Consider the following 115,343-nt stretch of genomic DNA (forward strand, 5'->3'; position numbering starts at 1 on the left):
CAGTCAGAGCCGCTGCGCGCCGTTGAGAAGTCCGTCTTCGAATGCAAGCGTCGCCACGCGGAAGCGGACTACGCCAAGATGTGGGTCGCGCTCTACGAGCGGCTCGCGCTGACCGGTGTCATGGGCGCAGGGGCGGGTCACCCGGTGCTCGTGCATCACCGGCACCTGATGTCGCCGAGCCCGATCCCGCGCTGGGATATTCCGCGTCTGCACCAGAGCGATCATCTGACGCTCCTCAGTCACGGCCGTGACAAGAAGATCTACGCTGTGCCGCCGTACACCGACGTCGAGCCGCTGAGCTTCGACGACGTCCCCTTCGAAGTGGAGCACACCGAAGGAGTGCGTTGCGCGAAATGCGGCACGGCGGAATCGTTCATGGTCGAGACGAAGACCAACGAGTTCATCTGCTCCGACGTGCAGTTCTGCCTCAAGGTGCGTGCAGGGGTCGCCGATCTCGACGCCCACGAGCGGATCATCCCCCGTCAGTACTACCCCGATCCCGCGCTGCGCGTGCGTGCCAGGGCGAGCGTCGAGGTCGGCATGCCGATCGCGCCCGCGAAGGGTCAGACTGCCCCGGGAGAGGATTGGTCGCTGAAGGTGGAGCGGCTCGGGAAGGTCTTCGTCGGCAGCCGCGCGTCCAGCGAGGTCATCGCTGCGGCTGACGTCTCCTTCGACGTCGCCCCCGGCGAGGCGCTCGGCGTGATCGGCGAATCCGGTTCAGGCAAGTCGACGGTGATGAAGTGCATCATCGGCGACGAAGCGGATGCCACCGGGTCGGTGCGTATCGGAGCGGTGGGCGAGGGAAAGATCAACCTGCTCGACCTCGACAGCTCTGCGCGCCGCCGTCTTCGCACCAACACGCTCAGCGTCGTCTACCAGGACCCCGCCATGGGGCTCGACCTGAACATCTCGGCGGGCGGCAACATCGCCGACGCCCTGATCGCGGCCGGATGGCGCTCGTACCACGCGATCCGTGCCAGGGCCGCCGAGCTGCTGACCCGTGTCGACGTTCCGCTGAAGCGCATGGATGACGTGGTCGGCCAGTTCTCCGGCGGCATGCGCCAGCGCGTTCAGATCGCCAAGGCGCTGGCCACCGATCCGCAGGTGCTGCTGCTCGACGAGCCGACCACAGGACTGGACGCCTCGGTCGCCGCCGGAGTCCTCGATCTGCTGCGCGAACTGCTGAACGAGCGCGAGCTCGCCGTCGTCGTCGTCAGCCACGACTTCTCGGTGATCAAAGCGCTCACCGACCGTGCCGTCGTGATGCGTCAGGGGCACGTGATCGAGCAGGGTCTCACCGACCAGCTCCTCGCCGACCCGCACCACCCCTACACCCAGCAGCTCGTCGCTGCCGCGCAGAGCTGAGAGGAATCATGAACACGAGCATCCAGAGGCCGATCCTTTCGGTTCGAGAGCTGACCAAGTCATTCACCCTGCACGCGATCGACCGCACGGTCGCTTCGCTGCGATCGGTGTCGTTCGACCTCATGCCCGGCGAGCACCTCGCGCTCGCCGGTGCCAGTGGCGCGGGCAAGTCCAGCCTGCTGCGCTGCATCTACCGCAACTACCTTCCCGACTCTGGCACCGTCGTGCTGCACGACGGTGAGCGAGACATCGAGCTCACCTCGCTCGATGACCGTGCAATGGCGCGGATCCGCGGACGTGACTTCGGTTACGTGTCGCAGTTCCTGAATGCCCCGCCACGGCAAGGGCCGCTCAAGCTCGTCGCGGCGGCCGCCCGTCGGCGCGGTCTGGATGATGCGGATGCCAGGGATGCCGCGGTCGACTCGTTGCGCAAGCTCGGGATCGAGGAGCGCCTGTGGGATGTCGACTGCAGCGTGCTCTCCGGTGGAGAACGTCAACGCGTGAACCTGGCAGCGGGCACCGTCAGCCCGCCGCGCCTACTGCTGCTCGACGAGCCGGTGTCGGCACTCGACCCGGCCAACCGCGTGCTCGCTCTCGAAGTGATCGAAGAACTCCGGCACCGTGACGTCAGCGTGCTGGCGGTGTACCACGACATGAACATCATCCGCCGGGTGGCCAACAGAGTGCTCTACATGGAGGACGGCGCGATCACCGCGGATGGCGGGGTCGACGAGGTCTTGGACGCCGGACACCGCGTACTCGAAGAGGTCTACGCATGAGCGGCGTCCTCGCCGAAGCGCGGCCCGAGCCGACGGAGCGCGCAACCGGAAATCCGCGCTGGACGCTGGGCGCGAACCCGGCGAGCTACATCCTCGGCGATGTCCGCGTCGTGCTGCCGAACAGGGTCACCGCTCCGGCGAGCGTCGTGGTCGAGGGCGGTCGCATCGTCGAGGTCGTCGAGGTCGGCGCGGGCGGCGCGCTGCGGGCGGATGTCGCGGGCTCCGGGCTGCTGCTGATGCCCGGGCTCATCGACGTGCACAGCGACGCCCTCGAGAAGGAGCGGGTGCCGCGCCCGGCTGCGCCGCTGCCCCTGGACTTCGCGATGCGCTCGTTCGACGCGAAGGTGGCGGCGGCGGGCATCACCACGGTGTTCCACGGTGCGGGATTCCACCGCAAGGTCGCCGACGGCGTGACGCGCACCCCGGTCACGGCGCTCGAGGTGTGCGTGACGATCGACGCCTACGTCAGCGACCGCGTCGACCACCGCGTGCTGCACCGCTTCGACGTGCGCGCGGCCGAGGGAGCGGAGCTGCTGCGCGCTCGCCTGAACGCACTGCCGGCGGATGCCAAACCGATCCTTCTCTCGCACGAGGATCACACACCCGGCCAGGGGCAGTACGCCGATGTCGAGCACTTCATCGAGATGCTCGTCGCCGGCGGAGAAGACCGCGACGTCGTGAGGGAGAACGTGGCCCAGCGCATCGCTGACGCCGAGCTCACCGATTTGGTCCGCGACGAGAACCTGGCATGGGCGGGCGAGCAGGCGCGCCTTGGGCGCGTCCGGCTCGTCGGGCATGATTCCGACTCGGCCGCGGAGATCGATGCGCTCGTCGCGCGCGGGGGCTCGGTCGCCGAGTTCCCCACGACGATGGATGCTGCGCGGCGCGCACGCGATCAGGGACTGATCACGGTCGCCGGCGCCCCCAACGTGCTGAGAGGCGGCTCGCACTCAGGCAACGTCTCGGCGACCGAACTCATCGCCGAGGGACTCGTCGACGCCTTGGCATCCGACTATCTGCCGAGCAGCCTGCTCACCAGCGCGGTGCTGATCGCCCGAGACGGTCTGCTCGACCTTCCTGCGGCTGTTGCACTGGTCACCTCGGGGGCTGCCAGAGCGGCTGGGCTCTCCGACCGAGGCGCGATCACGATGGGTGCGAGGGCGGACTTCGTGCTGGTCGATGACCGTGGGCCCTGGCCGACCGTCGTGACGACACTCACCGCACCCAGGGGTATCGAATGCTGACCCCGGTGATGGGCGCCGAGGTGCGCCTGCCGAATGGCGTGGATCAGATCCTCGTCGACACCTGTCGGGCGGCGGCGCGCGCCGCCGCCAGCGCATGGACGGGCATGAGTCGCGAGGAGCGGGCGCGCGAGGTGCGGATGGGCGCCGACGGCACCCCGACGATGATGATCGATCAGCTCGTCGAGGATGCCATCCGCGCGGAGACCGGTCGGCACCGCGTGAATCTGCTCAGTGAAGAAGTCGGGTTCATCGACCACGGCAGCGCGCGCACGCTCGTGGTCGATCCCCTTGACGGCTCAGCGAACGCCGCCGCCGGTGTTCCGCTGTCGTGTTTCTCGGCGGCCATCGTCGAAGACGGCGTCCCGGTCGAGGCGCTGAGCTTCTGGTTGGAGGGTGGCGCGGTGACCTGGGCCCGACAGGGAGAGGAGCCGGACTTCCGCACCTCACGCCGCACGAGCCTGAACGGGTCTGCGCTGTCGATGCTGCGCCCGAAGCTCGGGCCGCTCGGTGACAGCACGTCTGCCTGGCTCGACCTGTGCCGGGGTGCCGGTCGCATCCGTGTGCTGTCGACGAGCTGCCTGGAGGCGATGCTTGTCGCCGACGGGTCGATCGATGCCTTCGCGGATCCCGGTTCGGACACGCATCGCATCGTCGACCTGGTCGCGGCGATGGTGCTCGTCCCCGCCGCCGGCGGATGGGTGCAGGATGCGTTCGGCCGTGAGCTGGAGATTTCGACCGATCTGACGCTGCGCTACTCCGGCGTGGTGGCAGCATCCCGTGAGCTGGCGGACGAGATCAGCGAGGTGATCGCTGCCCGGGCCTAGATCCCCCGTCAGCATGGCGTTGCGCGAGCCAGATTTGTCCCGTGGCGCATGCGGGTGTTACTGCCAGCTGGGCATGTTCTCCGGTGTGTAGCGGGCTCCGAAACCCCCAGACGGGAGAATCTCGGCGATTCGGTCAAGATGTGCCGGTGTCAGGTGGAGTTCGGCGGCGGCTGCGTTCTCCGCCACGCGTTGAGGATTCCGGCTTCCCGGGATCGGGACGACATGTTCTCCTCGCGTCAGTAGCCAGGCGAGGGCGAGTTGCCCAACTGTGGCATTCATGGAAGCGGCCAGGTGCTGGAGTTGCTCGGTTGCGGCGAGGTTCTTTTCGAAGTTGCCGGGCTGCCAGCGGGGGTCTGTGTTGCGCATGTCGTTCTCGTCGTACTGCCCGGCGGGCTTCGCTGTTCCCGTGAGGAAGCCCCGGCCAAGGGGAGAGTACGGAACCACGCCGATTCCCAATTCGGTGAGAAGAGGGAGCAGCTCTTCGATATCTCGCTCGAAGAGGGAGTACTCGGTCTGCAATACGGAGACGGGGTGGACGGCGTGCGCGCGTCGGATGGTGTCCTCGCCGACTTCGCTGAGGCCGAAATAGGTGACATCGCCGGCATCGATGAGTTCCTTCACGGTGCCGGCTACATCCTCGATGGGCACGGTGGGGTCGAATCGGTGCTGGTACAGCACGTCGATGTGATCAGTGCCGAGAAACCTGAGACTGTTTTGTACGACCTGCCGGATGTGGTCGGGTCGGCTGTCGAAGCCGTAGTCGCGAGTGAACCCGAACTTCGTCGCGATCATCACTTCGTCGCGGAATGGCGCGACCGCCTTGCCGAGGATTTGCTCGTTCTCCCCCCAGCCATAGAGTTCAGCCGTATCGAAGAAGGTGATTCCGGCGTCGAAGGCGGCTGCGATAGCTGCGGTGCCGAGCCCGTCGCTAGTCCCGTAAGCCATGGAGATGCCCATGGAGCCGTAGCCGAGAGCGGAGGTCGTCAGGCCTTGGGTGCCGAGAGTTCGTCTTTGCATAACTGTGATCCTTTGGTTAATGGAAGAGGACGTGTATGAGTGGGCTGCCGGCAAGCCAGCTCGGGACTGGTTCAACGGGCTGGGCCAGGTATCCGCGATGGAGCGGTTGATTGAGATCGTCGACGATGGCACTGAAGATGTGACGACGTTCGTCGGGGTCCAGCATTGGCTCCGCCGTCGCTGCCAGGTCGGCACGGATGCCGTGCTTGAGGTGGAAGGTGAACTCGGGGTTGGCCAAGAGATTGGCGTACCAGCTCCGTTTCGCCGGCTGCGTCGTGAGGTAGATCTCGCCATCCACGCGGTAGAACCAGATCTCGATACGCCTGACGCGGCCCGTGCGAGCACCCTTGGTTGAAATATCGATAGTCCGGCTAATGGACGAGGATCTCGGGGTGATAGCGAGAGCGTGCTTGGTTCGTTCGTCCATCGATACTCCTAAGTAAGTGTTCTCTTACTTTGAGACTAACGTAAGTAAGTAGACGTTTCGCTACGATGGGGAGATGAAGCGAGACGCCGAGGCAACCAAGGAGCGCATCCTGGCCGCCGCGTCTGTCGAGTTCGCCGATCGCGGGCTGGCGGGCGCTCGGATCGACCGAATCGCTGCAGGCGCGACATCCAACGTCCGTCTCATCTACGCGCATTTCGGCAGCAAGGAGAACCTGTTCGCACTGACTCTCGACCGCGAGTTGACGGCGATGGCAGAGGCGGTCCCCGTCGATGTAGATGACCTTCCTGGATGGGTTGGCAGGTTGTTCGACTATCACCACGAGCATCCGTTCGGTGTGCGGATCAGCCTGTGGCGGGAGCTCGAGCGGCCCGATCTCGGGCCGGACGATGCGCTCATCTACGCAGAGAAGGTCGAAACCATGGCGACGACGATGGGCGACCGAGGATCCGCGATAGACCTGCTCGTACTTCTTTACGGCATGGCGCAAGCCTGGTTCTTCACCCCGGTCGGGCTGCGGGCAGCGGATGGCAGCGATCCGCTCAGCCACACCCGCACTCGAGACCACCGACTCGCTCTCGTCACAGCGGCCACCGCTCTGACCAACGTCACAAGCCTCGGCGAACGAAACGCCCGCTGAGGGATCCATCACCGGCCGGGGAGCCCGGCGTTGTGTCGGCGCCACCCCTGAAGAGAAAGCGCCAGGCGATGACGAGTGCGGCCCGAGGTTGATCGCGGCCCACAATCTCGCCGCGGTGTCCCGCTAGAACTTCAGGCCGTGACGCTCGACCAGCGGCATCGTCGCTTCGAAGTCCACCTCAGCGCCGTACTCCGTTGCGAGGACCGGTAGAGTGTCGGGCGAGTACTCCCCACCAGGTTCCGCGAGTCGGCGAAACATTGCCTCAATACCGCCTGGCACGATCATTCGAGCACTCGAAGCTCGTCGTCGCCCGCGTTCCAGAACGTATGCCATCGTCCCCGCGGCTTAACCACAAGATCGCCCCGCGAAGCCGTGATCTCGACTCCCTCCTCGACCAGCCCGACGCATCGCTGGATGGGCTCGCCGTCCTTGCCGTTCTCAGGTTCAAGTGGAGCTGGGTGCTAGGGCGTGTCTCCCATATTGGTGGTGAGGTTCGGGGCATGCTGGTTGGGTGAGGTCGACGGGTTCGCGGTATCGGGTGTTCACGGATGAGCAGTGGGAGCGGATCGAGTCGTTGCTGCCGTCGAATCAGGGCCGCCGGGGTCACCCGTTCGGTGATAGCCGCTGTGTGGTCGAGGGCATCGCGTACCGGTATCGGACCGGGACTGCGTGGCGTGATCTGCCCAGAGATGAGTTCGGTCCGTGGCAGACGGTGTGGAAGCGGCATCGCCGCTATGCCGGCGATGGAACCTGGGAACGGGTGCTTGCGCTGGTGCTCGCCGAGGCTGACGCGGCGGGCAGGATCGACTGGTCAGTGTCGGTGGATGCCACGATCGCGCGTGCGCACCAGCACGCCACGAACATGACCCGCCCGGAGCAGGACACAGGAGGCGGGATCGAATCACAAGAATCTGCCGCTCGGACTGGTTGAGCCGGCCGGTCACGGCATCGGTCGTTCTCGGGGCGGGCTGACGACGAAGATCCATCAGGGCTGTCGATGGGCGGGGTCGGCCGCTGGCGGTGGTCGTCACCGGCGGGCAACGCAACGACGGTGCGATGCTTGCGCAGGTCCTCGCCGAGATCCATGTCCCACGACTGGGCCCGGGGCGGGCGCATACCCGACCGGACGCGGTGATCACCGACCGTGCGTACGCGACCGGCGTGATCCGCGCCGAACTGCGCCGCCGCGGGATCAAGACCGTGATCCCAGACAAGCGCGACCAGATCGCTGCCCGCAAGCGACGCGGCCGTCCGCCAGGGTTCGACGCGGACGCCCACCGAGGGAGGAATGTGGTCGAGCGGTCCTTCGCGCTGGCCAAGCAGTGGCGTGGTCTTGCCACCAGGTACGACAAGCTCGCCGTCACCTATCGCGCCGCGCGTCACCATCTGCGCGATCCTCAGCTGGCTACGCACAAAGGGAGACACGCCCTAGAAGTCCTAGTCCTTGCCCGCTCCGCTGCATAGCCCGGAGTCCCGCAAATTCTCCGGCACGGCTCTTCACTCGTGCCCTCCGATTTCGCTTCTGCGTGTGTTCAACCCGGGAGCCACTTCAAAGACGCGCTCGATACACGTCGACACGACCTGAACCGAAACTAAGTAGAGCGATTAGTTTGCGTGTTGCTCAACGGCTCCCGCGTCGCGCGTTGAGGTCTGCGACCGGCGCAAACGAGACGTCGCGGAGTTCAGCTGTGCTCCGCGACCGGCCCACACCATCCCCCTGGATGGCAAACGTAACGATTCCCAGCATCAGGTCTTGAACATCCTGAGCCCGAACGTCCAGAATGCGAGCAATCTCGGCGAAACCGTGCCCGCGGCTCCGCATGTCGCTCATCACCTGGGTGAGCAAACTTGAGCTCTCGGCTCGCAGATCGGACCCTGGCTCTCCGCGCCGGAAACCGGCCATCGAGAGCTGCTTGGCGAGTGTGGCATAGGTCCAGTCCGAGATGACCCCGAGCCGGTGCGCGCGCAAGTTGAGCGCCATCGCACTGACGCGCCAGCGGCGCTTCAGCATGAGGACGTCCTCGAGCATGAGGTTGTTGCCACGAATCGCGCCGATCACATCGGAGCGGGGCATTAGGAACGAGCTAGCGAAGTCGTTGGCTGCCTGCTCCTTCTCCTTGCCCGACTCGACGTGCAAGGAGCCGCCGTGCATGACGAGGTGCCCGAGCTCGTGAGCGAGGTCGAACCGCAGCCGCTCAGCGGACTTGTGGACGTTCAGGAAAATCACCGGCGTCGGACCGTGTCGGAATGAGAAGGCGTCGATGGCCTGAAGCGGTCCGCCTGCGGAGTAGACCTTGGCGCCCCTTGACTCGAGGAGGTGCAGCAGGTTTTTGATCGGGGCGACACCGAGTCCCCAAGCGCCGCGCAGCGCCTCGGCTGCCTGATCAGGCGCGAGCTCATCATCGGAGTCAATCAGATCTTGCAGTTCCGGAACGTCCGGCGCTGGCGAGCGATAGGTCACCTGGATCCAGTCCGACAGCTCGATGGCGAGTGTCGACAAGCTGCGGGCTGTCGCTTCGTCCTTCTTCGCGAGCTTCGAGGTCGCGCGGAAATGGAAGGCGTCGGACGGCGGCTGGCTCTTCACCGATCGATAGAAGAACTCGACCGGAAAGTTCAGGACGCGCGCGAACTCGCGCACTAGGTCGGGCCCAGGCGTCTTCTTCACGTTCTCGATCTGCGAGATCCACGGCGCGCTGATACTTGCAGCCGCGGCCAGATCGGTAGCCGTCATCTGACGGATGGCGCGCGCCATCTCGAGGCGCGCTGGTACGAAGGTGGTGCTCATCGTGGGGACCAAGCGTCCCGTCAGCGACGCTCGACAGTGAAGCCGAAGCCCTCGTCGTCGCCCTCGTCCTCCTCGAAGGAGAAGGCGCCAAGCGCGAGGTCGAACGGCGGGAAGATGATCCGGTCGAGCCAGCTGTCGATTTGCTTGCCGGCCATCGACTTCGGGCGGGACATCTCGAGGTACACCATGCCGTCGCGCTCGTTGTAGAGCAGGATCCAGAGGTACTTGACGTCGATCTCGCCGCCGTCCGGGGTCGGCTGACCAAACAGCGTAGCCTGGCCGTTCTCGTCCACGCGCTTCGCGAACGCGGAGCCCTTCGGGTTCTTGGTGCTCGGCGAGGTACCCCACGGAATACCGGTGAACTCGTCGCCGCTGCTGGTGATAAGCCCGAGGTTGAGTCTGGGCTGCGAGAAGTACGGCAGGTTCTGCGGGTCGGAACGCTTCCAGTCGAGCTGCAGCAACATCAGCTGCTCGTGCATGTACTCGACGGTGCGGAACCACCGGGTCATGTTCGGCGCGGACTTCGGCGCACCCTGCGAGAAGGTACGGCTCTCGGCTGCGCCGACGGCCACCGCCCGCTCGAACACCTCGGCGGTGAGACGCATCGGGGACAGGAGGCGAGCGAGATCCTCGCGAGTCATCGGGGTGTGGATCGCCATGTGCGGTTCCTCTCTCGCAGCCGGTAGTAATTCAAGGGTAGTGCACCTAGTGAATGAAACGCCACTTCAAGTTAGGCGCGGCGTGTCGCCCGTTAGTCAGGGAACGGCGGCTCGTCTCCCCACATCGCGGACCCCGCACGATTGGCGCTTGCACTACCCGCACGGTTCGCCGATACCGACGGACTCGCGATCCGCGCGGAGTGCGTCGAGCGATACACAACGCGGTCTCCGACGATAGTGCCTGCGTAGCATCCCGACGGGTCGAACACGTAGTCGCCCTTGACTCGACCGAGATATGTTCCCGAGCGCGCGAACAGCTTGTCACCGCTACGCCGAAGCGGGCGGCCATTCTTTGTATATAGGTCTGCCACGAGTTCACCATGCCCTGGGCCTCCGACATCGCCTGCCGAACCTGAGGAGTCTCGATGCGGCTGGCCAAGGAGCAAGGAAGCCCGAGCCATAAGGCGCCGGATGACGGTAGCGCTGAAGGAAGAAGTGCGAGCGCATCGCGACGAGGCGAAGCGACGCGAGTGGCGCGAGAAGGGATGTAACTCGCGCGTGAGCAGCCGGCAGTCGGTGAGCTGTGTCTCGGCTGCGGGCTCCCGGTCATAGACAACCTCGGCAACTGGCCCGGCACGATGTACCTCACGCCGGAGCAGAAGGCCGGTAATGACGCCGATCAGGCGCGCTAGGAGAAGATGCATCTGGACTGCGACGCGCATCGGTGGAGCATGTCTGGATCCCGAGCTACTCACTGTGACGACTGCTGCCCGCCACTCCCCCTGGCGCCATCTCAGATCGAGAATATCCAGCGAATCCTGACCAGACGGACGCGCCGCGAAGAGGAGCTTGACGTTTGGGAGCGCACCCTGACCTGCGGCTACATCGTCAAGCAGAGCGTGCACCACAAGAATCAACACCCCGAGCCTTTCGACTGCGTGGTGTACAAAGTGCGAGATGACTCGCGGCGTCGTGACCTCAACGAAGACGATCGAGGCGGCCGCGCGCATGCGGACGCCAAGCGGAAACGCGATGACTGAGTCTCCCTTGCGGAGCGTGAACTGAGGAAGGCGGAGACGGCTGCCGCTGAGGCGAGAGAGAAGCTCAACGAGCTGCGGGTCGACCGATACCGTTGGGCTACGAATTCAGACGTCCAGAGGAAGGGGAACTGCGTGGCACTTAATAGCGGTGATGAGCTGGCCAAGGCGGTTGGTGAGTCCAGCGTGGAGAACATTCCGGCATCCAAGTACCCGGACGTCGTGGCGATGATCCCGGAAATGTCGGACGAGCTGCGAGCCAGGCTTTTCGAGCTCGTTCCGGGACTCCTGCAGTACTCGCTCGACGCGATGAACGCGACGGAAGAGACACTCAAGACGACCCTGGCCGCGAACGCACAAGATCAGGCGGAGCTAAGCGCGTCGTTCAACAAGTTGCAGGCCAAAGCTGACGGGCGCATTCAGCGTGGTGAGCTGAGCGAGGAACACGAGCGCTTCCTGTTCGACTACCTGATGAGGCTCCAGGACAAGCGCGTCGATAGTAGCCGGGAGAACAAGAACTTCATCGCGAACGAGGCGGCCGCCGCTCGCCGCGCCAAGATGATGCAGGCCTCGCTCCCGGTACTCGAAATGGCGATCATGGCCGGCGTGCGGATCATGCTGTCTCGCGGGCGCGGCTGAGCAGAAGATCAGAGACATGGATCTGCTCGAGGATGAGTTGTTCCGACCGGCGTCAGAAATCGACGCTGTCGTGCCAAAGGAGTTCGGGGTCTACGCGATTCGTCTACGCCCGGGGTCGACGTTGCCAGGACGGTTTGGGGCAACCCTCGAACAGCGGGAGACCCGCCTGATGTACATCGAGCAGGCCGAGAGACAGACACTGCTGAAACGGCTACTCGGCAACGAACTGCGAGCCCGAGGTAATGGCACCTTCATCCGCAGCATCGGCGCGGTACTGGGCTATCGCCCACCGTTCGGGTCGCTCGCCGGTCGCGCGCGCGTTCAGAACTATCGCTTCGCGCCGGCCGACCGGATCGCGATCGTGGAGTGGATCAACAAGCACCTCGAAGTCAGTTGGGCAGTGCTCCCTCAGCCCGCGGTGCACGACATCGAAGTCGCCCTGATCCGCGAACACAAGCCGTTGCTGAACATTCAAGACAATCCGCGAGCGCTACCCAAGCTCTCGGCGCTCCGTGCCGAATGCCGTGCCATCGCGGCAGGGTTCGCAGCGCGCCGAGCTGAGGTGAGGTAAAGATGGGGTCGATCGCTGCAGAAGCGCGAAAGGCACCGATCTACTGATGTAACGGGAGCGGGGCTTGAACCCGCGACCTCACGAATCGGGTCTGATCCTCTCTACGGGCGCTTCAAACCACGACCTCTCCGTACGAGTCACCCCGATGTCGCCGGTCTGACATCACGCTGTCGACTCGCCCGCGGAGGTCACCGGATTCGAATAATGGCACCGAGGACTTCGACGCCGGGTAGGCCGGAGTCGTACTTGCCGAGACTATGCGCCGGAACTTGTAGGTGGACAGGAGCTGGGTCAGGGCAATCATCGCGTAGGCGTGGATCTCCCTGTCAATACGTGCCGAGAAGCCGAGAGGGCTCGACCTACGAGCCGAGTGCCGTCACCTCGGCGAGGAGCCGAGAAAGATGCTCATCCGACATATCGAGAATCGGTTCATACATGAACGAGTTCACATGGATGTGCTCCGGAGTCATCAGCACAACGCCGTCGATCGTTCTGATGGCATCTGTGTCCGATGGGAAGTCCCTCTTATAACGAGCCAGCAGCTGCGGGGTCTGGTTCGCGCGCACCGCTTCGAGAAACTCAGGGTCGTCAATCTGCTCAACCATATGCCTCTCAGCCGCGATACGTATCGCGATCGAGAGGGTGATCTTGTTTGACAGGTTCAAGCTGGAGCTGTCGCCCACGCACGCGTCCGCCTGGTCCATGATCATTTCGATAACCGCTCCGGTCGGGTCGCCCCATTGCTCACTGGTTCCGAACAGCGTGTTGAAAACCGCGTCTAGATCCGCCTGCGTGATTGACGCTGTGTCAGCCTTCCAATGCAAGAGCGATGTGAGCTTGATGTAGTCGGGGTCGTCCTCGCCACGTGTGTACTCAAGGAGGTTGCGGATGAAGGGAATCGCAGCCACTCGCTTGCCCGGATCTGTAAAGAAGTTTGGCTTGAAATCCTTGATGAAGGGGTTCTTGATGCCGGCGGCTTTCACAAGCGCCACGCCGACTTCGGTCTTCTGAGCCATCAGGCACTGGTGGTAAGGAATAAACCGGCTCTCAAGCGTTCGGTAGAAGTCGAAGTTGTGCGTCAGCACCACTAGACGGAAGTTGTCGACGTCGGCGATGTCCTTGAGGTACTGGATGATCGCATACTTGTTCTTGTAGTCGAACGAGTCGGCGATGTCGTCCACGATGAAGATGGTCTCGCCGGGCTGTCCCTTGCGCCGCTCCACCTCAAACAACACATTAAGAATGTAGAGCGCCTTCTTCTCTCCGGTGCTGAGCACCTCAAGTAGGTCGTCCCGCTCCACCTCGACGGTGTCGTCGCCGTCTTCGAACTCGAACCCGAGCTTCGCCACCGACTCTAAGCCGAGCACGACGTTGGTACGGTTCTTCGCGGTCAGCTTAAACGGGACGAAGAAGCGCTGGTTGAAGATCTCGATGACTTCTTCCCACTGGCCACGCTGCTCAGCCGCCGCAGCCTGAATCGCCTTCTTTCGAGCCTCAGCCGCTCGGAAACGCGAGACAGCTTCGGCATAGAGTCCCTCATTCGCCTTGAGGTATGACTTCCAAACCCCCTCCTTAAATCGATCAACGTTGACCAACTCGGGCAGGATTTCTTGGTTGTCGGAGACGTAGTCCCAGAAGCGGCGGACCTCCAAGTTCTTCGTGAGCTTGGCTTCGATAGCAGCGAACGTTTTGCGAAGTGCGGGGTCCTCACTGATCCGCTCCTTCTCCGAGTTGATTAGATCGGCCAACTCCTTCTGGCTGCTAACAGTCGATCCGCCAGAGCCGTCATTGAGCACGACGGTGTGGTTGGCATCGAAGAAGCCATTCGCGCCTAGACTCCGCGCGATGGTCTCGGCGTTGTAGTAGCTGAAGGTGTCACGGCTAAAATAGGTCGATGCGTCAAGGAGCTCGTTGAACCGCAGCACATACTCCGCCAGTGACTCAGCGAAGCCTCTGGTCGCCAGCAACGCGAGCACCTTGTCGTCAAAAAGCGTGTCGTACGGCAGGTCCGCGTATGGCGCCTCTTCGCCCTGCAGCTCCTCCTCCACACGAACCAGTGAGCGGAAGAAGCTCTGATCATCACGGGTAAACGCGAGCGACACCTCTCTCGCGATGTCCTTCTTGGTTGATGACTGAACCTTCAGAGCAGCGATTAGCTCCGCTCGCGCTTCGTTGATACCCCGCTGCAGTTGCTCATACTCGTCGCGAAGAATCTTGTCAACCAAGAGTGTTGAAGTTTCTTCGGTCGGGCCAATCTCCTCGTCGTAGGACACAATGACCACAACTTGACTAGCGTCGATTGCGACACCGTCTTGATCAGTGATTGTCCGTGAGCTGGTGCGATCCGGAAAGAGATGATCGGAAGACTCCACGCCGCGCGAAAGGTCGCCGAACGTGCGGGCGAAAGAGGTCTTCATGAGCCCGTTCGGCGCGTAGATCGCAGCTGCTCTGGCGTCCTTAAAGCTGATCTCGGAATCCAGTCGGTGTATTCCATGGCAGTTGGTGAGATCGATCTTCAGTTTCTTCATTGCGCCTCAGTTCGTACCCTTGACAGTTACTCGAGGCCCGAGGACATTTGCGCCGTGGACGGACCGCCGACCCAGTCGACTGAGAACTGGATCGCTAACTCAAGGTACCCGTGTCCTCGAGCTTTCTGAATTTCCGCATGAACCGGACGCCATGCGAAAGAGCAGGAACTTATTGACGTCTTCGGCCAGTCCGACGCCGTCGTAGAGGTCTTGCGTGTACTGCACCTCGTTGTCGTAGAGCTCGAAGAGCAGCGAGAACGTGTAGTCCTTCAGGTCGTCGCGCTCAGCCTGCGAGAGGCCTTGAAGAGACCCTCCAGGTCCCAATCTTCAGATTTAGTAGGACCAGCCCATCCAGGGCTGAGCACACATTGCAATTCAGCCCCACGAAGCTAGCGCGGAGCTCGCCCACTAGAGCTGCACGAATATCGGCGAAAGGTGCTTGTCATCCCGGGCGTACCCCGGCGGTAGATCGACAAATGATTCGTCGAGCACGCGAAAATTGACCATCTTTGGGATCCGAAACAGATCCCAAAACGGAACAGGTCTCGTCCTTCCCGTGCCTCGTACTTGGAAACCGCGCATCATCTCGTTACCCGTCGTTGCGTGGCGTCCGTACGCCGCTGGAACAACGATTCTGTGATGACCGTCGTAGTGGAATTCAACCAAGAGCTTCGACTTGATCGCGTGCGCTATGTCCAACTGTTGTCCCTTCCTTCGCGCCAGATTGGCTGGTCAATTGCTTGCTGTCTGTCAGAAGTCCCAGTCCTCATCCTCGGTAACCACGGCCTTGCCGATCACATACGAAGAGCCCGACCCCGAGAAGAAGTCGTGGTTCTCGTCAGCGTTCGGTGAGAGCGCCGAGAGGATCGCCGGGTTCACATCAGTGACGGTCTTCGGGAACATCGGCTCGTAGCCGAGGTTCATGAGGGCCTTGTTGGCGTTGTAGTGCAGGAACTTCTTGACGTCTTCGGTCAGGCCGACACCGTCGTAGAGGTCTTGCGTGTACTGCACCTCGTTGTCGTAGAGCTCGTAGAGCAGCGAGAACGTGTAGTCCTTCAGGTCATCGCGCTCAGCCTGCGAGAGCTGCTCGAGCCCCTTCTGGAACTTGTAGCCGATGTAGTAACCGTGCACGGCCTCGTCGCGAATGATGAGGCGGATCATGTCGGCCGTGTTGGTGAGCTTCGCCCGCGACGACCAGTACATCGGCAGGTAGAAGCCCGAGTAGAAGAGGAACGACTCGAGCAGCGTCGAGGCGACCTTGCGCTTCAGCGGCGAGTCGCCCTGGTAGTACTCCATGACGATCGCGGCCTTCTTCTGAAGGTTCTCGTTCTCGACCGACCAGCGGAACGCGTCGTCGATGTCTTTCGTCGAGCACAGCGTCGAGAAGATCGACGAGTAGCTCTTCGCATGCACCGACTCCATGAACGCGATGTTCGTGTAGACAGCTTCTTCGTGCGGGGTGATCGCATCGGGGATGAGCGAGACCGCGCCGACGGTGCCCTGAATCGTGTCGAGCAGGGTCAGCCCGGTGAACACACGCATGGTCAGCGTCTGCTCTTCGGGCGTCAGCGTGTTCCACGACTGGATGTCGTTCGACAGCGGCACCTTCTCGGGCAGCCAGAAGTTGTTGACCAGGCGGTTCCAGACCTCGAGGTCCTTCTCGTCCTGGATCTTGTTCCAGTTGATCGCGTTGACGTGGCTGACGAGCTTCAGCTTGCCGCCGACGTGAGCTGGGTCGTTCTTCGCCGAGTTGACTGGATCAGTCAGAGTCATTTCGTTCGCCCCTCAGTTGGCTTCAGTCGCCGGCGGTGCGGCGCAGTACTTGCATTTTGGGCTGATGACGCCCTCGTTCGTGTGGAAGCGGGTGTGCGCATTTTGGCCCCTCAATGGCAGGGGGCGTCCCTTCCTTACGGCGGACATCTTCGCACGAGTCTCCTCGCTCGCCGTCTTGCCAAAGTTCGGATTGAGCTCGCCACGCCGCATTTGGGAGAGTCGTTCACGCGACTCTGCTGACATGGTGTGGCCGTAGCTCGGGTGGTCTGGCCCGAACTTTCCGAAATTCGGATTGTCCGCGCCTTCGTTCGTCCCTTTCCGTTCCTCGGACCATCTGGCTTTCTGCTCGTCAGAATGGCTGCGCCCCCACACCGGTGAGTCGGCACCGAAGCGGTGCACGCCGGTCGGGCGACCTCGAGCTCTGTCGCCGGCCGCCTTTCGCTGCTCATCCGTCCAGACGACACCGGTCGGGCCCAGTCCCCCGTCCGAGAGGTTCATCAGTCGGTCCCCCGTCTCACGATAGAGAGAGATCCAACTGATCTCGGCGAGACCGAGATCTTCACGAGTCGTAGTGACACGCTCGAGCGGAACGACTTCATACGCGGCATCCGGCGTCTTTCGCAGCCAGTCATAGAACGGAGTCTTGCGCCCTCTGCGAGCCTCACCGCGATGCTCCGACAGTCGCCGAGGCAGCGTCTTCGTGGTCTGCCCGATGTAGCGGTACTCGCCAGTGGCCCGCACGCGGAACCCATAGACGATGCCCACAATTGGAGCACCCAGCCCCAACTCGGGCGACCACTCGACTGTTTCGATCATGAGATTAGAGCGCGCAGCTGACGCACATATCCAGCTCCGTGCCCTCGAGGGCCATCTGACGCAGGCGGATGTAGTAGATCGTCTTGATCCCCTTCTTCCATGCGTAGATCTGCGCCTTGTTGATGTCGCGGGTCGTCGCGGTGTCCTTGAAGAAGAGCGTGAGCGAGAGGCCCTGGTCGACGTGCTGCGTCGCCGCGGCGTAGGTGTCGATGACCTTCTCGTAGCCGATCTCGTACGCGTCCTGGTAGTACTCGAGGTTGTCGTTCGTCATGAACGCCGCCGGGTAGTAGACACGACCGAGCTTGCCCTCTTTGCGGATCTCGATCTTCGACGCGATCGGGTGGATCGACGCCGTCGAGTTGTTGATGTACGAGATCGAACCGGTCGGCGGCACGGCCTGCAGGTTCTGGTTGTAGATGCCGAACTCGGCGACAGACGCCTTCAGCGCCTTCCAGTCCTCCTGCGTCGGAATGTGCACGTTCGAGTCCGCGAAGAGCTGCGTGACCTTCGCGGTCTCGGGCACCCACGCGGCATCCGTGTACTTGTCGAAGAACTCACCCGACGCGTACTTGGAGTCTGCGAAGCCGTCGAAGGTCACGCCGCGCTCCTTCGCGATGTTGTTCGACGCCTGCAGCGCGTGGAACAGCACCGTGTAGAAGTAGATGTTCGTGAAGTCGATGCCCTCTTCGCTGCCGTAGAAGATGCGCTCGCGGGCGAGGTAGCCGTGCAGGTTCATCTGGCCGAGGCCGATGGCGTGCGACTTGTCGTTGCCGTCTTCGATCGAACGCACCGAGGTGATGTGGCTCATGTTCGACACGGCGGTGAGGCCGCGGATGGCGGTGTCGACGGTCTTGCCGAAGTCGGGCGAGTCCATCGTGAGCGCGATGTTGAGCGAACCGAGGTTGCACGAGATGTCTTTGCCGATCTCGTTGTAGCTCAGGTCTTCGTTGTACGTCGTCGGCGTGTTCACCTGCAGAATCTCGCTGCACAGGTTCGACATGTTGATGCGGCCCTTGATGGGGTTCGCCTTGTTCACCGTGTCTTCGAACACGATGTAGGGGTAGCCGCTCTCGAACTGGATCTCGGCGAGGGTCTGGAAGAACTCGCGCGCGTTGATCTTCGTCTTCTTGATGCGGGGGTCGTCGACCATCTCGCGGTACTTCTCGGTGACCGAGATGTCGCCGAACGGCTTGCCGTAGACGCGCTCGACGTCGTACGGCGAGAAGAGGTACATGTCTTCGCCGTTCTTGGCGAGCTCGAACGTGATGTCGGGCACGACGACGCCGAGCGAGAGCGTCTTGATGCGGATCTTCTCGTCGGCGTTCTCACGCTTCGTGTCGAGGAACCGCATGATGTCGGGGTGGTGGGCGCTGAGGTACACCGCACCGGCACCCTGGCGGGCACCGAGCTGGTTGGCGTAGCTGAAGCTGTCTTCGAGGAGCTTCATCACGGGGATGATGCCGCTCGACTGGTTCTCGATCTGCTTGATCGGGGCGCCGGCCTCACGGATGTTGCTCAGCGAGAGAGCGACACCGCCGCCGCGCTTCGAGAGCTGCAGGGCGGAGTTGATGCCGCGCGAGATCGACTCCATGTTGTCTTCGATGCGCAGCAGGAAGCAGGAGACGAGCTCGCCGCGCTGCGCCTTGCCCGTGTTGAGGAAGGTGGGGGTGGCGGGCTGGAAACGGCCGCCGATGATCTCTTCGACGAGGTTCACGGCGAGCTTCTCGTCGCCCTGAGCGAGGCCGAGCGCCGTCATCACGACGCGGTCTTCGAAGCGCTCGAGGTAGCGCTTGCCATCGAAGGTCTTGAGCGTGTAGCTCGTGTAGTACTTGAACGCACCGAGGAACGTCTCGAAGCGGAACTTCTTCGAGTACGCGAGGTCGTTGAGCTTCGTGATGAACTCGAACGAGTACTGGTCGAGCACGGCCTGCTCGTAGTACTCCTTCTCGACGAGGTAGTCGAGCCGCTCTTTCAGCGAGTGGAAGAAGACGGTGTTCTGGTTGACGTGCTGCAGGAAGTACTCCCGCGCGGCTTCGCGATCCTTCTCGAACTGGATCTGGCCGTCTTCGCCGTAGAGGTTGAGCATCGCGTTGAGCGAGTGGTAATCCATCGCCGTGCGAGGTGCGTCGATCACTGCGACACCGTCTGTAACTGCTGAGTTCGCCAAAATGCGTCCAATCCATCGTCGACGGCGCGAACGTCGTCAGGTGTTCCGAATACTTCGAAGCGGTAGAGGTGCGGCACCCCGGTCTTGGTGGCGATGATGTCGCCGGCAAGACCGAAGGCCGACCCGAAGTTGGTGTTGCCGGCGCTGATCACGCCGCGGATGTTCGAGCGGTTGTCGGGATCGTTGAGAAAGCGGATGACCTGCTTCGGAACGGCGCCATTGCCGTCGCCGCCGCCATAGGTCGGCACGACGAGCACGTACGGCTCGTCGACGTGCAGTGCTTCTTCACGAGCATGCAACGGGATGCGGGCCGCGGTGCGACCGAGCTTTTCGATGAAACGCTTCGTGTTGCCCGAAACGCTCGAGAAGTAGACCAAATTCGTCATGGTTACCCTCCCTCGTTCGCTGAGTCTGTCGAAGCGAACCCCCGCTCCTTCGACAGGTTCAGGGAGCGCTCAGGCGAGGCGCGAGGCGAGTTCGTCGATCTTGTCGGGGCGGAAACCCGACCAGTGGCCTTCATCGGTGATGACGACCGGAGCTTGCAGGTACCCCAGTTCCTTGACCTGCGCAAGCGCGCTCTCGTCGACAGAGAGGTCGAGCACTTCGTACTCGATGCCTTTGCTGTCGAGGGCGCGATACGTCGCATTGCACTGCACGCAAGAAGGCTTGGTGTAGACCGTGACCGTCATTGTTTTCCCCTCGTTCTCAGGCTCTGGAGGAGCCCGTCCCCCGGTGTTTCTTTCGTTCTTCAATACTACATCTAGTGTTCGCGGAACTCGACTGCCACAACATGCAGTAGTTACATTCGTGTAGTTATCCACTGGGTTATCCACCGGTTGTGAACAATGGATGCCACTGCGACCGGCGGATTCTCGGGGCTCCGACCCGGGTTATCCACACCCGCCGAGTTCGAAATCTCTTGGCCTGTGGACGGATGTCGGGCGTGTCGCGAATCGGAACCCTTGGGGGCGATGCGCCCCGCCGACCCCTACATATGGTGTTGTAACCCCCACGATGCCACCACCCACCGACACTCCCGCGCGGCCCGTCGGTCGAGTAGCGACGAAGGAGCTCGCACCCGTCGGTCGAGTAGCGACGAAGGAGCTCGCACCCGTCGGTCGAGTAGCGACGAAGGAGCGTATCGAGACCCACCCGCGCCCGGCCCCCTCTCGTTGTCGCGCCTCGGCCCGCGGCGTAACCTGACCCCGAGCGAAGGAGCCCGCCTGATGACCGAGTACGTGACATCCGCCGACGGCACGCGCATCGCCTACGACCAGCAGGGTTCGGGGCCGCCCGTGATCCTCGTCGACGGGGCGATGCAGTTCCGCGCCTTCGATCCGGCCACGACCGAGATGGCGAAGGAACTCGCCGGTCACGGCTTCTCCGTCGTGCACTACGACCGGCGCGGCCGCGGCGAGAGCCCCGCCGAGGCGCCGATCACCCTCGAGCAGACCCTCGACGACCTCCGCGCGCTCATCGACGAGGCGACCGAGGGCGCCGACGACGCCGTCGCGTTGTTCGGCAGCTCGTCAGGTGGGGCGATCGCCCTCGCCGCGGCATCCGCCGGCCTGTCGATCTCGAAGCTCGTGCTGTGGGAGGTGCCGCTCAACGCCGAACTCGGTACCGAAGGCGAGCAGTTTCTTGCCGGTCTTCGCGAACGCATCGCGGCCGGCGACGGCGACGCGACCATCGAGTACTTCATGAAGGACATGCCGCCCGAGTGGCTCGCGGGGTCGAAGGCGAGCCCCGGCTGGCCGATCATGACCGCGATGGGGCCGAGCCTCGAGCCCGACTCCGAGGCGCTCGCCTGGACCCAGAGTGCACCTCGGGCGTCGCTCTGGGCCGCCGTCACGCAACCGACGCTCGTGCTCATCGGCGAGCAGACCCTCGAAACCATGCGCACCGCAGCCGACTCGCTCATCGCGAACCTGCCGAACGCGGTGGCCGGCACGGTGCCCGCCGCCGAACACGCCTGGGAGCCGAAGTCGATGGCACTGACGATCGCGGAGTTCCTCGTCGGCTGAGATGTGGCGCGTGCGCGGGTGCTGCGCGCCTCAGCCTGTCGCGGGTCCTCGTCGGCCGATCCCGCAGGCGCCCGCGCCCGCGAGACTCAGGGCGCCCGCGCCCCGAGACTCAGCCCTTCGCGGCCTTCGCCGCCACCTTCGCCGCCTGCTTCGTCGCGCGCACCTTGGCGAGCGACTCGGGGTCGACGATGTCGGCGACCGAGCGGAACGCACCCTCGTCGCCGTACGCGCCCGCGGCCTCACGCCAGCCCGGTGCGGTGAGCCCGCATTGCTTGCCGAGCAGCGCGAGGAAGATGCGCGCCTTCTGGTCACCGAAGCCGGGCAGCTTCTTCAGTCGCGCGAGCACCTCGGGCCCGTCGGGTTCGCCTTGCGTCCAGATCGCGGATGCCTCGCCGCCCCAGTCGGCGACGACGGCCTCGGCGAGCCCTTGCACGCGACCGGCCATCGAACCCGGAAAACGGTGCACGGCCGGCGTCTGCTTGAACACCTCGACGAAGGCTTCGGGGTCGTAGCCCGCGATCGTCGCCGGGTCGATCGAGCCGATTCGCGAACGGATCTTCTCAGGCCCGGCGAATGCGGACTCCATGGATACCTGCTGATCGAGGAGCATTCCCGTGAGCAGTGCGAACGCGTCGGCGCTGAGCAGCTCGTCGGCGGCCTGCTCCCCAGTGATGTGCAATGCCATGCGCCCATCCTTCCACCCGGGCGCGCATGCCGCACGGGTCGCCCAGACGGATGCCTCCGCGCCACCGCCTCCTCTTCCTCCTCTTTCTCTTCTTCTTGCTCTCCTTCCTCCTCTTGCTCCTCGTGGCGCGGCGTGAGCCGCGGCATCCGCAGCGTTCGAATGCGGACGGAAATTGGCCGCAACGTTGTCTACCGTGAAGGCAAGCGATTCGATGGAACGGATCGCATCGAATCCCCGAGGAGTCACCATGGACTGGAAGATCGAACTCATCCACGTGCCCGTCACCGACATCGACCGCGCGAAGGACTTCTACGTGAACAAACTCGGCTTCAACGCCGACCACGACCAGGTGGTCAGCGAGGGCTTGCGCTTCGTGCAACTGACCCCGCCCGGATCGGCCTGCTCGATCGCCATCGGCGAAGGCCTCGGCGGCACACTCGAGCCCGGCACGCTCGACGTGATCCAGGTCGTGATCGCCGACGCCGACGCCGTGCTCGCCGACCTCCGCGCGAAGGGCGTCGAGGCCGAGGGCGTCGACGAGCAGGCGTGGGGTCGTTTCGTCACGGTGAAGGACCCCGACGGCAACACCTGGACCCTGCAGCAGCTGCCGGACTGGAGCCAGCAGGGGTAAGACCGCGGTCGCGGCGGTCGCGACCGCGCACAACTCCGGAGATACGGACGCAACCACGGCGCGCCGCGTCAGGTGAGCGGCGTGTCAGCGGCGAACTCCGGAGTTGTGCACGGCAAGCGGCGGATGTCGCGGCCACGTGCGGATTCATACCAGATCGGTTACGGGATGCATCGCGCACCGAGCCGGCCCCGCTCCGGCGCAGCGCAGCGCAGCGCGGCCGATGGTGTCGCGTTCTGAGCGCGCATATTCGCGGCCCCTGCGGAGCCGACCCCCTCCCACCGGATGGTCGGCGCGTAGGCTGGCGGCATGTCCGACCTCTCGCGCCACCTGCCGCTCAGCCAGCGCGTGCAGCAAGACGAGTCGGGTGTGTCCTCGCACTGGGATGCCGAACTCGCCGCCGTGCTCGGTTCCCTGGTCGACGGTCTCCGCACGCAGCCGCCTGAAGCGTGGCACGTCCCGACGCTCCGCCGCGGCTGGACGGTACGGATGTCGGCCGCGTTCATCGTGCAACAGCTCACCACTCCCGTCACGCGCCGCGTCACTGCCGCCGCCCTCGGCCTCGCCGAGCACGTCTTCAGCCGGAACGCCGCCGAAGCGGCCTCCGCCCTGAAGGCAGCCGATGCGACGAACCCCGAGGAGACGCTCGACGCCCTCGCCGCCGTCGTCGCCTCCGCCACGGCAGCCACTGCGCCCGGCGCCGGCCGCATGGGCATCCGCCAACTCGAGACGACCGTCGTCGGCGGCCTCGACATCGCACTGCCACTCGGCATCGAACTCGCCCTCCCTCCAGCGGCGACCGGCGCCGTCGCCCTGCGACGCGCCCTGGCTGCGCCGGTGGAGATCAAGGCCGTCATCCGCGGCCACTCGCTGCGCGCCACGGATGCCGGCTGGAGCTTCGGCCGCGGTCCCGAACTCGTCGACACGGCTGCCGGCCTGCTCCTGTTCCTCTTCGACCGCAGCGACGTGCCGCCGCATCCGCCCGGCGACCTGAGCACCGACAACGGCAAAGCGAGCACCGACGGCGACGGGGCGACAGACGGGAACAGCAGCGCACCGCGCTGACCGTCGACTCAGACTCGCGCCGTACTGCTGCGCACCACGAGCTCGGGAAGTCGAGCGATGCGGTCGGGAGCATGCTCCTCATCTCCGAGCACGTCGAGCACGTTCGCCATGATGTCGCGCCCGAGCCCCTCGAAGTCCTGCCGCATGGTGGTCAGCGGTGGGGCGAAGTGCGCGGCTTCCGGAATGTCGTCGAAGCCGATCACGCTCACGTCTTCGGGCACGCGGATGCCCGCGTCACCGAACGCGTGCAGCACGCCGAGCGCCATCTGGTCGTTCGCGACGAACACGGCCGTGAATTCGCCGCCGTCGAGCTCGCGGTTCGCGGCGAGCGCCTGCCCGGCACGATAGCCGGACTCCGACGTCCAGTCCCCCATCACCGGCTCCGACGCCGGGAGGTCGTGGTCGTGCAGGGCCGCGGCCCAGCCGCGCACGCGCTCGCCTGCGTCCATCGAATCGGGAAGCCCGGCGATGTGGCGGATGCGCCGATGCCCGAAGGCGATGAGATGCTCCACGGCGACGCGGGCGCCGTCGTACTGGTCCATGGCCACCTGGTGCATACCGTCGACCGGCTCCGAAGCCAACCCGACGAGCGGCACCTCGATCTCGATGCTGCGGGTGGCGGTGATCGCCGCCCGCTCGCCCGAGATCAGCACGATCGCCGAGACGTTGTGGCGCACCATCATCGAGACAGCGGCGCGCAACGAGGTCGCATCCACTTCGCGCATCGCCACCTGGGTGACCGTGAACTCCGCCTCGCGGGCGGCCTCGTTGAAGCCGAGCGCTGCGTTCGACGGCCCGTAGTCCGGCCGGCCGGCTGTGATGAGGCCGATCGTCTGGGATCGGCGGGATGCCAGCGTGCGTGCGGCCGGCGATGGTGTGTACGACAGCTCGCCCATCGCCTGCTGCACTCGCGTGCGGGTCGACGCCCTCACGCCGGGCAGGTCGTTGAGCACCCGCGAGACGGTCTGGTGCGAGACGCCCGCGAGCTTGGCGACGTCGAACATCGTGGCCGGCTGATCACGGCGCGCGGATGCCGCGGCGGGAGGCGCAGGCGCAGGTGCAGGTGCAGGTGCATCCGTCATGGCATCCCTCTCCCCACCACGCGGGATCTACGCGCCGCCGGAGCGGCGCTTATTGTACACGTCGAACGCGACGGCGAGCAGCAGCACGAGACCCTTGACCGCCTGCTGCCACTCGATGCCGATGCCCATGATCGACATGCCGTTGTTCAGCACGCCGATGATGAGACCACCGATGATTGCGCCGCCGATCGTGCCGACGCCGCCCTGCACCGCTGCTCCGCCGATGAAGGCGGCGGAGATGGCCTCGAGTTCGAAGCCGTCACCGGCCTTCGGGCCGGCGAGGTTGAGGCGGGCGGTGAAGATGAGACCGGCGAGTGCGGCGAGGAAGCCCATGTTGACGAACAGCCAGAAGTCCACGCGGCGGGTCTTGATGCCCGAGAGTTCGGCCGCGTGACGGTTACCGCCGATGGCGTAGATGTGGCGGCCGAAGACCGAGCGGTTCATCACGACGCCGTAGACCATCACGAGCACCGCCAGGATGATGAGCGTCACCGGGATGCCCTTGTACGAGGCGAGGGCGTAGACGAAGAAGCCGATGGCCAGCGAGACGAGCACGAGCTTCGTGACGAACCACACGATGGGCTCGACATCCTGGCCGTACTTCTGGCGTCCGCGGCGAGTTCGCGCCTGCTGCACGATGAGCGCGAGGATGGCGATGACGCCGATGCCGAGGGTGAAGATGTCGGGATCGGATTCGCCGAAGATGCCGTTGACGAAGCCGTTGCCGAGGGCGCGGTACTCCGTCGGGAAGGAGCCGATGTTGGCGTTGCCGAGCACCACGAGCGCGAGACCACGGAAGATGAGCATGCCGGCCAGCGTCACGATGAACGCGGGTATGCCGACGTAGGCGATCCAGAATCCCTGCCAGACGCCGACGAGGGCGCCGATCGCGAGCGAGAGGATGACGGCGAGCCACCACGGGAGGCCCCACGTCACGGCGAAGAGACCGGAGCAGGCGCCCACGAAGGCGGCGACCGATCCCACCGACAGGTCGATGTGACCGGCGATGATGACCATCACCATGCCGATCGCAAGAACCAGGATGTAGCCGTTCTGCACGATCAGGTTCGAGATGTTCTGCGGTCGCAGCAGGATGCCGTCGGTCAGGAAGGAGAACAGCACCACCACGATGATGAGGGCGATGAAGATGCCGTTCTTGCCGAGGTCCGACAGGATGTGACTCAGGCGGTCGGTGAATTTGTTCTCGACCGGGTTGATGTTGCCGCCGACGGCCTCGGACTCCGTCTGGGTCGGCGTGGTTGGGTCTGACATTTTGTCTCCTCTGAGGGGCTGGAAGGAAGGGCCGCGAGCGTCGGCGCTAGCGGGGCTTCTCCATGGTCATGAGCTTGAGAACCGATTCGGGGCTCGCTTCCTCGATGGGAAGCTCGCCCGTGATGCGTCCTTCGGAGAGGGCGTAGATGCGGTCGCAGATGCCGAGCAGCTCGGGCAGCTCGGAGGAGATCACGATGACGCCCTTGCCCGCTGCCGCGAGCCGGTTGATGATCGTGTAGATCTCGTACTTCGCGCCGACGTCGATGCCGCGAGTCGGCTCATCGAGGATGAGCACATCGGGGTCGGAGTAGATCCACTTCGACAGCACGACCTTCTGCTGGTTGCCGCCCGAGAGCTTGCCGGTCTTCACGAGCACGCTCGGCGCCTTGATGTTCATCGAGGTGCGGTACTCGTTGGCGACCTTGAACTCCTCGTTGTCGTGCACGAGGCCGAACTTCTCGAGTTTGCCGAGCGACGCCATCGAGATGTTGCGCTTGATGTCGTCGATGAGGTTGAGACCGAAGGTCTTGCGGTCTTCAGTGGCGTAGGCGATGCCGTTGCCGATCGCCTCCGACACGGTGCGCGTCTTGATCTCCTGGCCGCGCTTGAAGACCTTGCCCGAGATGCGCGATCCGTAGCTCTGGCCGAACAAGCTCATCGCGAACTCGGTGCGACCAGCGCCCATGAGGCCGGCGATGCCGACGATCTCGCCCGCACGCACATTGATGCTCACGTTGTCGACCATCACGCGCGAGGTGTCCTGGGGGTGGTGCGCCGTCCAGTCCTCGACCCGCAGCAGCTCTTCGCCGATGTTCGGCGTGTGCTCAGGGTAGCGGTGCTCGAGGTCGCGGCCCACCATGTCCTTGATGATGCGCTCTTCCGAGACATCCGCCTTGGAGATGGTCTCGATCGTCTTGCCGTCGCGGATGACCGTGACCGTGTCGGCGATCTTCTTGATCTCGTTGAGCTTGTGGCTGATGATGATCGACGTGATGCCCTGCTCTTTGAGGTGCAGGATCAGGTCGAGCAGGTGATCGGAGTCCTCGTCGTTCAGCGCCGCGGTCGGCTCGTCGAGGATGAGCAGCTTCACGCGCTTCGAGAGCGCCTTGGCGATCTCCACCAGCTGCTGCTTGCCGACCCCGATGTTCATGATCTTCGTCGTCGGGTTATCGCGGAGGCCGACGCGGTGCAGCAGCGTCTGAGCTTCGTGGTTCGTCTTGTTCCAGTCGATGAGCCCGCCGCGACCCTTGACCTCGTTGTTGAGGAAGATGTTCTCGGCGATCGACAGGAAGGGGCTGAGGGCGAGCTCCTGGTGAATGATGACGATGCCCTTGGCTTCGCTATCGGTGATCTCCTTGAACTCGACCACCTCGTCTTCGAAGACGATGTCGCCTTCATAGGTACCGTGGCCGTACACGCCCGAGAGCACCTTCATGAGGGTGGACTTGCCGGCGCCGTTCTCGCCGCAGATGGCGTGCACCTCGCCGCGCGCGACCTCGAGTGTCACGTCCGAGAGTGCCTTCACGCCGGGGAAAGTCTTCGTGATGCTGCGCATCTCGAGAATGTTCGTCATTGATTCTCCTGCTTCCTTGACGGATGCCTGGACTGCTCAGCGGCGTCCGCGTGCCGGGGCTTGGTGCGAGAGTACTCGCCACCGGGCCCCGGCACGCGACCGTCGATCAGCGCCTGATCGGGAAGACCGAGCGATCAGCCCGTGATCTCTTCTTCGGTCCAGTAGCCGCTGTCGACGAGGATCTCGTTGATGTTGTCCTTGACGACGATCTGCGACTCGAGCAGGTACGACGGAACGACCTTCTTGCCGTTGTCGTAGTCCTCGGTGTTGTTCACCTCGGGCTCTTCGCCATTGAGCAAGGCGGTCGCCATGTCCACGGCCACGACCGCGAGCTGGCGGGTGTCCTTGAAGATGGTGGCGTACTGCTCGCCGGAGTTGATGGCCTTGACCGAGTCGAGCTCGGCGTCCTGGCCGGAGATGATCGGCCACTCGGCGCCCACGGTGTAACCCGCGTCCGTCAGAGCCGAGATGATGCCGCGCGACAGGCCGTCGTAGGGCGAGAGCACCGCGTTCACCTTGGAGCCGTCGGAGTAGCTCTTCGTGAGGATGTCCTCCATGCGGCTCTGAGCGACCTCGCCGTCCCAGCGCAGCGTCGCCGCCTGCTCGAAGCCGGTCTGGCCGCTCTTGACGACGAGCGTTCCGTCGTCGATGAGGGGCTGGAGGGTGTCGATCGCGCCGTCCCAGAAGAAGGTGGCGTTGTTGTCATCCGGCGAACCGGCGAACAGCTCGATGTTGAACGGGCCGGCGGGAGCACCGTCGACCGGCTCGCCCTCGAGGTCCGTCAGGCCGAGGCCGCTGAGCAGCGAGGTGGCCTGCTGCACACCGACCTTGTAGTTGTCGAACGAGGCGTAGTAGTCGACGTTCTCGCTGTCGCGGATGAGACGGTCGTAGGCGATGATCGGGATGTCGGCGTCAGCCGCATCCTGCAGCACCTGCGTGAGGGTCGTGCCGTCGATCGAGGCGATGATCAGGGCCTCCGCGCCCTTGGTGATCATGTTCTCGATCTGCGAGACCTGCGTGGGGATGTCGTCCTCCGCGTACTGGAGGTCGACCTTGAAGCCCTGCTCCTCGAGCTGCTCCTTGACGGCGTTGCCGTCCTGGATCCAGCGTTCGGAACTCTTGGTGGGCATCGCGACGCCGATGAGGCCGCCGTCGCCGCCCCCGTCGCCCGCGTTGTCACCGGATCCGCCGGAGCAGGCCGCGAGCGCGAGCATCGAGCCCGCTGCCAGCGTTGCGAGAAGAACCTTCTTGGTGGTCTTCACTGTGTTTCCTTTCACTGATGGACGTCGTTGTTCACCTGGGCGGTGTGCGGCTTCGATGTCGTCCATGAAGCATCGAATCCGCTGCCGACGGCCGAAGCGGCCGTACGGCGGGTGTTCAGTTGTGTGATTCGGCTGTGCTTGGTCACAGTCCTTGCGCCAGGCGGTAGTACGCCTGGTTCCAACGCACCTCGCGCGCGAAATCGCGCTGGGTGGTGGTCTCATCGATCACGAGCAGCTCGGTGCGAGCAATCTCGGCGAAGTCACGGAACACGTCGACGCCCACGGCGGTCGACATGACGGTGTGGTGCGCGGCACCGGCGGTCAGCCAGCATGCGGCACTCGTGGCGAAGTCGGGCGCCGGCTTCCAGACGGCGCGCCCGACGGGCAGTTTCGGCAGATCGGGCGCCGACACGTTCTCGACCACGTTCGCCGTGAGGCGGAAGCGGTCGCGCATGTCGGAGAGCGCCACGACGACGGCCGGGCCGGGGTCGGCAGTGAAGACGAGACGCACGGGGTCGTCCTTGCCGCCGATGCCGAGCTCGTGGATCTCGAGCGTCGGCTTCGACGTCGTCAGCGACGGGCTCACCTCGAGCATGTGCGCCCCGAGGATTCGCTCCTGCCCGGGCACGAGGTCGTAGGTGTAGTCCTCCATGAGGCTCGCGCCACCGGGGAGGCCTGCGCCCATCACGTTTGCGACGCGCACCAGGATGGCGGTCTTCCAGTCGCCCTCGGCGCCGAAGCCGTAGCCCTCGGCCATGAGTCGCTGCACGGCGAGGCCGGGCAGCTGCTTGAGGGCGCCCAGGTCTTCGAAGCTCGTGGTGAAGGCACCGAAGCCGCCCTCCTCGAGGAAGGAGCGCAGCCCGATCTCGATCGCCGCACCGTCGCGGAGGCTCTGGTGGCGCTCGGCGCCCTTCCGCAGCTCGGGGACGACGTCGTAGAGCTCCTCGTACTCGGCCACGAGCGCGTCGACGGCCGTCTCGGATGCCGCCGCCACCGCATCCGCCAGCTCGTTGACTCCCCAGGTGTTCACCTGAACGCCGAAGCGCAGCTCGGCCTCGGTCTTGTCGCCCTCGGTCACCGCGACGTAACGCATGTTGTCGCCGAAGCGAGCGAGCTTGAGGCTGCGCGATGCGGCCCAACCGGCCGCCGCGCGCTGCCAGGTCTCCACCTGCTGCTGCACGGTCGGGTTCGACACGTGGCCGACGACCGTCTTGCGGGCGATGCCGAGGCGGGTCTGGATGTAGCCGAACTCGCGGTCGCCGTGGGCCGCCTGGTTGAGGTTCATGAAGTCGAAGTCGATCTCGCCCCACGGCAGCTCGACGTTGGCCTGGGTGTGCAGGTGCAGCAGCGGCTTCGCCAGTGCGTCGAGGCCGGCGATCCACATCTTGGCCGGGCTGAAGGTGTGCATCCAGGCGATGACGCCGATGACCTTGTCGACTGCATTGACCTCGAGCGCGAGGCGGCGGATCGCATCCGAGTCGGTGAGTACCGGCTTCCAGACGACCTTCACCGGAACGCCCGTGCCGAGTTCGTCGGCGATCGCGCGCGACTGCTCGGCCACCTGGGCGAGCGTCTCCTCGCCGTAGAGGCCCTGGCTCCCGGTGAGGAACCAGACCTCGTACTCGTCGAGGGAGGTGGTGAGGGGCGAGCGGGTCATGTGTCGTCTTCCTGTGTCGGTTCGTTGGATTCGGATGCGCCGGGTCAGAGTGCTTCGACGGCGGCGGCCTCGGCCGAGAGGCCAGCCCGGTAACGGTCGAGGAACACCGCGAAGCCGGCCACGTCCTCTTCGACGGGCGTCACGGTGTCGAACTCGGCCCGGGCGAAGACGCTCTCGGCGAGGTAGGCGCCGAGGTCGGCGTCGGGCGCAGCCGAGAGATAGGAAGCGAGCACGGCGATGCCCCATGCACCGCCTTCCGAGGCGGTCTCGCCGACGGCGACCGGGGCGTCGAGTGCGCCGGCGAGCAACCGCTGAGCGACACCGGCGGTACGGAAGATGCCACCGTGAGCGAACATCCGCTCGATGGCGACGTCTTCACCGGCGAGCACGCGCATGCCGAGGCTGAGAGTTCCGAAGACGCCGTACAGCTGCGCGCGCATGAAGTTGGCGAGCGTGAGCCGACTGTCGGGAGTGCGGACGACGAGGGGTCGGCCCTCCGTGAGCCCGGCGATCGGCTCCCCGGCCAGGTGGTTGTAGGCGAGCACCCCACCTGCGTCGGCCTCGCCATCGAGCGCCTCCCGGAAGAGCACCTCGAAGACGGCGTCGGTGTCGGCTTCAGCCCCGGATGCCGCGGCGAACCGGGTGAACAGGCCGACCCAGGCCGCCAACTCGCTCGCGCCGTTGTTGCAGTGCACCATGGCGACGGGATCGCCCGCCGGGGTCGTGACCACGTCGAGTTCGTGGTGCGCGTGCTGGAGTGGTCGCTCCAGCACGACCATTGCGAAGATGCTCGTGCCTGCGCTGACATTGCCCGTCCGCGGCGCAACCGAACACGTCGCGACCATGCCAGTGCCGGCATCGCCCTCAGGAGGGCACAGCGGCGCACCCGGCTGCAGGCTTCCCGAGGAGTCGAGGAGTGCCGCGCCCTCGGCGGTGAGCCGTCCGGCCTCACGTCCGGCGACGAGTACCTCCGGCAGCAGTTCGGCGACGCGCATGCCGGGCGCCCGCTCGGCGACGAGTTCGTCGAAGTTCGCGAGGAGCCGCCCGTCGTAGTCGAGCGCCCCGGAATCGATCGGGAACATCCCGGATGCATCGCCGACGCCGATCGCCTTCCGGCCAGTGAGCCGCCAGTGCACGTATCCGGCGAGAGTGGTGAGGAAGCTGATCGCGGGAACGTGCGGCTCCTCGTCGAGGATCGCCTGGTGCAGGTGGGCGATCGACCACCGCAGCGGAACGTTGACGCCGAACCGCTCGCTCAGCTCGGCGGCCGCCGGCCCGGTCGACGTGTTGCGCCACGTACGGAACGGCACGAGCAGATCGTCGTTCGAATCGAACGCGAGGTAGCCGTGCATCATCGCCGAGATGCCGATGGCGCCGAAGGTCTGCGGCACCACGTCGTAACGGGCTCGCGCGTCGGCGACGAGGTCTGCGTACGCCGCCTGCAAGCCCGACCAGACGTCTTCGAGCGAATAGGTCCAGACGCGGTCGACGAAGCGGTTCTCCCACTCGTGGCTCCCGGTGGCGAGCACGACGGCCGGATCCTCGCCGACCAGGCACGCCTTGATGCGGGTCGAACCGAGCTCGATGCCGAGCGAGGTGCGTCCCTCGAGGATCGCCGCGGCTGCATCGGCACGGGCCCGCTGGTTCGTCGGCTCGGCCATCAGCGCGCATCCCCCGCCTGCGCGGCTGTGCCGATCTGCCCGGCTCCGCCTTCTGGACGGGCATCCCCGGTCTGCCCGGCTCCGCCTTCTGGACGGGCATCCCCGGTCTGCCCGGCTGCGCCTTCTGGACGGGCATCCCCGGTCTGCCCGTACACGTTCTGGTAGCGGTCGTAGAGGCGGTCGATCGCGTCCTGCGGAATCGGGATGAGCGGCCCCGCCTCGCGGGCGAAGTGCACGCTGCGCGCGACATCCTCGACCATGACGGCGGCCTTGACTGCACTCTTGGCATCGGCGCCGATCGTGAACGGCCCGTGGTTCGCCATGAGCACCGCGGGTGAACGGTGCCCCGTCAGGGTCTCGACGATGCCGCGGCCGATCGAGTCGTCGCCGATGATCGCGAACGGGCCGACCGGCACCGGCCCGCCGAACTCGTCGGCCATCGCCGTGATGACGCACGGGATCTCTTCACCTCGCGCAGCCCACGCGACGGCGAAGGTCGAGTGGGTGTGCACGACGCCGCCGACCTCCGGCATGTGTCGGTACACGTAGGCGTGCGCCGCAGTATCGCTCGAGGGGCTGCGGTCGGAGCCGGGCGTGCCCGGAATCACGTTGCCGTCGAGGTCGCACAGGATCATGTTCTCGGGTGCGAGCTCGTCGTACGAAACGCCTGAGGGCTTGATCACGAAGAGGTCGGCGCCCGGCACCCGGCCAGAGACGTTGCCGCCCGTCCAGACGACGAGTCCGTAGCGGGTCAATTCGCCGTGCAGCCCGGAGACGTCGTCGCGAATCCGCGCAATCGAGGCCTGGACCTCGGGCGCGAACTCGGGCGCCGTGCCGCTCATAGAGACTCCTTCGTCGATTACGTTAGCGCTAACGAAGCCCTATGTTAGCGCTCACGACGACCGCTGCAAAACCTCGGCTCACGATGCCGGGGTCCGACTCAGGCGAGCGGATGTCGCGGCATCCGCTCGCCCTGCCGCCGTGCACAACTCCGGACCACGGATGCCTCGCCCGGCGGGTCGTGAGCCGTTGACGGCGTGTCGGCACGCCTGCTCCGGAGTTGTGCACGGTCGCTCCGGGCCCGCGTCCAGGCGAACCGCCACCACGCAGCACCCGCACCCGCCGCAACATCCGTGACCCGCCGCAGCACCCGCACCCGCCGCAACATCCGTGACCCGCCGCAGCAACCGCCACCACGCAACATCCGTGACCCGCCGCAGCAACCGCCACCACGCAACATCCGTGACCCGCACGAAGGCCCCCGGTCCCGAGGAACCGAGGGCCGACGTGCGTGGGGTGACTAGCCCGCCGCGTTCACGATCTCGAGGAGGTTCGGGTTGTTGGCGTATGCCTCAGCCGCGTTCTCCTTCGTCACGATGACCGGCGCGAGCAGGTAGGCGGGAACGATCTTCACGCCGTTGTCGTACTGCTCGGTGTCGTTGACCTCGACCTCTTCGCCCTTCTGGAGCTGCTGGATCATCTTGATCGTCTGCTCCACGAGGAGGGTCGTGTCCTTGTTGATGGTCGAGAACTGCTCCCCGGCCATGATCGACTTGACCGACTCGACCTCGGAGTCCTGACCGGTGACCGTGATGGTCGCGATGTCCTTGCCGGCCTGATTCACCGACGTGATGATCGCGCGAGCGAGCGTGTCGTTCGGCGAGAGCACACCGTCGATGGCGGCGGTCCCGTACGTCGAGGTCAGGATCGAGTCCATGCGGCTCTGAGCGTTCTCGGCTTCCCAGCCCTGCGTCGCCGTCTGAGCGATGTCGGTCTGGCCCGAGGCGACGACGAGGGTGCCGTCGTCGATCTTCGGCTGGAGAACCTCCATGGCGCCGTTGAAGAACACGGCGGCGTTGGCGTCATCGGGCGAGCCCGAGAACAGTTCGATGTTCCACGGAGCCCCGTGGCCCGAGCGCTGCTCGAGACCGTCGAGGAGCGCCTCGCCCTGCAGCTGGCCGACCTTGAAGTTGTCGAACGCGACGTAGTAGTCGACGTTCGGCGTGTTCTCGATCAGACGGTCGTAGGCGATGATCGTGACGCCGGCGTCGGCAGCCTGCTGCAGCTGCGTTCCGAGCTGCTTGCCGTCCTTCGCACCGATGACGATGACCTTCGCACCGTTGGTGACCATGGCCGAGATCTGGTTCTGCTGCTCGGCGACGGTGTTCGAGGCGGGCGCGTACTGCACGTCGCCCTTGAAGCCGGCCTCTTTCAGGCCGTCTTCGAACAGACCGCCGGCCAGTACCCAGTTCTCCGACGTCTTGTCGGGCAGTGCCACACCGATCGTCGAATCGGCTGCGAAACCGGCAGCGTCGGATGCTTCGCCCGTGTCGCCGCCACGGTCGCCACTCGCGCAACCCGCGAGGGCGAGTGCAGCGACCGCAGCGAGGGCGGTAGCCGCAAGAGTGATTTTCTTCATTGATCATTCACTTTCTGATTGGGATTGTCGGACTTCTCTTGGATGGTGACGAATGAGCGGATGCCGCGGCGGCGGCCTCAGCGCCGTGAAAGGTCCTCGGGCCGCGACGACACGTTGGACGGCCCGGTCGGAGCGACCGTCGGCGCCTCGTCCGGCGCCTGCGTCTCGAGCCGCGCCTTGCGCCGCGTCGACCAGATGCCGAGGATCGACGGGCGGCCCTGGCGCTTGCTCCAGACGTCGACCGCGACGGCGAGGAGGAGTACGAGCCCCTTGATGATCTGCACGACGTCGGCGCCGGCACCGATGAGTTGCAGGCCGTTGTTGAGGAACGCCATCACGAGACCACCGACGATCGAGCCGATCACGGTGCCGATGCCGCCCGAGACGGCCGCGCCGCCGATGAAGACCGCGGCGATCGCGTCGAGCTCCCAGCCGTTGCCGTCTTGCGGGCCCGAGGCCGTCGAACGGGCGACGAAGATCATGCCCGCGAGTGCAGCGAGCACCGACATGTTCATCATGACGAAGAAGTCGACGCGTCGGTCCTTGACGCCCGAGAGCGTCGCGGCGAGGCGGTTGCCACCGACCGCGTAGATGTGACGGCCGAAGATCGTGTTGCGCGTGATGAAGGAGTACAGGATGACGAGCACCACGAGGATGATGCCCGAGATCGGGAAGCTCGTACCGGGGCGCCCGGTGGCGAACAGCCAGGCCGCCCAAAGCAAGATGCCTGCGAGCACGATGACCTTCACGACGCTCACCCAGACGGGCGCCGAGTCGGAGCCCAGCTTCTTCTGCACACGGCGCATGTGGATCTCGTTCCAGACGATCCAGCCGGCACCGATGACGCCGAGCAGCATCGTCAGCACGTTGAAGTTCAGGGGCAACGCGAGCTCGGGCAGGTAACCGGCACCGATCTGGCCGAACTCCGGCGGCACGGGCGTCGTCGTCGACTGCCCGATGAACTGGTTGCCGCCACGGAAGATGAGCATGCCGGCCAGGGTCACGATGAACGCCGGCACACCGACGAACGCGACCCAGAAGCCCTGCCAGGCGCCGATCGCCGCGCCGACGGCGATGCCGAGCAGAATCGCGAGCGGCCACGGGAAGTTCCACTCCGCCATCGACTTCGCCACGATGATGCCCGTGAAGGCGGCGACCGACCCGACCGAGAGGTCGATGTGGCCCATGATGATGACCATCACCATGCCGATCGCGAGGATCAGGATGTAGGAGTACTGGTTGACGACGTTGATGAGGTTCGTCGGCGAGAGCGTCAGCCCGCCCGTCCAGATCTGGAAGATCACGATGATGAGGATGAGGCTGCCGAGGATGCCGAACTGGCGGAGGCTCGACTGGCCGCCTCCGAAGATCTTGCGGATGTCGGAGAGCCCGCCCTTCTTCTGGGCGGCCGGGTCGTTCGCCGTCGTGCTCATGCGTTCGCCTTCTTCTTCGTGGAGGTCATGCTGCGCATGAGCGCCTCGGGGTTTGCTTCGGATGCGGGGATGTTGTCGGTGATCTGACCTTCGAACACCGTGTAGATGCGGTCGGCGATGCCGAGCAGTTCGGGCAGCTCGCTCGAGATGAGGATCACGCCCTTGCCTTGCGCGGCGAGCGCCTGGATGATCGTGTAGATCTCGTACTTGGCGCCGACGTCGATGCCGCGCGTCGGTTCATCGAGGATCAGCAGGTCGGGGTCGGTGAACATCCACTTCGCGAGCACGACCTTCTGCTGGTTGCCGCCCGAGAGCTTCGACACGCCGGCGTCGACGCTCGGCGTCTTGATGCGCAACTGCTTGCGGTAGTCCTCGGCGATGCCGAACTCCTGCGAATCATCGATCACGCCTCGCTTGGCGATCTTCGAGAGCTTCGCGGCGACGATCGAGCGCTTGACCGTGTCGAGCAGGTTCAGGCCGAGTTGCTTGCGGTCTTCGCTGACGTACGCGAGGCCGTGGTTGATCGCCGACTCGACGTCTTTCAGCACGATCTCCTTGCCGTCTTTCACGATCGTGCCAGCGAGGTAGTTGCCGTAGGAACGGCCGAAGATGCTCATCGCGAGTTCGGTGCGACCGGCGCCCATGAGCCCGGCGAGCCCGACGATCTCGCCGCGGCGTACGTTCAGGTTCGATCCCTTGGCGACGAGCCGTTCGGGCACCTGCGGGTGCTGGATCGTCCAGTCCCTGACCTCGAAGAACACCTCGCCGATGTGCGGCGTGCGGTCGGGGAAGCGGCTCTCGAGCGAGCGGCCGACCATGCCGCGGATGATGCGGTCTTCGTCGACCCCGCCGGAACTGACGTCGAGCGTCTCGATCGCGTGGCCATCGCGAATGATCGTGATCTCGTCGGCGACCTCTTCGATCTCGTTGAGCTTGTGCGAGATCATGATCGAGGTGATGCCCCGGCCCTTGAGGCCGCGGATCAGGTCGAGCAGGTGCTGCGAGTCGTCTTCGTTGAGGGCGGCGGTGGGCTCGTCGAGGATCAGGAGCTTCACGTCTTTCGCGAGCGCCTTGGCGATCTCGACGAGTTGCTGCTTGCCGACGCCGAGGTGCTTGATCTGCGTGTCGGGGTCTTCGGAGAGGCCGACGCGCGCGAGCAGGTCGATGGCTCGCACCTTCGCTGCGCGCCAATCGATGCGACCGCCGTGGTTGATCTCGTTGCCGAGGAAGATGTTCTCGGTGATCGAGAGCTCGGGAATGAGCGCGAGCTCCTGGTGGATGATCGCGATGCCGGCCTGTTCGCTCTGGCGGATGTCCTTGAACGCCACCTCCTCGCCGCGGAAGATGATCTGCCCGGTGTAGGTGCCGTGGGGGTAGACCCCGGAGAGCACCTTCATGAGGGTGGACTTGCCGGCGCCGTTCTCACCGCAGATCGCGTGGATCTCGGCGGGCATGACCGTCAGCGAGACATCCGCGAGCGCCTTGACGCCGGGGAACTCCTTGGTGATGGAGCGCATCTCGAGAATGGGCTGCGGGCTCATCGGAGACCTCCTCTGGCGGCGCCGCGCTGGGCGGCCAGGGGCATGGCGAGCACCGATCCCGTCTCGCGGGGTTCCGCGAGGGGTGTCGTCGGCGACTGGTTCACGTGCGACCTCGATGTCAATCGTTCGGGGCGGTACCTGCGCTCGGCCACGTGTGACCGTTCACATCGACACCAATGCTGCATCTGAGTTTCCTCTCTGTCAAGCCGAGTCAGTCACGCTTGCATAACGGGGGCGCCGACCGGATGCCGCTGCCGACGAGCCTCGCGTGACGAGCCGCGGCACGATCTCCTCGACCTCGAGCATCTCGCGCCCGTGCACCTGGTTCAGAAGCAGCGCCACCGCGCGGCGCCCGACTTCGTGGAAGTCCTGGTGCACCGTCGTGAGCGGCGGCCACACGTGCTGGGCCACTGGAATGTCGTCGAAGCCGACCACGCTGACCTCGCCCGGCACGTCGAGGCCGGCATCGCGGAACGCGTGCATGAGGCCGATCGCCATCACGTCGTTCGCCGCGAACACCGCGGTGAAGTCGAGGTGGCGGCTGAGTTCTCGGCCCGCGAAATACCCGAAGTCGGCGCTCCAATCGCCGAGGATCGGTGGGTGCAGCGTGAGGTCGGCGTCGTCGATCGCGTCGAGGAAACCGCGCATGCGGGCCTCGGCCTCGATCCAGTCCTGCGGGCCGGCCAGGTGCACGATCTCGCGGTGCCCGAGGCTCACGAGGTGCTGCGTGGCACGGCGCGCACCCGTGACCTGATCGACGGAGAGCGCCAGGTGATCGCTGCGCCCAGTGGACTGGAGGCTCACGAACGGCACGCCGATGGGCGACGCGGCGAGCACGTCGAAGACGCGCACCTGCGGGGCGATGACGACGAGCCCCTCGATCGCCTGCAGCATGAGGTGCTCGAGCGCGCCGGCGATGCCCTCGGGGGTGGCATCGGTGAGGTTCGCGGTGTTGACGTAGTACCCGTGCTCGCGCGCCGCGTCTTCGATCGAGGCGATGCTCGTCGCCGGACCGTACTCGCTGCTCCGCGCCGCCAGCACCCCGATCGTGTGCGAACGACTCGTGACGAGCGCCCGCGCAGCGCGGTTCGGGCGGTACTGGAGCGTCTCCATCGCGTGCACCACGCGCTCTTTGGTCTCGGGGCGGATGCTCGGATGGTCGTTCAGCACCCGCGACACCGTCTGGTGCGACACCTCGGCGAGGCGCGCCACATCACGGATGCTGGGCGCCCGCCCTTTGGGAGTCTCAGGTATCAATGTCAGACCGTTCACCCCGATGTGCACGTTCACATCGGCGGCGGTTCCATTATGCACGCGCGCACCGCTTCCCGCGCATTCGGATCGTGTGACAGTCACATGGTGGCGTCGCCCGCGCGGAACTCATCCCGGAGCGTGCACGTCGTCGCCCGGCACGGCACTCATGACACGACGGATGCCTCGGCGCTCGGCCGCACGCGCGACGCGAGCACCACCGCCACGAGTGCGATCACGACGGTCACGGCGAAGTCGGCGGTGAACGCGCCGCCCACGATCGCGCTCGTCACGAGGGCCGTGACGGCGAGCGCGACGGATGCCCCGAGCGACTCGCCGATCGACAGCGCAGCACTGTTGAATCCCTGCGCCGAGACCGGCGAGAGCTTCAACACCGCCACCGAGAATCGCGGATACATGAAGCCCATGGCGCCGCCCGCGAAGGTCCACGCGACGAATGCGATCGCGGGCGTCAGGGTGAATGCCGCGACGAGCAGCACGATCGCCAGCGACACCGTGAGCAGCGCGGCACCGATCTGTACCGCCTGCGTGTTCGACACACGGTCGCCGAGTCGGCCCTGCAGCCACGACGCGGCAGCCCAGCTGACGCCCGCGCCGGTGAGCACCGCCCCGGCGAGGCTGGGTGAGAAGTCGTATCGCTCGATGAAGAGGTACGGCAGGTAGATCTCGGAGCCGAAGAATGCACCGGCGACGATGAGCCGGAGCAGCACGGTGGCCGGCATGCCGCGCGCGGCACGCAATGTGCCGGCGGGCAGCAGCGGTCGCACGGCCACGGCGACGAGCACGATGGCGACGACGGCGATGACCCAGCGCCACGGCTCCCCGACCTCCTTCGAGAGCGAGAGTGCGAGCGCGGCCGCGGCGGTGAGCACCGACCAGCCGACGCGCGCGAGGCTCCAGCGCACCGAGGCGTCGCCCTGCACCTGGTCGCGAACCCGGAGCATCGGCCGCAGCATCATCGCGGCCGCCGGCACCATCAGCACGATCACGCCGAGGAACACCCAGTGCCAGCTGATCGCCTCGGCGACGACGCCCGCGAGCGCCGGCCCGACGATCGAGGGAATGACCCACGCCGCAGCGAAGCCCGCGAAGACCCGCGCCCGCAACACCTCGGGGTAGACCCGACCGACGATGACGTAGAGGGGCACGATGACCGCGGCACCCGCGAGCCCGTGCACGAAGCGCCCGACGATGAACACCTCCATGTTCACGGCGGTGCCCGCGATCACGAGGCCGATCACGAACAGCACCGCCGCCGTGACGAGCGACGGGATCGGCCCCGACCGGTCGGTCCAGTTGCCCGCGAGCACCATGCCGATGATGCCCGCGGCGAGCGGCACCGCGAACGCGAGCGCGAAGAGCGACTCGCCGTCGAGCTGTTCCGCCACGAGCGGCATGATCGTCGTGACCGCCATCGCCTCGAACGCCGCGAGGAAGATCAGCGAGAACATGCCGATCGAGAGCCAGCGGTAGGGCAGCGCCAGCGGCCCACTGGCCGGCACCGGCGATTTGGCAGCGGTGGATGCCTCGGCCGACGCCCCTCGCGAAGCATCGGAATCATCTGCGGTCGAAGTCGGTGTCGGTGTCTCGGCGGTCGGTGTCGGTGTCTCGGCGGTCGGTTCGGTCACTCTGTCGAGCCTACGACTTCAAGCGGACTTGAACTCAAGTCGCGCCACCGTGTCCGCTACCGGAATCGCGGGTCGTTGCGCTCGGCCGTGCTCACCTTCAGGTGCAGCGCCGCCGCGATGTCCTCCCATGCGACATACGAGAAGTTCGTGGCGTCGCGTTCGCGGTCGACGCCGGCACCCGTCTCGGGTTCGTCGTGCGTGACGAGCAGGCCGCGGGTGAAGCCGCCGACGGGACGGTTCGTGACGGCGAGCCCGTCGGACCCGTTGATCTCGTCGGCTCCATCGACCCCATCGATCCTGAATGTGCCGACGAACCGGTTGCGCCCCTGCCGCTCGTAGACCGAGAAGGTGTCGTCGCCCTGGCTCGAGACGATGAGGTAGCCGGTCGCGCCCGGGCCGTAGTAGAGGTCGAGCCCCTCGGCATCGGCTTCGAGTGCCGAACCGCCGAAGCCCTCATCTTCTGGGTCGACCGGCGCGCACTCCTCGGTCTCGGGGTCGTAGACGTCGTGGATGCCGAAGTCCTTCACCCGGTCGATGAGGGTCGGCTCCCCCGAGCCGAACGGCAGCTGCAGGCGCCAGAGACCGACGTCCTCCTGTCCGGCGTAGAGCACGCCGGTGCGCTGGTCGACGGTGAGTCCCTCGAGGTGCGGTTCGATGCCGGGTTCGTCGCACGGCGTCCACGTCGTGCCGTCGGGCAGGGGGAACGACGCGGGCATCACGGTCGTCGTGACATCCGTGTACCCGAGCTGGCCGTCGAGGTCGACGAGACGAGCCGTCGCGAGGGTCGTCGCGCCCTCCTGCGTGACGACGGCGTGAGCCTCGCCCCCGGCTTCCGGCTGCCAGATCGCGAGGCCGTAGGCCGTGTGCTCCTCGTCGACCGTCGCACGGTCGACGCTGAAGAGGAACGGCTGCTCGGCCGCGGTCACCTCGACGAGCGGCGTGGCCGCGGCGTCGCCCGCGGGGTCGATCGCGAAGAAGCGCAGCTGGTCGTTGTACCGGTCCGACACGACGGCGACGTCGACGGTGTCACCGCCCAACTCGATGCCGTACGCGATGTCGACGTTGTTGTAGCGGCCCGCCGCGCCGTCGGCGCGGGGCGCGACGCTCGCGGGCAGCGACTGCAGTTCGCTCGAGTCGAGGTCGTAGACGCGCAGACCACCCTCTTTGGCGGTGACGATCACGATCGACGCGTCGGGGTCGCCCGGGTGCACCCAGATCGCCGGATCGTCGCCGACCGCGTTGCCGCCGAGCTCATCGTCGTAGAGCACCGGCGTCTCGTTGTCGGTCGTGACGACGGCCGGCTCCGGGGCGGCGCCGTGGCCGCCACGAGCCGCGGTCGAGGTGCCCGGGGCCGCCGAGGCGACCGTCGGGGCGGCGAGCAGAAGCACGGTGGCAACGGATGCCGCGACGGCACCCCTCAGCAGTGAGGTCATGCGTCAGAGGCTCACGGATGCAGCGGAACGGCGCATGACCGCACGATGAACGCCGGCGGAACGAGCGTGAGGCTGCGCCTTAGAACTCTTCGTGCGTGTCGGGGTCTGCGCCCCAGATGCGCCCGCGGGAGAGCGACGAGATGGCGTCGACCTCTTCGGTCGTGAGCGTGAACCCGAAGACGTCGAGGTTCTCACGTCGGCGCGCGGCATCCGACGACTTCGGAATCGGCACCGACTCGAGTTCGACGTGCCAGCGCAGCACCGCCTGCGCCGGCGAGACGCCGTGGGCGGCGGCGATCTCGGCGATGACCGGCTCTTCGAGGAGTTCGGTGCGGCGGGCGAGCGGGCTCCAGCTCTCGGTGCGGATCTCGTGCTCGTCGTGGAAGGCGCGCAACTCCTGCTGCGGGAAGTACGGGTGCAGCTCGACCTGGTTGACGACGGGCACGACGCCGGTCTCGTTGATGAGGCGGCTGAGCTGCGCCGGGGTGAAGTTCGAGACGCCGATCGCGCGCACGAGTCCCTTCTCGCGGAGCGAGACCATCGCCCGCCAGCTGTCGACGAACTTGTCGATGCGCGGCAGCGGCCAGTGGATGAGGTACAGGTCGACCCAGTCGAGGTCGAGGCGGGAGCGCGACTCCTCGAAGCTCGCGATGGTCTCGTCGAAACCGTGATGACGGCCCGGAAGCTTCGTCGTGATCACGAGGTCGCTGCGATCGACGTCGGTGCGGCGGATCGCCTCGCCCACGACCTCTTCATTGCCGTAGTTGTACGCCGTGTCGATGAGGCGATAGCCATCGGCGATGGCACCGGTGATGGCGTCGATGCCTGTTTGATCGTTGAGACCGTAGGTGCCGAGCCCGAGTGCCGGGATGGTGTTGCCGTCGCGGAGGGAGTACTCGGGTGCGATCATCTGTCCATCCTCACGCACTCGCGGGATGGTGCCAACACTCCGACCCGGTGGATTCGGTCGATTCGGCCGATTCGCGGCTTCTGAGGGGTGGGAAGGCGCGCCGGCGCCGCTACGACGAGACCGGAAGCTCCGCGAAGGCGCGCACCGGGAAGGTGCCGAAGCCTGCGACCCGAGGTGGCACCGCTGTGAACCGTGCCCCGCGGGGCGGCACGTCGGCCAGCCCTGTGAGGTGCTCCACCACGTGGATGCCCGCCGCGAGCAGGATCGAGTGCGCCGGCCGCTCGCCGCCCGACTCGGTGTCGTCGATGTTGAGCGAGTCGATGCCGACGATCGCGACTCGGGCGTCGGCGAGGTGCTGCGCGCCGGCCTCGGTGAGGAACGGCGACCCTTCGGCGTACTCGGGTCGGCCGAAGTGACGGCTCCAGCCGGTGTGCAGCAGCACGGCCGTGCCGGCGAGGTCACGGTCGAAGAAGACCTCGGCGGGGATGCCGCGCTCGGCGGCATCCGTCAACCTGAACACCTCGGCCGGGATGCCGACGAGCGTCTCGAGCGACAGGCTCGCGAGGTCACCGCCCTCGGCGTAGCGGTGGAAGGGGCTGTCGAGGTAGGTGCCCGTGTTGCCGATCATCGTGATGACGTCCATCGCGAACTCCGTGCCCTGTGCGTAGCGTTCGCGCGACTCCTCGCGCGTGAGATGCGGCGTGATCGTCGGCGCGGGAAGGCCGGGATAGGTCACGAGGCCCGCGCTGATCGTGTGGCTGAGGTCGACGAGCCGGCCGCGCCGCGTGACATCGAGCCGATCGGATGCCGCTGCGCCCGTCTTACTCGCAGGCCCACCTGCATCGGCCACGCCACGAGACCCGCGGTGCGCTTCTTCGACGATCTCGAGGTTGGAGAGTTCGATGCTTCCGACGAGCGCGAGGCCGAGGTGACGCACGAGGAGCTCGGCGATCTCTCCCTCGGTGAGCTCGGCCGACGGCACGTCGAGTCGGAATGCCTCGGCGCGAAGGCCTCCCCCGTTGACGAAGTCGATCTGGGCGTCGAAGCGGGCTCTGTAGTCGGTCACCAGGGTTCCTCTGCGGTCGGGGTCGCAGTCGCGGTTGCAGTCGCGGTTGCGGTCGTGGTCGTGGTCGTGGTCGGCGTGAGCGCGCGCCGCGTCGGCGTGCGCACTCGGCGAACGATCGTCACGATGACGGCGGCGAGCGCGAGCACGAGCGGCACGACGAGGTTCGCCCAGGCGAGCACGAGGAGCCCGGCGGTCATGACGGTCGCGACGACCGCGAGCCACCAGCCGAACGACCAGCGGCGCAGCAGCAGGGTCGCGGCGAGCATGCCCACGGCGTAGATCGCGACCATGTTGCTCGTGTGGATGAGGATGAAGCCGGTGAGGTCGAGGTCGTTGAGCAGCATGAGCCCGAAGTAGACGACGATGAGCACACCCGTGAGCGCGAGGGCACGGCGCGGCACCTCGCCGTCGGCCGCCCCTTTCGCGAAGAACCGTGGCAGGTCGCCGTCGCGCCCGAGCGCGGCACCGAGCTTGCCGAAAGCGGGGAGGTACGCGTTCATCACGCCGACCGTGACGATCGCGGCGATGATCGCGACGAGCACCGGCCCGATGCCGGGCGCGGTCGTCTCGACGAGGTCGAGCAGGGGCACCTGCCCGTTGCCGGCACGATCGCCGAGCACTGCGACGGTGACGAATTGCAGCGCGAGGTAGCCCGCGCCCACCACGACGACGGCGATCGCCGTCGCGAGCGGGATCGTGCGCCGTGGGTTCTTGAACTCGCCGGCGAGGTGGGTGCCGACCTCCCAGCCGGCGAACGCCCAGACGAAGAGGCTGATCGCGATGCCGACCCCTCCCCAGCCGTTGGGCAGGAACGGCTCGAAGTTGGCGGCGTCGACCGCCGGGAACGTGACCGCGACCACACCGACCACGACGGTGATCAAGAGCCCGGTGAGCACGAACTGCACCCAGCCGGCGACGCGGATGCCGAACCAGTTGGCGATGAACGGCGGCACGAAGACCGCGAAGCCGATGATCGGCACTGCCGCACGATCGACGCCGAGCACGGCGACGACGTACTCGCCGCCGAGGATCGCAAGCACCGGCGCACCCACGCACACGCCGAAGAAGAACCAGTAGCCCGCCATGCGTGCTGCGGTGCCGCCGAGCGCACGTCGCACGTAACTGGCGACCCCGCCCGCGTCGGGGTAGCGCGAGGCGAGCGCCGCGAAGGTGCCGGCGAGCGGGATGGAGAGCACGAGCACCGCAGCCACAGCGACGATCGACGCGGGGCCGGCGGCCGCGGCTGCGAGCCCTGGGAGCACGAGAATGCCCGTGCCCAGCACGCTCGCGATGTACAGCGCGGTGCCCTGCACGAGCCCGAGGGTGCCGCGGTGCGCCTGCGGGGCGGAAGCGGCGCCGGCCGGCTCGCCGGCCGACGTACCGACGGCAGCTGCGACGGGGGCTGCGGTGCCGGCCGCCACGGAGGTATCGTTCGAAGTCACCAGCTCATTCTGGAGCATCCCACCGACCGCCATCGCTGGCAGCCCTGACATGCTCCGTCGATAAACTGCCAACGCGGGGAAGTACTCGCGGGATCGTCGTCCGCGCGCCCCAACGAGCCCGCCCGCCACTCGCACACGAGAACTGCGGGCGAGGCGTCGCGCGCCGCGCGCACCGTGTCAGTGCCCGCGCACCTGAGCGACGGCCGCCTCGCGATCGATGAAGTTCGTCAGCTCGCCGATCGAGGTCATGAGCGGTGCCGGGAAGAGCACGAGCGTGTTCTTGTCGACGCCGACTTCGACGAGCGTCTGCAGGGTGCGCAGTTGCAGGGCGAGCGGATGCGCCATCATCGTGTCCGACGCGACCCCGAGCTGCGCGGCGGCAAGCGACTCCCCCTCGGCCGCGATGATCTTCGCCCGCTTCTCGCGCTCGGCCTCGGCCTGCTTGGCCATCGCCCGCTTCATCGAGTCGGGCAGCAGGATGTCCTTCAGCTCGACGAGCGTGACCTCGACGCCCCACTCGACCGTCGTGACATCCAAGATCACCCGGATGTTGGCGTTCAACGTCGCCGTCTCGGCAAGCGTCTCGTCGAGATGGTGCTGGCCGACGACCTTGCGGAGCGTCGTCTGGGCGATCTGGTCGATGGCCGACGTGACGTTCTCGATCGCGATCACCGACTTCACGGGGTCGACGACGCGATAGTAGGCGACGGCCGAGACCCCCACCGTCACGTTGTCCCTCGTGATGATGCCCTGCGACTGGATGGGCAGGGTCACGATGCGCAGTGACACCTTGGTCATCACGTCGACGATCGGAATGATGAAGCGGATGCCGGGATCGCGCACGTTGTGCAGCCGGCCGAATCGCAGCACCACGCCGCGCTCGTACTGCTTCACGATGCGCACCGACATGAAGAAGAGGATGATCGCGGCGATGCCGACGACGATCAGGGTGACGGTGAGAGCAACCATGAGGGCTCATCTCCTGCGGCGCCGGTGACGTGCCGCGCGCCTACCTCTATTCTCCCACTGTTCCACGACCCTTTGCCGCGTGACGGCGCTGTGCAACGCCCGTCACGCCGCAAAAGGTCGTGAGAGTCGCGTGCGAGAGCGGATGCCGCAAAAGGTCGTGAGAGTCGCGTGCGAGAGCGGATGCCGCAAAAGGTCGTGAGAGTCGCGTGCGAGAGCGGATGCCGCAAAAGGTCGTGAGAGTCGCGTGCGAGAGCGGATGCCGCAAAGGTCGTGAGAGTCGCGTGCGAGAGCGGATGCCGCAAAAGGTCGTGGGCGACGCGTGCGAGAGCGGATGCCGCTACAGGCGCGCGAGCGCCCCGTCGATGTCGGCGAGCAGATCGGCGACGTCTTCGATGCCGACCGAGAGACGCACGATCGACTCGGGCACCTCCGCCTCGGTGCCCTTCACCGAGGCGTGCGTCATCGCCGAGGGGTAGTTGACGAGCGACTCGACGCCGCCGAGCGACTCGGCGAGCTGGAACAGCTCGGTCGACTCCGCGAATCGTCGTGCCGCCACGGCACCCCCGGTGAGCGCGATCGACAGCATGCCGCCGAAGCCAGACATCTGCCGGGCGGCGAGCTCGTGTCCGGGATGCGACTCGAGCCCCGGGTAGTACACACGCTCGACACCCGCGTGACCCTCGAGACGCTCCGCGATCGCGAGGGCGTTCCGGCTGTGCCGCTCCATGCGCACGCCCAGTGTCTTGATGCCCCGCGAGGTGAGGAACGCATCGAACGGCCCCGAGACCGCCCCCGCCGCGAACTGGGTGAACGTCACCCGCTCGGGCAGGTCGGCGAACTCGGCTCGACCGGCGCCCGTCTCCGAGCCGAACACGAGCGCGCCGCCGACGACATCGGAGTGGCCGCCGAGGTACTTCGTCGTCGAGTGCACGACGACGTCGGCGCCGAGTGCGAGCGGCTGCTGCAGCGCGGGTGACGCGAACGTGTTGTCGACGACCACGAGCACACCGGCCTCACGACCGAGCTCGGCGAGCGCCGCGACATCCGAGATCTTCATGAGGGGGTTCGACGGCGTTTCGACCCACAGCACCTTCGTGCCGGGCTCGATCGCCCCGCGCACCGCATCGAGGTCGCTCGTGTCGACGGTCGTGTGCCGCACGCCCCATGCGCCGTGGATCTGGCGGATCAGCCGGTGCGTGCCGCCGTACACATCGTTGCCGATGACGACGTGATCGCCGGGCACGAGCACGGTGCGCAGCAGGGCGTCTTCTGCCGCGAGGCCCGACGCGAACGACAGGCCGCGTGCGCCGCCCTCGAGTGCCGCGAGCTGGGTCTCGAGCGCCGTGCGGGTCGGATTGCCGCCGCGCGAATACTCGTAACCGCCGCGCAGGCCGCCTATGCCGTCTTGCACATACGTCGACGTCGCATAGATGGGAGGAATGACCGCGCCGGTCGTCGGGTCGAACTCCTGCCCGGCGTGAATCGCGCGGGTGTCGAAGCGGGCGTCGTCGTGGAGCATGTGCGGTTGGTTCCTTGCGTCGGTTACGGCGGTCAGACCGAGCGTGCGGCCGTCAGGCCGAGAGGTAGCTGAGCAGGTCGGTACGGGTGACGACGCCGAGGGCCTTGCCGCCATCGGTCACGAGCATCGCGGGCGCCGCCCCGAACGCAGAGCGAGCGGATGCCACGGGCTCATTGACCCCGATGAGCGGCAGTGATTCGCCCACCACGCTCGAGACCTTGTCGGTGAGCTTCGCCTGGCCCGAGAACACGAGGTCGAGCAGCGTCTCTTCGTTCAGCGCACCGAGCACCTCGCCGAGCACGACGGGCGGCTCGGCGGTCAGCACGAGCAGCTGCGAGACCCCGGTCTCGGTCATGCGGTCGATCGCCTCACGCACGGTGTCGTTCGGGTGCACGTAGACGAGGGGTGCCGTGCGGTCGGCCTTCGCCGCGAGCAGTTCGGCGATCGTGTGGCCGGCGGGGGCGTTCGAGAAGCCGTAGGCGCGCATCCACTTGTCGTTGAAGATCTTGCCGAGGTAGCCGCGACCCCCGTCGGGCAGCAGCACCACGAACACATCGTCGGGGCCGGCGGATGCCGCGGCCTTGAGCGCCGCGACGACGGCCATGCCGCTCGAGCCGCCGACGAGCACGCCCTCTTCACGAGCGAGCCGGCGGGTCATGTCGAACGACTCCGCGTCGGAGACGGCGATGATCTCGTGCGGCACCGCGGGGTCGTACGCCGACGGCCAGAAATCCTCGCCGACACCCTCGACGAGGTACGGACGGCCGGTGCCGCCCGAGTACACCGAGCCTTCAGGGTCGGCGCCGATGATGCGCACCCGATCTTCGGAAACCTCACGCAGATATCGCCCGGTGCCGGTGATCGTGCCGCCCGTGCCGACGCCGGCGACGAAATGGGTCACCTTGCCCTCGGTGTCGCGCCAGATCTCGGGGCCGGTCGTCTCGTAGTGCGAACGCGGCCCGTTGGGGTTGGAGTACTGGTCGGGCTTGAACGCCCCCGGGATCTCACGGGCGAGCCGGTCGGAGACGCCGTAGTACGACTCGGGGCTGTCGGGCGCGACCGCGGTCGGCGTCACGACGACCTCTGCGCCGTACGCGGTGAGCACGTTGCGCTTGTCTTCGCCGACCTTGTCGGGGCACACGAACACGCAGCGGTAGCCGCGCTGCTGCGCGATGAGCGCGAGCCCCACCCCGGTGTTGCCAGAGGTCGGTTCGACGATCGTGCCGCCGGGCTTCAGCTTGCCCTCGCGTTCGGCCGCGTCGATGATGCGGGCCGCGATGCGGTCTTTCGATGAGCCGCCGGGGTTCAGGTATTCGAGCTTGACCAGCACCGTGGCATCCGTCACTCCCTTCGTGACGTGCTGCAACTTCACGAGAGGAGTGTCACCGACGAGATCGACGATGGATTCTGCGTACTTCATGCTGGTGTCCTAGCTGGTCGGCTCGATCCGCGTCGTGGGCGGACGAGAGCGGCGAACGATCGGGCGTGCGGGGTCGGTCTTGTCGGCGTCAGCGACAACACAGCGCGAGGATCACGAAGCCACTCTATCGGCTCGTACGATCGAGTCGAAGAGACGAGTCGATGCCGCAATCAGGGTGTTCTCCCAGCGTATGCGTTCGTATGATTGAACCGACAACCTTTCGAGAGAGGCCAACGCGTGAGCGCGACCCCGCCCGTTCCCCCCGCAGTCAAGAAGCAGCTGTCGATCAAGCAGCAGCGCGCCGAGGAGCGCGCGCGCAAGCTCGAGGAGTTCCGGAAGCGTGAGGCGCGCACCAAGCGCAACCGCCGCATCGGCATCTGGTCGGCCGTCGTCGGCGGCGTCGCCGTCGTCGGGCTGCTCGTCGCGGCGATCGTGCTGACCCCGCAGCCGGTCTCGTACAGCGCTGGCGGCGATGGCACCGAGATCGAGGGTGTCGAGACGTTCGACAACCCCGCCGGCCACGTCGAGGGCGTCGTCGACTACGCGCAGACCCCGCCCGCGGGCGGCGAGCACAACCAGATGTGGCTGAACTGCGGCGTCTACGAGCAGCCGGTGCCGAACGAGAATGCCGTGCACTCGCTCGAGCACGGCGCGATCTGGGTGACCTACGACTCCGAGCTGCCCGCCGGCGAGCTCGACGCGCTGAAGAAGCTCCTCCCCTCGACCTACGTCGTGCTTTCACCCTTCGAAGGCCTGCCCTCCCCGATCGTGTTGAGCGGCTGGAACACGCAGCTCGCACTCGACAGCGCCGACGATGCGCGCATCCCCGCCTTCTTCGAGGAGTTCTGGAAGAGCCAGAACGTGCCCGAGCCCGGTGCGGCCTGCACGGGCGCATACGACGCGCCCGGCAGGGTGTCGTGACCGCCGGCGAGACTGCTGGTGGGTCCGCCGGCCCCGAGCCGCGTCGCGGCGGACGGGTCGCGGTCATCGTCGTGGCATCCATCGCCGTCGTCGTCGTCGCGATCGCGGCATTCTCGATCGGCCGGCTCTCGACGCTCGCCGAGCCGACGCCGACCGACAGGAGCGCCGAAGCGGGGTTCGCCCGCGACATGCAGGTGCACCACCTGCAGGGCGTCGAGCTCGCGATGATCGTGCGCGACGGGACCGACGACGCCGAAGTGCGCCTGCTCGGCTACGACATCGCGACGACGCAGGCCCAGCAGGCCGGGCAGATGTACGGCTGGCTCGCCGCATGGGGCCTCTCGCAAGCCGGCAGCGAACCGTCGATGACGTGGATGACCCGGCCCGCCGCCGACGGCGCGACCGGGCATGGCGAGCACACCGCCGATGCCGGCGACTCGGCCGCCCACGCACCGGGCGCGCCGATGCCCGGCCTCGCGACGCCCGCCCAGGTCGAGGAACTGCGCGGACTCACCGGGGTCGAAGCCGAACGACGCTTCCTCGAGCTCATGATCGCCCACCACCAGGGCGCGGTCGAGATGGCGGATGCCGCGCTCGCGCGCTCCTCGAACGACGTCGTCGTCGCGCTCGCACGCTCGATCGTCGACAGCCAGACCGCGGAGATCGAGCTCATGACCGGGATGCTCGCGGATCGATCGCCGGCCGGGTAGCGGGCGTCGTTCGACGTCACCGTCGAGAACTCAGCGCTCAGTGGGCGCGGGCAGCGGGCTTCGCCGAACGCGCACGATGCCTGCGGACGGCATCTCGATTCGCGCAGCGCACCGAGCAGTAGCGTTGGCGGCCGTTGCGGGTCACGTCGACCACGACGTTGCTGCACGGGTCGCCCGCAGTGCGTCCCGCTGCGCATCTGCTCAACCGCTGCATGCCGCGGGTACTGAGGTGTAGCGCGGTTCCGACGCTGATCACGGCAACCATGACCTCCGGAAGCGGCTGATCGAGATCGCGATAGTGCAGGTGCCAGCCTTCGCCGTCGTGGTCGGTCAGGCGCGGGTATGCGGCGGCAACGGCCATCTGGGCATTCAGGAGTCGTGAGCGATTCTGGGAATCAGGTTCATCGACGACCGAGAGCCATTCGTCGACGACACGCCGGGTCAGCGAATGGTCGTCATCGGCGACGGGGAAGTCCATGGTCATGCCGAACTCGCGCGTGCGGTCGACGATGCCATCGCGATCTTCCGGCCAGTCATTGGCCAGGGATGCAGCGAGCAGTACGGCGTACTCGCCGTAAGGGTTGAGATGCATAACGCCATTACATCATCGTTGACGCCATGATGCTCTTCGGAAGTGCCGTCTCCCTGGTGGCGGCGGGCGGCATGGCACTGACCGCCCTCGGAATGGTCCTCACACCCGGCCCGAACATGGTGTACCTCGTCTCGCGAAGCGTGAGCCAAGGGAGGCGGGCGGGAATGGTCTCACTCGGAGGCACCGCAGCCGGCTTTCTGATCTACCTGACGATGGCGAACCTCGGGCTCGCGATCGTGTTCGTCGCCGTGCCATGGCTGTACACCGGCCTGAAGATCGCCGGAGTCCTCTATCTGATCCACCTCGCGTGGCAAGCGCTCAAACCAGGCGGACACGGCCCGTTCGAGGTGCGCCCCCTGCATCGGGATTCTCCCGCGACGTTGTTCCGGGTCGGCCTGCTCACCAACCTCTTGAACCCGAAGACCGCCGTCATGTATCTCGCGCTCATCCCCCAGTTCATCGACCCGAGCCGCGACGGAACGACCGCGCAGGGCTTCATCCTCGGTGCGATCCAGATCGTCGTGAGCATGGCGGTGAACGCAGTGATCATCTTCGGCGCAGGCTCCATCTCGGGCTTCCTCTCCCAGCGGCCGAGCTGGACGAAATGGCAGCGGCGCGTCACCGGCTCGATGCTCGGAGCAGTGGCAGTTCTCCTGGCGCGAGAAGTACCCGAGCGAGCACAGGCCTGACCCGGCCGGGTCGGCCGGCTCGCTTCGGCCGGCCGGATCGACTCAGTTCTCCAGCACCGGCCGTTCCTCCTGCTGGCGGTACAGCGAGGCGTAGACGCCTTCGACGCCGACGAGTTCGGCGTGCGTGCCCTGCTCGACGATGCGGCCGGCGACGACCACGAAGATCACGTCGGCGCCCACCACCGTCGAGAGGCGGTGGGCGATCGCGATGGTCGTTCGACCGCGAGCGGCGTCGTCGAGCGCCTGCTGCACGACCCGCTCCGAGATCGTGTCGAGCGCGCTCGTCGCCTCGTCGAGCACGAGCACCGCCGGATCTTTCAGCAGCACCCGCGCGATCGCGATGCGCTGCTTCTCGCCGCCGGAGAGGCGGTAACCGCGTTCGCCCACCACGGTGTCATAGCCGTCGGGGAACGAGGCGATCGTCTCGTGGATGTTCGCGGCGCGCGCCGCGGCCTCGAGTTCGGCATCAGAAGCATCCGGTTTCGCATACCTCAGGTTCTCGCCGATCGTCGCGTGGAAGAGGTAGGTCTCCTGACTGACGATGCCGATGTGCGAGATGAGCGATTCCTGCACGAGATCGCGCACGTCGACACCGGCGAAGCGCACGGCACCGGCGGATGCCTCGTACAGCCGTGGCACGAGATACGACACCGTCGTCTTGCCCGCGCCCGAGGGACCCACGAATGCTGCGAACTGGCCTGGCTCGATCGTGAAGCTCACCCGATCGAGCGTGGGGCGGGAGTCGTCGTCGGCGTCGGGGTAGCGGAACGAGACCTCGTCGAACTCCACGCGTCCGAGCATCCCGCCCGCATCCGTCGGTCGAGTAGCGCCCGACGCACCCGCATCCGTCGGTCGAGTAGCGCCCGACGCACCCGCATCCGTCGGTCGAGTAGCGCCCGACGCGCCCGCATCCGTCGGTCGAGTAGCGCCCGACGCGCCCGCATCCGTCGGTCGAGTAGCGCCCGACGAAGGAGGACGCGTATCGAGACCCCCCGCCGAGAGCACGATCGCATCGGGCTTGTCGGTGATCGCCGGCTTCAGGTCGAGGTACTCGAAGATTCGGGCGAACAGCGCACTCGAGGTCTGCAGGTCGAGCGCGACCCTCATGAGCCCCATGAGCGGGAACAGCAGGCGCGCCTGCACGGTCGTGAATGCGACGATCGTGCCCGCCGTGACATCCGCGACGCCGCCGGTGACGAGCCAGCCCGCGACCAGGTAGACGATCGCGGGAATCGACGACATGAAGATGTTGACCATCGCGAAGAACCACTGGCCCGTCATCTGCTGCCTGACCTGCAACTGGATCTGGTTCTGGTTCTCGTCGGCGTAACGCTCGATCTCGCTCTTCTGCCGAGTGAAGCTCTTCGACAGCAGGATGCCGGATACCGATAGCGTCTCTTGCGTGATCGCCGTCATCTCCGACAGCGACTCCTGCGTCTTGCCCGCGATGCGCGCCCGCACCTGGCCGACTCGGCGCTGGGCGATGACCATGAACGGCATCAGCACGAGCGCGATGATCGTGAGCTGCCAGTTGAGGATCAGCATCGCGATGAACGCCGAGATCACCGTGACCGTGTTGCCGAGCACGCTCGAGACGGTGTTCGTCAGCACGCCGGCGACGCCGCCGACATCGTTCTGCAGCCGCGACTGGATGACGCCCGTCTTCGTGCGGGTGAAGAAGCTGAGCTCCATCGCCTGCAGATGCGTGAAGAGCCGCACGCGCAGCGCACCCATGACCTTGTTGCCGATCGTCGCGGTCAGCCACGTCTGCCAGACCCCGAGCAGGGCCGAGACGATGTACACCGCGATCATCGCGACGACGAGCCACATGAGCACCGGCAGGTTCGGTCCGGATACCTCGCCGCTCGCGTCGACCGGGAACAGTCCATCGTCGAACGCTCGCTGGGTCAGCAGCGGCGGGATGATGGCGAGCCCCGCTCCGATGAGCACGAGCACGACCGTCGTGATGAGTGCGGGTTTGTGCGGGGCGAACAATTCGGAGATCCGGCGCAGCAGGTGCGGCACCCGCGGGGCCTCGGCATTCGCGACGCGCTGGGCCTGTTCATCGCCAGAGAACACGCGGCGCGAGCCGCCGCCTCCACCTCCGCCGCCGCGACCTCCGCCGCCGCCGCGAGGCGCTCCCCCGTGCATACTCATTTGTTCACCCTATTCCGCTCCCTCCCCCTCGAGCCCTCTCCCCTCCCCCTCGCACTCGAGCCCTCTCCCCCTCGCCCTCCCTCCCCCCTCGCCCTTCAGCAATTCAGGAGGGGAGGGGTGTCGCGCGCCATCCACCGCCGATTCGGCGAGCGACACGCCCTCCCGTCCTGAATTGCTGCGCGGGAGTGAGGGACTGCTGCGCGGGAGCGAGGGACTGCTGCGTGGGAGTGAGGGATTGCTGCGCGGGGAGGACGACCAACCCGCCCTCCACAGCGATGCCGTGCGGCGAGACATCCACAGGTCGCCGTCTTCGAACCATGGATGCCTCGGCGCCGCGCTACTCAAGAGTGATGAATCCCATTCCACTCGTGCGTCGGCTCGGCGGTGTCGCGGAAACCCGCGAGCTCATCGCGCTCGGAATCGAGCCGCACGCACTGACTGCGGCGGTGCGCCGCGGCGGTCTCCTGCGTGTGCGTCGTGGGTGGTACGCGCTCCCCGAGACGAACACCCAGCTCCGGCAGGCGATTCGGGTCGGTGGCAGGCTCGCCTGCGTCTCGGCAGCGGCCCACTACGGCTGGGCGACACCGGAGCACCACGGGCTGCACGTCTGCGTCCCCGAGAACAGTTCGAGGCTCAGATCGCCAGCGAGCATCGGCGCGAGTGCCGCGCCCGCGCTCGTGGTGCATTGGACGTCTCCACTGGCGGCTGTCGCCCGTCCGCGCCTCGTGACGGATCGCTTCGAGACCGTGACCCAGATCGTGAGTTGTCTGCCGCCCGAGTTCGCCATCGCCGCGTTGGACTCATTCCTGCACGACGACCCCGTCGGCAGCCGCGATCTCGAGAGCTGGTTGAGCACCTTGCCGGCCTGGCTGGTTCGCGAGCTTCCCGCCAGAAACGCGCTCTGTCACAGCTTTCTCGAGACGATCGGGCGCATCAGGCTCGAACAGGCCGGTATCACCGGCCAGCATCAGGTCGACTTCCCCGGCATCGGACGGGTCGACCTCGTCATCGGCGATCGGCTCGTCATCGAATGGGACGGCGGTACGCACCGAACTGCCGCGCAGCAAGACGAGGACTGCCGCAGAGACGCCCTACTCGCGACCATGGGGTATCGGACGCGTTTCTCCTATCGCCTTGTCATGGACGAATGGCACGTGGTGCTCGCGGCCGTGCGGGCCGCGCTCGCCGCCCCGGCGCTCTGAGCCGGGATTCGCCCGCAGGCGGGCCCTGCGGCCGCACGCACCAGCTGCAGTCGAACACCACCCCTGCCCTCGCAGCGCTCCTGCTTGCTCGTGGGCCGTGCAGCAATTCAGGCCGGGAGCGCGTGTCGCCCGTCAGCGGACGCCTCAGGACAGCGCGACACACCTCCCGTCCTGAATTGCTGCAGGTGAGGAGGAGGAGAGGAGCAGCAGAGGAGCAGCAGAGCAGAGGAGCAGAGGAGGAGCAGCGGAGCAGCGGAGGAGGAGCATGAGCGATGCGAAGGCCGGTCGGCACGACGGATGCCGCGAGCCTCCGCCCGCGGCATCCGTCGCCCCCTGCCCGTCTGCGACGTCGCTGGGCCTACCCCTTCGTGGAGCCGGCCAGGAGGCCGCGCACGAAGTAACGCTGTAGGCCGAAGAACACACCAAGCGGGATGATGATCGAGATGAACGCGGCGGCCGTCAGCCGCTGCCAGTCTTGACCTCTCGTGCCGACCATCTCCGCCAATCGCTGGGTGAGTGGTGCGACGTCTTGCGTGCCGCCCGAGAAGATCAGGGCGACAAGCAGGTCGTTCCACACCCAGATGAACTGGAAGATCGCGAACGATGCGAGCGCCGGGGTCGCGAGCGGCAGCACGATGCGGAAGAAGATCTGCCCGTGGGTCGCGCCGTCGACCCGCGCCGCCTCGATGACGTCGGACGGGATCTCGGAGATGAAGTTGTGCAGCAGGAAGATCGCGAGCGGCAGGGCGAACATCGAGTGCGCCAGCCACAACGGCAGGTAGTTCTGCTCGGGGATGATCGGCACGACGTCGTGCAGCCACGCCTGCATCGGACGAAGCCAGGTCGAGAAGATCTGCAGCAGCGGCACGAGCGCCATCTGCAGCGGGATGATCTGCAGCGCGAACACGAAGATGAAGAGCCAGTTCACCCACTTGAACCTGATCCAGGCGAAGGCATACGCCGCCATCGATGCGAACACGAGCGGAATCAACGTGGCGAGCAGCGCGATCGCGACCGAGTTGACGATGTACGCGCCGAGCTGCGGAGACGACGATGACGTCGAGAGGAGCACGTCGGCGTAGTTGTCGAGCGTGAAGCCCGGGTTCTGGAAGATCGTCCACCAGCCGGTGGTGCGAATGAGTTCAGCCGGCCGGAACGACGAGACGAGCAGCCCGAAGGTCGGGATCGTCCAGACCACCGCGATGATGAGCGCGATGATCGTCGCCGTACGGGAGGTCAACCGCTTCTTGACCCGTGCGGTCTTGGTGCCGTACTCCGCCACCTCCGCGGACTCGATCGAGCCGAGCCTCTGGCCGGTCGGGAGGTCGGCGGGGGCGACGCTGCTCATCGGATCTCCCTCTGCTTGCGAAGCACATTGACGTTGTAGATGACGATCGGGAGCACCAGCACGAACAGGATCAGCGCGAGCGCCGAACCTCGACCCACTTCACTCGCGCGGAACGCCTGGGTGTACATCTCGTTCGCGATGACGCTCGTGTTGAAGTTTCCGGCGGTCATCGTGCGGACGATGTCGAAGACCTTCAGCGTGGCGATCGAGATCGTCGTGAGCACCACGACGAGCGCGCCCCGGATGCCCGGCACCGTCACGTTCAAGAAACGCTGCCAGCCGTTCGTGCCGTCGAGTTGTGCCGCCTCGATCTGCTCGGTCGGAACGCCCTTGATAGCCGCGCTGAGGAGCACCATGGCGAACCCGGTCTGGATCCAGATCATGACGACGATCAGCAGGATCGTGTTGATCGGGTCGGACTGCAACCACTGCACCGGTTCGCCACCGAAGGCGGTCACGATCGCATTCAGCAGGCCGATCTGCTCACGATCGCCCCCGCGGTATTCGTAGACGAAGCGCCAGATGACCCCCGCGCCGACGAAGGAGATCGCGATCGGCATGAACAGGATGACCTTGTAATAGCGCTCACCCCGCGATTTGTCGATGAATACGGCGTACGCGAGGCCGACGGCCGTCGAGATCGTCGGCACGAGCGCCACCCAGATGATCGTATTGATCAGCGTGCGGATGGCCGCGGGCTGCGTGAAGGTCCAGACGAAGTTGTCGAAGGTCCAGTCGCCGCTCGAATCCTGGAACGCCAAGAGGCTCGTGCGGATCGCCGGATACACCAGCCCGACCACGATGAAGAGCATCGCCGGCAGCAGGAACAACACGAGCTGCCAGTAGTCGCGGCCCTTCTTCGGGGCCTTGTCGATGAAGAAGATGAGGAGACCGACCACCGCGGCGAATATTGCGAGACCCATCACCACCTGGAGGAGCTTGCCGAGCAGATCGGCCGTGGTCATGGTGCCTCCCATGTTCTTCGTTGAAATCGGAGTCGATCGTGAAGTCGGGTAACGAGGGGCGGGGTTGAAAGCCCCGCCCCTCGATCATGCCGGTATCGGCGTGAGTTGCGCCAGCTAGCTCGCGGGCCAGCTCGACTCGATGGTGTCGAGCACCTGTGCGGTGTCTTCACCCGTGACCCATGCGACGATGCCCTTCCAGAAGGAGTCGGCACCCACGGCGCCGGGCATCAGGTCGGAACCGTCGAATCGGAACGTCGTCTCGGGATCTTGGAGGATCTCGATCGACTGCGTCAGCAGCTCGCTCGACGCGACCTGGGGGTCGAGCCCCTTGTTCGCGCTGATCACGCCGCCGAGACTCACCCGGTTGTTGGCCCAAGTGTCGCTCGAGAGGTACGTGCGGAACGCCTCGACCTCTTCGGCGTCGCGGAACGCCACCGGGAACTCGCCGCCGCCGGTGACCGCTTGCGGGTCGTCGGCGTTGACCGGGGGAAGCAGGAACGCGAACACGTCGCCGTCGGACGCGACCGTCACGTCGTCGCCTCCCTCGGGGTTCCAGAAGGTCTCGTAGAACGACGCCTGGTGGTGCAGCGAGCACTCCCCGTCGAGGATCGGCAGTCCGGCGGTCTGGAACGCTTCGCTGACCTGTGTCGACACGTTGCCGATGCCGCCGTTGACCATGTCTTCGTTCTTCAGGTACGCTCCGACCGCGTCGAACGCCTCAGCGACCTGCGGGTCGTTGAACGGGATGCCGTGCGTGACCCACTGGTCGTACACGTCGGCGCCGTGCAGGCGCAGCATGTAGTCCTCGATCCAGTCGGTGCCCGGCCAGCCGGTGGCGTCGCCCGACTCGAGGCCGACGCACCACGGCTTGTGGTCGCCCTCAGCCGCGATCGTCTCGGAGAGATCGGTCAGCTCGTCGAGGGTCTTGGGGATCTCGTACCCCTTCTCCTCGAACTCGGCCGGCGAGTACCACACGTAGCCCTTGATGCTGGCCATGAGCGGTGCGGCGTAGAAGGTGTCTTCAAAGCTGCCGTACTGCTTCCAGTCTTCGGACCACCATTCGTCGACGTTGTCTTCGACGGTCTGGGATGCCGGGATCAGCCAACCACCGGCAGCGAGACGCGCGAGCAGGCCCGGCTGGGGAACGATGCCCACGTCGGGGGCGTTGCCGCCCTCGGCGAGCACGGCGATCTGCGCCTCGAACTCGCTGGAGCCCTGGTAATCGACCTCGATACCCGTGCAGGACTCGAAGTCGGCCCACGACTCATTGAGGCGATCCGCCTCGAGGTCGAGGATCGTACCGGCGACCGTGACCGTGGCATCTTCGAACGTGCCGTACGCCTCGTAAGGGCCGCAATCGACGTCGGCGGAACCCTCGTCCGCGATGTCACCCGTACAGCCCGTCAGGGCGAGGCCGACCGCTGCGGCCGCCACCACGGGGGCCATCCAACGGCGATGCCGTCTGATTCTCATGTCATCTCCTCGTTGAGTGAGTGTGGTGCAGGGGAAGCCGGGAACCGGTTCCAGCCTCCACGCTAGGTCACCCGCCGCCCTCCTCACAAGTCATCGAAGGTCACGGTTCGGCTACTGACGACCGAACGCCGTCGAAACTGGAAGAGAGCGCTCCCAACGCGCCCCGCGACGTTCGTTCACCGGTGTCGGCGCTATCGGGAAACGGTTCCACATTCGCTCCTTCGAGCAGTACACTCTGCAGCGGAGCAGCCCGAGGAGGGGAGGCACGGATGCCAGTGATCGGCGACGTGGCGCGCCTCGCCGGCGTCTCCAAGGCGACGGCGTCACGGGCCCTCAGCGGCCGCGGCTACGTGGCCGACGACACTCGTCGTCGCGTCGAGGCGGCCGCGGGCAAGATCGGATACATCGTCTCTCCCGACGCGGCCAGCCTCGTCACCGGGCGCACGAAGAACGTCGGCGTCGTCATCCCGTTCGTCAACCGGTGGTTCTTCGGCGAGGTGCTCGAGGGCATCGAGCGCGCGCTGCTCGCCGCCGGCTATGACCTCACCCTCTACAACGTCGCCGCCACCGGTCCCGAGCGCGATCGCGTCTTCGACTTCTTCCTCGCCCGCAAACGGGTCGATGCCGTGATCGCCGTGGGGGTCGACCTCGACGAGCGCGAGGCGTCGTCGCTCGACCGGCGCGAGAAGCCCCTGGCCTGCCTCGGCGGCAGTGGCGGAGCGGCAGCGCGACTCTCGGTCGACGACCGCGCAGTCGGCATGCTCGCCACCGAGCACCTGCTGCACCTGGGACACACCCGCATCGCACACCTGGCCGGTAGCGGCTCCATCGATCGCCCTTCGAGCGTGCAGGGCCTTCGGCGGCACGGATACCTCGAGGCGATGACCGCTGCGGGCCTGACGCCGTCGGCGGGCGATGTCGTCGAGACCGAGATGAGCATGCCGGGCGGCTACCGCGCCGCCCTGCAGTTGCTCGGACATCCCGGGCGTCGCCCGACAGCGCTCTTCGCGGCATCCGACGAGGTGGCCTTCGGTGCCATGCGCGCCGCCGAACGACTCGGCATCGATGTGCCTCGAGATCTCTCGATCGTCGGCGTCGACGGACACGAGTACGCCGAGATGTTCGACCTGACGACCATCGAGCAGCACCCCGGCGAGCAGGGCCGATCGGTCGTCGACGTCGTGCTCCGGCTGCTCGGCGACAGCACCGTGGCCGACCCGCTACCCGATTCCGGTGCTCCGATGCCGACCCGACTCGTCGTGCGGGCGAGCTCGACAGCGGCCCCGCGCTGAGCCGACGCAGCCGCGCAGCCGCGCAGCTCAGGCGGCCGCGCAGCCGCGCAGCTCAGGCGGCGTCGCCGAGGCCGATCGCCTCCGCCTCGCCCGTCGGAGTCTCGGCGACACCGTCCGCGGCCGCGAGCTTCGAGCGGCCGATCACGACGATCGCCGCGGCGATGAGCACCGCGATCGCGCCCGCGATGAACGGGCTCGACGGCGACACCGTGTCGGCGAGCAGGGTTGCGGCGGGCGGGGCGACCGCGCCGCCGAGGAAGCGCACGCCCGAGTAGGCGCTCGACGCGACCGAGCGGGGCAAGTCGGTCGCATCCATCACGCATTCGGTGAGCACGGTGTTCAGCACGCCGAGCAGGAGTCCGCCGATCACGACGCACACCACGACCCCGACGACGGAGTCGATGAAGATCGCGAGGGCGACGAGATCGAGCGCGAGCAGCGGCAGCACGAGCCAGAGCACCCGGGTGCGGCGCATGCGCGCAGTGAGCAGCGGCGCGACCCAGACCGAGGTCACGGCGACCGCGAGCCCCCATCCGAAGAACACGAAACCGAGGGCGATGGCGCTGTCGATGCCGAGCGGCACGAGTGCGAACGGCGTGTAGGCGAGCAGCACGAAGAAGCCGATGTTATAGAACAGGGCCGCCGCCGCGAGGATTCCGAGCGCGGGACGGGCGAGCGCGCGGAACGGTGCCGAGAGCTTCGTCGGGGCGGGCTTGTCGACCCCGTTCGTGCGCAGCAGCGTGATGATCGCGACGAACCCGACCGCCATGAGCGCCGCGGTGCCGAAGAACGGGCCGCGCCAGCTCCACGAGCCGAGAACTCCGCCGACGAGCGGCCCGATCGCGAGGCCGAGGCCGAGGGCCGCCTCGTAGAGGATGATCGCCGAGCTGCTGCCGCCTGCAGCTGCACCGACGATCGTCGCGAGCGCGGTCGAGATGAAGAGCGCATTGCCGAGCCCCCAACCGGCGCGGAAGCCGATGATCGACTCGACATCGCCCGAGAGGCCGGCGAGCGTGGCGAACACGACGATCACGCCGAGCCCGATGAGCAGGGTGCGCTTGGCACCGATGCGACTCGAGAGCCAGCTCGTGAAGAACATCGCGATGCCCGTGATCACGAGGTAGCTCGTGAAGAGCAGCTCGGTCTCGGTGGGCGTCGCCTGCAGGTCGGCGGCGATCGCGGGAAGGATCGGATCGACGAGGCCGATGCCCATGAACGCGACGACGCAGGCGAACGCGACGGCCCAGACTGCCCTGGGCTGCTTCAGAATCGAGGCTCCGGATGCCCCGTACCCGGTGGCCATCGACGGTGCGGATGCCTCGTGGCCTGCCTGAACGGGCACGGCGCTGGTGTCGACGCTCACGCGACGACCCCGGTGCTCGCGGCATCGCGCGCGCGCTCGAGTCGCGTGCGCACGATCTCGACGGCGGCGGCGAGCGTGTCGACTTCGCCCGGGTCGAGGTCGGCGAAGGTGGGTGCGAGCGCGTCGACCAATGCACCGCGCCACGCGTCGAGGGCAGCGAGGCCGTGCGGATCGGCCGAGATGAGCCAGGCGCGGGCGTCGCTCGTGTCGGCGATGCGGCGGATCCAGCCGCGCTCGTCGAGGGTGTGCACGAGTTTCGTCATGGTGGGCTGGCTGACCCGGCTGACTCGGGCGAGTTCGCCCAGCCGCATCGGACCGAGATCGCGGAGCACGCTGAGGGTGCGCCAGACGGCGGGTGATTCGGTGCTGCCGGTGACGGTCGCGGCGAGGCGGGTGAGCCGGTGGTTCACGGAGACGAGATCTCCGATGACCGTAGGGAGGTCGGGCTGCGTCATAGCTCAAGTATACATAGCCGGTCTATATAAATTGGTGAGAAAGCCCTTTCTCAACAATTAGGTGATTTCGGCACAGATTCTCGGAAAACGCTTGCGGGGTGCCGAACTCATGGGGTAGAAACGTCTCCAGCACCTGAGATAGCGCTTTCTCAGACGGTGATCAACGACGATGACTGGAGACCGACGTGGCACCACCCACCGCAAGAGCGGCCCGCTCGCAGCGGCGCCGGCGAGGCCCGCGATGAGCGCCCTCGGCGAGCTGCGCCGCATCAAAGGGGGCGCCGCAGCACCCCAACGCAAGCAGAATCGCGCCGCGTACCTGTTCCTCGCACCCTGGTTCCTCGGGCTCGCCCTCGTCACGGTCGGGCCGATGGTCGCCTCGCTCGTGCTCTCGTTCACCCGCTACAACCTGTTGAGCCCGCCGAAGTTCAACGGTCTCGACAACTTCGCCCGCATGCTCGAAGACGAGCGACTCCACACCTCGCTCTGGGTCACCTTCCAGTACGTCTTCATCTCGGTGCCCCTGCAGCTCGGCCTCGCGCTCGTGCTCGCCATCGCCCTCGACCGTGGCCTGCGCGGTCTCGCGTTCTACCGCTCCGCGTTCTACCTACCGTCGCTGCTCGGCGCGAGCGTGGCGATCGCGATGCTGTGGCGCCAGCTGTTCGGCGTCGACGGGCTCATCAACCAGGTGCTCGGCTTCTTCGGCATCGAGGGGCAGGGCTGGATCTCCAACCCCGATACGGCGCTCGGCACCCTCATGATTTTGAACGTCTGGACCTTCGGTTCGCCCATGGTGATCTTCCTCGCGGGGCTCCGTCAGATCCCGGCGATGTACTACGAGGCGGCCTCCGTCGACGGGGCCACGAAGTGGCAGCAGTTCTGGCGCATCACGTTGCCGATGCTCACGCCGATCATCTTCTTCAACCTCATCCTGCAGATCATCGGCGCATTCCAGTCGTTCACCCAGGCGTTCATCGTCTCGGGCGGCACCGGCGGCCCGGTCGACTCGACGCTCTTCTACACGCTCTACCTGTATCAACGCGGCTTCGCGAACCTCGACATGGGCTACGCCTCGGCGATGGCCTGGCTCCTGCTCGTGATCATCGCCGCATTCACCGCCCTGAACTTCTGGGCCTCCAAGTATTGGGTGTTCTACGATGACCAGGATTGACGACCCCGTGACCCGCGAGCCCCTCACCGAGTCGGTCGTGACCGGAGCAGGCGACGATCAGGTCCGCAACGCACGCCGCACGCGGCATCCGCTTCGAAAGCCCGTCTCGAGCCTGATTCGGCACGCCATCCTCGTCGTGAGCGCAGCGCTGATGCTGTACCCGGTGATCTGGATGGTCGTCAGCTCGTTGCGCCCGAACGAGCTCATCTTCCGCGAACCCGGCATCGTGCTCGACAGCTTCGAAGTCGCGAACTACGTCGACGGCTGGAACGCCCTCTCGTACCCGTTCAACGTCTACCTGCTGAACTCGGGCCTCGTCGTGCTCGGCTGCATCGTCGGCAACCTCGTGTCGTGCTCGCTCGCCGCCTACGCGTTCGCCAGGCTCGAGTTCACGGGCAAGCGCTTCTGGTTCGCGATCATGCTGCTCAGCATCATGCTGCCGATCCACGTCATCATCGTGCCGCAGTACGTCATGTTCTCCTCACTCGGCTGGGTGAACACCTTCCTGCCGCTGATCGTGCCGAAGCTGCTCGCGACCGACGCGTTCTTCATCTTCCTGATGGTGCAGTTCATCCGTGGCATCCCGCGCGAACTCGACGAGGCGGCCCGCATCGACGGTGCGGGGCATCCGCGCATCTTCCTGCAGGTGATCCTGCCGCTCATGGTGCCCGCGCTCGCGACCACGGCGATCTTCACCTTCATCTGGACGTGGAACGACTTCTTCAGCCAGCTGATCTACCTCACGAAGCCCGACCTCTACACGGTGCCGCTGGCGCTGAACGCGTTCCAAGACGCGCAGAGCGCCACCGACTACGGAGAGATGTTCGCAATGAGCGTCGTCTCGCTCATCCCCATCTTCCTCATCTTCCTCTTCGGCCAGCGATTCCTGCTCAAGGGCATCGCGACCACCGGAGGAAAGTGACCGGCCCCCGCCGGTCCCGGGAGCGCACCTTGCGGTCCCCGACCCGTTCCACCCCGAGCACCACTTCATCAGCAGGAAGGAAACACCATGCGAGGCACACTCCGACGCCGTCTCGGCGTCGCCTCGGCCCTGGGCGCAGCGACGATGCTCGCGCTCACGGCCTGCGCAAGCGGCGGCGAGGCCGCGGCCCCTGAGACGCTCGAGCTCTCCGACGAGCCCGTCACGCTCTCGTTCACCTGGTGGGGCAACGACACCCGCCACGCCATCACGGAGGAGCTCATCGCGGCCTTCGAGGAGGAGAACCCGAACATCACCATCGAGCCCCAGTACACCGACTGGGCGGGGTACTGGGACAAGCTCTCGACCACGGTTGCGGCGGGAGACACCCCCGACCTGATCCAGATGGACGAGAAGCAGCTCTCGACCTACGCCGCGAACGGTGTGCTGCTCGACCTCGGCACGCTCGCGACGAACCTCGACACCGGCGAGTTCCCCGAAGCGGTGCTCGGCACCGGCGCGCTCGACGGCACTCAGTACGGCATTCCCGTCGGCATCAACTCGTACACGATCATGGCCAACGCCGATCTGCTCGACCAGTACGGCATCGACCTGCCCGACGACAAGACGTGGACGTGGGACGACTTCCTCGAGATAGCGGAAGAAGTCTCGACCGCGAGCGGCGGCACCGTCGTCGGCTCGCAGTCGTGGGGCTTCGAAGACGGTGGCCTGAACAACTGGCTGCGTCAACAAGGCGGCTCGCTCTACTCGACCGACGGTGAAGTCGCCGCGACCGAGGAAGACCTCGCTTCGTGGTGGCAGCTTCTGCTCGACGCCACCGAGGCCGGCGCGACCCCCGACCCGGCAGCCACGATCGAGCGCGAATCGGGCGGACTCGCCGAGTCGTTCACCGCGACGAACCAGTCGGCGTTCGGCCCGTGGTGGTCGAACCAGGTGCAGGCGCTGCGAGACGCGAGCGGCCAAGACCTCGTCGCACTTCGCGTGCCGTCGACGTCGGATGCCCCTGAGGGCTGGCCGTACTACAAGCCCTCCATGTTCTGGTCGGCGTCGGCGAAGACCGAGCACCCCGCAGAGGTCGCACTCTTCCTCGACTACCTCGCCAACAGCGAGGATGCGGCCGATCTGCTGCTCGCCGAGCGCGGAGTGCCGGCGAACGAGGCGATCCGCGAGTACATCACCCCGAAGCTCGACGAGGTCAACCAGACGGTCGTCGGATTCCTCGACGACCTCGCTCCCGAGGTCGGCGACGCACCTCCGGCAACCCCGCCGGGCGGCGGCATGATCGAGACGATCATCGATCAGCACACCCAGTTGGTGCTCTTCGGCGAGCTGACTCCCGAAGAGGCCGCTGCGAGCTTCATCGAGGAGCTGCAGCAGGCCCTCGACGACGCCGCCATCTGATCCACCCCGAACGACGGTCCTCCCGGCCCGTCTCCGAGCGGCTGCCACGATTGCCTGCGTGGCAGCCGCTCAACTTCCGCCGACGCCGAGTCGGCGCGACGTTCCGCCCGCCCCGGCGTAGCGTCGGAATCAGCATTCATTCTCGATGGAGGTCCACGTGCAGAACCCGCCCCGGCAGGTCACGATCGCCCAGGTCGCCGAGTACGCCGGCGTCTCGCAGGCGTCGGTCTCACGGGTGCTGAACCGGATCCAGACGGTCGACCCGGCCATCTCTGCGAAGGTGCGCGACGCCGTCGAGAAACTCAACTACTCGCCGAGTCAGATGGCGCGGAATCTCGTGCGGGGCCGCAGCAACACGGTGGCGCTCGTCGTGCCCGATCTCGAGAACCCGATGTTCCAGGGTGTGCTGAAGGGACTCAGCCGCGAGGCCGCTCGCGATGGGTACCGGGTGCTCGTGGCCGACACCGCCGAGCGCGTCGCCGACGAGGAGGAGATCGCGATCGAGGCCCGATCGCGGTGCGACGCGCTCGTGCTGGTCTCGCCCCGCATGCCCGCCGAACGGCTCGAAGCGCTCCTCGCCCGTTCGGGGCCGATCGTCGTCGTGAACCGCCCGGTGGCGAGCGATCCCGCCGCCGAGCTCTCGGTCGACTACGAGCACGCGGTGCGCACGCTCGGCGAGCATCTCGTCGCGCTCGGCCATTCGCGCATCGCCTACCTTTCAGGACCGCCCCAGGCATACTCCGACGGGCTGCGCCGTCGAGGTCTCGCCGAGCTCGTCGCTCGGCACGACGGCCTCGACGTGCACGACGTCGCCGGCGGCTCGCAGGTCGAAGACGGCTATCGCGCGGCCGAGCATGTTCTCTCCTCGGGGTCGACCGCGGTCATCGCGTTCAACGACCTCGTCGCCCTCGGGCTCCTCGCCCGGCTGCGCGAACTCGGCGTCGACGTACCCGGCGAGATCTCGGTCACCGGCATCGACGACATCCCGCTCGCCCGCTTCGCGGCTCCGGCGCTCACGACCATGTCGGTGCCGCGAGTCGAGCTCGGTGCGCAGTCGTGGCGCCGACTCCGTGATGCCATGGCCGGCACGCCGGCGACGCATCCACTCTCCTATCGCGCCATCCTCGAAGCACGTGGCAGTACCGGCCCCGCCCCCGAAGCTGCAGGCTGGCTCTCCCCGGGCCGCCCCGTGCTGCGCGTCGGCGACCGGGTCGTCGCACGCTACGAAGAGGGCACGAGCATCGACTCGGTGCTCTCGCCGCGGCCGTTCCTGCACCCGGTCGAGACGCTCGCCGGGGTGCGGGTCACCGACAGCCATCCGACCGACCATCTGCACCACTTCGGCATCGGCGTGGCCCTGCCCGACGTGAACGGCACCTCGTACTGGGGCGGGCGCACCTACGTGCAGGACGTCGGGTCGATCATGCTCGAGAACCAGGGCAGGCAGCGGCGCGACGAGCTCTCCGTCGACGGCGACGCGCTCGTCGAGCGCCTCACGTGGATCGACGAACGAGACGTCGCCCAGCTCAGCGAGGTGCGCGTCCTCACGGGTCGCGCCCTCCGCATCGGCGAGCGCGAGGCCTGGACGCTCGGCTGGCGCACCACGCTCGCCGCGAACTTCGGCGCGCTCACCTTCGGCTCGCCCGCGACGAACGGCCGCGAGGGCGCCGGGTACGGCGGCGTGTTCTGGCGTTTCCCCAAGTGGGATGCCACGGTCATCACCCGCGACGGCGTCGGCGAAGCGGTCGCCCACGGTTCGACCTCGCCGTGGCTCGCGGTCGCCGACGCCGAACGGCGCGTGACCGTGCTGCTCGCCCAGCCCGGTGAACGCGCTCCGTTGCCGTGGTTCGCCAGGGTGGGCGAGTACCTCGGCATCGGCCCGGCCGTCGCCTGGGACGCACTCGTCGAGGTGCCCGAGGGCGGCACGCTCGAACTCGGGCTCGACGCGCTGCTGATCGACCGAGCCGTCACCGACCCCGACGAACTCGAGCGGCTCGCCGCCGTGCTCGGCGCGAACGCCAATGCCGTCGTCGAAGGCATCGACGTGCGCCCGGCGCTCGCGAACCCCGAGCCACGCGCATGAGCGTGACCGTGCCGCGCATCGGCATCGCGGGGGTGCACGGGCACGGAGCGAGCCATGTGGCGGCGGCGCGAGCCCTCGAAATCGACGGTAGAGCCCGGCTCGTGGCGCTCGCCGATCACCGGCCGCCGACGCTCGAGCACGCGGGCCCCTCAGGCGCCGCCGACGTCGCGGTCTTCGCCGACGCGAGCGAGATGATCGCGAACGCCGACCTCGACATCGTCGTGCTCTCCACCCCGATGCACACCCACCTGCCGCTCGCGCTCGAGGCGCTCGGCTCCGGTGCGCACGTGCTGCTCGAGAAGCCGCCCACTCCGACCCTCGACGACTTCCACCGACTTCTCGAGGCAGCGGATGCCTCCGGGCGGGCCGTGCAGCTCGGTTTCCAGAGTCTCGCCTCCGAAGCGGTGCCGGCGATGCGCGAGCTCGTCGAGGGCGGGGCGATCGGCGAGCCGTTGCGGTTCGGTGCGCTCGGCACGTGGGTGCGGTCCGTCGACTACTGGCGTCGGGCGCCGTGGGCGGGTCGGCGCACGCTCGACGGTGTTCCCGTGGTCGACGGTGTCGTGACGAACCCGCTCGCCCATGCCGTCGCGACGGGGCTCGCTGTCGCCGGGGCTCTTTTCGAGGCCGACGTCGCGAACGTCGAGCTCGACCTGTACCGGGCCAACGACATCGAAGCCGACGACACCTCGTCGCTCGTTGTCGATCTCATCGGCGGCCGCCGGCTGGCGAGTGCGCTCAGCCTCACCGCGTCCCGGCGAAGTGAGCCGAGCATCATCGTCGAGGGCACCCGTGGCCGGCTCGTGCTCTGGTACACCCTCGACATCGTGCAGCTCATGCGACCGGGCGCCGCCATTCCGACAACGACCGCGTATGCGCGGCGCGGGCTGCTGGCGAACCTCCTCGACCACGTCGTCGACGGCACACCACTGCTCGTGCCTGCGGTGTCGACGGGCGCATTCATGCGGGTGTTGGAGGCGGTGCGCACGGGGCCGCCGGCGACGCCGATCGATGCCCGCCACTTCGATCGCCGCGTCGATGATGACGGCGAGCACCTCGTCGTGCACGACCTCGAGCAGTTGAGCGAACGCGTCGTGACCGAAGGCCGGACGTTCGCCGAAGTCGGGGCGCCTTGGGCGAACGGCGGCTCCTGAGACGGCGCCGCCACCTGACGCCGGATCAGCCTGTCGTCGCGCGAACGGCGAACGGCTCGAGTACGAGTGCGGCGAACCGCTCGCCGATGTGGCGCTGGGAGTCGGCCCCAGGGTGCAGGTTGTCGGGCAGCGGCATCTCGGCGGCATCCGCCTCGCCATAGAGTTCGAGCCCGTCGAAGTAGTGCAGGTTCGGGTCGGTCCCAGCACGTCGCGTGACGATGTCCTGAAGCTCGGCGCGGATCGCGGCGAGCGAGAGCTTGCCTTGCGCGACCTCCTCGAGGGTGCCGCCCGCGATCGACCATTCGTACGCCTTCGTCGGATCCTGCATGGTCGGCCCGGCTGCGTGCTCGACCGGTGCGCACCAGATCGGCGAGATGACCACGATCGGGGTCTCAAGATGCCCGTCGCGGATCGTGTCGAGGAAGCCGTGCACCGCGGGGCGGAACGCCCGCATGCGCATGACGTCGCCGTTCACGAGGTTGATGCCGATCTTCAGGCTGATGAGGTCGGCCGAAGCGTCGCGCATGGTGCGCGCCGTGAAGGGGTCGAGCATCGCGTTGCCCGAGAAGGCCACGCTCGTGAGGTCGACCCCGGTGCGCAATGCCGCGACCACCGGCCACGTACCGGTCGTGGTGTCGGCGCGGTAGCCATGGCTGATCGAGCTGCCGTGGTGCAGCCAGCGCAGCCGACGAGTGGGCACGGGTCGCGAGACCTGGGCATCCGCTCGCAACGCAAGCACCTCCACCTCGTCGGTGAACGGCAGCCAGAGTTCGAGTTCGCGCTCGGCCGCGCCGCCGGCGGCTGCGCCTGCGAGCTCGATGCGCACCGTCGCCGCCGGCCCGCCGACGACGTATCCGAGCGGCCGCTCGAACGAGAACACGTACCGTGAACCGGCCACGGCCGAAGCCCGCGCCACCAGCATGCCGTCCGAAGTCACGTCGTAGTGGCTCGGCGGCAGAGCGACCGTCTCGTCGGCAGCCATGCGGGTCGCGCGCACATCGAGTTCGAGCACGGATGCCGCGGTGCGGATCGCGAGGCGGATGCCCGCACTCTCCGCCGTGGTCTGCACCATGAATGGGTCGGGAATCTGCTCCCGCGCCCACGCCGGAAGCCGCCTGGGCAACAGCCCGCCGTCGGTTCGCTCGACCGTGATGGCGCCGCGGATCTCGACTTGGTCGAGTGAGACGTCGTGCAGGCGACCCTCGTTCATCTCGTTCATCGCGTGCTCATCGCGGACGAGTCGCGCCGGCGACCCCGACAACCTCGACCACTTCACCGCTCGCGTGCACGTCGATGAGCCGGTCGCCGACCCTGAGACCGCGCAGCACCGCCTTGGGGTCGAGTGCCCCGACGCATCCGCTCACCGTGCCCAGGCCGTTGACCGACGGGTCGACGCCGAAAAGGGACTCGATCACGAGCGCGACGTACGCGCCGGCCGACGAGCAGGCCCAGTCGATGATGTACGGCAGCTGCGGCGGTGCCTTGCGTGCACCGCCGTTGATCGTCGGCTGCGCCTCCTCTTGGAAGTGCGCCTGCGCGGGCGGCCCCTGGTTCGTCGAGCGGGCGAGGCCCGGCAGCCAGTCGAGGGCGCGCTGCGGTTCGCCGAGGGCGACGAGCGACCGCGCGGCATCCGCGGGCCAGGCCGGGTAGGCACCGTTCCACTGGTGGTCGGGCCGCACGCTGTAGCTCGCATCGGCATCCCACGGGGAGAGCGACCGCAGCCACGACGGAGTCTGCAACTCGCGTTCGAAGAACGAGACCATCTCGCGCCGGGTGGTCTCGTCGAGGTCGCCCGCGATCGTCGTACCGACGATGTTGAAGTCGTAGCAGTGGCGCACCGGCAGCCTCGAGCCGTCGGGCTGCTGCGCCGCGAAGAAGCCCTGCCCCGGCAAGTACAGGTCGACGACGGACGCCACGAGCGCATCCGCCTCGGCGAGCAGCTCGGCGGCGCCCGTCGCGTCGCCGCGCGCCTCGAGGATCACCGCCGTCGTGCGCAGGTTCCACACGTTGGCCGCGTTGAAGCTCGCGACCTCGTGCGTGTACGAGCTGACGCACTCGAGCAGGTTGTCGATTTCGCCGTAGTCGGCGAGGGGCGAGTCGCCGCGGAGTTGCTGCCACGCGAGCGACCAGTACCGCAAGTGGTCGACGACCGGCTGCCCCTCCCCCGGCGTCTCGTCGAGGTAACCGGCATCGCCGGTGTAGCGCACGTAGTCGTTGACGAGCCGGGTCATCGCGTAGTCGTTCACCGAGTACCAGCGCCCGACGGGCCCGCCGGTCAGCGATGAGGTGCCGAAGTGCGAGTGCGTGTCGCTCGTGATCCAATGGCTGAGCTGCCGCTTCATCGACTCGGGGTCGAGCAGCGCGTGCGTGATCGAGCTCAAGCTGTAGTCCCAGATGAACGTCGTCGTCGCCCAGTAGTTCGGCATGAGCGTGTCGTAGCTGCGGCCGAGCACGTTGCCGGCGAAGTCGCGACGGAACCAGATGACCCCGAGTACACCCCACCAATAGAGCTTGCGCAGCGGCTCAGACGAGGTCTCGAGCACTGGCAGGTGGCCCGAGAATTCGACGTTGCCAGGCGTGAAGGCCGCCTCGAGCTGCGTGTTCCAGAATTGCTCGGATGCCGCCACGACGCCCGGCACGTCGGCCGCCGTCGCGTCGAACGCGGCGAGCGCGGCCTCCCGAGTCGTCGCGATCGCGTGCACGTACCCGAACCGGCCAGTCTCCCCTGGGGCGAGTTCGAGCACGACCGTCACGTCGCCGCCCCGCCCGGTGCCGCCGATTCCGACCTCGTACTCGTCGAGCGTCTCAGCGACCCCGCTCCGTCGCACGGATGCCTCGGCGTCGACGCCCTGCACGCTCCACGCATCGCCCGCATCGTTCGAGAACACGAGGCGCGAGACATCCGTCTCGACCGCATTGCGCTCGCTCGGCGTCTCGGCGTCGAGCCAGGCGTCGGCCGCGCGAGTGACCCGCGCGGCGAGCGTGAGCATCACCTGCAGCGAGCGGTGCGCCGTACCCGTGTTCGTGATGCGCACGTCGATCGCCAGCGCGGTCTGCTCGGGCGCGCACACCGTGACGGTCTCGAGTTCGAGCCCCGGCAGGCTCGCCCGCCGCACGACCCGATCTGCGCGCCATTCGTGCGTGACCGGGGCGCCGTACGACTCGAAGATGCGCCCGTCGACGAAGAGCACCGCCGTCTTCGCGAGGCCCTGCGACACCGGCGGGTACGTCGTCGCGCTCACCGCGGTGAGATCGTGATCGACGCGCACCGTGCCGAGGAAGTTCGTCAAGCCCGACGGCGCGATCATGTCGTCGTAATGGTGCGTGACGGGGTCGGCCGCGAGGTCGACAACCGTGGGAATGAGGGACATCCGGTCTCCTAGTACTGCCCGAGCGCGAGGCCGCGGGCGAAGAACTTCTGGGTCAAGAGGAACAGCACGACCGTCGGCAGCGAGACGAGGACGCCCGCCGCGAGCACCGTCGACAACTGGGCGCCGCCGTAGGTGCTCTGCATGCCCGCGAGAGTCGTGACGATCGGCCGCACGTTGTCGGACTGGCTGAGCGTCAAGCCGAGCAGCAGGTCGTTCCAGACGAAGGTGGCCTGCAGGATGAAGATCGCGACGAGCGCGCTCGAGGCCATCGGCAGGTAGAGGCGAGTGAAGATCCGCCACGTCGTCGCACCGTCGAGCACGGCCGCCTCGAATACGTTGTGCGCGACGCCTGTGAAGAAGTTGCGCATCACGAACGCCGAGAACGGAATCGAGATCGCGGTGTAGACGAGGATCATGCCGAACTGCGTGTCGAATAGACCGACCCGCGAGTAGCCGTCGAAGAGCGGCAGCAGCACCATCTGCAGCGGGAACACCGTGCCGCCGAAGATCACGACGAACCAGGCGAACCCGTGCTTCAGGCGCAGCGCGACGATCGCGAACCCTGCGGCGGCGCCCACGAGCACGGCGATCGCCGGCGACACGAGCGCGTAGAGCAGGGTGCTCAGCACGCTATCGCCGAGGCCCGAGAGCTGCAGCGCCTCGGCGATGTTGCCGAAGAGCGAGAAATCGGTCGGAATCCACGACTCGGTCGTGGTGAACGTGAGGGGCGACTTCGCCGCGTTGACGAGCAGCAGGTAGACCGGCAGCAGCCAGATCACGCCGAAGACGATAAGCACGGTGGTGCGGAGGATTCTCGACATGGCTAGAACTCGTGTTTCTTCGAGAGCTGCTCGCGCAGGTACAGGATGGCGGCGATCATCGTGACGATCGTCAGAAACACGGCGATCGCCGAACCGAGACCGTAGTCGCTGTTCACGAAGGTCTCCTTGTACATCGTGAGCGCGAGGGTCTCCGATGCACGGCCTGGACCGCCCTTCGTCATGCCCAGCACGAGGTCGAAGGTCTTCAGGCTCGCAACGATCGAGAGTCCCACCACGACCGCGGTGAGCGGGCGCAGCATCGGCCAGAGGATGCTGCCGAACAGGCGCACGCCGGTCGCACCGTCGACGCGGGCGGCCTCGAGCGGCTCCTTCGGAATCGAGTTGAGGCCGATCGTGAAGAGCAGCGCGTTCACACCCACGCCTTGCCACGACGCAGCGATGATCATGACCACGGTGTTGAGTGGCGCGTCGACGAGCCACCGCGGGGTGTCGGTGATGCCGAACGCGCCGAGTGCCTGATCGAGCGCGCCGTTGCTCGAGAGGATGAACGACCAGATGAGGCCGACGCCGATGCCCGAGAGCGCGTACGGAATGAGGAACGGCACCCGCAGCCAAACGCCGCCCGGCAGGTTCCAGGTGAGGAGCGCGAGCGCGAGGCCGATGCCGACCGGGATGAGCAGCGTGCCGACGACCCAGAGCAGGGTGTTCAGCAGCGAACCGATGAAGCCCGGGTCCTCGAACATCTCGGCGAAGTTGCCGAAGCCGATCCAGTCGGGATCGCCGAGGCCGTTGTACTCGGTGAAGCTGAGGAACGTCGTCCAGAGCAGGGGCAGGTAGAGGAGGACGGCGACCAGGATCACGCCCGGGGCGATGAAGCCCCGGGCGGACCACTGGTACTGCGAACCGCGAGACGCCATACGCCGTTACTCCTGGTCGGCCCAGTACGTGTCGGCCTCGGCCTGGATGATCGCGAGGAACGGCAGCGGGTCGCCGGGGTTGGCGATGAAGGCGCCGAATTGCTCGAGTGCGACCGTGAGGATCGGCGTGGGCGTTGCCTCGAAGTAGCGGTCGTAGACGAGGTAGTCGTCGCTGGCGACCGTGGTGCCGAGCTCATCGAGCATCGGGTCGGCGACCGTCGCCTTCGGATTGAAGGCCACATCACCGCGTGCCTCGCTCCATGCGGTCTGCGCCTCATCCGACATCCACCATTCGGAGTATGCGAGGCCGAGCGCCTTCTGCGAGGAGTTCTCGGCCACGCAGAGCGGTCCGGATTCGACCGCGACCGGGGTGCGCTCGAGGTCGGGGTTCGTCTTCGGGATCACGAACATGTCGTAGTCCTCGCCCGAGACCATGCCGGCCCCGTCGAGGGATCCGTTGAAGAACGAGCCGAAGTTGATCATGGCGTAGTCGCCCTGCTTGAGCCCGACGGCGGGGTCGACCGTACTGCCCGCATCGCTGAACCAGCCGGCCTCCTGCTGCTCGAGCCAGAGGTTCATGATGTCGACGATCTCGGGGTCGGTGTACTTGACCTCGCCCGTGGAGAGACCCTCGTAGAGTTCGGGATCGGTGCCCGCGACCATCTGCTGGAACCACTGGAAGGTGAAGAGCGTCGACGTCTGGTAGTACGGCGTGATGCCGGCCGAGGTCAGCTTCTCGGCCGCGGCGTCGAGTTCCTCCCAGGTCGCCGGCACCTCGATGCCTTGCTCCTCGAAGATCTTCGTGTTGTAGTACATGACCCAGTAGGCGATATTCATCGGCACGCAGTACTGCTTGCCGTCGACCGTGTACGTCTCGCGCAGGTCTTCGGTGACCCAGCCCTCGTCGACCGCGTTCGACCAGATGTCGGTCGTCTCGGCGATGAGGCCTTCGTCGACGAGCTCGGTGAGCGAGCTGCCGGTCTGCCAGGTGAAGAGCCCGGGGCTCTTCGAGGTGCGAAACGACTGCTTGATGAAGGCGTCGTACTGATCGGCATCCGAGTAGCCGGTCGTGTTGAGCGAGATGTCGACGGATGCCTCGCTGGCCCCGTTGAGCTCGTCGAAGTCGGGCTCCCACGCAGCCTTGTTGGTGTAGAAGTCGAGCGTGCCGGTCGTCTCGCCGGTATCGGCCGCGCCGCCCGAGCATGCGGTGAGCAGCATCGCGGATGCGGCCAGTGCGGCCGCTCCGACCGCGATTTTCATTCGTCGTGAATTCACTGGAACTCCCTTGTTCGGTATCGTTACCAACCGCTTCGCCAAAGTATCAACTTTGGCCCAGTCGCCGCAAGACAACGGTTCGTGGTGTGGTGCTGTGCGAATCGAAAGTGCAAGCCCGCGCGGCACCGAGAGCGCACGCTCATCGGGGTCACGAATCTCGGCCGGAAGGAAGCGGACCAGAGCTGCTACGCTCCGCTATTGGTAACGTTAACACGGATTCGGTTGTTCTGCACCCGATCCCCAGATCCGGCGACGACGCCGGGAGGGAGCCCCACCATGCTTCGACGAACCACCCCGCGCGAGGGTCGGCTCGGGCTGATCGCCGCGGCGGGAGCCATCGTGCTCGCCGCCACCGCGGCGCCGCTCACCGCGACCGCCGCCAACGGGTGCGCCCGCATTTCAGCCTCCGTGAACGAGGAACTGCGCGACCGCTTCGGCGACTACGGTGACACCGCCGGGCGCTGGACCGGCGCCGACTCGGCGTACAGCGTGCCGCTGCCCGATGGCAGCATCGCGTGGATCTACTCCGACACCTTCCTCGGCGAGGTCGACAACGATCACGGGCGTCCGCTCGACTCCACGTTCGTGCACAACTCGATCATCGTCGACGACGATGGCGAGCTGACGACGTACACGGGCGGCACCGAGGCGGCACCCACCTCCCTCGTGCACGTCGAGGGCGGCGAGGAGACGCAGAACTGGTACTGGTTCGGCGACGCAACCGTCGCGGGCGATCAGCTGGAGGTCATGCTGCTCGAGTTCGAGCGCACTGGCGACGGCATCTGGGACTTCCGGTTCGCGAACAGCGCCGTCGCGAGCTTCGACCTCGACGGCATGCAGCTCGTCGCGGTCGACGACGTGCCATCGGCCGGCGTGCAGTGGGGTTCGGCGATCTACGAGAACCCCGACGACGGCTACACCTACGTCTACGGTGTCGAAGACCTCCAGGCGCAGAAGTTCGCTCACCTCGCGCGGGTGCCAGCCGGCGGCCTGACGACCCAGACCTGGGAGTACCTCGGCGACGCCGGCTGGACGAACGACCCCGCCGCATCCAAACGCATCCTCGAGGGCGTGTCGAACGAGTTCAGCGTGAGCCGCTTTCAAGGGCGGTTCACCCTCGTCACCGGCGACGCGACCGAGGCGCTGAGCGCCAGCATCGTGATGTACCGCAGCACGAGCCTCGAGGGACCGTTCACCGGCAAGACCGAGATCTACCACACCCCTGAGACCTCGGGAAACGTCTTCACCTACAACGCGAAGGCCCACCCCGAGCTCGGCAACGGGCACACCCTCATGGTCACCTACAACGTCAACAGCTTCGACACGAACGACCTCTACGAGGAGGTCGACAACTACCGGCCGCGGTACGTCGACGTCGACGCGAAGGTCGCGAACGGGCACTGCTCCTGACGCCTCTCCGAGACGACGGATGCCCCGTGGCTCGTGAGCCACGGGGCATCCGTGTATTCAGGTGACGCTCGTCACGTCAAGCTGCGTTCCTCTCGCGAGGGCGGCGACTACTTGACGGTGACGGTTGCCGTCTGAGTGCTGCCTTCTTCGAAGGCGGCGACTACTTGACGGTGACGGTTGCCGTCTGAGTGCTGCCTTCTTCGAAGGCGGCGACTACTTGATGGTGACGGTTGCGCCGGCTTCTTCGAGAGCAGCCTTCGCCTTGTCAGCGGCGTCCTTGGTCGCGCCCTCGAGCACGGCCTTGGGTGCACCATCGACGACGGCCTTGGCCTCGCCGAGGCCGAGCGAGGTGAGCTCGCGGACGACCTTGATGACCTGGATCTTCTTGTCGCCGACCGTCTCGAGGACGACGTCGAACGCCGTCTTCTCTTCGACCTCTTCAACAGCGGCAGCGGGGCCCGCAACGCCGGCAACGGCGACGGGGGCGGCCGCGGTGACCTCGAAGGTCTCCTCGAATGCCTTGACGAACTCAGAGAGCTCGATGAGGGTCAGGCCCTTGAACTGCTCGAGCAGTTCTTCAGTGGACAGCTTCGCCATGATTATTCTCCTTAGATTCTGTGGTTACTCACCGCTTGAGAGGCTCTCGCCTACGCAGCGGACTCCTGCTTCTCACGCAGCGCGTCGACCGTGCGAACGGCCTTCGACAGCGGTGCGTTGAACAGATATGCGGCTCCGAACAGCGAGGCCTTGAATGCGCCGGCGAGCTTCGCCAGCAGCACTTCGCGGGACTCGAGGTCGGCGAGCTTGCCTACCTCTTCGGCGGTCAGGGGCTTGCCATCGAAATAGCCGCCCTTGACCACGAGGAGAGGGTTCGCCTTGGCAAAGGCACGCAGGGCCTTCGCGACGGCGACCGGGTCACCGTGCACGAATGCGATCGCGGACGGACCGGCGAGCTCGTCGTCGAACGACGAGATTCCGGCCTTGTTCGCTGCGATCTTGGTCAGCGTGTTCTTCACCACGGCGTAGCTCGCGTCCTCACTGATGGACTTGCGCAGCGTCTTGAGCTGAGCAACAGTGAGGCCGCGGTATTCGGTCAGCAGAACGGCGGTCGAGCTCTCGAACAGGTTCGTGAGTTCGGCAACCGAGGCTTCCTTGTTCGCCATGGCCACTCCTTGTGTCTTCAACGTGCATCGCGGAAGCGGTGCACGGCCTGGAGCGCTGGGCTGTTCTCGATGAACTGGTCGTGGGAAAGAAAAAAGCTCCGGCGCAGTTGCGCGGAGCTTGGTCGGTCGCCCGGAAGTCTTCGTCACACCTGCGCGGGCCCTTGCTTTCGCAAGACTTCGGTCGCAACCTCTCGGTGATGAACACAGAAAGGCGCACGACAACCAGCGGTCTTCGGCTCCGAACAGGCTAGCGGATGCCCCGGCATCCGCCAAATCGGCGACCGCCGCGCCGCGATCCCGGAGACGATGTCGGCAATCACGAGGTCTGCAAGGGGCTGGCCGATGTCGGTGGACGAGAGCAGACTCGCGACATGGAGATCACACATCTGAACCCCCCGACGCTGCACACAAATCCGGCCTTCAGTCAGGGTGTGCTCGTGAGTGGAGCACACCGCACCCTGCATGTCGGCGGCCAGAACGGCACGGATCCTTCCGGCGCGATCGTTCCCGGCGGCCTCGGCCCGCAGACCGAGCAGGCCATCAGGAACGTGCTCGCCGTGCTCGCCGAGGTGGGCGCCGACCAGTCGAACGTCGTGCGGCTCGCGGTCTACCTCGCCGCAGGGCAATCCGTCGATGAGGGCTACGCGGCGTCGGCGCGAGTGTGGGGCACGCAACCGACGGCGCTGACCGTGCTGATCGTGGCCGAATTGGGTCGCACCGATGCGCTCGTCGAGCTGGAGGCGACCGCGGTCATCGAGTGAGTTCCGATGGCTCCTCCGTTAGTTGACATAGGTCTACTATTCATTTATAGTTGATCCTCGTCAATCAATCTGCAGGAGTCAAATGGCACTCGCCTCGCGCAATCGCGCACCCAAGAACACCCGCGCATCACAGCAGGAACAGAACCCTGCAGCACGCGCCGAACTCACTGAAAGCGGTATGACGCATCGTCAGGTGCTCACCGCGCTCTCGGGCCTGTTGCTCGGCATGTTCGTGTCGATGATCGCCTCGACGGTGGTCGGCAGCTCGCTGCCGGTTATCATCTCCGACCTCGGGGGCGACCAGTCGGCGTTCACCTGGGTCGTCACGGCGACACTGCTCGCCACCACCGTCTCGACGCCCATCTGGGGCAAGCTCGCCGACCTCTTCAACCGCAAGCTGCTCCTGCAGCTCGCCCTCGTGATCTTCGTGGTCGCCTCGGCACTCGCCGGTTTCTCGCAAGACGCGGCCACCCTCATCACGATGCGCGTCTTCCAGGGTCTCGGCGCCGGTGGCCTTGCCGCCCTCAGCCAGATCGTCATGGCCGACATCATCAGCCCGCGTGAGCGCGGCAAGTACGCCGGTCTGTTCGGTGCGGTCATGGCCGTCGCGACCGTCGGCGGTCCGCTGCTCGGCGGCGTCATCACCGACGCTGCCGGCTGGCGGTGGAACTTCTTCGTCGGCCTGCCCATCGCGGTCGCCGCGCTCATCCTGCTGCAGCGCACCCTCCACCTTCCGAAGCGACCGAAGACCAAAGTCACGATCGACTACTTCGGCATCGTGCTCATCTCGGCGGGCGTCTCGCTGCTGCTGCTCTGGGTCACCTTCGCCGGCAACGACTTCGACTGGATCTCCGCGCCGAGCCTCCTCATGGCCGGCAGCGCTGTGCTCCTCCTGATCATCGCGGTCGTCGTCGAGCTGAAAGTGAAGGAGCCGGTGATCCCGCTCGGCCTCTTCAAGAGCCGCACCTTCACGCTCTCCGTCGTCGCGTCGATCTCGGTCGGTGTCGCGATGTTCGGCACCTCGGTGTTCCTCAGCCAGTACATGCAGCTCGCGCGCGGCGCGACCCCCACCGAGTCGGGTCTCCTCACGATCCCGATGATGGCGGGCGTGCTCATCTCCTCGACCGTCATCGGCGCACTCGTGAGCCGGCGCGGCAAGTGGAAGTCCTACATGATCCTGGGCAGCGCGCTCTTGACCGTCGGCACCCTGCTGCTCGCCCAGCTGCACTACGACACGAACTTCTGGTACGTGGGCGTCTCGATGTTCGTGCTGGGCGCCGGCGTCGGCATGGTCATGCAGAACCTCGTGCTCGTCGTGCAGAACACCACGGCCGTGAAGAACATGGGCGTCGCCACGAGCGCCGTCACGTTCTTCCGCAGCCTTGGCGGCACGATCGGCGTCTCGGTCATGGGCTCGATCCTCGGCACGGTCGTGGCCGAGAACATCAAGACCGGCATCGGCGGGCTTCCGCCCGAGCAGCAGGCGCAGGCGGCAGAGGCGCTCGGCACCGGCGGCACGATCCCCCAGATCAGCGCGCTGCCCGACTTCCTCCGCGTCGTGGTCGAGTCGGCCTACGGCACGGGAGTCGGCAACGTCTTCCTCGCCGCGGTGCCGCTCGCGATCGTCACCCTCATCGCCGTGATCTTCCTGCCCAACGCCGATCTCGGCACCCAGAGCGCCATCCAGCGCGCGAAGGCCGAGCAGCGTTCGGGGTCCCCGCTCGAGCGTGAGCTCGAGCAGGCCGGTGAAGAGCTGTTCGAGGTGTCGGAAGGCTCGGTCGCGGTTCCCGTGACCGGCGCCATCCCGGCCGTCGACGCCGATGCAGGCGCGAGGGGCGGCCGAGCCTAAAATGGGCAGCATGACCGCCGAACCCACCCTCGACACCGAGCAGGCCATCGCGGCCGTCGAGCTGCAGTTCGGCCGGCTGTTCCACCGTGTGCGTGCCAACTGGAAGCGTTACGCCACGCAGCTGCACCCCGACCTGCAGCCCCTGGGCTACAAGGTCGTGTCGTCCCTCGTCGCGAGGGGGCCCTCACACGCGGGCTCCCTCGCCGAGGAACTGCACACCGACAAGAGCGTGCTCAGTCGGCAGGTGCGCATGCTCGAAGAACTCGGGCTCATCGAGTCACGCGTCGACGAGCACGACGCCCGTGCACGACTGCTCGCCGCGACGCCCGCTGCGGCCGAGCGCATCAGCACCATCCGACGCGACAACCAGGCCGAACTGCGCGAACGGCTCAGCACCTGGCAGCCGCACGAGATCGAGATGTTCGCCGAGCTGCTCGGTCGCCTCGGCGACTGACCGCGAGCGCCGGTCGCCTCACTGGAGGCAGCCGGCGCCCGCCCGCATCACTTCGCCGAGTGCAGCGACTTCTGCAGTGCGCCCATGCCGCCGACGAGCGGCAGGTGCACCGTCGATGCCGACGGCTTGAGCGTCAACTCGGTGCCGGGCGCCGGGCGCACCGTGTACTCGTTGTCGGACGACATGATCACCACGCCGATCCGCGAGCCGGCGGAGAACACGTAGTCCTTCGGCTCGAAGTCGAAGTCGAAGGTGTACGACTCCCCCGGCGCGATCGGCTCGGTCACGGCCGAAGAACCGCGGTTCTCGACATCCATCCAGCCGCGCGTGATGATCTTCGGCGATCCCGATGCCGGGTACTCCACGAGCAGTGCCGAGAGATTCGCCTTCGAACGGCCCACCGCGACTTCGAGCGAGACCGACGGCGTGCCGGAGAGGCGCATGGGCTCACCGAGAACGGCGGTTCGGTAGGCGAGTCGGTTCGGCGAGGACTCCGCCGCAGCGAGCGCCGATGCCCGGATGCCCGCGTCGTCGATGAGGTTCTCGGTCGCACGCGAACCGTTTCGGGAGACGGCGAGCCCGCCGACCCCGTCGGCCACAGTTGCCGGTGCGAACTTCAGCTTGACCGAATCCGCAGCCGGGTCCGGCCACTCCGGGTACTCGGTGAGCGCCCTGTCCTCGCGGACGACGTACGCCTTCGGCAACTGCTCGACCCCGTTCTCGACGTCGTAGAGATACCGCGTGAACCAGCGGTTGAGCAACGTGTCGTTCGGGTTGCCTCCATGGCCGCCCTGGTGCAGGTAGATCTGGTGCGGCACTCCGCGCGCCTTCAGGGCCTCGTAGAGGTCGGAGGCGTTCTTCGTCATGACGTTCCAGTCGTTCAGACCGTGTGCGACGAGTGTGGCGGCCGTGATCTGGTCGGCGTCAGCGAGATAGTCGCGCTCTTCCCAGAACGCGCTCGAGTCACCGGTGGCGCGATCCTGGTTCGCACGGAGCTCGTCGATGACCGGCTTGCAGATCTCCTGGTCGAACCGGGTGTACACGTAGTCGGCGAGCACGTCGAGATCCTCGCCCTGGTAGCCGCCCGGTGCACGCACCGCGCCATTCGAGCGGTAGTAGTTGTACCAGTTCGAGATCGCTGACACCGGGACGATCGCCTCGAGGCCCTCGACGCCCGTGCTCGCAACGCCGATCGGCAACGTTCCGTTGTACGAGGTGCCGATCATGCCGACGTTTCCGGTCGTCCAGTCTGCAGAGACCGTCGACGCTCGATCGGGGGCGGTGTACGCAGTCGCTCGGCCGTTCAGCCAGTCGACGACCGCCTTGCCTGCAAGCGACTCGTTCTCGCCGCCCGAGGTCGGGCATCCCTCGGACCAGCCGCTGCCGAGCCCCTCGGCGTGCACGACAGCGAATCCGCGAGGTACCCACGTGCTTTCGAGCGAGCCCGAGATGCGCGGGCTCGTGCGATTCGTGGGCGTGAAGGTCGGCCATGCGGGCTTCTCCGTCGGCGGGGAACCGATCTCGTGGTCGACCGGCCAGTTCGAGACATCCGTGCCGCCGGCGTAGTAGGGACTCATCTCCATGAGCACCGGCACCTTGAGGCCGTCAGCGGTCTCCGGCACGCGGCTCACATCGATGTGCACGAGGTCCGGCCTGCCGTCGCGATCCGAGTCGACTTCGCTCTCGACCCACGCCTCCTCGTTGATCCACTCGGTCGACACCTTCGTGAAGACCGACTGCGAAAGGCCGTCTTGGAAGGTCGGCTCGGCCGGTGCCGGCTCCGGCGCCGCATGCGCGGGAGCCGCCGCGACGAGGCCGAGCGCGAGTGCCGACGTCAGGGCGATGGCGACGGTGCGACCGTGCCGTCGGCCGCCGGCGTATGGGACCGCTGGTGTCATGGGGTGCTCCTTCGAACGTGGTCGGGGGCATCCGCCGTCTGCAGATGCAGGCGAGGGCGGCCACCCGGTGGCATCCACAGGCTAAGCACAGGGGCATCCCGGGGCACGCGTCAGATGTTGCGGCGGGCTCGGGCCTCGATCGACAGATGTCGACGCGGCGACGGAACCGGAACCGGAACCGGAACCGGAACGCTCACGCGACCGCGGAGGTTCCGTGGCCGCGGCTCCCGCGATCCCCCGCTGCGCCGGCCCGCAGCAGGAGCGCGACGTGCAGGCCCAATCGGTCGAGACCGTTGCCGAGGTCGATGTCGAGGATCCGCTCGACACGGGCCAGTCGGTTGTAGAGGGAGGTTCTATGCACGCCCAAGTGCGCTGCAGCCTCCTGCACGTGCCCGGCCGCCGCGAGGTAGCACTCGAGCGTCTCGATCAGAGCGTGGCCGTCCCGCTCGGCCGACACGCGCTCGAGCCCGGGCTGGAAGTCGCTCGACCGGAGCCCCAAGGCGGATGCTGCATCCAATCCGCGATAGACACCCAGGCGATCCCAATGCCAGACGGTCCCGTCGAGGCCGAATGACGCAGCGATGCCGAGCGTCCGGCGAGCCTGCCGGTAACTCGCGCGAGCGGCGACGACCGACGCCTCACCGCCGACCGCGACCCGCAGCGCGCCGAGGCCGGCGGCGGCCGCGTCGACCGCCGACTCCGCGATGACCTCCGCTATGCGGTCGCAGTCGGCGAAGCGCCCCGGCGAGGATGGAACGACGACCGCCGCGTGGTCCCGCCTGACCAGCGCTACGACGCCGCGACCGCCGAGCGTTTGACGCGCGCGGCGCGCGGCACGCTCGAGCGCCTCACGGACCGATTCGTCGTGCGCGATCGACGGCGACCCGGCATCCAGCACGTAGACGCGGAGCGATCCGCTCTCGAACCGGCCCGACTCGACGAGTTCGTCGGCGGCCCTGCGCCGCACCTCGGCGCGGCCGAGGACCAGCTCGCGGGCCAGCCCATGCTCGTGTGCGGACTCGAGGTTCTCTGACATCCGCACGCGCGCCCACTCGTCGGCGACCTGCTCGGCGCAGTCACCGACTCGCGCGAGGTCCAGCCGTTTCGCGAACCCCGCCGGCTCGATGAACCAGAGGTGACCGAACACGACACCGGATCGACTGATCGGCACGCACACGCGCGGGAGCATGCCGAGCTCGGAACTGGCCGGAACACGGACGGCGGAGACCGCCGAGTAGACGCCGAGCCGGCTCAGCCAGGCGTGAACCGCTGGATCTGCCCGATGCTCGAGGATGGAGCGCCGGCGCACATCGTCGATCTCGTCGGGATGCGGACTGTACGCGACGACGCGCCGACGATGGTCCTCGACGAGGGCCGGGCACCCGAGTTCGACGGCGATACGGGTGATCAACTGCTGCAGGCTCATGTGAAGTCTCGGGTCGCTGCGATGGCGGACGACACCAGCCTAAGCGCGAGCACCGCAGCAGCGTGGTTCGGTGCCTGCCAGCGCCGCGGTCAGCGCGCCCGGCCGCCCGGCCAGCCCGGCCAGCCCGGCCTACCCCCGGTGCAGCGCTACCCCGCTCGTGCTGCAGGCGCGACCTCCGGGGCGAGCGGCAGCTCGACGACGAACTCGGTGCGCCCGGGCTCGGTGGACACCGACACGTCGCCGCCGTGCGCCTCGACCACCGCACGCACGATCGCAAGCCCGAGACCGGTGCTGCCGGCAAGACGCGATCGTGACGAGTCGCCGCGAGCGAAGCGTTCGAAGAGCGAGTCCACCAGTTCGGGTGGGATGCCGGGCCCGTCGTCCTCGACGGAGAGCACGACATCGTCGCCGTCTCGCACGAGCGACGCGACGACCGAGGTGCCCTCTGGCGTGTGCACGCGGGCATTCGCGAGCAGGTTCGTCACGACCTGGCGCAGACGCGGCTCATCGCCGATCACGGTCAACGGAGCATCCGGAAGCCGCACCTCCCACTCGTGGCCGGGGCCGGCTGCCTGCGCATCGCCGACCGCCTCGACGACGACCCGGCCGAGGTCGACCGGCAGCGCCGAGAGCTCGCGCCCCTCGTCGAGGCGAGCGAGCAGCAGCAGGTCTTCCACGAGCTCGGTCATGCGCACCGACTCCGACTCGATGCGGCCGATCGCGTGCATGACGTCGGGCGGCAGTTCACCGCCGTGCAGGCGAGTGAGCTCGGCGTAGCCGCGGATCGAGGCGAGCGGCGTGCGCAACTCATGGCTCGCGTCGGCGACGAAACGGCGCACCTTCTGCTCGCTCTGCTCACGCGCCGAGAGAGCGGATGCCACGTGGCCGAGCATGCGGTTGAACGCACCACCGAGCTGCCCCACCTCGGTGCGCTCGTCGTCGACGTCGACCCGTTCGGCGAGTGCGACGTCGCCGTGATCGAGCGGAAGCTCCGAGACGCGTTGCGCCGTCGCGGTGACGCGCGCGAGCGGGCTGAGCGCGCGCCGCACGATGAGCGAGCCGAAGCCGAGGGCGAGCACGAGGCCGGCGAGCGCGACGACCGCGATCGTCACGGCGAGCTGCGTCGTGTCGGCGTTCACCTGCGCGAGCGGCAGCGCGAGCACGATCGTGACCCCCTCCCACTCCTCCTGCGCGATCGCCAGGGCGCGGTACTCGCCGAGCTGTCCGACGTCGACCGAGTGCGGATCGCCGTCGGTCGGAACTGAGGCGAGCACGTCGGCGAGCTCGGTGGGGAGGTCGAGCACCCGACCGTGCTCGGTGATGTAACCGGCTCGGTTGGAGCCGTCGGCCTGCGTCAGTGCTGCGAGGGTGCCCGCCTGCTGACCCGGAATGTTGAGGATGAGCGACGGCGCGGCCGACGGGTCCCCGGGGAATCCCGGCGGCTGCCCGGAGATCGCGAGATTCGCACGGGAGATCGTGGAATCGAGGTTCGCGTCGAGCCGGGCGACGGAGGAGCTGTGGAAGACCGCGACGCTGACGAGGCCGACGACGGCGCTCACGGCCACGAGAAGTGCAGCCACGACGACGAGGAGTCTGGAGCGCAAGGTCCACGAACGACGGCCCGACCGAACATCCGCCGTCGCACCGCTGCCGCCCCTGTCCCCGCCGCCCCTGTCCCCGCCGCCCCTGTCCCGGCCGCTGCCGGCGTCGCCGCCGCCTGAATCGCGTGTCGGGGCGGCCTGCGCGGTCACGTTCGCCCGCGCAGACGTCGCATGGCCGGGATCGCCCGGCCGGGTCATCCGACGGCCTTCAGCATGTAGCCCGCGCCGCGCACGGTGTGGATCATCGGCTCGCGGCCGGCGTCGATCTTCTTGCGCAGGTACGAGATGTAGAGCTCGACGACGGATTCCTTGCCGCCGAAGTCGTACGACCAGACCCGGTCGAGGATCTGCGCCTTCGAGAGCACCCGACGGGGGTTGCGCATGAGGAAGCGAAGCAGCTCGAACTCGGTCGCGGTGAGCTCGATCGGCACGCCGGCGCGGGCGACCTCGTAGGAGTCCTCGTCGAGCGTCAGGTCGCCGACGACGAGTACCGGATCTTTGGCCTGGGCGAGCGTGAGCGTCGACCGGCGGATGAGCCCGCGCAGGCGCGCCACGACCTCTTCGAGGCTGAACGGCTTGGTGACATAGTCGTCTCCGCCCGCGGTGAGACCGGCGATGCGATCGTCGAGCGAGTCCTTCGCGGTGAGGAAGAGCACGGGCGTCTCCGAACCGTCTGCCCGCACCCGCTGCAGCACCTCGAGTCCGTCGATGTCGGGCAGCATGATGTCGAGCACGATCGCGTCGGGGCGGAACTCGCGCGCGATCTTGACTGCGGAGTAACCGTCGCTCGCGGTACGCACGTCCCACCCCTCGTAGCGCAGCGCCATCTTGAGCAGTTCGGTGAGCGAGTGCTCGTCATCGACCACGAGCACGCGCACCATCGACCCGTCGCCCTTCGCGATGGCGGGGGCGCGATGCGGGGCCGAAGTCGGTGCAGTGCTCATGCTTCCAGTATCCGCGCGCGGCTATGCGTTCCCTATGACTTCCATGAGCGGATGCCGCGTGGCCATGAGACGCAGCGAAGCGAGCGGATGCCGCGACCCTCCGCTCGTGGCATCCGCTCGCCCGACGTGGCGCTGCCGGTACCGGGTCAGCGCACCTCGGCCACGCCGTAGGCGCGGATCACGACCGGGCCGAGCATGCCGTAGTCGGCGCGCTTCACGCCGCCGTACACCGTGGGGTTCACGACCCGCAGGCGGTTGATGAGCGTCGAGGCGACCTCGACCTCGACCGTGTTGTTGCCCGGGTGCGCGAACTCGCTGATGTCGACGGTCGGGCTCGTGAGGTCGCGGTCTTCGACGAGCTTGCCGTTGACGCGAACCCGGAAGGTGTCGACGACGCGGCCGAGCTCGAGGCGGATACCGGCGCCGGACTTCTTCCACTCGCTGCCGAGCTTGATACGCGTCGTGTAGCGCCCGATGCCCGAGCTGTCGGCGAGCCCCGGGATCGCGTTCCACGGCACCAGGCCCGAGAGCGGAACCTCCACGACCGGTTTCGCCGTCTCGGTCGCCGAAGCCCCGGGCTGCCAGTCCTCGACACGGAGCGTCCACGACGTGAGTTCGATCGGCGCGGGCAGCTCCTTCACCGTCGCACTCGCCGTGCGACCGTCGGCGAAGCGCACCGAGAAGCGCCCCGCGGCATCCGTCACGAGCTCGACGCCCTTCTTGGCCGCGCGCACCGAGACGGCGTCGGTCTCGATGACCTGCTCCTTCGGGGCCTTCTTACCGGCCCAGTCGCGCGGTGCCAGCACGATGACCGTCGACTGCGCGGGCTGCAGGCGCACCCGAACCGTGACGCGCGCGCCGTCGCGACGATACGCGACGAGCGGCCGCACCTCACCCGACCATGCGTCGAGTTCGTAGGGCACGCTGTCTGCGTGCTCCGCAGTGAGCACGATGTCGTGGTCGATGGGCACGAGCTTGTCCTTGCCGGGATTGTGCTTCGCATTCACGAGGTAGTAGTAGTCGACACCGCCGTCGACGCGCCGGATGTGCTTGAGGTTCGACGTCTCGTGGTCGACGTCGGGCGCCACCCCGAGACTCGCGAGCGCGATCGGGATGTCGGCGTTCGCCGCGGCGAGTGCGACCGAGGGCGAGTCGCGCAGTGCCGTGACCAGCTCGGCGACGCGGGCGTTCTCCTCATCGGAGCGGAAGCCCACGGCACCGGGCTTCGACCAGTCGCCGAAGAGCACGATGGGCAGCCCGGCGTCGGCGAAGCCGAGCAGGCGCTCGGCGGTCGCGACGGTGAGCGTCGCCTCGTTGCCGCGGAACCGGTCGATGTCGACGATCACGGCCTTGTACGCGCCGCCCTCGGGAGCAAGCCGCCCGCCGGCGAGCACCGCGCCCGCGCGGTCGAGGCTCGACCCGGTGAGGAACCCGTGCGTCCAGCCGACGGGGATGCCCGATGCGGTCGCCCACGGAGCGCCGATGCCCGTCTGCGCCCAGCCCTTCTGCCGCAGGAACACGATGTCGTAGCGCGGGCGTCCGGCGCGGAGCACCCACTGCGTGCGGGCGAGGTACGCGGCGACGTCGGGCATGTGCGCCCAGACCGGCATCCGCGGGCCCCATGCCTCTGAGTAGCCGACCGCGTCGTCGTAATACGGACTGAAGGCCGCGAAGCCCGGCCAGCCGGCCCCCGGCGCACTCGCGTACGGGAACCCGTGCAGCACCGACTGGTTGACGCCGCCGGCGTACATCTCACCGTGCGTCGACAGCACCTCGGCGATCGTCGCGGAGTACGCCTTGCCGAAGTAGGCAGCCGACTCGCACGAGAGGATCGTGTTGCCCGCGATGTCGCGGCCGCTCGCGAGCACCCGGTAGTCGTCGACGTTCTTCGCGCCGAGCGACTCCGTCTCGGGGATGTCGACGATGCCGGCCTGGTCGATCGAATCCTGCTCGAGGCCGTAGGCCTGCACCCGGTACTCGAGCCCGTGGGAGTGCGCCCAGTCGCGGAACGGCAAGAGGTGGTACTCCGAGTAGAGGTCGCTCAGCACCTGGTTGAAATCGTCGCGCACACGCGTCGTCACGATGTCGTCGAAGTCGTAGAGGTACTTCTCCTTCAGCTCGATGACGACGGGCAGGAACGGCATGAGCTCGTAACCGTGGCGCGCGCTGAACTCCTCGGGCAGGTTCCGGGTCCAGATCGTGGCCCCCGTCTCGATCTCGAGCGAGTCCTCGAAGAAGGCGCCCCCGGCCTGGGTGAGCAGCTTCGACATGCGCTTGGAGATGATCTCCGACTCCCAGAAGTCGATCACGGCCTGTGCGCCCGCCGCGCTGAAGTGGTCGACGACGTACGACGTCGGGTTCGTGTGCGCACCGCCCTCGGCGAGTTGGCCCGAGCCGCGGCGCCAGAAGGCGAAGAGCACCCAGCTCGCGGTGCCGGCCGGGGCGGTCCACTCGACCGCTCCGTCGACGACGGTGTCGGTGAGGTCGACTCCGGTCGAGCGCTTCAGCACGATGTTTCCCTTGACGGGCTTCGTGACGATCTCGAAGGCCTGCACCGAGAGCAGCACCTCTTCGTCGACCCCGTGCTCCGGGCCGATCGCCGGCACGGGCACGGCGCCGCTGTGGGCCTGGCCGGGTGCGAGTTCGACGACGCCGTGCACGAGTTCGGTGAGGGCCGCCTCGTGCTGCGGGGTGATGGTCGGCACGGCGGTCGGCCACGACGGACCGAGCGTGATGTCGAGACGGATGTCGCGGCGCTTCGCCTGCGCGAGGGCGGCCTCGACCGCCTCGCACCAACGGTCGCCGCCCCACGGGAACCCGTCGATGTCGAGGTCACCGGATGCCACGCTGTGGTGCACATCGGCGATCTCGAGTCCGCCGAATCCGGCGTCGGCGACCTGGTTCACCTCGCGCACGATCTCGTCGACCTCGACCTGGCCGTTCGGCCACCACCAGCGGAACTTCGGCGCGAGCCCGGAGCCGGGGTCGGCGAACTCGGCGATGCCGAAGGCGTTGCCCTTGCCAGCGGGAAGCACCGAGCCGGCCGCCGCACCGGCCGACTGCGGCGCGGCGTTCGCGACGAGCACCCCTGCCGCGGCCGCCGCCGCCGAGTAGCCGAGGAGCTGCCGCCTCGAGAGCGCGAGATCGTTGAAGGTCGCCATGCCTGCCCTTTCGAGCACGGCGGGCATCGATGCACAGCGCCGTGCGGAGTAGTGAATCGATTCAGATGGACCGCTGATTCCTACCCTATTCGGGGGGTGAAGCAGGGTCAATTCTGTGACGCCGGATGCCGCTGGCTACGGTCCAGCGGTGCCCGCAGAGCATGCGCGGCATGGCGCACAGCGTCACGCGAGCCGCTGGCGCCTCGCTTCGTAGAGCACGATCGACGCCGCGTTCGCCGCATTGAGCGAGCTCGCGGCTCCCGCCATGGGAATCGAGAGCGTCACATCGGCAGCCTCACGCCAACCCTGGGACAACCCCGACGTCTCGTTGCCGATGAGCAGCAGCGTCGGCTGCGTCAGGTCGAACGCGGACACGTCGGCGTCGCCGACCTCATCGGTGGCGACGACGACGATCGGCGTGCCCGCCGCCCGCTGCGCCTCCACCCACTGCACGACTTCGCGCGGCGAGGCCGCACGCACGGTGGGCACCGCGAAGAAGGATCCCGTCGACGCGCGCACGGACTTCGGGTCGTACGCGTCCGCGGCATGACCGGTGGTGACGACCCCGTGCGCGCCGAACGCGTCGGCGGAGCGGATGATCGAGCCGATGTTCCCCGGCTGGGTGGGCCGGTCGAAGACCACGCCGAGGAAATCGGGGGCGACCGGAATCCTGTCCAGCTCGTCGGGGCGCATCGCAACGACGGCGAGCAGCTCGGCGGCACCGTCGGACTTCTCGCTCAGCTCCATGAAGAGATCCGGAGCCATCGCGATCTCCTCGGCGTCCCGATTGCGGTTCAGGATGTCGCGCGCCCAGGTGGAGAGCTTCCGGTCGATGTCGTGGATGAGGCTACGGATCTCCCAGCCGTGCTCGACTGCCAGGTTGATCGGGCGCACACCCTGCACGATGAACTCACCGGCGCGGTGGCGCTTCGTACGGTTCGTCAGCAACGTCTGGAGCAACTGGAAGCGGGCGTTGCGTGAGGTGATCCGGATCGCAGGCACTCGTTCTCCACGGGATTCGGCGCGCAGCGCGGAGTGTGGCGCGGTCCGTCGGTCAAGACTACTCGCGCGTCCCGAGCTCGACGCCCGCGCGCACCAGAGCCGGCACATTTCATAGCCGGCACATGGCTGAGCCAATGTGCGCCCACAGGTGCCGTCCCTAGCGTCCCGTACAGCGCTCCGGTCGGTGCGCCTCCCCCGACCCCGAGGACGCACATGTTCTTCACCTACCTCCGGCGCGAACTCGCCGGGCGACGCAGACAGACCGCGATCGTCGCCATCGGCATGGCGCTCGCGATCGCGCTCGTCATGATCGTGAATTCGGTCTCCACCGGCGTTCGCGACGCGCAAGCTTCAGTGCTCGAGTCCGTCTACGGCGTCGGCACCGATCTCACGGTCGCGCAGACGCCGACCCCGCCGGCCGAGGGCGAGGGCGGCGGCCCGCGGTTCGAGTTCGGCGCCGAATCCGGAACCACGACCGACGGCTCCACCGAGATCAGCCAGTCACGCCTCTCCGCGGGCTTCGGCTCGAGCACCTTCGACGCGGAGGCCCTGGCATCCATCGAAGGACTCGACGACGTCGCTGCAGCGGCGGCGACCCTCTCGCTGACGAACACGACCTTCAACGGCGAGATGCCCGACTTCGCGCAGACCCGGCAGAGCGACGACATCGAGGGTGCGCCGGCCGAGGGCGAGCAGCCGGCCGCCCCGCCCGAGGGCGGATTCGACGGCGCAGGCGGCAGCGCGTTCGATGTCGACAGTTTCACCGTCCTCGGCCTCGACCCCGCCGGCGCCGCCGTCGGCCCCCTCTCCGCGGTCGAGCTCGGCGATGGGCGTGGGCTCGAGGCATCCGATGCCGGCCAGGCAGTCGCGGTGCTCGACGCGAGCTACGCCACGAGTGCCGAGCTCGCCGTCGGCGACGTCATCGACGTCGGGGGTACGGGGTTCGAGATCGTCGGCACCGTCACCTCGACCTCTGCCGACGTCGAAACCGCGTCGAACGTGTACATTCCACTCGACCTCGCCCAGTCGATCTCGGGCGAAGACGGCATGATCTCGAGCATCTCGGTGCAGGCGACCTCCGCTGATCGCATCGACGCGCTGCAGGCCGAGATCGAAGAGACGCTGCCGGATGCCACGGTCTCGACGCAGTCCGATCTCGCCGCATCCGTCTCGGGCTCGCTCGCGAGTGCGTCGAGCCTCATCTCGAACCTCGGACTGTGGATCTCACTCGCGGTGCTCGTCGCCGCGTTCCTCATCGCCATCCTCTTCACCATCCAGGGTGTGACGCGCCGCACCCGTGAGTTCGGCACGCTGAAGGCGATCGGCTGGTCGAACGGGCGCATCGTCGGCCAGGTCGCCGGCGAGTCGCTCGTGCAGGGACTCATCGGCGGTGGCGTCGGGCTCGTACTCGGACTCGCGGGCATCTGGGTGATCAACCTGATCGCGCCGACGATCGGCGGCAGCTCCGGCTCCGAAGTGGTCGCGGGCGGCCCCGGAAGCGGCCGCGAGATGGTCATGCAGGGCGGTCCGGGCGGCGGCGGCGGGGCCTTCGGCGGCCCCGTGCAGTCGGCCGTGTCATCGGCCGAAGTCGTGCTGAACGCACCCGTGACCATCAGCGTCATCGTGATCGCCATCGGACTCGCGATCGCCGGAGGCCTCCTCGCCGGCGCATTCGGCGGCTGGCGCGCCTCGAAGCTCCGCCCGGCCGAAGCCCTCCGCAGCGTCGCCTGACGCCGACCTCCGAACGAAAGGAACAGCATGTACACGCTCGAACACGTGTCGAAGACCTACGCCCAGTCCAAGCGGAAGGTCACTGCGCTGAACGATGTGACACTGACCATTCCGAAGGGACAGCTCGTCGCGATTCAGGGGCCGACCGGCGGTGGCAAGTCGACGCTCCTGCAGATGCTCGGGGCGCTCGATCGGCCGAGCACGGGCCGCGTCGCGCTCGGTGAGTCGGAGCTCTCGCACCTGCCCGACCGCAAGCTCGCCGGCATCCGCGCGAAGGAGGTCGGCTTCGTCTTCCAGGGGTTCAACCTCATCCCGACGCTGACCGCGCAGGAGAACGTCGAGACGGCCCTCGAGCCGCTCGGCATCTCGGGTGACGAGCGACGCCGCCGTGCCCTCGCCGCGCTCGACTCGGTCGGTCTCGCCGACCGCGCCGGGCACGTGCCGGGCGAGCTCTCGGGCGGGCAGCAGCAGCGGGTGGCGATCGCCCGGGCGCTCGTGAAGGAACCCGACGTACTGCTCGCCGACGAACCCACCGGCAACCTCGACGAGGAGACCCGTGACGAGATCATGAGCCTTCTCGAGGGGCTCTGGCGCGACCGCGGCCTCACCCTCATCGTCGTCACGCACGACTCGGCCGTCGCCAAGCGCGCCGAACGACGGCTGCACATCAAGAACGGCACGGTCACCGAGCGCTGACGGCGACGACGGGCAGCGGATGCCCCGGCGCAGCTCGCTCGCCGCGGCATCCGCCGACGGTGCGTGTGATGCTCGCCGCGGCATCCGAGGTGTGCAGCAATTCAGGTTCGGAGGTGTGTCGCTACCCGCGACCCGCCGTCCATGCTGCGACACGCCGACTCCGCACCTGAATTGCTGCACCGTCTTGGCGCTGATTGCGCACCCGTCTTCGGGCTGTTCGCGCACCTCTCGGCCGAATCGCGCGGGTCTCGGGCAGGGCGATCGGATATCACCGATTCCACCGCCACGGGTAACCGCCGAGCATCGCGCGTTCGGGCCAGGCGCGACTGGCCGATTCGGGCCCATTCGCGCGACACCCGTCACCCCGACATCGCGCACGACGATCGGCGCCTACCGTGGATGGAGTGAGCCCGCCGCCCGAACGCCCCGCCCGTGAGATCTACCTGCGGCGTCGTGTCTTCGTGGGCGGCGCAGCGCTCATCGCCGTCGCGCTCGTCGTCTGGCTCATCATCGCGATCGTCACGGCGGTCGTCGCCGCCGGCGCCCCCACCGGGCCGGGAACGCAGGGCGGCGACGGCAGCCATCCGAACCAGGCTGCGCTCGAACTCGATTCCGAGCTGCCGGCGCCCGTGCTGCGTCAGCTCGAGTACGTGCGCGATCGATGGAACGCCGACTCGAGCGAGCGCTACGGGGTGCTCGGCGACGACGACTGCGTGAACTTCACCTCCCAATCGCTCATCGAGCGCGGCTGGGAGACCGACGAGGAATGGTGGTACTCGGAGAACGGGGACGCGTACGCCCACTCCCCTGCGTGGCGCTCGTCGACGATGTTCCACGACTACCTCGCCGCGCACCCCGAACGGGCAACGTCGCTCTCCGACCGTCAGCGCGCGAAGGTGAAGCCCGGCGACATCGTGCAATTCGACTGGGACGACTCGGGCGATCGTGACCACACCGCCATCGTCACCGCCGTGCGCGACGGCGACGACGGGCGGATCGACGTGTACTACGCAGGGCACACGGATGCCACGTGGGACCGCTCCGTGGACGAGCATCCGCAGCATCCCGAGACGAAGGTGTACTACTGGAGCGTCGTGGACTGAGTCGTCCGCCACCTTCATGGCCACCCCGTCCGGGTGATACACAGGCAGCGTTCATACGCTGGAATAGATGTCCCACTCCGCTCGACCCCGTCCATTCCGGCGCCGCCGTGCGCTGGTCCTCGCCGCGATCGCCGTCGTCGCGCTCGTGATCGGCGGGGCGACCATCGCCTGGTCGCTCGGTCAGCAGGGCGCCGTCGAAGTCGAGGCGAACGGTGCCGCCGAGACGACCGATGGAGTCGAGCAAGCCGGCCGCGAGGCATCCGAATCGGAAGCCGAGGTCGTCGACTTCTCGATGTATTCAACTGCCGTCGCAGCCCAACTGTCGTACGTCCACGAACACTGGAACGACACCGAGAGCGAACAGTTCGGGTACGTCGACGAGAACGACTGCGTGAACTTCACGAGCCAGTCACTGCTCGCCCGCGGCTGGATCGAAGACGAGGAGTGGTGGTACGACGAGTCGGGCAACGCCTACGGCAGCGCCGACGCGTGGATCAGCTCGACCTCGCTCATGTACTACCTCGAGGAGCACCCCGAGCGCGCGACCGCGCTCACTGATGACGAGCGCGCCTCGGTGAAGGTCGGCGACGTCGTGCAGTTCGACTGGGACGACTCGGGCGACCGCGACCACACGGGCATCGTGACCTCGGTCGAGACCGCCGCCGACGGCTCGGTCACGATCCTCTACGCCGGCCATACCGATGCGACATGGGACCGCTCGGTCGACATGGCGATCACCGAGCTGCACCCAGGCGGCATCGCCTACTACTGGAGCATCGCCGAGTAGTCGGCGCTCGGCGCTACCGGTTCGAGCGCTACTGGTTCGAGAAAGCCGCGTCGAACGAGGTCGCGGGCTTCGGCCAGAGCAGCGAGCGGATGTATCCGACGGCCTCAGCTGCGCCGTGCAGCCGGTCCATGCCCGCGTCCTCCCACTCGACCGAGATCGGCCCGTCGTAGCCGATCGCGTCGAGCGCGCGGAATGCATCCTCCCAGGGTACGTCGCCGTGACCCGTCGACACGAAGTCCCAGCCGCGACGCGGGTCGCCCCAAGGCAGGTGCGATCCGAGCACCCCGGCGCGGCCGTTGGCCGGGCGCATGCGCGTGTCCTTGCAGTCGACGTGGTAGATGCGGTCCTTGAAGTCCCAGATGAAGCCGACCGGGTCGATGTGCTGCCACATCATGTGGGACGGGTCCCAGTTGAAGCCGAACGCCTTGCGGTGCCCGATCGCCTCGAGGGTGCGCACCGAGCTCCAGTAGTCGTACGCGATCTCCGACGGATGCACCTCGTGGGCGAACCGCACGCCCTCGGCATCGAACACGTCGAGGATCGGATTCCACCGGTTCGCGAAGTCATCGAAACCCGCGTCGATGACCGATTCGGGCACGGGCGGGAACATCGCCACGTACGGCCAGATCTTCGAGCCCGTGAACCCGACGACGGTGTCGACGCCGAGTGCCCGCGCAACGCGTGCCGCACGCTTCATGTCGTCGGCAGCGCGTTGCCTGACGCCCTCGGCGTCTCCGTCGCCCCACGTGTAGGGCCGCACGATCGCCTGGTGGCGGAAGTCGATGGGGTCGTCGCAGACGGCCTGCCCGGTCAGGTGATTCGAGATCGCGAACACCTCGAGCCCGTGGCGCTGCAGGATCTCGCGCCGCTCGTCGAGATAGCCGGGCTCCTCTTCAGCGAGCTTCAGGTCGAGGTGGTCGCCGGAGCAGGCGATCTCGAGGCCGTCGTATCCCCACTCCGCGGCGCGGCGGGCGACCTCCTCGAACGGCAGGTCGGCCCATTGGCCCGTGAAGAGGGTGACCGGGTGGGTTGCGGATGCCGCGGCATCCGTCTCGCCCGGTGCCATCTCGCCCTGTGCCGTCGCGTCGGCGCCGGCCCGCGGCTCTTGAAGGGTCATCGTCGTTCCCTTTCGTCTTGCAGCGCGGTGAGATAGCGGATGCTTCGTTCCGCAAGTTCGTCTTGCGACGCGGCGAGCGGGCGCCACACCGAGGCGGCGACCGCGATCGTGTCGTTGTCGCCGGTGAAGCTCTCGAGGCCGAGCGGGCCGCTGTAGCCGACGTCGTCGAGCGCGTCGAGGAAGTCCGGCCAGTCGATGTGGTCGTCGCCGACCGCGCCGCGGTCGTTGCCGCAGACCTGAACGTAGGCGAGATGCTCGCCCGCCAGGCGGATGGCGTCGCCGATGCGCTGCTCTTCGATGTTCAGGTGGTAGCTGTCGAGCGCGAGGCCGAGCCCGGGGCCGAGCAACGGGCCGAGCGCCTCGAGCGCCTGCTCGACGGTGTTGATGAGGCTCGTCTCGTAGCGATTGAGCGGTTCGATGGCGAGCCGGATGCCGCTGCGCTCCGCCGCCCGCACGACCGGCCCGAGGCTGCCTCTGAGTTCGTGATAGCGCTCCGCACGCTCCTCGGCGTCCATGCGCCAGGTTCGCCCGGTGGCCGCGGTGAATGGGCCGGCGACGATGCGGGCGCCGAGGCGCTCGGCCACGCCGACGCAGTGCACGAGGTAGTTCTGCGTGGCGACGACTTCGGAGCCGGGCGCCGCGATCAGGTTGCGGCCCGGGCCCATGGCACCGACCACCACGGGAGCGAGCCGGTGCTCGTGCAGCACCTCGGCCGCGGCATCCGGTGACCAATCGCCGGGGTTCTCGACCGGCAGCTCGATGGCGCCGAATCCCATGCCCGCAGCCTTCGCGGCGATCTCGGCGAGCGCGGCATCGTCGAGCGGCGATGTCCAGACCCAGGTGTTGACGCCGATGATGCGGCGCATGCTGCCTCCTTGCGGCGGATGCCGGGCTACCGACGTTCGTTGAACCCGCAGCAATTCAGGTTGGCACGGGCGTGTCGCGGGCCGCAATCGGTTGATCGGGCCCGCGACACGTCTCCGCTCCTGAATTGCTGCGGGGTACTGGTGGTGCGGTCGTGCGGTGGTACTGGTGGTGCGGTGGCGCGGTGGCGCGGTGGTGCGGTGGTGCTGGTTCTGCGTGACCGGCGTCGCCGGTTACGGGATGATGCGCTCCTGCCACACCTGCGGGTAGCCGGGCAGGTCTTCTCCGCCGAACTTGGCGTAGTGACCGTCGGGCATTCCGTCGTTCGCCTCGAGGTACTGGTCGACCTCTTCAGCGGTGATCGGCGACTGCGGCAGCACCCACTCCTTCGGGACCTGCTCGCCCGCGAAGATCTTCTGCACGGCGAGGAGCGGCGTGCGCCACTGGAAGTTGGAGTACACGGGTGCGAGACCGGTGAGTCCCGTCTCCTTCCACTTGCGCAGGAAGCTCATCTCGTCTTCGCCCGTCATGACGGGGTAGTCGACGCCGGCGTCTTCGAACGCCTCGATGGCCGCGACGGCGCCGTCACCGGCATCCATCCACACGCCGTCGACGTCACCCTTGGCGAGTTCGTCGGAGATGATCTTCTTGATCTCGGCGGGGTCGGCTCCGGTGAAGTAGTCGACCGCCTCGATGTCGTTCTCCGCGAAGAGCTTCTCAGCCGCGGCCCAGCGCTGCTCGAGCACGTCGACGCCCGGCAGGATCCGGAGCCCGACGACCTTCGATCCCGGCTCGAGCTCCTCGATCAGGAACTCCGCCGTGTCGATGCCCCACGCGAAACCACCGATGGGGTGGATGAACGTGACGGGGCAATCGGTCTGCACACCGCGGTCGAAGACCACGACGGGCTTGCCGGTGTCGCACGCCCGCTCGACGGCCGGGGTCATGGCCGCCGTGGAGTTCGGCGCGATGATGAAGACGTCGCAGTTGCCCTCGTTGATGAAGTAGTCGATGTCGGCGATCTGCGTGTCGTCGGAGTCCTGCGCGTCGCGGGTCTCCATCTCGGAGATGACCCCTGCGTCCTGCAGCACCTTCAGCTGCTGATTCATGGTGATCCAGCCGGTCTGGCGCCACGGGTTCGAGATCGAGGCGTTCGCGAAGCATGCCTTCTTCGCGCCCGTTCCCGCGTATTCGGCCGTGTCGATCATCTCGGCGTTGATGTACTGCAGCCACGGCTGGCCCTCGGGCCCTTCGGGCACGACGGATCGTTCGGCGTACTGCTTGTCGTAGAGCTCCTGGTCGAACCACTCGACCGCTTCCTCCGTGGCTCCGGCGTCATCCGACGGCGCGGCCACATTCGGGTCGGTGGTACATCCGGCCAGTGCGATCATCGCGAGAGCGGCGACCATGGCGGATGCCACTGCATACCTGCGTCGCATCACGAACCTCCCTTGGTTTCGTTGTCAGCCCTCAGCGTCGAGGGAATGGGTGCAGGGCGAGCGGATGCCGCGGCATCCTGCTCCTCCGCCGGTGCCGGCGAAGTCTGGGTCGGCGGCTCCGATGGCGGAGTCGGCGAGATCGTGGGCGCTTCGAGGGCGCGGCCTTTGCGGCGCGCGCGAATGGTGGTGGCCGCGTAGGCGACGGCGAGGATGATGATCGCGCCCTGCACTGCGTCGCGGTAGGTCGAGGGCACCCCGGCGAAGTTCAGCAGGGTGAAGAGTGCTTCGAGCGCGAACGCACCGGCCGCGGCGGCCACGACCCAGCCGCGACCGCCGCCGAGCACCACGCCGCCGAGCACGACCGCGGTGATCGCGGTGAACTCGTAGCCGCGTCCGACGCTCGGGTGCACGCCGGCGTAGCCGACGAGTAGCACGCCCGCAATCGTCGCCGACAGCGAGGAGATCACGAAGGTCGAGGTCTTGACCCACCAGTTGCGGGCGCCTGAGTAGCGGGCGGTCGTCGGGTTGTCGCCGAGGGCGATGATCGTGCGGCCGAACGGGCGACGTGCGAACCAGATCGCGATGACGAGCACCACGACGAGCACGACGACCGACCAGGGCAGGATCTCGATCACGGGCAGGTTCCGGATGCCGCCGCGGCCGATCTCGCGGAACCCGTCTGCGGGGTTGCCGGTCGCGGCGCCGCCGGTCCAGTAGAGGGTGGCGCCGAGCAGGGCGAGCATCATGCCGAGCGTGGCGATGAAGCTCGGCACCTTGAGCAGGGTGACGATGAGGCCGTTCACGAGGCCGATGACGGCGCCGAAGGCGAGCATGAACACGAGCACCGGCAGCGACTTCGCCTCGTCTTGGCCGATGAGGTTGCCGGCGATGACGACCTGGGCGGTGACGACCGAGCCCATCGAGAGGTCGAATTCGCCCCCGACGATCACGAAGTACTGTCCGATCGCGACGATGGCGACGGGCGCGACCCGCTGCACGAAGCGGATGAACTGCGAGGGCTCGGCGAACGACGGGTTCAGCACCGTGATCGCCACGAGCAGCACGACGAGCAGCAGGAAGACGGCGCCGCGCGGGCTCACGAGCGTGCGGCCGAGACCGGCGAGGCGTTGGCCGGCGGTGGGCTGATCGGATGTCGCGGCGCTCATGCCGATCCCTCCTTCTCATGCACGGCGACCGGCGGTCCGGCGGGTCCGCCTCCGGAGTCGGGCCGGTCGGGCCCGGTGCGTGCAGCGGCGGAGCCGGCCGCATCCGCGCCGGGCGTCGGCGACCCTGCGCCGAATCGCGGCCGTCGCCGGTCGAGCGATCGACTCGTGTAGACGGCGACCGCGGCGACGATGACGACCCCGCGCACGACGTCTTTCAGGAAGGGGTTGACCTGCATGACGCTCATGACGTTGTCGACGACGGCGAAGATCGCGACCCCGCCGATCGTGCCCCAGATCGAGCCGCGACCGCCCATGAGCAGGGTGCCGCCGAGCACGACGGCGGCGATCGAGAGCAGGTCGTAACCGCCCTGAGTGCCGACGGTGGGGCTGCCGACGCCGAGCCGACTCGCGAGCAGAAGCCCGGCGAGCGCGGCGGTGATCGAGCACAGCATGTGCGCGACGATGACCGGCCGTGCCGTGCGGATGCCCGAGAGGCGCGCGACCTGTTCGTTGCCGCCGACCGCGAACATGTGGTTGCCGACCCGCGTGCGGGCGAGGAAGAAGGCCCCGGCGAGCGCGACGACGAGCATGATGAGGGTCGACACGGGCACCGGGCCGACGCCGGTCGCGCCGATCAGCTGGAACTCCCACGGCACCTCGCCGCTCGTGCCCTTGTAGTTCGTGTCGAGGTAGCCCTTGATGATGAGGCCCGTGCCGAGGGTCGCGATGAACCCGTTGACCTTGAGCTTCGTGACGATGAGCCCGTTGGCGAGGCCGATGAGTGCGGCGACGACGAGCACCGCGAGCACCGCGATCGGGATGTTCGCCGGGTTGCCCCGCATCGTGTCGGCCGCGATGAGGCTCGAGAGGCTGACGACGTAGGGCACCGACAGGTCGAGCGAGGCGCACAGGATCACGAGGGTCTGGCCGATCGCGACGAAGCCGAGCACGCTCATGCCCGTGAGGATGTCGCGGATGTTGCCGGCACTGAAGAAGTTGCGGCCGACGCTCGCGACGAGGATGGCACCGATGATGATGACGCCCACGAGCGCGATGCCCACGATGAGGCTCGCGTCGAGGCGACGACGACGGCCTCGGCGAGCGGATGTCGCGGTAACGGTGCTCATCGGCCGGCCTCCTCGTCCGTGGCATCCGTGTCGCTCACTGAGCCCGTCGAATCGCCCTCCGAAGCATCCGCTGTACCGACGACCTTCGCGCCGCCGACCCTCAGCGTGCCGGTGGCCGCCGAGAGGATCGTCGCCTCATCGCTGCGCGCCGGCAGCTCTGCCGAGGCACGGCCGTCGTGCATGACGATGATGCGGTCGGACATGCCGATGACCTCGGGCAGTTCGGAGGAGATCATGAGGATGGCGACTCCTTCTTTCGCGAGCCGTCGCATGAGCGTGTACACGGCGACCTTCGCGCCGACGTCGATGCCGCGGGTCGGCTCGTCGAGCAGCACGACGCGCGGTTTCGTCGCGAGCCACTTCGCGAGCACGACCTTCTGCTGGTTGCCGCCCGAGAGGTACTGCACCTCTTGGTCGACGCCGCGCGAGGCGACCTCGAGCGAGGAGAGCACCCCCGGTAGTTCGCGGCGCGCCTCGCTCGTGCGACGAGCGAAGACCGAGCGGATCACGAGCAGTGCGTTGTCGCCGACCGACTGATTCAGGGCGAGCCCCTGGGCCTTGCGGTCTTCGGTGATGAGCGCGATGCCCGCCTTCACGGCCTGCCGGGCCGAGGTCATGCGAACGGGCCGTCCGTCGAGGAGCAGCTCGCCGCGGGTGAACGGCGCGATGCCGAAGAGCGCTTCGACGAGCTCGGTGCGACCCGAGCCCTGCAGTCCGGCGACGCCGACGATCTCGCCGGCGCGCAGCTCGAGGTCGATGCCGTCGACGTAGGCGTTGCCCGCGCCGCGCAATTCGAGCCGCGGATCGCCGACGACCGTGCCCTCCTCCGCCCCCGGGAAGTACGCGGAGATCGGGCGTCCGACCATGCGGCGCACGAGCTCGTCGGTGTCGAGCTCGGCGACCGGGCCGCTCGAGATGAGCGCGCCGTCTTTCAGCACGGTGATCGTGTCGCAGAGGTCGAAGATCTCCTTCAGCCGGTGCGAGACGTAGAGAATCGCGACGCCGCGCTCGGCGAGCCGCCGCACGATCGTATAGAGCAGTTCCACCTCGTGGTCGGCGAGCGCGGCCGTCGGCTCATCCATCTGGATGACCCTGGCGTCGACCGAGAGCGCCTTCACGATCTCGACGATCTGCTGTTCGGCGACGGTGAGCGTGCGCACCGGGGCATCCGCGTCGATCGTGTCGATGCCGAGGTCGGCGAGCAGCGACCGCGTCTCGGCGAGCATCGCCTTCTTGTCGACGAAGCCGCCGCGCCGCGGCTCGCGGCCGAGGAACACGTTCTGCGCGACCGTGCGTTCTGGCAGCAGGTTGAACTCCTGGAAGACGGTGGCGAGCCCCGCGCGTGCCGCTTCGACGGGGTGGCTGAACGCCACCTCGGTGCCGCCGAGCGTGATGGTGCCCGCGTCTCGTTCGTAGACGCCCGCGAGGATCTTCATGAACGTCGACTTGCCCGCGCCGTTCTCGCCGACGAGGCCGTGCACCTCGCCCGGCCGGAGCGTGAGGCCGACGCCGTGCAGCACCGTGACGCCGAAGAACGACTTCTCGAGCCCCATGGCCACGAGCACCGGCTCGGCGGCGAGCACAGCGCCGCGCCGGTCTTCGCCCGTCGGCTGCTGCTGGGCGTTCATGCGGCCACCTCCACCCAATTGCCGGATGCCGCGGACTCCAGTACCGCCTCAGTGACGCGCACTGCGCGCAGGCCGTCGTCGAAGCGCGGCAGCCCCTCTGGCGATGCGCCGCCGATCGCCGCGTAGGCGTCGGCGATGAAGGCGTTGAACGCGTCTTGATAGCCCATCGGGTGCCCCGCCGGCACGATCGCCAGCCGGGCCGCGTCTTCGGCGAGCCGTGCCGGGTCGCGCTCGATGACCCTCGACGCGTCGGTGCGCCCGAGCCAGAGGGTGTCGGGGCGCTCCTGCTCGAACCGCACGCTCGCCTCGGTGCCGGCGAGTTCGATCGAGAGGGCGTTCTTGCGGCCCGGCGCCACTTGCGAGACGAGCAGTGTGCCGACAGCGCCCGAAGAGAGCTCGACGACGACGGCGACGAGGTCTTCGGTGGCGATGGCGTCGTGCGTGGCGCGGGCCTCGTAGACGGTGCGGGTCGAGGCGCTGAGCCGTTCGATGCGCTCCCCCGAGACGAACTCGAGCAGATCGACGAGGTGCGAGCCGATGTCGGCGAAGGCGCGCGACGGCCCGCCGAGCGCGGCGTCGACCCGCCAGTCGTCGTCATGGGGTGCAGCGAGCCAGTCCTGCAGATATGCACCCTGCACGCTGAGCAGGCGCCCGGTCTCGCCGCGGGCGACGCGGGCTCGTGCCTCGCGAGCCATCGGGTGGAATCGATAGACGAAGGGCACGGCGGCCACGAGGCCGCGCTCGTCGGCGAGCGCGGTCAGCGCCGCGGCATCCCTCACCGACGTCGCGAGCGGCTTTTCGCAGATGACGTGCTTGCCGGCCTCGAGGGCGGCCCGGGCGATCGCCGCGTGCGTCGCGTTCGGCGTGCACACGTGCACGACGTCGATGTCGGGGTCGTCGAGCAGTGCGTCGACCGAGTCGAACGCCGTGGTCAGCCCCAGCCGTTGCGCTGCATCGCGAGCTCGATCAGCCGATGAGGATGCACCGCCCGTGAGCTCGGCCCGTGCGGCGCGAGCGGCCCGGGAGTGCACGGCGGCCATGAAGCCGCCGCCGACGAAGCCGGCACGAAGAGTGCGGGTCGGGGCGATGACGTCCGTTGTCATGGTCGACATGGTGACACAAGGATCGAGACTTCTGCTAGTCATTCGTCAAAAGTTGCCGAAGTCGTTACACCTTCGAGATTTGCGTGCGAGCGAAGACCGTGTGCTTTACTCAGTGCATGGTTGACATCAGCCGGGGATCAGCACTCGGCGCCTCGGGGGCGAGCGAGCTCTTCCAGCTCCTCCGTGACGGCGCACCCCGCACCCGGGCGTCCCTCGCCGCCACCACCGGTCTCGCACGATCGACGATCGCGACACGCGTCGACGAACTCATGCAGCTCGGGCTCGTCTCCCCCGTGGCCGATGCCGCTTCGACCGGCGGCCGGCCGCCCTCGCAGTTCGCGCTCAACCCGGCGGCGCGCATCGTGCTCGCCGCCGACCTCGGCGCCTCGCACGCCACGCTCGCCGTCACCGATCTCACCGGCACGGTGCTCGCTTCACACGGCGAGCGCATGGACATCGCCGAGGGCCCCGATGCCGTGCTCGGCTGGATGGTCGACGCCGGCCGAGCACTCATCGAAGGACTCGGCCGCGACCGGCACGAGCTCGCGGCCATCGGCATCGGCGTGCCCGGACCGGTCGAACACTCCACCGGCCGCCCGGTGAACCCCCCGATCATGCCCGGCTGGGATCGCTTCGACGTGCCCGGCTGGGTGCAGCAGCACCTCGAGGTGCCCGTGCTCGTCGACAACGACGTGAACATCATGGCGCTCGGCGAACGCGCCCTCGCCTGGCCGCAGATCGAACACCTCATGTTCGTGAAGGTCGCCACGGGCATCGGCTCCGGCATCATCTCGGGCGGCCTGCTGCAGCGCGGTGCGCAGGGCATCGCGGGCGACATCGGCCATGTGCGCGTCGCGCGCGGCAGCGAGGTGCCCTGCCACTGCGGCAACCGCGGATGCCTCGAAGCCCTCGCCTCGGGCCCCGCCATCGCCCGGGCGCTTCGCGAACAGGGTGTCGACGCGACATCCGGCAACGACGTCGTCGAGCTCGTCAAGCGCGGCGACATCGACGCGATCCAGGCGGTGCGCCAGGCAGGCCGCGACATCGGCGAAGTGCTCACCGCGTGCGTCAGCCTCGTGAACCCCTCGGTCGTCGCGATCGGCGGTTCGATGGCGAGAGCCGGTGAGCACCTCATCGCCGGCGTGCGAGAGGTCGTCTACACCCGCTCGATGCCGCTCGCGACCGAGCACCTCGCGATCGTGCAGTCCGCCGCGGCCGAGAATGCTGCTGTGCTCGGCGCGAGCATGCTCGCGATCCACCACGCGCTCTCCCCCGAGGGCATCGACGCTCTCGCAGCGCGCTGACCCGGCATCCGCTGCCCCTGTTCGCGGCGCCCGCCCACCCACCTCGCCACGCGCCCACCCCGTCACGCGCCCACCTCGCCACGCGCCCACCTCGCCACGCGACCACTGCAGCAATTCAGGAAGGGAGGTGTGTCGCGCCCACGATCCGCCGCGAATACCCCGCGACACGCCGCGACACGCTCCTCCCGTCCTGAATTGCTGCAGGAGACCGCGCGTGCGGCGCCCCGATGACCGCGCGCAGCGGTACGCTCGGAAGGTGCCGGATACCCCCTTCGCCCTCTTCGATCTCGAGAGCGTGACGACGGCGGTCGCGGTCGACGAACGCCCGCGGCATGCGTGCCAGTCGCGCGTCGTGGCCGACTCGAGTGATCGGGTCGGCTGGTTGCGGGCGCGCTCGCAGGGCATCACTGCGACGGATGCCGCGAAGCTCGCGACCCGCGAATCGGTGCGCACCGCGGCGCACGAGAAGCTGCACGGCAGCCGGTACAGCTTCGGCGGGAGCCGGTACACCGACCACGGCCGGGAGCGCGAACCCGTCATCGCCGAATGGGCACGCAACAGTCACGGCATCGAGCCGTCGACGCTGCTCTTCCACTCGGAGTTCGAACGCCGTCACCTCGCGACGCCCGACGGCCTCAGGATCACGTCGAACGGCACCCTCGAACTCTGCGAGATCAAGACGACCTCCAAGCCGTGGCGCGGCATCCCACGCGGGTACCTGCGCCAGGTCTGGTGGCAGCAGTACGTGCTCGGCGCCGAGCGCACGCTCGTCGTGTGGGAGCAGCACGACGACTTCGTTCCGGTCGCCACCGAGCCGCAGTGCCGTTGGGTCGACCGCGACGACGACCAGATCGCGATCCTCGTGGGGTTCGCGAACGAGCTGCTCACTGCGATCCGGCCCGCCGGCGCCGACCACGACCCGCGCGCGATCTACCGGCCGGGTGCTCTCGCGTGACGACCATCCTCCTGCACGGCCTCGGTGCCGACCGTCGACAACCCCTCGACCTGTTCACGCCAGCGGTGCGCGCCGCGAGCGGGCCCGACGAGCTCATCATCGCACCGGATATCCGTGCGCACGGCGGGTTCCTCACGGTCGGCGAGCCCGAGGATTTCCGCATCGACCAGCTCGCCGCCGAAGTCGCCGCGAGCGTACGGGAGACGATCTCCGATGCCGGCGGCCCGGCGCCCGAGGCATCCGCACCGCTGACCGTCATCGGCGTCTCCCTCGGTGCCGCTCTCGCGCTGCGGCTCGCGCTCGACGAACTGCTGCCGATCGAACGTGCCGTGTTCGTTCGGCCGTCGTTCAGCGACGAGTCGCTGCCAGAGAATCTGCGGGCGTTCCCGGTGATCGGCCAGATCCTCGCCGATGCGGGGCCGGCCGGCATGCAGGAGTTCCGCGAGCGCTCGATCTTCCAGTACATCGCGTCGGTCTCGCCCGCGGGTGGACGAGGGCTGCTGACGCAGTTCACGGCTCCGGATGCCGCGCGGCGGGCGATGCGGCTCGTCGAGATGCCGCGCAACCGCGCGTTCACGGCTGACTCCGAGCTCGCCGGGCTCGGGGCCCGCGGCATCCAGTCACTCGTCGTCGGTGCACCCCGCGACCCGGTGCATCCGTACACCCTCGCCGAGCGATGGGCTACCGCGCTCGACGCGCCACTCGTCGAACTGCCGGCTCGCGACGACGGGCTGCCCGTGCAGACGGCGCTGCTGCGCGAGGGCATCGCCCGCTGGCTGCAGCACACGCGCGCCTGACGACCGCAACGCTCGTCGAGGAGCGACGCCCTCGATACAGCGGTGTCGCCTCCCCGCTGGTCGAGTAGCGACGAAGAAGCGCATCGAGACCCGTCACGAGGTCTCGATACGGCCGCAAGCGGCCTACTCGGCCGACGAGGGGGCGCCCCGTACCGCACGCATTCGCACTCCCCAGATTCGGCGAAGCCACGGCCACCCGGGGGTCGGTGCGATCATAGCGATGACGGATACTGTGCAAAGGGCAATCTCAGGAGGATGTGTCGATGCGGGCATTGGTGATCGATCAGACCGGCGGAGCCGACGAGCTGCACATGGCCGAAGTGCCCGACCCGATTCGTATCAGCGACGAGGTACTCGTGCGGGTCGTTGCAGCGGGCGTGAACCCGATCGACGCGAAAACCCGAGCCGGGCGCGGCGTCGCCAGGGCGATCCCCGCCTACCCGGCAGTGCTCGGCGGCGATTTCGCCGGCGTGGTCGAGGCCGTGCCCTACACGGCCCATCCGCTGCAGCCGGGTGACCGCGTCTACGGCATGGGCCGGGTGCCCCGCACCGGCGGCAGCTACGCCGAACTGATCTCGGTGAGTTCGATGGGCATCACCCGCATGCCGGCATCCCTCTCGTTCGCCGAAGCGGCGGCGGTGCCGCTCGCGGCGCTCACCGCGTGGGGCGCGGTCGTCGATACGGCGCGCGTGCACGACGGCCAGCGGGTGCTCGTCCACGCCGGCGCCGGCGGTGTCGGCCACTTCGCCGTGCAGTTCGCCGCCTACTTCGGCGCCGTCGTCACCGCCACCGCCTCCGCCCGCAACGCAGACTTCGTGCGCGGCCTCGGTGCACGCCGCGTCATCGACTACAACTCCGAACGATTCGAAGAGGTCGTCACCGACCAAGATGTGGTCATCGACCTGATCGGCAATGCGACGGATGCCACGGGCACCCGTTCCCTCGACGTGCTGCGTCCGGCCGGGCTGATCGTGACGGTGCCCACCGGCTCGTGGCCGACCATGGCCGAGGAGGCGGCGGCCCGGGGCATCCGTTCGAGCGGCTACACCGTCTCGCCCGATGCCCGCACGCTCTCGGTGATCACGCGGCTGATCGACGACGGTGCCGTGCGTGTGCACGTGGAGCGGGAGTTGCCGCTCGAGGAGGGTGCCGAGGCGCACCGCCTGCTCGAAGCGGGGCACGTGCGCGGCAAGCTCGTGCTGCGGGTCTCGCCCGACCCGGCCTGAGCTCGTCGCGCGCTCACCCTGCGCTCATCGACAGAAGCCCGCTTCGACGAGCTCAGCGAGCACGCCCGCGGGTTCCTCAGCCGGTGCGGGCGTCGAGCAGTGCGCTGCCGAGCTCGCTGCGGAGGTAGAGCACGCTGTGCCCGTACCTCGTCGAGACGAGGAGGCCGGCATCGCGCAGGGCGCGGAGGTGCTGGTTCACGGCCGATGGGGTGACGCCGAAGCGCACCCCCAGCTCGGTCGACGACGCCGGGTCGCCGAGCGCGGAGAGCAGGCTCGCCCGCGCCTCGCCGATGATCGCGGCGACCGCGGCCGGGTTGGCCACCTGCTCGGTCTCCCAGAGCGCGCCTTGCCCGCGTGCCGGGTACATGATCATCGGCGGGCCGTCGCCGACCGGCGCAGAGCCCCGGCGCGTGAACATCGTCGGCACGAGCGTGAGGCCGAGGCCGTCGATGCGCTGCAGGCGGTCGTTCGGGTCTCTCAGTCGCACCGAGACGACACCGCCCTCGTAGTCGACCGTCGACGAGATGCCGTTCAGCATGGTCGACAGCCCACTCTGCGCGATCTGGCGGCCCCGGTAGACGACGTCGGCCTCGAGCACCGCACGCATGCGCGGCCAGTACGGCGCGAACGAGGCGTCCCAGAGCTCGTGCAGCGCACGCACGATGCGCCGAATGGCGGTCTTCGGCGAGCCGGCGAACACGGCCGGCACGTGCCCGTGCACCGCGACGAGGTCGCCGATGAAGGTCTGCGGGGGCGTGGCGAGCAGTTGCTCGAACTCGTCGTCGAGGCGCGTCAGCGGCGATTCGGGGCGCGGGTTCATGAAGTCGGGCGTCCACAGTCGCTCGTCGATGAGGCCGTGCAGGGCCTCGACGTCGAGGTCGGCACGCGCCGCCTCGGTGCGGCGCAGCCACGGCAGTTGCAGGGGGAATCGGGCGGGGTCGTCGATCGCGCGCAGCGACAGTCCGAGTTCGCAGAGCGGCGAGATGCCGAAGCGCACGGCCGCGACGTCGCCCTCGTTGAGCACGTATCGCAACATGAAGCAGAACGCTACATCAATTTCGACACGGCGGCGATTCTGGAAGAACTGAACGAGTGAGCCCTACCCCCGCATCGCCCCCCGACACGGGAACCGTGCCGACCGTCGACCCCGAATCACCGCCGAAGCCCTCGCTCGTCGCCCGCGTCGCGGCATCCGTGGCCGACCCGGTGCTGCGCATCCTCGTCGGCGCGACCCTCATCTCGCGCGTCGGCCGCGGCATCTTCCTCACTGTCACGGTGCTCTACTTCACCTTCATCGTCGGCCTCGCGCCGCACGAGGTCGCGATCGTGCTCGCCGCGTCGAGCGCCGCGGGGGTCGGCGCGACCCTCGCCGGCGGATGGCTCGCCGACCGCTTCAGTGCCAAGCGCCTCGTCATCGTCTTCACCACGATCGAGGGCCTCGCGCTGATCGCGTACGTCTTCGCCGGCGATTTCATCAGCGCACTCACGATCGCCGTCGTCTGCGGCGGCTTCGGACAGGCCGCGAACTCGACGCGGGCGGCGATCATCGCCCGGGCGTTCGAAGGTCAGGGCCGCGTGAACGCGCGGGCGGTGCTGCGCGCGATCACCAACATCTCCATCGCCGTCGGCTCAGGACTCGGCGCGCTCGCGCTCGCCATCGGCACAGCCGAGGCGTACCGCGCGCTCATCCTCGGCGCAGGCGCGCTCTACCTGCTCGGCTTGATCCAACTCGTCAAGCTCCCCTCGAGCGTCGATGCGCCCGCGAGGGTCGCGACGCCGCCGGTGACCACCGCGACCGGGTCGTTCGATGCCGCCGCCAGCGCCGAGGCAGCCGCGGCTGAGCGTCGCAGCTGGCGCCGGCACTCCCCGTGGCGCGACCCGAGGTATCTGCTGCTCACCGCGCTCACCGCGGTGTTCGGCATGCAGTTCGGCGTCGCCGAGTTGGGGGTGCCGCTCTGGATCGCGAACGAGACCACGGCGCCCGAGGCCCTCATCGCCGCACTGCTCATCCTCAACACCGTCATCGTCGTGATCTTCCAGGTGCCGCTCTCGAGGGGCACGCACGACCTGCGGGTCGCGGCCCGAGTGTCTGGCATCGCGGCGTGGCTGATGGCCGCCGCCTGCCTCGTGTACGCCTCGGCCGCAGGGCTCCCCATCGGCTTCGCGATCACCGTGCTCGTGATCGCCGCGATCACGCACGCCTTCGCCGAGGTGTTCTCGCAGGCCGGCGGCTGGGGGCTCAGTTTCGAACTCGCCGACCCCGTGCAGGCGGGCAGCTACCAGGGCGTCTTCGGCATGGGCTTCTCGGTCGGCGCGCTCGCCGCCCCGCTCGTCGTCAACGCGACGGCGATCTCGAACGGCTTCTCGGGTTGGGTCGTGCTCGCCGCGATCTTCCTCGTGTCGGGCCTCGGCATCTGGTGGCTCGCGCGTCGCGCGGCACGAACGGCCTCGTCGGCGGCATAACGACGAAGGGCGCGTCGGCCGGTCGCACTGCGCCCGGCCTCGAGCGCGTGGCATGATCGGCGCATGGCCGAGCCCAGCACGCAGCTTCAGGCGCACTCCGACGACGGACGATCGTTCGCGATTCCGGATGCCTCGGGCACCCCGTTCATCGCCGGCACCCTGCTCGTCATCACGACCCGACGAGGCCGGCAGCTCGCCCTCGTCGAGGAGCGCGAGACGGGCGCAGCGGGCGGGCGCGAGGCCCTGCGCGGACGCCTCCTCGGCGTGATCGACGGCGCACGTTTCGACGCACGCGGCAGCCACGGGTTCGTAGCCGGCGCCGTGGCAGCGGCCGACGCGGCCACGATCGACCTCGTGCACGCGGCGCTCGGCGCGACCCTCGAGATCGGGGTGAACCTCAGCCCGCCGAGCCGGCCGGCACGACTGTTGTCGCATCGCTTCAACCGGCACACCTTCTGGTGCGGTCAGAGCGGCTCGGGCAAGACCTACGCGCTCGGCGTGGTGCTCGAGCAGCTCATCGCGCACACGGCGCTACCCGTCGTCGTGTTCGACCCGAACTCCGACTTCGTTCGGCTCGGCGAACTGAACCCCGATGCGAGCGGGCCCACCGCCGAGCTGCTGGCGCAACGCGACATCCGGGTGCTCCGCCCGAACACCGCAGGTGCCGATCTGCTGCGCGCACGGTTCACCGCGATGACGACTGAGGCGAAGGCGGCGGTGCTCCGCCTCGACCCCGTGGTCGACCGCGAGGAGTTCAACGCGGCCGTGCACCTGCGCGACACGCTGAGCGTGGTCGAACCGGGCGAGTTGTTGCCCGAGTTGCTCGAATCCGACGACCCCGCGCGCCGCGCGCTCGGTCTCCGCATCGAGAACATGGGCATCCTGACCTGGGAGGTCTGGGCCGGTCGCGACCGCGAGGCGACACTCGTCATCGATGAGCGGGCGGATGCCACGGTGCTCGACCTCGGCGGCTTCTCGACGCCCGACCAGCACCTCGTCATCGCACTCTCGGTGCTCGACGAGCTGTGGGCCCGTCGAGAGGAGCGGCGACCGGTGCTGCTCGTGATCGACGAAGCCCACAATCTCTGCTCACCCGAGCTGAGCTCACCGCTCGCGGTCGCCGTGCGGGAGCGCATCATCCAGATCGCCGCCGAGGGCCGGAAGTTCGGGCTTTGGCTCCTGCTCTCGACGCAGCGTCCGTCGAAGGTGCACCCCGGCATCATCTCCCAGTGCGACAACCTCGCCCTCATGAAGATGAGCTCCCCCATCGATCTCGACGGTCTCGCGACGTACTTCGGGTATGCACCGGCGGCATTGATCGCGCGGTCGCCGTGGTTCCGGCAGGGCGAGGCGCTCTTCGCGGGCGGCTTCGTGCCCGCGCCGACGTTGCTCGCGATGAACGCGAGGCTCACGCCCGAGGGTGGCAGCGACGTGGGCGTGCCGCTGCGCTGACCCCGCCCCCCGCTGGTCGAGTAGCGACGCAGGAGCGTATCGAGACCCGTCACGAGGTCTCGATACGGCGCTGGCGCGCCTACTCGACCGACGAAAGGGCACGCCACCCGCGCGCCTACTCGACCGACGAAAGGAGGCGCCACCCGCCGGTCGAGTCGCGACGAGGAGCGTATCGAGACCCGTCACGAGGTCTCGATACGGCGCTGGCGCGCTTACTCGACCGACGAAGAGGTCGGCGCTGGCGCGCCTACTCGACCGACGAGAGAATGAGCGAGCGCTCCAGCACCCAGTCGTCTTCAACGCGACCGCCGACGACGAAGTGCTTGCGGCCGACCTTCGAGAAGCCGTGGCGCTCGTAGAACGCGATCGCCCGCGCGTTCTCCTCGTTGACCCCGAGCCAGGCCGTCACGGCTCCGGTCGCCTTCGCCGCATCGAGCGACGCGCGCATGAGTGCGGCGCCAGTGCCCGTGCCGTGCGACTCCGACAGCACGTAGACCTTGCTCACCTCGATCGCGGGCCTCGCCGTCACCGCGCGAGCGGCGTCGGCGTCGCCCGGCTCGCCGCCGACGAGCATCGTGTAACCGAGGAGACGGCCTGCGTCGAGGGTCTCGGCGACCAGCAGAATGCGCTCGGGGTCAGCCAGGTAGCGCTCGACGCGATCCACGCCGAAGTTCTCGGCGATGAAGTCGGCGATCGCCTCGGCGGTGGTGTGGGGCGGGCACGCGAGGGGGAACGTCTCGGCGGCGAGCGACGAGAGCGCAGCGGCATCCTTCATCGCAGCCGGCCGGATGCGCACGGCGGTGTCAGTCGACTGGGTCACGAGCATCGATTCTGCCAGACCAGTGCGGGCTGAGCCTGTCGAAGCCTGCCCGGGAGGGACGGTTTCGACAGGCTCAACCCGCATTCCGTCTCAGAGGAAGCGCGCGTAGGCCCCCACCGTGAGGAACGTCGGGAACTCGGGCTCGAGCGCGACGCTGCGGAACACCGAGATCGCGTCGTCGAACCGGTCGCCCTCGAAGCGCGGCAGCTCGGCGACGGCAGCCGCCATGAGCCGCACGATCGAGGTCTGGTCGACGCGCGTGCCCTCGGCGGTGACCGTGTTCTCGTTCAGCCACTGCCAGACCTGCGAGCGCGAGATCTCGGCCGTCGCGGCATCCTCCATGAGGTTGTCGATCGCCGCAGCGCCCGTGCCGCGCAGCCACGACTCGATGTAGCGGATGCCGATCGAGATGTTGTCGCGCACCCCGCTCTCGGTGACCTCGCCGCCGATCGACGGGATGTCGAGCAGCTGCGCCGCGGTCACGTGCACATCGTCTCGCAGCCGGCCGAGCTGGTTCGGCCGGTCGCCGAGCACGGCGTCGAACTCCGCCCGAGCGGTCGGAATCAGGTCGGGGTGCGCGACCCACGTGCCGTCGAAGCCGTCGCCCGCCTCCCGGCTCTTGTCGGCCGCGACGGCGGCGAGCGCGCGCTCGGTGACCTCGGGGTCTCGGCGGTTCGGGATGAACGCGCTCATGCCGCCGATGGCATACGCTCCGCGTTTGTGGCACGTCGCGACCAGCAGCTCGGTGTACGCCCGCATGAACGGCACCGTCATCGTGATCGCCTTGCGGTCGGGCATGACCCAGCGACGACCGCGCGACCGGAATGTCTTCACGATCGAGAAGATGTAGTCCCATCGGCCGGCGTTCAGCCCGGCGCAGTGGTCGCGCAGCTCATAGAGGATCTCGTCCATCTCGAATGCGGCCTGGATCGTCTCGATCAGCACGGTGGCGCGCACCGTGCCCTGCGGGATGCCGAGCCGGGTCTGCGCGAAGACGAAGATGTCGTTCCAGAGCTTCGCCTCGCGGTGCGACTCGAGCTTCGGCAGATAGAAGTACGGCCCGCGGCCCGCGGCGATGAGCGCGTGCGCGTTGTGGAAGAAGTACAGCCCGAAGTCGACGAGCGAACCCGAGGCGTGCATGGCCCGCCCGGCCCGGTCGTGGAACTTCAGGTGCTTCTCGACGAGGTGCCAGCCGCGCGGGCGCATCACGATCGTCGGCGTCTCGGCGAGCGGGCGCTCGACGCGGTACTGCTTGCCCTCGGGACTGTTGTACTCGAGCCGGCCGCGCAGCACGTCGAAGAGGCTCAGCTGGCCCTCGATGACGTTGCCCCAGGTCGGGCTCGTGGCATCCTCTTGGTCGGCGAGCCAAACCTTCGCGCCCGAGTTCAGCGCGTTGATGGCCATCTTCCGGTCGGTCGGTCCCGTGATCTCGACCCGGCGGTCCTCGAGGCCCGGCCCTGCACCGGCGACCCGCCACGACGGATCGTTGCGAATGCGGGCGGTCTCGGGCAGGAACTTCGGGTCGCGGCCGTTCGCGGCATCGACCCGCGTCTGCAAGCGGGCGGCGAGCAGCTCGTGCCGGGTGCCGGCGAAGCGGTCGTGCAGCTCGGCGAGAAAGGCGAGCGCGTCGGGCGTCAGGATCTCGCCATACCGTTCGGCGAGTTCAGTCCGTTCGCCGAGCGGCGCGGTGATCTCGATACGCGGTTCGACGGTCTGGAAGCTGCCGGTGACGGGCCTCGATTCGAAGCGGGTTTCGGATGCCGCGGCATCCGTTCGCTCGATGGTCATGCTGGGTGTCGTGTTCATGATCGTGTCTCCTTCGGTATCGCTGGCGAGTCGCGCGAAGCGCATATCGAGACCCGTTGCGTGGTCTCGATACGGCGCTGGCACGCCTACTCGACCGGCGGGATCAGAACTGGTCTTCCTCGGTCGATCCGACGAGGGCGAGCGTTGCGCTGGTGGGGTTCAGCGCGGTGGAAATCCGATCGAAATAGCCGGTGCCGACCTCGCGCTGGTGGCGCGTGGCGGTGTATCCGGATGCCTCCGAGGCGAATTCCGCCTCCTGGAGTTCGACGTAGGCGCTCATGTGCCGCTCGCTGTAGTCCTTCGCGAGCGTGAACATGGAGTGATTGAGGGCGTGGAAGCCCGCGAGGGTGATGAACTGGAACGCGTAGCCCATCGAGGCGAGCTCGCGCTGGAACTTCGCGATCTGGTCGTCGTCGAGGTGGCGCTTCCAGTTGAACGACGGCGAGCAGTTGTAGCTCAGTCGCTTGCCCGGGAACCTGGCGTGCACGGCCTCGGCGAAGCGGCGCGCGAGATCGAGGTCGGGCTCGGCCGACTCGACCCAGAGCAGGTCGGCGTACTCGGCGTAGGCGAGGCCGCGGGCGA

At 67.5% G+C, this 115,343-nt stretch carries 95 protein-coding genes and 3 pseudogenes (2 of these 98 only partly in view); 35 read left to right on the forward strand and 63 right to left on the reverse strand.

Annotated features, from left to right (window positions below; genetic code table 11):
• The 4 genes in view from AC1C2R_RS04750 to AC1C2R_RS04765 are tightly spaced (at most 8 nt apart) and all read left to right on the forward strand, a layout consistent with a single transcriptional unit that may run on beyond the window.
• Positions 1-1,365, forward strand: the 3' portion of a protein-coding gene (locus tag AC1C2R_RS04750) for an alpha-D-ribose 1-methylphosphonate 5-phosphate C-P-lyase PhnJ (RefSeq protein ID WP_495379155.1). 459 nt of this gene lie to the left of the window's left edge; the window shows 1,365 of its 1,824 coding nt (coding positions 460-1,824); its start codon lies off the left edge, out of view; the stop codon is at positions 1,363-1,365.
• Positions 1,366-1,373: 8 nt separating this feature from the next.
• The gene (locus AC1C2R_RS04755; RefSeq protein ID WP_495379156.1) at positions 1,374-2,144 is read left to right on the forward strand and encodes an ATP-binding cassette domain-containing protein; all 771 of its coding nucleotides are present in this window, start codon (positions 1,374-1,376) and stop codon (positions 2,142-2,144) included.
• Entirely contained in the window at positions 2,141-3,388 is a 1,248-nt protein-coding gene (locus AC1C2R_RS04760) for an alpha-D-ribose 1-methylphosphonate 5-triphosphate diphosphatase (protein ID WP_495379157.1), read from the forward strand. Before AC1C2R_RS04755 ends, AC1C2R_RS04760 begins: the two co-directional genes overlap by 4 nt.
• Entirely contained in the window at positions 3,382-4,212 is an 831-nt protein-coding gene (locus AC1C2R_RS04765) for an inositol monophosphatase family protein (RefSeq protein WP_495379158.1), read from the forward strand. Before AC1C2R_RS04760 ends, AC1C2R_RS04765 begins: the two co-directional genes overlap by 7 nt.
• 57 nt (positions 4,213-4,269) lie before the next feature.
• Here AC1C2R_RS04765 and AC1C2R_RS04770 read toward each other — a convergent pair whose 3' ends face one another.
• A complete protein-coding gene (locus AC1C2R_RS04770) occupies positions 4,270-5,229 on the reverse strand; it encodes an aldo/keto reductase (protein ID WP_495379159.1) in 960 nt (319 codons plus the stop codon).
• Positions 5,230-5,245: 16 nt separating this feature from the next.
• On the reverse strand, positions 5,246-5,656 hold the full coding sequence (locus AC1C2R_RS04775) for a nitroreductase/quinone reductase family protein (protein WP_495379160.1): 411 nt from the start codon (positions 5,654-5,656) through the stop codon (positions 5,246-5,248).
• A gap of 73 nt (positions 5,657-5,729) precedes the next feature.
• On the opposite strand from AC1C2R_RS04775, the gene AC1C2R_RS04780 reads away from it, so the two are divergent.
• Positions 5,730-6,314 carry a TetR/AcrR family transcriptional regulator gene (locus tag AC1C2R_RS04780; RefSeq protein ID WP_495379161.1) on the forward strand — a complete coding sequence of 195 codons (585 nt, stop codon included), beginning with the start codon at positions 5,730-5,732 and terminating at the stop codon, positions 6,312-6,314.
• Positions 6,315-6,595: 281 nt separating this feature from the next.
• On the opposite strand, the gene AC1C2R_RS04785 is transcribed toward AC1C2R_RS04780, so the two are convergent.
• Positions 6,596-6,730: a cupin domain-containing protein gene (locus AC1C2R_RS04785; protein WP_495380370.1), complete on the reverse strand. Its 135-nt coding sequence runs from the start codon at positions 6,728-6,730 to the stop codon at positions 6,596-6,598.
• 95 nt (positions 6,731-6,825) lie between these two features.
• Between AC1C2R_RS04785 and AC1C2R_RS04790 the strand changes: the two are divergent.
• Positions 6,826-7,746 (forward strand): annotated as a pseudogene (locus AC1C2R_RS04790) (IS5 family transposase).
• Positions 7,747-7,935: 189 nt separating this feature from the next.
• Here the strand turns inward: AC1C2R_RS04790 and AC1C2R_RS04795 are convergent.
• Both AC1C2R_RS04795 and AC1C2R_RS04800 read right to left on the reverse strand, forming a co-directional pair.
• Positions 7,936-9,099: an ImmA/IrrE family metallo-endopeptidase gene (locus tag AC1C2R_RS04795; protein ID WP_495379162.1), complete on the reverse strand. Its 1,164-nt coding sequence runs from the start codon at positions 9,097-9,099 to the stop codon at positions 7,936-7,938.
• Positions 9,100-9,119: 20 nt separating this feature from the next.
• Complete coding sequence (locus tag AC1C2R_RS04800) at positions 9,120-9,758, reverse strand: hypothetical protein (RefSeq protein WP_495379163.1); 639 nt, start codon at positions 9,756-9,758, stop codon at positions 9,120-9,122.
• A 1,172-nt stretch (positions 9,759-10,930) separates the two neighbouring features.
• On the opposite strand from AC1C2R_RS04800, the gene AC1C2R_RS04805 reads away from it, so the two are divergent.
• Together AC1C2R_RS04805 and AC1C2R_RS04810 are read left to right on the forward strand one after the other, a co-directional pair.
• On the forward strand, positions 10,931-11,434 hold the full coding sequence (locus AC1C2R_RS04805) for a hypothetical protein (protein WP_495379164.1): 504 nt from the start codon (positions 10,931-10,933) through the stop codon (positions 11,432-11,434).
• A gap of 16 nt (positions 11,435-11,450) precedes the next feature.
• Positions 11,451-12,005 (forward strand): GIY-YIG nuclease family protein, encoded by a 555-nt coding sequence (locus AC1C2R_RS04810; RefSeq protein ID WP_495379165.1) that lies wholly within the window; start codon positions 11,451-11,453, stop codon positions 12,003-12,005.
• A 359-nt stretch (positions 12,006-12,364) separates the two neighbouring features.
• Here AC1C2R_RS04810 and AC1C2R_RS04815 read toward each other — a convergent pair whose 3' ends face one another.
• The 7 genes and pseudogenes from AC1C2R_RS04815 to nrdH all read right to left on the reverse strand — a co-directional run bounded on the left by AC1C2R_RS04815 (position 12,365) and on the right by nrdH (position 19,978).
• Positions 12,365-14,533: an AAA family ATPase gene (locus tag AC1C2R_RS04815; RefSeq protein ID WP_495379166.1), complete on the reverse strand. Its 2,169-nt coding sequence runs from the start codon at positions 14,531-14,533 to the stop codon at positions 12,365-12,367.
• 162 nt (positions 14,534-14,695) lie between these two features.
• Positions 14,696-14,821 (reverse strand): annotated as a pseudogene (locus tag AC1C2R_RS04820) (class 1b ribonucleoside-diphosphate reductase subunit beta); the annotation flags it as partial.
• Between the two features lie 462 nt (positions 14,822-15,283).
• Positions 15,284-16,306, reverse strand: coding sequence for a class 1b ribonucleoside-diphosphate reductase subunit beta (gene nrdF / locus AC1C2R_RS04825; RefSeq protein ID WP_495379167.1), 1,023 nt, complete (start codon positions 16,304-16,306; stop codon positions 15,284-15,286).
• A gap of 12 nt (positions 16,307-16,318) precedes the next feature.
• Complete coding sequence (locus AC1C2R_RS04830; protein WP_495379168.1) at positions 16,319-17,122, reverse strand: NUMOD3 domain-containing DNA-binding protein; 804 nt, start codon at positions 17,120-17,122, stop codon at positions 16,319-16,321.
• Between the two features lie 4 nt (positions 17,123-17,126).
• Positions 17,127-19,232: a class 1b ribonucleoside-diphosphate reductase subunit alpha gene (nrdE, locus tag AC1C2R_RS04835; protein WP_495380371.1), complete on the reverse strand. Its 2,106-nt coding sequence runs from the start codon at positions 19,230-19,232 to the stop codon at positions 17,127-17,129.
• Between the two features lie 20 nt (positions 19,233-19,252).
• On the reverse strand, positions 19,253-19,675 hold the full coding sequence (nrdI, locus tag AC1C2R_RS04840; protein ID WP_495351391.1) for a class Ib ribonucleoside-diphosphate reductase assembly flavoprotein NrdI: 423 nt from the start codon (positions 19,673-19,675) through the stop codon (positions 19,253-19,255).
• 69 nt (positions 19,676-19,744) lie between these two features.
• Entirely contained in the window at positions 19,745-19,978 is a 234-nt protein-coding gene (nrdH, locus tag AC1C2R_RS04845; RefSeq protein WP_056005481.1) for a glutaredoxin-like protein NrdH, read from the reverse strand.
• 537 nt (positions 19,979-20,515) lie between these two features.
• On the opposite strand from nrdH, the gene AC1C2R_RS04850 reads away from it, so the two are divergent.
• Positions 20,516-21,313 carry an alpha/beta fold hydrolase gene (locus AC1C2R_RS04850; protein WP_495379169.1) on the forward strand — a complete coding sequence of 266 codons (798 nt, stop codon included), beginning with the start codon at positions 20,516-20,518 and terminating at the stop codon, positions 21,311-21,313.
• Positions 21,314-21,422: 109 nt separating this feature from the next.
• Here the strand turns inward: AC1C2R_RS04850 and AC1C2R_RS04855 are convergent, their stop codons facing one another.
• Complete coding sequence (locus AC1C2R_RS04855) at positions 21,423-21,998, reverse strand: HhH-GPD-type base excision DNA repair protein (RefSeq protein WP_495379170.1); 576 nt, start codon at positions 21,996-21,998, stop codon at positions 21,423-21,425.
• A 247-nt stretch (positions 21,999-22,245) separates the two neighbouring features.
• On the opposite strand from AC1C2R_RS04855, the gene AC1C2R_RS04860 reads away from it, so the two are divergent.
• A complete protein-coding gene (locus AC1C2R_RS04860; RefSeq protein ID WP_495351395.1) occupies positions 22,246-22,629 on the forward strand; it encodes a glyoxalase superfamily protein in 384 nt (127 codons plus the stop codon).
• Between the two features lie 306 nt (positions 22,630-22,935).
• The gene (locus tag AC1C2R_RS04865; protein ID WP_495379171.1) at positions 22,936-23,691 is read left to right on the forward strand and encodes a hypothetical protein; all 756 of its coding nucleotides are present in this window, start codon (positions 22,936-22,938) and stop codon (positions 23,689-23,691) included.
• A gap of 8 nt (positions 23,692-23,699) precedes the next feature.
• Here AC1C2R_RS04865 and AC1C2R_RS04870 read toward each other — a convergent pair whose 3' ends face one another.
• The 19 genes and pseudogenes from AC1C2R_RS04870 to AC1C2R_RS04960 form a co-directional block, all read right to left on the reverse strand.
• Positions 23,700-24,773, reverse strand: coding sequence for a LacI family DNA-binding transcriptional regulator (locus AC1C2R_RS04870; protein ID WP_495379172.1), 1,074 nt, complete (start codon positions 24,771-24,773; stop codon positions 23,700-23,702).
• Positions 24,774-24,800: 27 nt separating this feature from the next.
• Positions 24,801-26,045 (reverse strand): multiple monosaccharide ABC transporter permease, encoded by a 1,245-nt coding sequence (gene mmsB / locus AC1C2R_RS04875; protein ID WP_495351398.1) that lies wholly within the window; start codon positions 26,043-26,045, stop codon positions 24,801-24,803.
• A 46-nt stretch (positions 26,046-26,091) separates the two neighbouring features.
• Complete coding sequence (gene mmsA, locus AC1C2R_RS04880) at positions 26,092-27,618, reverse strand: multiple monosaccharide ABC transporter ATP-binding protein (protein ID WP_495351399.1); 1,527 nt, start codon at positions 27,616-27,618, stop codon at positions 26,092-26,094.
• A 134-nt stretch (positions 27,619-27,752) separates the two neighbouring features.
• Positions 27,753-28,832, reverse strand: a complete 1,080-nt coding sequence (chvE, locus tag AC1C2R_RS04885) for a multiple monosaccharide ABC transporter substrate-binding protein (protein ID WP_495353191.1) — start codon at positions 28,830-28,832, stop codon at positions 27,753-27,755.
• Between the two features lie 190 nt (positions 28,833-29,022).
• Positions 29,023-30,537, reverse strand: coding sequence for an L-arabinose isomerase (gene araA, locus AC1C2R_RS04890; protein ID WP_495379173.1), 1,515 nt, complete (start codon positions 30,535-30,537; stop codon positions 29,023-29,025).
• A gap of 44 nt (positions 30,538-30,581) precedes the next feature.
• Positions 30,582-32,198, reverse strand: a complete 1,617-nt coding sequence (locus AC1C2R_RS04895) for a xylulokinase (RefSeq protein WP_495379174.1) — start codon at positions 32,196-32,198, stop codon at positions 30,582-30,584.
• Positions 32,199-32,326: 128 nt separating this feature from the next.
• Positions 32,327-33,040, reverse strand: a pseudogene (locus AC1C2R_RS04900) (L-ribulose-5-phosphate 4-epimerase); the annotation flags it as partial.
• A gap of 458 nt (positions 33,041-33,498) precedes the next feature.
• A complete protein-coding gene (locus AC1C2R_RS04905; protein WP_495351403.1) occupies positions 33,499-34,617 on the reverse strand; it encodes a substrate-binding domain-containing protein in 1,119 nt (372 codons plus the stop codon).
• A gap of 77 nt (positions 34,618-34,694) precedes the next feature.
• Positions 34,695-36,050 (reverse strand): multiple monosaccharide ABC transporter permease, encoded by a 1,356-nt coding sequence (mmsB, locus tag AC1C2R_RS04910; RefSeq protein ID WP_495351404.1) that lies wholly within the window; start codon positions 36,048-36,050, stop codon positions 34,695-34,697.
• The gene (gene mmsA / locus AC1C2R_RS04915) at positions 36,047-37,591 is read right to left on the reverse strand and encodes a multiple monosaccharide ABC transporter ATP-binding protein (RefSeq protein ID WP_495379175.1); all 1,545 of its coding nucleotides are present in this window, start codon (positions 37,589-37,591) and stop codon (positions 36,047-36,049) included. The genes mmsB (AC1C2R_RS04910) and mmsA (AC1C2R_RS04915) overlap by 4 nt, the downstream gene beginning before the upstream one ends.
• Before the next feature lie 201 nt (positions 37,592-37,792).
• The gene (locus AC1C2R_RS04920; protein ID WP_495380372.1) at positions 37,793-38,881 is read right to left on the reverse strand and encodes a LacI family DNA-binding transcriptional regulator; all 1,089 of its coding nucleotides are present in this window, start codon (positions 38,879-38,881) and stop codon (positions 37,793-37,795) included.
• A gap of 128 nt (positions 38,882-39,009) precedes the next feature.
• Positions 39,010-40,491, reverse strand: a complete 1,482-nt coding sequence (locus AC1C2R_RS04925; RefSeq protein WP_495379176.1) for an MFS transporter — start codon at positions 40,489-40,491, stop codon at positions 39,010-39,012.
• A 56-nt stretch (positions 40,492-40,547) separates the two neighbouring features.
• Positions 40,548-41,924 (reverse strand): phytase, encoded by a 1,377-nt coding sequence (locus tag AC1C2R_RS04930; protein ID WP_495379177.1) that lies wholly within the window; start codon positions 41,922-41,924, stop codon positions 40,548-40,550.
• Between the two features lie 79 nt (positions 41,925-42,003).
• Positions 42,004-42,834 carry an aldo/keto reductase gene (locus tag AC1C2R_RS04935; RefSeq protein WP_495379178.1) on the reverse strand — a complete coding sequence of 277 codons (831 nt, stop codon included), beginning with the start codon at positions 42,832-42,834 and terminating at the stop codon, positions 42,004-42,006.
• A gap of 109 nt (positions 42,835-42,943) precedes the next feature.
• The gene (locus AC1C2R_RS04940) at positions 42,944-43,900 is read right to left on the reverse strand and encodes a cyclase family protein (RefSeq protein WP_495379179.1); all 957 of its coding nucleotides are present in this window, start codon (positions 43,898-43,900) and stop codon (positions 42,944-42,946) included.
• The gene (locus AC1C2R_RS04945) at positions 43,897-45,342 is read right to left on the reverse strand and encodes an APC family permease (RefSeq protein ID WP_495379180.1); all 1,446 of its coding nucleotides are present in this window, start codon (positions 45,340-45,342) and stop codon (positions 43,897-43,899) included. The genes AC1C2R_RS04940 and AC1C2R_RS04945 overlap by 4 nt, the downstream gene beginning before the upstream one ends.
• 177 nt (positions 45,343-45,519) lie before the next feature.
• Entirely contained in the window at positions 45,520-46,311 is a 792-nt protein-coding gene (locus AC1C2R_RS04950) for a slipin family protein (RefSeq protein ID WP_495379181.1), read from the reverse strand.
• Between the two features lie 337 nt (positions 46,312-46,648).
• Positions 46,649-47,830 (reverse strand): cystathionine gamma-synthase, encoded by a 1,182-nt coding sequence (locus AC1C2R_RS04955; RefSeq protein ID WP_495351412.1) that lies wholly within the window; start codon positions 47,828-47,830, stop codon positions 46,649-46,651.
• A 52-nt stretch (positions 47,831-47,882) separates the two neighbouring features.
• Positions 47,883-49,250: a cystathionine beta-synthase gene (locus AC1C2R_RS04960; RefSeq protein WP_495351413.1), complete on the reverse strand. Its 1,368-nt coding sequence runs from the start codon at positions 49,248-49,250 to the stop codon at positions 47,883-47,885.
• A 237-nt stretch (positions 49,251-49,487) separates the two neighbouring features.
• On the opposite strand from AC1C2R_RS04960, the gene AC1C2R_RS04965 reads away from it, so the two are divergent.
• Positions 49,488-50,171 carry a thioredoxin-like domain-containing protein gene (locus AC1C2R_RS04965; protein WP_495379182.1) on the forward strand — a complete coding sequence of 228 codons (684 nt, stop codon included), beginning with the start codon at positions 49,488-49,490 and terminating at the stop codon, positions 50,169-50,171.
• A complete protein-coding gene (locus AC1C2R_RS04970; protein WP_495379183.1) occupies positions 50,168-50,881 on the forward strand; it encodes a DUF305 domain-containing protein in 714 nt (237 codons plus the stop codon). Before AC1C2R_RS04965 ends, AC1C2R_RS04970 begins: the two co-directional genes overlap by 4 nt.
• A 37-nt stretch (positions 50,882-50,918) precedes the next feature.
• Here AC1C2R_RS04970 and AC1C2R_RS04975 read toward each other — a convergent pair whose 3' ends face one another.
• On the reverse strand, positions 50,919-51,473 hold the full coding sequence (locus tag AC1C2R_RS04975; protein ID WP_495379184.1) for a CGNR zinc finger domain-containing protein: 555 nt from the start codon (positions 51,471-51,473) through the stop codon (positions 50,919-50,921).
• A 26-nt stretch (positions 51,474-51,499) separates the two neighbouring features.
• On the opposite strand from AC1C2R_RS04975, the gene AC1C2R_RS04980 reads away from it, so the two are divergent.
• Positions 51,500-52,162, forward strand: coding sequence for a LysE family translocator (locus AC1C2R_RS04980; RefSeq protein ID WP_495379185.1), 663 nt, complete (start codon positions 51,500-51,502; stop codon positions 52,160-52,162).
• A 42-nt stretch (positions 52,163-52,204) separates the two neighbouring features.
• Here the strand turns inward: AC1C2R_RS04980 and AC1C2R_RS04985 are convergent, their stop codons facing one another.
• On the reverse strand, positions 52,205-54,319 hold the full coding sequence (locus AC1C2R_RS04985; protein WP_495379186.1) for an ABC transporter ATP-binding protein: 2,115 nt from the start codon (positions 54,317-54,319) through the stop codon (positions 52,205-52,207).
• Between the two features lie 350 nt (positions 54,320-54,669).
• Here AC1C2R_RS04985 and AC1C2R_RS04990 point away from each other — a divergent pair, with 350 nt between their 5' ends.
• Positions 54,670-55,521 carry an endonuclease domain-containing protein gene (locus tag AC1C2R_RS04990; protein ID WP_495379187.1) on the forward strand — a complete coding sequence of 284 codons (852 nt, stop codon included), beginning with the start codon at positions 54,670-54,672 and terminating at the stop codon, positions 55,519-55,521.
• Between the two features lie 358 nt (positions 55,522-55,879).
• On the opposite strand, the gene AC1C2R_RS04995 is transcribed toward AC1C2R_RS04990, so the two are convergent.
• The 3 genes from AC1C2R_RS04995 to AC1C2R_RS05005 form a co-directional block, all read right to left on the reverse strand.
• The gene (locus AC1C2R_RS04995; protein WP_495379188.1) at positions 55,880-56,869 is read right to left on the reverse strand and encodes a carbohydrate ABC transporter permease; all 990 of its coding nucleotides are present in this window, start codon (positions 56,867-56,869) and stop codon (positions 55,880-55,882) included.
• Positions 56,866-57,834, reverse strand: a complete 969-nt coding sequence (locus AC1C2R_RS05000) for a carbohydrate ABC transporter permease (RefSeq protein ID WP_495351419.1) — start codon at positions 57,832-57,834, stop codon at positions 56,866-56,868. Before AC1C2R_RS05000 ends, AC1C2R_RS04995 begins: the two co-directional genes overlap by 4 nt.
• Before the next feature lie 114 nt (positions 57,835-57,948).
• Positions 57,949-59,307 (reverse strand): ABC transporter substrate-binding protein, encoded by a 1,359-nt coding sequence (locus tag AC1C2R_RS05005; protein ID WP_495379189.1) that lies wholly within the window; start codon positions 59,305-59,307, stop codon positions 57,949-57,951.
• A 269-nt stretch (positions 59,308-59,576) separates the two neighbouring features.
• On the opposite strand from AC1C2R_RS05005, the gene AC1C2R_RS05010 reads away from it, so the two are divergent.
• A complete protein-coding gene (locus AC1C2R_RS05010) occupies positions 59,577-60,599 on the forward strand; it encodes a LacI family DNA-binding transcriptional regulator (RefSeq protein WP_495379190.1) in 1,023 nt (340 codons plus the stop codon).
• Positions 60,600-60,651: 52 nt separating this feature from the next.
• Here AC1C2R_RS05010 and AC1C2R_RS05015 read toward each other — a convergent pair whose 3' ends face one another.
• A complete protein-coding gene (locus AC1C2R_RS05015; RefSeq protein WP_495380373.1) occupies positions 60,652-61,902 on the reverse strand; it encodes an MFS transporter in 1,251 nt (416 codons plus the stop codon).
• Between the two features lie 56 nt (positions 61,903-61,958).
• Positions 61,959-62,417: a MarR family winged helix-turn-helix transcriptional regulator gene (locus AC1C2R_RS05020; RefSeq protein WP_495351422.1), complete on the reverse strand. Its 459-nt coding sequence runs from the start codon at positions 62,415-62,417 to the stop codon at positions 61,959-61,961.
• Between the two features lie 241 nt (positions 62,418-62,658).
• Here AC1C2R_RS05020 and AC1C2R_RS05025 point away from each other — a divergent pair, with 241 nt between their 5' ends.
• From AC1C2R_RS05025 to AC1C2R_RS05045, 5 genes are all read left to right on the forward strand, one after another.
• Complete coding sequence (locus tag AC1C2R_RS05025) at positions 62,659-63,588, forward strand: carbohydrate ABC transporter permease (protein ID WP_495353195.1); 930 nt, start codon at positions 62,659-62,661, stop codon at positions 63,586-63,588.
• 151 nt (positions 63,589-63,739) lie between these two features.
• Positions 63,740-64,510 carry a carbohydrate ABC transporter permease gene (locus AC1C2R_RS05030; RefSeq protein WP_495353196.1) on the forward strand — a complete coding sequence of 257 codons (771 nt, stop codon included), beginning with the start codon at positions 63,740-63,742 and terminating at the stop codon, positions 64,508-64,510.
• A gap of 87 nt (positions 64,511-64,597) precedes the next feature.
• Complete coding sequence (locus AC1C2R_RS05035; protein WP_495351423.1) at positions 64,598-65,929, forward strand: ABC transporter substrate-binding protein; 1,332 nt, start codon at positions 64,598-64,600, stop codon at positions 65,927-65,929.
• A gap of 157 nt (positions 65,930-66,086) precedes the next feature.
• Positions 66,087-68,012, forward strand: a complete 1,926-nt coding sequence (locus tag AC1C2R_RS05040) for a DUF6807 family protein (protein WP_495379191.1) — start codon at positions 66,087-66,089, stop codon at positions 68,010-68,012.
• Positions 68,009-69,163: a Gfo/Idh/MocA family protein gene (locus AC1C2R_RS05045; RefSeq protein ID WP_495379192.1), complete on the forward strand. Its 1,155-nt coding sequence runs from the start codon at positions 68,009-68,011 to the stop codon at positions 69,161-69,163. Before AC1C2R_RS05040 ends, AC1C2R_RS05045 begins: the two co-directional genes overlap by 4 nt.
• A gap of 25 nt (positions 69,164-69,188) precedes the next feature.
• On the opposite strand, the gene AC1C2R_RS05050 is transcribed toward AC1C2R_RS05045, so the two are convergent.
• The 5 genes from AC1C2R_RS05050 to AC1C2R_RS05070 are packed head-to-tail and all read right to left on the reverse strand — an operon-like array spanning position 69,189 to position 75,493.
• Complete coding sequence (locus AC1C2R_RS05050) at positions 69,189-70,382, reverse strand: SGNH/GDSL hydrolase family protein (protein ID WP_495379193.1); 1,194 nt, start codon at positions 70,380-70,382, stop codon at positions 69,189-69,191.
• A gap of 7 nt (positions 70,383-70,389) precedes the next feature.
• Positions 70,390-72,534, reverse strand: a complete 2,145-nt coding sequence (locus AC1C2R_RS05055) for a glucosidase family protein (protein WP_495379194.1) — start codon at positions 72,532-72,534, stop codon at positions 70,390-70,392.
• 8 nt (positions 72,535-72,542) lie between these two features.
• Positions 72,543-73,355 carry a carbohydrate ABC transporter permease gene (locus AC1C2R_RS05060; protein WP_495351428.1) on the reverse strand — a complete coding sequence of 271 codons (813 nt, stop codon included), beginning with the start codon at positions 73,353-73,355 and terminating at the stop codon, positions 72,543-72,545.
• A 2-nt stretch (positions 73,356-73,357) separates the two neighbouring features.
• A complete protein-coding gene (locus tag AC1C2R_RS05065; protein ID WP_495379195.1) occupies positions 73,358-74,233 on the reverse strand; it encodes a carbohydrate ABC transporter permease in 876 nt (291 codons plus the stop codon).
• A 6-nt stretch (positions 74,234-74,239) separates the two neighbouring features.
• Positions 74,240-75,493, reverse strand: a complete 1,254-nt coding sequence (locus tag AC1C2R_RS05070) for an ABC transporter substrate-binding protein (protein WP_495379196.1) — start codon at positions 75,491-75,493, stop codon at positions 74,240-74,242.
• 291 nt (positions 75,494-75,784) lie between these two features.
• Here AC1C2R_RS05070 and AC1C2R_RS05075 point away from each other — a divergent pair, with 291 nt between their 5' ends.
• Positions 75,785-76,918 (forward strand): DUF5005 domain-containing protein, encoded by a 1,134-nt coding sequence (locus AC1C2R_RS05075; protein ID WP_495379197.1) that lies wholly within the window; start codon positions 75,785-75,787, stop codon positions 76,916-76,918.
• 213 nt (positions 76,919-77,131) lie between these two features.
• Here AC1C2R_RS05075 and rplL read toward each other — a convergent pair whose 3' ends face one another.
• Together rplL and rplJ are read right to left on the reverse strand one after the other, a co-directional pair.
• Complete coding sequence (gene rplL / locus AC1C2R_RS05080; protein WP_495379198.1) at positions 77,132-77,515, reverse strand: 50S ribosomal protein L7/L12; 384 nt, start codon at positions 77,513-77,515, stop codon at positions 77,132-77,134.
• Between the two features lie 50 nt (positions 77,516-77,565).
• Entirely contained in the window at positions 77,566-78,081 is a 516-nt protein-coding gene (gene rplJ, locus AC1C2R_RS05085; protein WP_139418069.1) for a 50S ribosomal protein L10, read from the reverse strand.
• Between the two features lie 371 nt (positions 78,082-78,452).
• Here rplJ and AC1C2R_RS05090 point away from each other — a divergent pair, with 371 nt between their 5' ends.
• The 3 genes from AC1C2R_RS05090 (at position 78,453) to AC1C2R_RS05100 (ending at position 81,145) form a co-directional block, all read left to right on the forward strand.
• The gene (locus tag AC1C2R_RS05090; RefSeq protein WP_495351433.1) at positions 78,453-78,842 is read left to right on the forward strand and encodes a RidA family protein; all 390 of its coding nucleotides are present in this window, start codon (positions 78,453-78,455) and stop codon (positions 78,840-78,842) included.
• Positions 78,843-79,020: 178 nt separating this feature from the next.
• Positions 79,021-80,691, forward strand: coding sequence for an MDR family MFS transporter (locus tag AC1C2R_RS05095; protein ID WP_495351434.1), 1,671 nt, complete (start codon positions 79,021-79,023; stop codon positions 80,689-80,691).
• Between the two features lie 10 nt (positions 80,692-80,701).
• Positions 80,702-81,145, forward strand: a complete 444-nt coding sequence (locus AC1C2R_RS05100) for a MarR family winged helix-turn-helix transcriptional regulator (protein WP_495351435.1) — start codon at positions 80,702-80,704, stop codon at positions 81,143-81,145.
• A 47-nt stretch (positions 81,146-81,192) separates the two neighbouring features.
• On the opposite strand, the gene AC1C2R_RS05105 is transcribed toward AC1C2R_RS05100, so the two are convergent.
• The 6 genes from AC1C2R_RS05105 to AC1C2R_RS05130 all read right to left on the reverse strand — a co-directional run bounded on the left by AC1C2R_RS05105 (position 81,193) and on the right by AC1C2R_RS05130 (position 91,177).
• The gene (locus AC1C2R_RS05105) at positions 81,193-83,043 is read right to left on the reverse strand and encodes a Xaa-Pro dipeptidyl-peptidase (protein WP_495379199.1); all 1,851 of its coding nucleotides are present in this window, start codon (positions 83,041-83,043) and stop codon (positions 81,193-81,195) included.
• Between the two features lie 193 nt (positions 83,044-83,236).
• Complete coding sequence (locus tag AC1C2R_RS05110; RefSeq protein WP_495379200.1) at positions 83,237-84,469, reverse strand: PucR family transcriptional regulator; 1,233 nt, start codon at positions 84,467-84,469, stop codon at positions 83,237-83,239.
• A 146-nt stretch (positions 84,470-84,615) separates the two neighbouring features.
• Positions 84,616-86,049, reverse strand: a complete 1,434-nt coding sequence (locus AC1C2R_RS05115) for a sensor histidine kinase (RefSeq protein WP_495351438.1) — start codon at positions 86,047-86,049, stop codon at positions 84,616-84,618.
• A 215-nt stretch (positions 86,050-86,264) separates the two neighbouring features.
• Positions 86,265-87,014, reverse strand: a complete 750-nt coding sequence (locus AC1C2R_RS05120) for a response regulator transcription factor (RefSeq protein ID WP_495351439.1) — start codon at positions 87,012-87,014, stop codon at positions 86,265-86,267.
• 146 nt (positions 87,015-87,160) lie between these two features.
• On the reverse strand, positions 87,161-90,175 hold the full coding sequence (locus AC1C2R_RS05125; RefSeq protein ID WP_495379201.1) for a glycosyl hydrolase: 3,015 nt from the start codon (positions 90,173-90,175) through the stop codon (positions 87,161-87,163).
• A 183-nt stretch (positions 90,176-90,358) separates the two neighbouring features.
• A complete protein-coding gene (locus AC1C2R_RS05130) occupies positions 90,359-91,177 on the reverse strand; it encodes a TrmH family RNA methyltransferase (protein ID WP_495379202.1) in 819 nt (272 codons plus the stop codon).
• Between the two features lie 213 nt (positions 91,178-91,390).
• Between AC1C2R_RS05130 and AC1C2R_RS05135 the strand changes: the two genes are divergently transcribed.
• The 4 genes from AC1C2R_RS05135 (at position 91,391) to AC1C2R_RS05150 (ending at position 95,494) form a co-directional block, all read left to right on the forward strand.
• The gene (locus AC1C2R_RS05135) at positions 91,391-92,908 is read left to right on the forward strand and encodes an ABC transporter permease (protein ID WP_495379203.1); all 1,518 of its coding nucleotides are present in this window, start codon (positions 91,391-91,393) and stop codon (positions 92,906-92,908) included.
• Between the two features lie 27 nt (positions 92,909-92,935).
• Positions 92,936-93,604 carry an ABC transporter ATP-binding protein gene (locus AC1C2R_RS05140; RefSeq protein WP_495379204.1) on the forward strand — a complete coding sequence of 223 codons (669 nt, stop codon included), beginning with the start codon at positions 92,936-92,938 and terminating at the stop codon, positions 93,602-93,604.
• A 404-nt stretch (positions 93,605-94,008) separates the two neighbouring features.
• The gene (locus AC1C2R_RS05145; protein ID WP_495379205.1) at positions 94,009-94,707 is read left to right on the forward strand and encodes an amidase domain-containing protein; all 699 of its coding nucleotides are present in this window, start codon (positions 94,009-94,011) and stop codon (positions 94,705-94,707) included.
• A gap of 67 nt (positions 94,708-94,774) precedes the next feature.
• Positions 94,775-95,494: an amidase domain-containing protein gene (locus AC1C2R_RS05150; RefSeq protein ID WP_495379206.1), complete on the forward strand. Its 720-nt coding sequence runs from the start codon at positions 94,775-94,777 to the stop codon at positions 95,492-95,494.
• Positions 95,495-95,522: 28 nt separating this feature from the next.
• On the opposite strand, the gene AC1C2R_RS05155 is transcribed toward AC1C2R_RS05150, so the two are convergent.
• The 7 genes from AC1C2R_RS05155 to AC1C2R_RS05185 all read right to left on the reverse strand — a co-directional run bounded on the left by AC1C2R_RS05155 (position 95,523) and on the right by AC1C2R_RS05185 (position 103,938).
• Positions 95,523-96,560 (reverse strand): sugar phosphate isomerase/epimerase family protein, encoded by a 1,038-nt coding sequence (locus AC1C2R_RS05155; RefSeq protein WP_495380374.1) that lies wholly within the window; start codon positions 96,558-96,560, stop codon positions 95,523-95,525.
• A gap of 47 nt (positions 96,561-96,607) precedes the next feature.
• Positions 96,608-97,477 carry a sugar phosphate isomerase/epimerase family protein gene (locus tag AC1C2R_RS05160; RefSeq protein WP_495351447.1) on the reverse strand — a complete coding sequence of 290 codons (870 nt, stop codon included), beginning with the start codon at positions 97,475-97,477 and terminating at the stop codon, positions 96,608-96,610.
• 231 nt (positions 97,478-97,708) lie between these two features.
• Positions 97,709-98,914, reverse strand: a complete 1,206-nt coding sequence (locus AC1C2R_RS05165) for a substrate-binding domain-containing protein (RefSeq protein WP_495351448.1) — start codon at positions 98,912-98,914, stop codon at positions 97,709-97,711.
• Positions 98,914-100,080 (reverse strand): ABC transporter permease, encoded by a 1,167-nt coding sequence (locus AC1C2R_RS05170; RefSeq protein ID WP_495379207.1) that lies wholly within the window; start codon positions 100,078-100,080, stop codon positions 98,914-98,916. The genes AC1C2R_RS05165 and AC1C2R_RS05170 overlap by 1 nt, the downstream gene beginning before the upstream one ends.
• A complete protein-coding gene (locus AC1C2R_RS05175) occupies positions 100,077-101,207 on the reverse strand; it encodes an ABC transporter permease (protein ID WP_495379208.1) in 1,131 nt (376 codons plus the stop codon). The genes AC1C2R_RS05170 and AC1C2R_RS05175 overlap by 4 nt, the downstream gene beginning before the upstream one ends.
• Positions 101,204-102,835 carry a sugar ABC transporter ATP-binding protein gene (locus AC1C2R_RS05180; protein ID WP_495379209.1) on the reverse strand — a complete coding sequence of 544 codons (1,632 nt, stop codon included), beginning with the start codon at positions 102,833-102,835 and terminating at the stop codon, positions 101,204-101,206. Before AC1C2R_RS05180 ends, AC1C2R_RS05175 begins: the two co-directional genes overlap by 4 nt.
• Positions 102,832-103,938 (reverse strand): Gfo/Idh/MocA family protein, encoded by a 1,107-nt coding sequence (locus AC1C2R_RS05185; RefSeq protein ID WP_495379210.1) that lies wholly within the window; start codon positions 103,936-103,938, stop codon positions 102,832-102,834. Before AC1C2R_RS05185 ends, AC1C2R_RS05180 begins: the two co-directional genes overlap by 4 nt.
• A 116-nt stretch (positions 103,939-104,054) precedes the next feature.
• Here AC1C2R_RS05185 and AC1C2R_RS05190 point away from each other — a divergent pair, with 116 nt between their 5' ends.
• The 4 genes from AC1C2R_RS05190 (at position 104,055) to AC1C2R_RS05205 (ending at position 108,220) form a co-directional block, all read left to right on the forward strand.
• Positions 104,055-105,242: an ROK family transcriptional regulator gene (locus tag AC1C2R_RS05190; protein ID WP_495379211.1), complete on the forward strand. Its 1,188-nt coding sequence runs from the start codon at positions 104,055-104,057 to the stop codon at positions 105,240-105,242.
• A gap of 295 nt (positions 105,243-105,537) precedes the next feature.
• A complete protein-coding gene (locus tag AC1C2R_RS05195; protein WP_495380375.1) occupies positions 105,538-106,197 on the forward strand; it encodes a YqaJ viral recombinase family protein in 660 nt (219 codons plus the stop codon).
• Positions 106,194-106,994, forward strand: coding sequence for an alpha/beta fold hydrolase (locus tag AC1C2R_RS05200; protein ID WP_495379212.1), 801 nt, complete (start codon positions 106,194-106,196; stop codon positions 106,992-106,994). Before AC1C2R_RS05195 ends, AC1C2R_RS05200 begins: the two co-directional genes overlap by 4 nt.
• Positions 106,995-107,257: 263 nt before the next feature.
• The gene (locus AC1C2R_RS05205) at positions 107,258-108,220 is read left to right on the forward strand and encodes an NADP-dependent oxidoreductase (RefSeq protein WP_495379213.1); all 963 of its coding nucleotides are present in this window, start codon (positions 107,258-107,260) and stop codon (positions 108,218-108,220) included.
• Positions 108,221-108,296: 76 nt separating this feature from the next.
• On the opposite strand, the gene AC1C2R_RS05210 is transcribed toward AC1C2R_RS05205, so the two are convergent.
• Positions 108,297-109,256 (reverse strand): ArsR/SmtB family transcription factor, encoded by a 960-nt coding sequence (locus tag AC1C2R_RS05210; protein ID WP_495351456.1) that lies wholly within the window; start codon positions 109,254-109,256, stop codon positions 108,297-108,299.
• Between the two features lie 56 nt (positions 109,257-109,312).
• On the opposite strand from AC1C2R_RS05210, the gene AC1C2R_RS05215 reads away from it, so the two are divergent.
• Together AC1C2R_RS05215 and AC1C2R_RS05220 are read left to right on the forward strand one after the other, a co-directional pair.
• Entirely contained in the window at positions 109,313-110,683 is a 1,371-nt protein-coding gene (locus tag AC1C2R_RS05215; protein WP_495379214.1) for an MFS transporter, read from the forward strand.
• Positions 110,684-110,746: 63 nt separating this feature from the next.
• A complete protein-coding gene (locus AC1C2R_RS05220; protein ID WP_495379215.1) occupies positions 110,747-112,135 on the forward strand; it encodes an ATP-binding protein in 1,389 nt (462 codons plus the stop codon).
• Between the two features lie 247 nt (positions 112,136-112,382).
• Here AC1C2R_RS05220 and AC1C2R_RS05225 read toward each other — a convergent pair whose 3' ends face one another.
• The 3 genes from AC1C2R_RS05225 to aceA all read right to left on the reverse strand — a co-directional run.
• Positions 112,383-112,961 carry a GNAT family N-acetyltransferase gene (locus AC1C2R_RS05225; RefSeq protein ID WP_495379216.1) on the reverse strand — a complete coding sequence of 193 codons (579 nt, stop codon included), beginning with the start codon at positions 112,959-112,961 and terminating at the stop codon, positions 112,383-112,385.
• Between the two features lie 84 nt (positions 112,962-113,045).
• On the reverse strand, positions 113,046-114,761 hold the full coding sequence (aceB, locus tag AC1C2R_RS05230) for a malate synthase A (RefSeq protein ID WP_495379217.1): 1,716 nt from the start codon (positions 114,759-114,761) through the stop codon (positions 113,046-113,048).
• A gap of 103 nt (positions 114,762-114,864) precedes the next feature.
• Positions 114,865-115,343, reverse strand: the final stretch of a protein-coding gene (gene aceA / locus AC1C2R_RS05235) for an isocitrate lyase (RefSeq protein WP_495379218.1). 853 nt of this gene lie beyond the right edge of the window; only the last 479 of its 1,332 coding nucleotides appear in the window; the start codon falls outside the window, past its right edge; the stop codon is at positions 114,865-114,867.

The sequence above is a fragment of the Agromyces sp. Y182 genome, from assembly GCF_059445385.1.

Coding starts and splice junctions, on each gene's coding strand:
- AC1C2R_RS04755 (WP_495379156.1), top strand. CDS start 1,374: ATGAACACGAGCATCCAGAGGCCGATCCTTTCGGTTCGAGAGCTGACC.
- AC1C2R_RS04760 (WP_495379157.1), top strand. CDS start 2,141: ATGAGCGGCGTCCTCGCCGAAGCGCGGCCCGAGCCGACGGAGCGCGCA.
- AC1C2R_RS04765 (WP_495379158.1), top strand. CDS start 3,382: ATGCTGACCCCGGTGATGGGCGCCGAGGTGCGCCTGCCGAATGGCGTG.
- AC1C2R_RS04770 (WP_495379159.1), bottom strand. CDS start 5,229: ATGCAAAGACGAACTCTCGGCACCCAAGGCCTGACGACCTCCGCTCTC.
- AC1C2R_RS04775 (WP_495379160.1), bottom strand. CDS start 5,656: ATGGACGAACGAACCAAGCACGCTCTCGCTATCACCCCGAGATCCTCG.
- AC1C2R_RS04780 (WP_495379161.1), top strand. CDS start 5,730: ATGAAGCGAGACGCCGAGGCAACCAAGGAGCGCATCCTGGCCGCCGCG.
- AC1C2R_RS04795 (WP_495379162.1), bottom strand. CDS start 9,099: ATGAGCACCACCTTCGTACCAGCGCGCCTCGAGATGGCGCGCGCCATC.
- AC1C2R_RS04800 (WP_495379163.1), bottom strand. CDS start 9,758: ATGGCGATCCACACCCCGATGACTCGCGAGGATCTCGCTCGCCTCCTG.
- AC1C2R_RS04810 (WP_495379165.1), top strand. CDS start 11,451: ATGGATCTGCTCGAGGATGAGTTGTTCCGACCGGCGTCAGAAATCGAC.
- AC1C2R_RS04815 (WP_495379166.1), bottom strand. CDS start 14,533: ATGAAGAAACTGAAGATCGATCTCACCAACTGCCATGGAATACACCGA.
- nrdF (WP_495379167.1), bottom strand. CDS start 16,306: ATGACTCTGACTGATCCAGTCAACTCGGCGAAGAACGACCCAGCTCAC.
- AC1C2R_RS04830 (WP_495379168.1), bottom strand. CDS start 17,122: ATGATCGAAACAGTCGAGTGGTCGCCCGAGTTGGGGCTGGGTGCTCCA.
- nrdE (WP_495380371.1), bottom strand. CDS start 19,232: ATGGATTACCACTCGCTCAACGCGATGCTCAACCTCTACGGCGAAGAC.
- nrdI (WP_495351391.1), bottom strand. CDS start 19,675: ATGACGAATTTGGTCTACTTCTCGAGCGTTTCGGGCAACACGAAGCGT.
- nrdH (WP_056005481.1), bottom strand. CDS start 19,978: ATGACGGTCACGGTCTACACCAAGCCTTCTTGCGTGCAGTGCAATGCG.
- AC1C2R_RS04850 (WP_495379169.1), top strand. CDS start 20,516: ATGACCGAGTACGTGACATCCGCCGACGGCACGCGCATCGCCTACGAC.
- AC1C2R_RS04855 (WP_495379170.1), bottom strand. CDS start 21,998: ATGGCATTGCACATCACTGGGGAGCAGGCCGCCGACGAGCTGCTCAGC.
- AC1C2R_RS04860 (WP_495351395.1), top strand. CDS start 22,246: ATGGACTGGAAGATCGAACTCATCCACGTGCCCGTCACCGACATCGAC.
- AC1C2R_RS04865 (WP_495379171.1), top strand. CDS start 22,936: ATGTCCGACCTCTCGCGCCACCTGCCGCTCAGCCAGCGCGTGCAGCAA.
- AC1C2R_RS04870 (WP_495379172.1), bottom strand. CDS start 24,773: ATGACGGATGCACCTGCACCTGCACCTGCGCCTGCGCCTCCCGCCGCG.
- mmsB (WP_495351398.1), bottom strand. CDS start 26,045: ATGTCAGACCCAACCACGCCGACCCAGACGGAGTCCGAGGCCGTCGGC.
- mmsA (WP_495351399.1), bottom strand. CDS start 27,618: ATGACGAACATTCTCGAGATGCGCAGCATCACGAAGACTTTCCCCGGC.
- chvE (WP_495353191.1), bottom strand. CDS start 28,832: ATGCTCGCGCTCGCGGCCTGCTCCGGCGGATCCGGTGACAACGCGGGC.
- araA (WP_495379173.1), bottom strand. CDS start 30,537: ATGACCCGCTCGCCCCTCACCACCTCCCTCGACGAGTACGAGGTCTGG.
- AC1C2R_RS04895 (WP_495379174.1), bottom strand. CDS start 32,198: ATGGCCGAGCCGACGAACCAGCGGGCCCGTGCCGATGCAGCCGCGGCG.
- AC1C2R_RS04905 (WP_495351403.1), bottom strand. CDS start 34,617: ATGAAGAAAATCACTCTTGCGGCTACCGCCCTCGCTGCGGTCGCTGCA.
- mmsB (WP_495351404.1), bottom strand. CDS start 36,050: ATGAGCACGACGGCGAACGACCCGGCCGCCCAGAAGAAGGGCGGGCTC.
- mmsA (WP_495379175.1), bottom strand. CDS start 37,591: ATGAGCCCGCAGCCCATTCTCGAGATGCGCTCCATCACCAAGGAGTTC.
- AC1C2R_RS04930 (WP_495379177.1), bottom strand. CDS start 41,924: ATGACCTCACTGCTGAGGGGTGCCGTCGCGGCATCCGTTGCCACCGTG.
- AC1C2R_RS04935 (WP_495379178.1), bottom strand. CDS start 42,834: ATGATCGCACCCGAGTACTCCCTCCGCGACGGCAACACCATCCCGGCA.
- AC1C2R_RS04950 (WP_495379181.1), bottom strand. CDS start 46,311: ATGGTTGCTCTCACCGTCACCCTGATCGTCGTCGGCATCGCCGCGATC.
- AC1C2R_RS04955 (WP_495351412.1), bottom strand. CDS start 47,830: ATGCTCCACGACGACGCCCGCTTCGACACCCGCGCGATTCACGCCGGG.
- AC1C2R_RS04960 (WP_495351413.1), bottom strand. CDS start 49,250: ATGAAGTACGCAGAATCCATCGTCGATCTCGTCGGTGACACTCCTCTC.
- AC1C2R_RS04975 (WP_495379184.1), bottom strand. CDS start 51,473: ATGCATCTCAACCCTTACGGCGAGTACGCCGTACTGCTCGCTGCATCC.
- AC1C2R_RS04980 (WP_495379185.1), top strand. CDS start 51,500: ATGATGCTCTTCGGAAGTGCCGTCTCCCTGGTGGCGGCGGGCGGCATG.
- AC1C2R_RS04985 (WP_495379186.1), bottom strand. CDS start 54,319: ATGAGTATGCACGGGGGAGCGCCTCGCGGCGGCGGCGGAGGTCGCGGC.
- AC1C2R_RS04990 (WP_495379187.1), top strand. CDS start 54,670: ATGAATCCCATTCCACTCGTGCGTCGGCTCGGCGGTGTCGCGGAAACC.
- AC1C2R_RS04995 (WP_495379188.1), bottom strand. CDS start 56,869: ATGAGCAGCGTCGCCCCCGCCGACCTCCCGACCGGCCAGAGGCTCGGC.
- AC1C2R_RS05000 (WP_495351419.1), bottom strand. CDS start 57,834: ATGACCACGGCCGATCTGCTCGGCAAGCTCCTCCAGGTGGTGATGGGT.
- AC1C2R_RS05005 (WP_495379189.1), bottom strand. CDS start 59,307: ATGAGAATCAGACGGCATCGCCGTTGGATGGCCCCCGTGGTGGCGGCC.
- AC1C2R_RS05010 (WP_495379190.1), top strand. CDS start 59,577: ATGCCAGTGATCGGCGACGTGGCGCGCCTCGCCGGCGTCTCCAAGGCG.
- AC1C2R_RS05015 (WP_495380373.1), bottom strand. CDS start 61,902: ATGGCCACCGGGTACGGGGCATCCGGAGCCTCGATTCTGAAGCAGCCC.
- AC1C2R_RS05020 (WP_495351422.1), bottom strand. CDS start 62,417: ATGACGCAGCCCGACCTCCCTACGGTCATCGGAGATCTCGTCTCCGTG.
- AC1C2R_RS05025 (WP_495353195.1), top strand. CDS start 62,659: ATGAGCGCCCTCGGCGAGCTGCGCCGCATCAAAGGGGGCGCCGCAGCA.
- AC1C2R_RS05030 (WP_495353196.1), top strand. CDS start 63,740: ATGCTGTACCCGGTGATCTGGATGGTCGTCAGCTCGTTGCGCCCGAAC.
- AC1C2R_RS05035 (WP_495351423.1), top strand. CDS start 64,598: ATGCGAGGCACACTCCGACGCCGTCTCGGCGTCGCCTCGGCCCTGGGC.
- AC1C2R_RS05045 (WP_495379192.1), top strand. CDS start 68,009: ATGAGCGTGACCGTGCCGCGCATCGGCATCGCGGGGGTGCACGGGCAC.
- AC1C2R_RS05050 (WP_495379193.1), bottom strand. CDS start 70,382: ATGAACGAGATGAACGAGGGTCGCCTGCACGACGTCTCACTCGACCAA.
- AC1C2R_RS05055 (WP_495379194.1), bottom strand. CDS start 72,534: ATGTCCCTCATTCCCACGGTTGTCGACCTCGCGGCCGACCCCGTCACG.
- AC1C2R_RS05060 (WP_495351428.1), bottom strand. CDS start 73,355: ATGTCGAGAATCCTCCGCACCACCGTGCTTATCGTCTTCGGCGTGATC.
- AC1C2R_RS05065 (WP_495379195.1), bottom strand. CDS start 74,233: ATGGCGTCTCGCGGTTCGCAGTACCAGTGGTCCGCCCGGGGCTTCATC.
- AC1C2R_RS05070 (WP_495379196.1), bottom strand. CDS start 75,493: ATGAAAATCGCGGTCGGAGCGGCCGCACTGGCCGCATCCGCGATGCTG.
- AC1C2R_RS05075 (WP_495379197.1), top strand. CDS start 75,785: ATGCTTCGACGAACCACCCCGCGCGAGGGTCGGCTCGGGCTGATCGCC.
- rplL (WP_495379198.1), bottom strand. CDS start 77,515: ATGGCGAAGCTGTCCACTGAAGAACTGCTCGAGCAGTTCAAGGGCCTG.
- rplJ (WP_139418069.1), bottom strand. CDS start 78,081: ATGGCGAACAAGGAAGCCTCGGTTGCCGAACTCACGAACCTGTTCGAG.
- AC1C2R_RS05090 (WP_495351433.1), top strand. CDS start 78,453: ATGGAGATCACACATCTGAACCCCCCGACGCTGCACACAAATCCGGCC.
- AC1C2R_RS05095 (WP_495351434.1), top strand. CDS start 79,021: ATGACGCATCGTCAGGTGCTCACCGCGCTCTCGGGCCTGTTGCTCGGC.
- AC1C2R_RS05100 (WP_495351435.1), top strand. CDS start 80,702: ATGACCGCCGAACCCACCCTCGACACCGAGCAGGCCATCGCGGCCGTC.
- AC1C2R_RS05105 (WP_495379199.1), bottom strand. CDS start 83,043: ATGACACCAGCGGTCCCATACGCCGGCGGCCGACGGCACGGTCGCACC.
- AC1C2R_RS05110 (WP_495379200.1), bottom strand. CDS start 84,469: ATGAGCCTGCAGCAGTTGATCACCCGTATCGCCGTCGAACTCGGGTGC.
- AC1C2R_RS05120 (WP_495351439.1), bottom strand. CDS start 87,014: ATGAGCACTGCACCGACTTCGGCCCCGCATCGCGCCCCCGCCATCGCG.
- AC1C2R_RS05125 (WP_495379201.1), bottom strand. CDS start 90,175: ATGGCGACCTTCAACGATCTCGCGCTCTCGAGGCGGCAGCTCCTCGGC.
- AC1C2R_RS05135 (WP_495379203.1), top strand. CDS start 91,391: ATGTTCTTCACCTACCTCCGGCGCGAACTCGCCGGGCGACGCAGACAG.
- AC1C2R_RS05140 (WP_495379204.1), top strand. CDS start 92,936: ATGTACACGCTCGAACACGTGTCGAAGACCTACGCCCAGTCCAAGCGG.
- AC1C2R_RS05150 (WP_495379206.1), top strand. CDS start 94,775: ATGTCCCACTCCGCTCGACCCCGTCCATTCCGGCGCCGCCGTGCGCTG.
- AC1C2R_RS05155 (WP_495380374.1), bottom strand. CDS start 96,560: ATGGCACCGGGCGAGACGGATGCCGCGGCATCCGCAACCCACCCGGTC.
- AC1C2R_RS05160 (WP_495351447.1), bottom strand. CDS start 97,477: ATGCGCCGCATCATCGGCGTCAACACCTGGGTCTGGACATCGCCGCTC.
- AC1C2R_RS05165 (WP_495351448.1), bottom strand. CDS start 98,914: ATGCGACGCAGGTATGCAGTGGCATCCGCCATGGTCGCCGCTCTCGCG.
- AC1C2R_RS05170 (WP_495379207.1), bottom strand. CDS start 100,080: ATGAGCGCCGCGACATCCGATCAGCCCACCGCCGGCCAACGCCTCGCC.
- AC1C2R_RS05175 (WP_495379208.1), bottom strand. CDS start 101,207: ATGAGCACCGTTACCGCGACATCCGCTCGCCGAGGCCGTCGTCGTCGC.
- AC1C2R_RS05180 (WP_495379209.1), bottom strand. CDS start 102,835: ATGAACGCCCAGCAGCAGCCGACGGGCGAAGACCGGCGCGGCGCTGTG.
- AC1C2R_RS05185 (WP_495379210.1), bottom strand. CDS start 103,938: ATGACAACGGACGTCATCGCCCCGACCCGCACTCTTCGTGCCGGCTTC.
- AC1C2R_RS05190 (WP_495379211.1), top strand. CDS start 104,055: ATGGTTGACATCAGCCGGGGATCAGCACTCGGCGCCTCGGGGGCGAGC.
- AC1C2R_RS05205 (WP_495379213.1), top strand. CDS start 107,258: ATGCGGGCATTGGTGATCGATCAGACCGGCGGAGCCGACGAGCTGCAC.
- AC1C2R_RS05210 (WP_495351456.1), bottom strand. CDS start 109,256: ATGTTGCGATACGTGCTCAACGAGGGCGACGTCGCGGCCGTGCGCTTC.
- AC1C2R_RS05220 (WP_495379215.1), top strand. CDS start 110,747: ATGGCCGAGCCCAGCACGCAGCTTCAGGCGCACTCCGACGACGGACGA.
- AC1C2R_RS05225 (WP_495379216.1), bottom strand. CDS start 112,961: ATGCTCGTGACCCAGTCGACTGACACCGCCGTGCGCATCCGGCCGGCT.
- aceB (WP_495379217.1), bottom strand. CDS start 114,761: ATGAACACGACACCCAGCATGACCATCGAGCGAACGGATGCCGCGGCA.